The following is a 115343-nucleotide window of genomic DNA, read 5'->3' on the forward strand; positions in this document are numbered from 1 at the left end:
TTTGTACATCTTGCCCTGCGGCTTCATGGCCTTGATCGCAGCGTCTGTCAGCATTTCCGCGCCACCTCCGAAAAGTACCGTCACGTGGTTTTCGGCGTACCTTGTCGGAAATTCATACGTCTTTTCATTAGCTTAGGCCGAAAAAAGTACCGTCAAGGACGTCATTTGCCCTGACGGTACTCGTGATTTAGGAGCTGATCAATATGGGCAAGGCCCGTCACGCGGGCCGTCATCACCGATCTCCGCCCACCGATAGATATCGATAGGAAGAGAACGATTTTTTATTATTTCTCAGTTAGTTATAGCGTACTATGGCGTAGTTTCGGATACCGCCGGAAGGGCGAAAATCATTCCCACTCAATCGTCCCCGGCGGCTTGCTCGTCACGTCGTACACCACCCGGTTCACGCCCTTCACCTCGTTGATGATGCGCGTGGCAGTCTCACCGAGAAATTTCATGTCGAACTGGTAGAAGTCCGCGGTCATGCCGTCGGTCGAGGTGACGGCGCGCAGGCCGACGACGTATTCGTAGGTGCGGCCGTCGCCCATCACGCCGACGGTCTTCACCGGCAGTAGCACGGCAAAGGCCTGCCAGATCGCATCATAGAGCCCGTGCCTGCGGATCTGGTCGATATAGACGGCATCCGCGTTGCGCAGGATGTCGAGCTTTTCCCTGGTGATGTCGCCGGGGCAGCGGATCGCGAGGCCGGGGCCCGGGAACGGGTGGCGGCCGACGAACACTTCGGGCAGGCCGAGCTCGCGGCCGAGCACGCGCACCTCGTCCTTGAACAGTTCGCGCAGCGGCTCGACCAGCTTCATGTTCATGCGCGCCGGGAGGCCGCCGACATTGTGGTGCGACTTGATGGTCACCGACGGGCCGCCGGTGAAGGAGACGCTCTCGATCACATCAGGATAGAGCGTGCCCTGCGCCAGGAACGCGGCGCCGCCGATCTTCTTGGCTTCCGCCTCGAACACGTCGATGAACAAGCGCCCGATGGTCTTGCGCTTCACCTCGGGATCGGTGACGCCTTCGAGCTCGCCGAGAAACTCCTTCGACGCGTCCACATGGACCAGCGGGATGTTGTAGTGGTTGCGGAACAGGTCGACGACGGTCTTGGCCTCATCGAGCCGCAGCAGGCCGTGATCGACGAACACGCAGGTGAGCTGGTCGCCGATCGCCTCGTGGATCAGCACCGCAGCAACGGCGGAATCGACGCCGCCGGAGAGGCCGCAGATCACCTTGCCCTTGCCGACCTGGGCGCGGATCTTCTCGATCGCCTCCTCGCGGAACGCGCGCATGGTCCAGTCGCCGGTGAGCCCCGCGACCTTGCGCACGAAGTTGCGCAACAGCTTGGCGCCATCGGGCGTGTGCACCACCTCGGGATGGAACATCAGGCCGTAATATTTGCGCGTCTCGTCCTGGATGATCGCGAACGGCGCGTTCGGCGAGGTGCCGGCCACCGAAAAGCCCGGCGGCATTTTTGTGATGCGGTCGCCATGGCTCATCCACACCTGGTGCTTCTCGCCGTGGCCCCAGATGCCGTCGAACAGCTGGCTGTCGGTCTTCACTTCGACATCGGCGCGGCCGAATTCGCGGTGGTGCCCGCCCTCGACCTCGCCGCCGAGTTGGGCCGCGAGCGTCATCTGGCCGTAGCAGATGCCGAGCACGGGAACGCCGGATTCGAAGATCAGCTGCGGCGCGCGCGGCGAGCCGGTCTCGTGTACCGATTCCGGACCGCCGGAGAGGATCACCGCCTTCGGCTTCATTTCCTTGAAGGCGGCCTCCGCCTTCTGGAACGGCACGATCTCGGAATAGACGCCCATCTCGCGGACGCGGCGGGCGATCAGTTGCGTCACCTGGCTGCCGAAATCGACAATCAGAATCTTGTCATGCGCCGAGGCCACGGAGGGCGTCGACGGTTCGCGGGCTGTGTGCTGGGCTGTCATGGCAAGCAGATACGCGACGGCGCCCGCCCCCGCAACCGCGCTCGAAGGGGCGCCCACATTCTTCTTTGGGCATGGACAAATCGATATAGGTCAGTATTATTGACCTAATTTGGCCATGAGCCACATGGAGGAAACCAATGCCGGATTTTCACGACCCGTCGCGCCTCAAAACCCTCGGCTGCGACTGGGTTGCCGCCTGGAACGCGCGCGACCTCGAGCGCGTGCTGGCGATGTACTCCGAGGATGCCGAGATGACCTCGGACCGGATCCCGGCGCTCGGCTTCGGCGCGTCGGGCACCGTGCGCGGCAAGGCGAGCTTGCGGGCCTATTGGAGCGCGGCGCTGGCGAAATTGCCCGAGCTGCATTTCGAGCTGATCGACCTCTATGTCTCGCCCGACAGCGTCGTCGTGTTCTACCAAAACGAACGCGGCAAGAAGATCTGCGAGTATCTGCGGCTGGATGCCGAGGGCAAGATCCGGCAGGGCTCGGCGAACCATCTGGTGGGTTGAGGTTGCCGCATGCAGTAATCCGTCACCCTGAGGAGGTCGCGAAGCGACCGTCTCGAAGGGCGACAGCCCGGCTCCATCCCATCCTTCGAGGCTCGCCGAGCGCTGCTTGCGCACCGCTCGACGCGCACCTCAGGATGACGCCGGCGTATAGGATGCAGAAGCGGAAGACGCGACATCAGGAACCACCCCCATGAAAATCCCGCCCCTGCCCTTCACCGTCACGGACTGGAACAAGCTCGAGCCTTCAGTACATCCCGGCGAAACCGGGCAAGCGCTGTGGCGCACGCTCAACATCGGCGAGCTGCGGGTGCGGATGGTCGAGTATTCGCCTGATTATCTCGCCGATCACTGGTGCGATCGCGGCCATGTGCTTTATGTCGTCAAGGGCGAGCTCGACACCGAGCTGCGCGACGGCCGCAAATTCACGCTGAAATCAGGCATGAGTTACCAGGTCTCCGACTTCGGCGACGCCGCGCACCGTTCGTCGACGAAGATGCGTGCGACGCTGTTCATTGTGGATTGAACGGCGAGGGCCTGCGCGCGGTAGCCCTGTTCCGTCCCGTCACCCTGAGGAGGTCGCGAAGCGACCGTCTCGAAGGGCGACAGCCCGGCTCCATCCCCATCCTTCGAGGCTCGCCGAGCGCTGCTCGCGCACCGCTCCGCGCGCACCTCAGGATGACGCCGGAATTTGGGGGGCGAAGTTAGCAAAAGCATCCACGCTCACCGCCTCCGCGCCGCGACCTTCCTCACCTTGGTATCCGCCCAGCCCAGCGGCCGCCCGCTCTTCGACGGCAGCACGAGTTGCCCGACCGCCTGTCCGGCCTGGTCGAGCAGCACCGAATGCGGCTCGCCGCGCGCGTAAAGATGCGCCTCGCCCCATTGCCTGAGACCAACCACGATCGGGAACAGGTCGTGGCCTCGCTTGGTCAGCACATATTCCTGATAGGCGCTGCCGTCGGAGGCCGCGACCTGCTCGAGCACGCCGAGTTCGATCAGCGTGCGCAGCCGCGTCGTCAGCATGCCCTTGGCGATGCCGAGATTCTTCTGGAAGTCGCCGAACCGGCGCAGGCCGTCGAACGCGTCGCGCACGATCAACAGCGACCACCAGTCGCCGATTGCATCCAGCGCGCGCGCCACCGGGCATTCCGCTTTTGCAAATGCGGTCCGCTTCATCGCGCTCCGCCTCCCTCGATCACGATTCCGAACTGGTCTTAAAATAGGACTAGACAGCGTCCGGCGCAACTGGTCTCATGATGAGACCAGATTGCGAATTGCAGCGGAGGCAAGATGACGATCCAGACCATGGCTGAGGCCCGGCCGGCCGAGGGCCATCACAAGACAAACGACAAGCCCGGCGACACCACGGCTCGCGCTCTGTCGCCCGCCGTCGTGCTGTTGTTCGCCGTCGCCTGCGGGCTGAGCGTCGCCAACATCTATTTCGCGCAGCCGCTGCTCGACACCATGGCGCGGGATCTCTCCATCACGCCGGCGGTGATCGGCGGCGTCGTGACGCTGACCCAGGTCGGCTACGCCTTCGGCCTGATGCTGATCGTGCCGCTCGGCGACCTCTGGGACCGCCGCAGGCTGATCGTCGGCCAGACCGTGCTGTCGGCGATCGCGCTGACCATCGTCGGCACCGCACCGAACGCCGCGGTGCTGCTTGGCGGCATGGTGCTGGTCGGGCTGCTCGCCGTCGTGATCCAGGTGCTGGTCGCCTACGCCGCGACGCTGGCCGCGCCGGCCGACCGCGGCCGCACCATCGGCACCGTCACCAGCGGCGTGGTTTCGGGCATTCTGCTGGCGCGTTTTGCCGCCGGCGCGCTGGCCGATCTCGGCGGCTGGCGCGTGGTCTACCTCACCTCGGCCGCGCTGACGCTGGTGCTGGCGGCGCTATTGGCACGCGCGCTGCCGCGGCATGCACCGCAGCCGATGGCCGGATCGTCCTACGCAAAGCTGCTGCGCTCGACGGTCGCGCTGTTCGTCGAGGAGCAGGTCCTGCGCGAACGCGCGGTGTTCGCGCTTTTGATCTTCGCAAGCTTCAGCGTGTTCTGGAGCTCGGTCGTGCTGCCGCTCGCGGCACCCCCGCTCTCGTTGTCGCACACCACGATCGGGATGTTCGGGATCGCGGGCCTCGCCGGCGCGCTGGCGGCGCGCAATTCCGGCCAGCTCGCCGACCGCGGCTGGGGGCAGCGCACCACCGGCTTGTCGTTGCTCTTAATGCTCGCCGGCTGGGTGCCGATCGCCTGCCTCAACACCTCGCTGTGGCTGGTCGTGGCCGGCGTGCTGATGATCGACTTCGCGGTGCAGGCGATCCATGTCACCAACCAGAGCCTGATCGTCGCCGCGCGCCCCGACGCGGCGAGCCGGCTGGTCGGCGGCTACATGGTGTTCTATTCGATCGGAACAGGTTTTGGCGCGATCGCTTCGACGATGGCCTATGCGGCCGCCGGCTGGCCCGGCGTCTGCGTGCTTGGGGCTGCGATCAGCGCCTGCGCGCTGCTGTACTGGGTCATCGTCGTGAGCAAGACGCCAGTACCGGTCGGCGTGTGCTCCGAAGCGTAGGTACTCAACCCGTCATTGCGAGCGAAGCGAAGCAATCCATCGTGCCGCACGTGCGGAGCCATGGATTGCTTCGTCGCTACGCTCCTCGCAATGACGGCGGAGGAAGCGACATTGCCTCACGCCTTCTTCAGCACCGAGACAAAAAACCCATCCGTACCGGTGCGGCGCGGCGTCATCAGCAGGCCCTCCTCCGATTGCAGCGCGGCCTCGGCAAAAGCTTCGGCCTTGTCCCACAGCACCGCTGCAGTCTGTTCCGGCGGCTGCACGGAGAACTCCGGATGCCGCGCGGTGAAGGCCCTGACCTGCTCGCCGTTCTCTTCCGAGAGCACCGAGCAGGTGATGTAGGCGATCCGGCCGCCGCCCTTCACCAGCGGCGCGGCACGCTCCAGCATCTCGGCCTGATCCTTCAGCCGCACCTCGAGCGCGCCGGGGCGCATGCGCCATTTGGCGTCGGGATTGCGGCGCCAGGTCCCGGTGCCGGTGCACGGCGCGTCGATCAGCACGAGGTCGGCGGACGCCTTGATGTCGGACAGCACCTCCTCCTCGCCGCGCGGCGTGCGCACATCGCAATTGTGCACGCCGGCGCGCGACAGCCGCTCATGGATCGGCGCGAGCTGCCGCTTGTCGCTGTCGGTCGCGATCAGCCGGCCCTTGCCTTGCATCATCGCCGCCACCGCCAGCGTCTTGCCGCCGGCGCCGGCGCAGAGGTCGATCACCTGCTCGCCCGGCTTGGCCGCCGCGAACAGCGCGGCGAGCTGCGAGCCCTCGTCCTGGACCTCGATGGCGCCCTTGATGAAATCCTCCTCGGCATGGATGCCGGGATTGCGCGCGTCGGCGCCGAGTTCGATGCGCAGGCCGAGCGGCGACCAGGGCGTTTCCCTGGCGCCGAGATGCGACAGCCGCGGCAGCACCTTCTCGCGCTTGCCGCGCAGCGTGTTGACGCGCAGATCGAGCGGCGCGCGGCTCGCCATCGCGGTCGCTTCCGCCGCGCGGTCGTCGCCGAACACCTTTGCCAGATGCGGGTCGAGCCAGTCCGGATAGTCGCCCGCGACATGCGCCGGCGCATCCTCGAGCGAGCGCGAGGCCAATGCGGCCTCCTCGGTCGCGGTCAGCGGATCCGGCGCGAACCGGCCGCCGTCGCACAGCGCCTGGATCGTAGCGATATCCATGCCGCGTTCGAGCTTGAGCATGCCGAGCAGGCGCGACCGGGCGCTGGCGTCATCCATCAAATAGGCCGCGGAGGATTGCCGGCGCAGCACGTCCCAGATCAGGCCGGAGATCGCGGCGCGATCGCCGGAGCCGGCATAACGGTGCGCGGTGCCCCATTCCTTCAGCGCTTTCGCCGCGGGAATGCGCTGTGCGTCGATGGTGGCGATCAGCTCGATCGCGGCGGAAAGCCGGGCAGCGGGGGTCATTGATCTCTTTCGGTTGGGCGCATCAGATCAGCAGCAGCAGTCTGAGCGCGAAATACAGCCACATGGCCGCCAGCACCAGCGCGCCGGCGAACCAGGCGAGCGAGCGCGGCCGCACGTCGTTGGAGGTGACGAACACGCTGGCATGGGCAAACCGCGTCACCACGAACACCCATGACATCAGCACGATGAACAGATCGGCACGGCGCAGCGGCAGCGCAACAGCGATCAGGACATAGAACAGGATCGGCAGCTCGAACTGATTGGCGAAGCAGTTGCCGAACTTGGTGGCCTGGGCCGGCCAGTTCGGCTCGCGCAGCGCGATGTCTGCGATCTTGGTCTCGCCGCTCGTCAGCGCCCTTGTACGCGTCGTCGCCATGGCAAACAACAGCGCGAAGGCGAGCCCGATCTGGATGAAGACCGGCAACAGAACCATTTGAACCGACATCAAAAATCTCCCTCAGCCGCGGGCGCCCTGCCGCCCTCTTAGCCGCCGCTCGCCCCCAAGACAATGAAGCGTGCGCGGTAACCCGTTGAACCGTGACCCGAGCCCGGATGACCAACTCCCAGGACCAATGGCGGTTTCAGCCCCTCATGGATGACGCGATCAGCGTCATCACCCCGATCCTCGACAGCGCAGCCCGGGCAGCGGCGTGCTCGGCACGGTGACGGCAGGACTCGCCGGCGTCGGTGCGGCAACTGGCGATCCAGCGACCGCCAAGGCGCAAAACCAAACAACACATCAAACAGGGCTTCAAACGAGACATCGAACAAGACGGCAAAATCGTCATCGTTCCGACTTCGCGCCGACCTATGCTCCGGCCGAAAGGAGCGATGCATGCCCCAATTTCGCCTGACACAAATCTCCGACACCCATCTCGCGCGCCGCTTCAAGCCGCTCATCGACAACTTTCATCGCGTCAGCGAGCACATCGACGCGACGCGTCCCGATCTCCTGCTCAACTCTGGCGACGTCTCGTTCGACGGGCCGACCAGCCGCGACGACTTGGCGTTCGCCAAGGAGCTGCACAACGCGCTGCCGGTCGATTGCCTCTATCTGCCGGGCAATCACGACATCGGCGACAATCCGACCGAGGTCGGCGCGCCACCGACGCAACTGCCGACCGAGGAGACGCGCGGCGCCTTCACCTCGGTGCTCGGCGAGGACCGCTGGCATTTCGACGCCGCCGGCTGGTGCTTCATCGGGCTGAATTCGCTGATCATGAACACCGGTCTCGACAGCGAGGCCGAGCAGTTCGACTGGCTCGCAGGCGCGCTCGACAAGGCCGTCGGCAGGCCGGTCGCGCTGTTCCTGCACAAGCCGCTCTATCTCGACCTGCCCTACGATGCCGAGCGCGCCGAGACCGCGATCCGCTTCGTCCCGCAGCCGGCGCGCCGCCGCCTGATCGAGATGTTCGGCAAGGTCGATTGGCGTCTGGTCGGCAGCGGCCATGTGCACCAGCGCCGCGACTACACGTTCGAGCATGTCAGACACATCTGGGCGCCCTCGGCCGGCTTCGTCATCTCCGACGCGCGGCAGGAGGTGATCGGCATCAAGGAAGTTGGTCTCGTCGAGTACCGCTTCCAGCCCGACAGTTTCGAGGTCCGCCACGTCAGGGCGAAGGGCCAGGTCGATGTCGACCTGGAGATGCTGCTCGGCAAGGAGCCGGCGGCCTGAGCCGCGTCAGCTCCGCGCCGCGTCGTGCAGGTCCTGCTTGATCACGGTGAGCAGCGCCTGCAGCGAGTCCTTGTCGGGCGGCGGTGGTGCCGCCGGCGCGGGCCGTGCGCGAGGTACGTGCGGCATGATGCGGACCGGTGTCGTGTCCGGCTGCTCCTCGACGAATCTTCCATGCAAGACGTCGTCGCGGCGGCCCATGACGAACATCGTCGCCCAATAGCCGACGGCGAGGAGAATGACCCCGAAAACAACAAGTTCAAAAATCATGGCTACACCTGAAATATAGCCATATTGAATCAACTGCTGCGGGTCTCCGTCAAGCAAATGGGGACCAAAAGGCCCCCAAATCCCCGCCATGGCGCTTTTGATACTTTGTTGCGCGGAATGGGAGCTTCCGGGGCCTGTAACTCAGGCCTTGTCCGGCCCGACCCGGACCAGCTGCTTGCCGAAATTGGCGCCCTTGAGCAGGCCCATGAAGGCCTCCGGCGCGCTGTCCAGGCCCTCGGTCACGAACTCCTTGTACTTGACCTTGCCCTCGCGCACCCACTGCGACATGTCGCGGAGGAAGTCGCCATGCATGGCGGCAAAGTCGCTGACGATGAAGCCGCGGAAGGTCAGCCGCTTGGTCAGGATGTTGCGCATCATCGCGCCGGCCCATTTCGGGGCGTGCGCTTCGGTGTCGTTGTAATGCGCGATCAGGCCGCAGACCGGGATCCGCGCGAACGCGTTGAGCAGCGGAAACACCGCGTCGAACACCGCGCCGCCGACATTCTCGAAATAGACGTCGATGCCTTTCGGGCAGGCTTCCTTCAGCTTGGCCGCGAGATTGGGATCGCGATGGTCGAGGCACTCGTCGAAGCCGAGCTCGTTCTTGACGTAGGCGCACTTGTCCTTGCCGCCGGCAATGCCGATCGCCCGCGCGCCCTTGATCTTGGCGATCTGGCCGACCGCCGAGCCGACCGCGCCGGACGCGGCCGCGACCACCACCGTCTCGCCCGCCTGCGGCTTGCCGATTTCGAGCAGTCCCGTATAGGCGGTCATGCCGGGCATGCCGAGCACGCCGACCGCGGTCGAGATCGGCGCGATCTTCGGATCGATCTTGGCGAGGCCCTTGCCGTCGGACAGCACATGCGTCTGCCAGCCCGCGCGCGACAGCACGATATCGCCCTTGGCAAAGCCGGGATTGTTGGAGGCGATCACCTCGCTCACCGTGCCGCCTTCCATCACGCCGCCGACCGGCACCGGTGCGGCATAGGACGGACCGTCGGCCATGCGGCCGCGCATATAGGGATCGAGCGACAGCCAGATGGTGCGCAGCAGCACCTCGCCCGCGCCCGGCGTCGGCGGCGTGTAGTCCTCGAGCCTGAAATTGGCCGACGTGGGCTCGCCGTGCGGGCGCGAAGCCAGGACGATGCGCTTTCCTTGGGACATGTTGATTTCCTCTTGAGGTGATTGGTTCGTGGCGGACACGTAGTCATGCAATTCAGCTCCCCGCAAGGGAGATGGATTTGCTCTTTCGCGCAGCACTGTTTGAAATGTTGTTTGAAATGACGGCTGTCCTGCCAGGCACATTAGCGCCAACGCGATACTGTCATGTCGGGGGCGGTTCGCAGGGCCCCCGTGTGGCGGCAGTTTGTCACGGCGCGCCACCGGCAAACGAAGCGACCATAGTCAAGTCGCCTCATCCGACATCGCCATCCGGCAAAGCGGTCAGGCGGCCCTCCATGGGTCGCAACGAGGGCGGCCGCGCAGCAAATCGGCAATCGGTTTCCGGTCGCCCTCGACACCTGGGTGGCGCAGGACTCCGGTCCGCTTCCCGGGACCGCCCGACGGACGTGAGGCTCCCGGAAGCATTGGGGTTACCTCTTGAGAACCGACCAGCGTCTTCGCGCCGCAATGTCCGTCTGGTGGCGGCCGGATTCGCCTTCGGCGAATTGGCAGCCGGTAGACCTATCTCTGCCGCGCGCGCCCGCGGCAAAAACGCGACCTGTCAATCTGGCCCTTGTCGGACTTGCGATTCGCTGTAATCTCGGACCATGCGGCACTCGCATGTCTGCTACCCAAAAATGGAGCAGGCATCACCATAACAGGAGCGAACCAACGCTTCGGTTTTTGGATCGAGACCGACATGGCCGGCGGCGGATCGTATGACACGTTTCCCAAATTGCTGCTGCGAAACACGGCACAATTTGGCACGCGGCCAGCGTTCCGGCACAAGGATCTTGGTATCTGGCAGAGCTGGACCTGGGCTGAGGTTGCCGAAATCATACGTAGCTACGCTGCCGGCTTGCATCGGCTTGGCTTGCGACCAGGCGAGACAATCGCGGTAGTCGGCTCCAATCGGCCCAAGCTTTACTGGACCATGATGGCAGCGCAGACGCTGCGCGCAATCCCCGTTCCAGTCTACTCCGATGCAGTGGCTGATGAGCTTGCTTTTGTTCTCGCTCACGCCGAGGCGACGCTGGTCGCTGCGCAGGACCAGGAGCAAGTCGACAAGGTCCTTTCGGTGTCCGACCGACTGCCGCAACTGAACAGGATTATCTACGACGAACCGCGCGGAATCGACGGCTACGACCACGGTCGACTGATCGCAATCGGCGATATCATCAATGACGGCCGCGCCGCGCTTGCAGCCGACCCAGCGCTTGGCGAACGGATCGATGAATCCATTCGGGCCGGCAACGGTTCGGACATCGCGATCATCCTCTACACCTCTGGAACGACCGGCGCGCCCAAGGGCGTCATGCTGTCGGCGCGAGGCTGCATCGATGCCGCAACCGACACCACGCGGTTCGACAAGTTGACCGACAAGGACGTGGTGCTGGCCTATCTGCCGCTGGCTTGGGCGGGCGATCATTACGTCAGCTATGCGCAAGGCATGGTGGCCGGATTCTGCATGGCGTGCCCCGAGAGCAGCAACACAATCGAGCAGGATCGACATGAGATAGGACCAACCTTCTACCTGGCCCCGCCACGCGGTTTCGAGGCCATGCTGACGCGGCTGATGGTCCGGATGGAGGACGCAGCGCCGATCAAGCGGCGATTGTTCGGCTACTTTCTGGACGTCGCACGGCGGTATGGCGAGCAAGTCTTGACGGGACGTCCGGTGCCGCTGTCAGGCCGATTGCTCTATGCGCTCGGGCGCTGGCTGGTCTACGAGCCTCTCAAGAACGTTCTTGGCCTGTCTCAGGTGCGCGTCGCATACACCGGAGGTGAAGCTATCGGTCCGGATCTGTTCGCGTTCTACCGCGCGATCGGACTGAACCTGAAACAGCTCTACGGCCAAACCGAAGCGTTCCTCTATGTAACGTGTCAGCCCGATGGCGAGATCTATTCGGATACGGTTGGTCCGCCGGCGCCCAACGTCGACATCCGTATCGCGGAATCGGGTGAAGTGCAGTTTCGCTCGCCCGGCATGTTCCTCGGATATTTCAAGGATCAGGCAAAGACCGCGGAAGCGATGACGTCCGATGGATATGTCAGGACCGGCGATGCCGGCTTTTTCGACGAGAAGACCGGGCATCTGAAGATCATCGATCGTGCGAAGGACGTCGGTCGATTGGCTGACGGCACGATGTTTGCTCCCAAGTACCTTGAGAACAAGCTGAAGTTCTATCCCAATATCAAGGAAGCGATCACGTTCGGCGACTCGAGAGAGTTCGTATGCGCCATGCTCAACATCGACCCGGTCGCGGTCGCGAATTGGGCGGAACGCAACAACGTCGCCTACGGGTCCTATCAGGAGCTTGCCGGGCATCCGCTGGTCTACGACATGGTCGCCAAGGACGTTGCCGCGGTGAACCGCTCCCTGGCCGGGGAAACGGTGCTCGCGGGCGCCCAGATTCGCCGCTTCCTCATTCTGCACAAGGAGCTCGACGCGGATGACGGCGAGCTGACCCGCACGCAGAAAGTGCGCCGTCGCTTCATTGCCGAACGCTATGCGTCGTTGGTCACGGCACTCTACAACGGAGCGCATGACGCCGACATTTCCACGGAAGTGACGTTTGAGGATGGCCGGAAGGGCACGATCGCGGCACGAGTCAAGATTCGCGACATGCAGATCATCGGTCCGGCAGAATCGCTGGGAAGAGCAGCATGAGAGCGCCAAACGCCAACGAAATCCTGCTGCAGGTCGAGGGCGTGGCACTGGCCTTCGGCGGCGTCAAGGCGCTGCGGGACGTCTCGTTCAACGTCAGAAAAGGCGAAATTCGCGCCATCATCGGCCCCAACGGCGCCGGCAAAACCTCAATGCTGAACGTCGTCAACGGTTTCTATCATCCCAACCATGGCAGCATCACCTTCAAGGGAAGCACCCGGTCCAAAATGCAACCCTTCGAGGCGGCGCGCGGCGGCATCGCGCGCACCTTTCAGAATGTCGCCTTGTTCAAGGGCATGAGCGCGCTCGACAACATCATGGCAGGCCGCACCTTGAAGGTGCGCCGGGGGTTGTTGTGGCAGCTGCTGCGTTATGGCCCTGCCCTCACAGAGGAGATCGAGCATCGGCGCAAGGTCGAGGAGATCATCGACTTCCTGGAGATCGAGACAATCCGCAAGGTACCGGTCGGGCGTCTGCCATACGGCTTGCAGAAGCGTGTCGAACTCGGTCGCGCCCTGGCGATGGAGCCCGACCTTCTGCTCCTCGACGAGCCGATGGCAGGCATGAACCTGGAGGAGAAGGAGGACATGTCGCGGTTCATCATCGATGTGAACAACCATTACGGCACGACCATTGCCCTGATCGAGCACGACATGGCCGTGGTCATGGATCTGTCGGACCGCGTAGCGGTGCTTGATCACGGCGTGAAGATCGCCGACGGCACGCCTGATGAAGTGAAGAGAAGTCAAGCCGTGATCGACGCATATCTTGGCGTCGCGCATTGAGGTGCGTCCATGATCGCACTGGGTCAGTTTCTCGAGGTCCTTATCGGCGGATTGATGTCCGGCGTGCTCTATTCGCTGGTCGCGCTCGGCTTCGTGCTGATCTTCAAGGCATCCGGCGTATTCAACTACGCGCAGGGAGCAATGGTGTTGCTCGCGGGATTGGCGCTGGTTCGCGCCCTCGACCTCCTGGTCGCCAACGGCCTTCCGCTTTGGGTCGCGGTCATCCTCGCTATCGGCTTTGCCGCCGTGATCATGGCGGCAACCGCCTGGCTGATCGAGCGGTTCGTGATCGGACCTCTGGTCAATCAGGACGGCTTGACGCTGTTCATGTCGACGATCGGCGTGACATTCGTCATCGAGGGCGCCGCGGAGATGATCTTCGGATCGGATGTCTACCCGTTGCGGCTGTTTCCGACCGACGCCTGGTTCTTGTTTGACGGCCTGTTCCCGGGCGGGATTCTGGTCAACAAGCTGGATGTCTGGGGCGCATTGATCGCGGGCGTCCTGGTCGCCGGCCTCGCGGTCTTCTTTCAGCGTACCAAGACCGGTCGCGCGCTCAGAGCCGTGGCCGACGACCATTTAGCCGCGCACTCGATCGGGATTCCAATCAGTTGGATTTGGTTCGTGGTCTGGCTCGTTGCCGGCCTCGTTGCGCTCGTCGCGGCGACCGTGTGGGGGACCAAGCTTGGCGTGCAGTTCTCCATCACGTTTCTCGCGCTGAAGGCTTTGCCGGTCCTGATCATCGGCGGCCTCACCTCGATTCCCGGAGCGATCGTCGGCGGGCTCATTGTCGGGGCGGGTGAGAAGCTCGCAGAGGTATACCTCGGGCCATCCATCGGCGGCGGCATCGAATATTGGTTTGCCTACGTGCTGGCGTTGGCGGTGCTGCTCTTGCGGCCGCAGGGCCTGTTCGGCGAACGCATCATCGAACGCGTCTGAGGCAAGGAGGTCATCGTGCTCTATCGCGAAGCCGGCCAGTTCAAGGCGACCTATGCGGAGGATATGGCGATCTTCCCGATCCGGCAGGATCGTATTGCCCTCGCTGTCTTGCTCGGAATTGCTTTCATTGGCGTGCCGCTGCTGGCCACCTTCCGGATCTGGCCGTTCGGCACCGACTATCTGTTGTGGGCCATCCTGCTTCCCTTCCTCATCCTGGCGCTCGCCGCCATCGGGACAAACATTCTCGTCGGCTATTGCGGCCAGATCTCGCTCGGCAGCGGCGCGTTCATGGCCATCGGCGCCTATTCCGCCTACAAGCTGGCGACCGGCGTTCATATCCCGCTTGCCTGGCTTGGCTTCGCGATCGCGATCCCACCGTTGCCCGTGCTGGCATCCATTCTGCTTGGCGGGTTCATGGCGGCGGGTGCCGGAATCCTGTTCGGCATTCCCAGTCTGCGGATCAAGGGTCTCTACCTGGCGGTCGCAACGCTCGCCGCGCAATTCTTCTTCGATTGGGCGTTCCTGCGGATCCCGTGGTTCACCAACTACGCCCCGTCGGGATCAGTGAATGCGCCGGAACTGGATTTCTTCGGTATGGTCGTTCGCTCGCCGGTCGAGCGTTACCTGCTGTGCCTGCTCTTCGTGACCGTGATGGCGGTGTTGGCGAAAAATCTCGTGCGCGGCAATCTCGGCAGGCAGTGGATGGCGATCCGCGACATGGATATCGCCGCCGAGCTGATCGGCATCAGGCCGCTCTATGCAAAACTAACGGCTTTCGCGGTCTCTTCGTTCATCATCGGGGTGGCGGGTGCGCTCTGGGCGTTCGTCTACCTCGGTTCATGGGAGCCGCTTGCGTTCTCGATCGACCGCTCGCTTGAGCTTCTGTTCATGGTCATCATCGGCGGGCTCGGCTCGATCATGGGTTCGTTCATCGGAGCAGCTTTCATCCTCATCGTGCCAATCATGCTGAATGTGATTCCGACCAAGCTCGGCCTGCCACTGTCGACGCAAACGATCACTCATCTCCAGTTCATCATCTTCGGGTCCTTGATCTGCTATCTGCTCATCAAGGAACCCCATGGCTTCGCCCGGCTGATCTCGATCGGCAAGGAGAAGCTCAGACTTTGGCCGTTTCCGTATTGAGGGAGCGATCGTGCCTTGATCGCAATGCGGATGGCGGCCGCCGACAACGAAGAGGAAGGAAGTACCGCGGACGGGAAACAGCGCTTTATGAAGGAGGACATCAATATGGCAAGTATTGCACGCAGGTTACTGATACTCGCGACCGCCTTGGCCGGCGCGGCGCTTAGCGCACCGGCCGCAGCGCAAAACGAACAGTTCATCCCAATTCTGTCCTACCGGACCGGACCGTACGCTGTAAACGGCGCGCCCTACGCAAACGGCGTGGTAGACTACTACAACCTGATCAATGAACGTGACGGCGGCATCAACGGCGTCAAGATCATGATCGAGGAATGCGAGACGGGGTACGCGACCGACAAGGGAGTGGAGTGCTACGAGCGTCTCAAGAGCAAAGGACCAACCGGCGCGGCCTTCATCAATCCGCTGTCGACCGGGATCACCTTCGCACTCACTGAAAAGACCGCGGCTGACAAGATCCCGATCATTACGATGGGGTATGGCCGTGCCGATTCCAAGAACGGCGCGGTGTTCGCATATAATTTTCCATTGCTCGGCACCTATTGGTCCGCGGCCGATATCGCGATCCAGCACGTCGCCAAGGAACTCGGCGGCTTCGACAAGCTGAAGGGCAAGAAGATTTCGCTGCTGTACCATGACAGCCCCTATGGCAAAGAGCCAATTCCGATGCTGCAGGTGCTGGCGCAGAAGTACGGCTTTGAGTTCACGCCGATTCCCGTCACGCATCCCGGCGTCGAGCAGAAGTCGCAATGGCTGGCGATCCGCCAGCATCGGCCGGACTATGTCCTGGTCTGGGGCTGGGGCGTCATGAACAGCACGGCAATCAAGGAAGCGGCCGCCGTCGCCTATCCGCGCGACAAGATGATCGGTGTTTGGTGGTCAGGCGCGGAGCCGGATGTGACGCCGGCGGGCGACCAGGCCAGCGGTTACAAATCGTTGATGCTTCAGCACGGCGCAGGAAAATTCCCCGCGCACGCCGACATAGAGAAGTACGTCTACGCCAAGGGAAAGGGTTCGACAGAACCTGGCAAGATCGGCGAAGTTCTCTACAACCGCGGCATCACGAATGCCATGCTCGGCGTAGAGGCGATCCGCAAGGCGCAAGAAAAATTCGGCAAGCAACCGCTGACGGGCGAGCAGGTCCGTTGGGGCCTTGAGAACCTCGTACTCACCGATGCACGAATCAAGGAGCTCGGCTTTGAGGGAATGTTGAAGCCGGTCAGCATTTCCTGCTCCGACCACGAAGGCGCGCGTTACGGGCGCGTCCAGCAATGGGATGGCAAGGGTTGGAAAGTGATCTCCGACTGGTACACGGCTGACGAATCGCTCATCGAACCGCTCGTCGCCGATGTGTCCGCGAAGTATGCCGCGGAGAAGAAGATCAAGCCGCGCGACTGCGCGAAAGAAACCTGACCCCGTGCGAGTGATCCGGGAGGCAGGATTGCCTGCTCCCGGATCCCAGCCCCTGCTCGGTTTGGAGGTCTGCGCATGTCAATCGCCAAGGTCGTCACCGCTGCGACGGAAGCGGCGGCTCTGATTTTATCGGTCAACAATATCGAGGTTGTCTACGATCACGTCATTCTCGTGTTGAAGGGCGTCTCGCTGGAGGTCCCGCGAGGCGGCATTGTCGCGCTTCTCGGCGCCAACGGCGCCGGCAAGACGACGACGCTGAAGGCGGTCTCCAATCTGCTGCACGCAGAGCGCGGCGAGGTCACCAAGGGCTCGATCCTGTTCAACAGCGTCGAGGTGAAGTCCCTGTCGCCAAACGAGGTGGTGCGACGCGGCTGCATCCAGGTGATGGAGGGTCGGCGTGCCTTCCCTCATCTGACGGTCGAGGAGAACATCCTGACCGGCGCCTTTACGCGGACGGACGGCAAGCTCGCGATCGCCCAGGACCTTGAACGTGTCTACGCTTACTTCCCCCGCCTCAAAGAGCGACGCAATTCCACCGCCGGCTATACGTCGGGCGGCGAACAGCAGATGTGCGTGATTGGCCGCGCGCTGATGTCGCGCCCGAAGTTGATCCTGCTCGACGAACCATCGATGGGTCTCGCGCCGCAGATCGTCGAAGAGATCTTCGAGATCGTGAGGGATCTCCACGCCAGGGAGGGCGTATCGTTTCTTCTCGCCGAGCAGAACACCAATATGGCGCTCAGATATGCGAGCCACGGCTACATCCTCGAAAACGGCCGCGTGGTGATGGACGGCGAAGCGCACGCGCTCGCCGCAAACGAGGACGTCAAGGAGTTCTATCTTGGCGTCGCCGGAGAGAAGCGAAAATCATACCGCGATGTGAAGCACTACAAGCGACGCAAGCGCTGGCTCGCCTAGCAGATAATGGCATCCCGCAATCCCGGGACTCCGGGTTCGGTCCTTCGGACCGCCCCGGAATGACGGGTGCTTGGGCTTACACCCCACCCGGATAGTTCGGGGCTTCGCGGGTGATGGTGACGTCGTGGACGTGGCTCTCGCGCAGGCCGGCGCCGGTGATACGGACGAATTCGGCCTTGTCGTGGAAATCCTTGATGTCCTTGGCGCCGACATAGCCCATCGCGGCGCGCAGGCCGCCGGCGAGCTGATGCATCACATTGCCGACCGGACCCTTGTAGGGCACCTGGCCCTCGATGCCTTCAGGGACGAGTTTCAGCGTGTCCTTGATGTCCTGCTGGAAGTAGCGGTCGGCCGAGCCGCGCGCCATCGCGCCGACCGAGCCCATGCCGCGATAGGCCTTGTAGGAGCGGCCCTGCCACAGGAAGACTTCGCCCGGCGTCTCGTCGGTGCCGGCGAGCAGCGAGCCGACCATGGCGATGTCGGCACCGGCGGCGAGCGCCTTGGCGAGGTCACCGGAATATTTGATGCCGCCGTCGGCGATCACGGGCACGTCGGCCTTCTTCGCCGCGGCCACGGCGTCCATGATCGCGGTGAGCTGCGGCACGCCGACGCCGGCGACGATGCGCGTGGTGCAGATCGAGCCCGGGCCGATGCCGACCTTGATGCAGTCGGCGCCGGCATCGATCAGCGCCTGCGCGCCGCCCTCGGTCGCGACGTTGCCGGCCACCACCTGCACCGCGTTGGAGAGTCGCTTGATGCGGTTGACGGCGTTGAGCACATGGCGCGAATGGCCGTGCGCGGTGTCGACCACGACGACGTCGACGCCGGCATCGATCAGCCGCTCGGTGCGTTCATAGCCGGTCTCGCCGACCGTGGTGGCAGCGGCGACGCGCAGGCGGCCGTGCTCGTCCTTGCAGGCGAGCGGATGGGCGACCGCCTTCTCGATGTCCTTGACGGTGATCAGGCCGACGCAGCGATACTGGTCGTCGACGACGAGCAGCTTCTCGATGCGATGCTTGTGCAGCATCCGCTTCGCCTCGTCCTGGCCGACGCCCTCGCGCACCGTGACGAGGTTCTCGTGCGTCATCAGCTCCGAGACCTTCTGCCGGGGATCGCTGGCGAAGCGCACGTCGCGGTTGGTCAGGATGCCGACCAGCTTGCCCGGCACGTTCTTGGCGGCACCGGTGACGACCGGAATGCCCGAGATGCCGTTCTCCTTCATCAAGGTCAGCGCGTCGGCCAGCGTGGCGTCGGGGCCGATGGTCAGCGGATTGACCACCATGCCGGACTCGAACTTCTTGACCTGCCGCACCTGCGCGGCCTGGCCTTCCGGATCGAAGTTGCGGTGGATGACGCCGAGACCGCCGGCCTGCGCCATCGCGATCGCCATCCGCGCCTCGGTGACGGTGTCCATCGCGGACGCCATGATCGGGATGTTGAGCGAGATTGCGCGGGTGACGCGCGAGCGAATATCGACTTCCGAGGGAAGCACGTCGGACAAACCGGGCTTCAGCAGCACATCGTCGAACGTGAAGGCTTCGCGGATAGCCGGAAATCCCGTGGCCATTGCCAACTCCTTTATCTGCGGCCCAGCCGCGATGGTCTTACGGATGAACGCCGCCTGCGGCGACGCTCGCTGCGTCACCGTCGAATCGGCGCCCATCGGTGGGGTTGACGCTGGTCGATAGCATGGCGGGATGACGAATCAAAGTGTTTGCCAGCCATGCACAGGCCTTTTTAGGGGCCGGTTCAGGGCGCCCGGTAACCCGGCGGCGGCCCATGGCGGCGGATCGCCTCGACCATTTCGCGATGGCGCCGGTCCTCGCGCTTCATGTGGACCGCGATCACGGCATGGGCCGACGGCACCAGCAGCAACACGTGGAAAAACAGCCCGAAAACCGCGCAAAACACGATCAGGACCAGATTGAAGATGGCCGAAAACGGCTGTCCGTTCAGGAGCAGTCCGATCGGCGGCAAGAAAGCGGCAAGGACGTAGATCACGGCGAACCTTTGGACACGGGCGGATGCATACCAGCGTCACGCAGGATTTAGGGCGTTTGGCCGGTTCCGCAATAGCGTGGCCGAGGGCAGGATGATATGGCCCGCTCGCCCGCCTTTTCAGCACAGCTGTCCTATTTTGATGAACAAGCAACGCCTGATCCCGCTCATCGTGGCCACCGCCCTGTTCATGGAGAACATGGACTCCACGGTGATCGCGACCTCGCTGCCGGCGATCGCCGCCGATATCGGCACCAGCCCGCTGACGCTGAAACTGGCGATCACCTCCTACCTGCTGTCGCTCGCGGTGTTCATCCCGGCGAGCGGCTGGACCGCGGACCGCTTCGGCGCCCGCATCGTGTTTGCCGGCGCCGTCGGCGTGTTCATGCTGGGCTCGATCGGCTGCGCACTGTCGTCCTCGGTGACCGATTTCGTGTTCGCCCGCATCCTGCAGGGCCTCGGCGGGGCGATGATGACCCCGGTCGGGCGGCTGGTGCTGCTGCGCTCGGTCGACAAGAGCGCGCTGGTCAACGCGATGGCCTGGGTGACGGTCCCGGCGCTGATCGGCCCGGTGATCGGGCCGCCGCTCGGCGGCTTCATCACCACCTATTTCTCCTGGCACTGGATCTTCCTGATCAACATCCCGATCGGGCTGCTCGGCATCTTCCTGGCGCTGAAATACATCGACCCGATCAAGAGCGAGGATCCCGAGCGCTTCGATCTCGTGGGACTGGTGCTGGCCGGTATCGGCCTCGCCGGCATCGCCTTCGGGCTGTCGGTGGCCGGGCTTAATTTGCTGCCGTGGCCGATCGTCGCCGCGCTGGTCGGGGTCGGCACGGTATCGATGACGCTTTACGTCATCCACGCGCGGCGGACCGGCTCGCCGGTGCTCGATTTCGGCTTGCTGCGGCTGCCGACCATGCGCGCGTCGATCGTTGGCGGCTTCATGTTCCGGCTCGGCATCGGCGCGCTGCCGTTCCTGCTGCCGCTGTTGATGCAGGTCGGCTTCGGCCTGTCGCCGTTCCAGTCCGGTCTCGTCACCTTTGCGTCGGCGGTCGGCGCCATGGGCATGAAGACGCTGGCGGCGCGCATCATCCGCGCCTTCGGCTTCCGCAACATGATGACGGTCAACGCGGTGGTCAGTTCGGCCTTCCTCGCCGCCTGCGCCCTGTTCACGATCTCGACGCCGCTGATGCTGATCTTCACCATCCTGGTGGTCGGCGGCTTCTTCCGCTCGCTGCAATTCACCGCGATCAACACCGTGGCCTATGCCGAGGTCGAGGCGCCGCAGATGAGCCGGGCCACCACCCTGGTCAGCGTCAACCAGCAGCTCGCGGTGTCCGCGGGCGTCGCGGTCGGCGCGTTCTCGGTTGAAACCACGCTGGCGCTGCATCACCAGACCGAGCTCTCCGCCGACGTGTTCGCGCCAGCCTTCATCGTGGTCTCGCTGATCTCGGCGGCTTCGGCCTGGTTCTTCTGGCAGATGCCGGCTGAGGCCGGCAACGAGATCGCCGGCCGCAAGGCGATCGATATCTCGAGCCGCAAGGGCGCCGAGAAGCGCGCCGCGACCGAAGCCGTCAAGGTCGCCACCGAGGACACCCAGAACGCGCGCGATCAGCGCCTCGGCTAGTCGATCGAACGAGCCGTTCCCGAGGCACGGACACCGCGAGCCGTCGTCAGGTCACGACCAGGCCATCAGGGGTGGCCGGTCATTCCGCCTGGCTGTCCTCGATCCGGACGTTCGATAAGTTCGTATGTGGGAACGTGGGTCGCTTCCAGCCACGATTCCAACGCTGCTCCGCAGACCGTGCAGATCGCATCACCCGTATGCGGCACCAAGAACTTCTCTTCGGTGCGTCTGTACTCGGCGCCGCAATTGCATTGAACAATGGTCGCCATGTCGGAAATATGCGCCCGCGGTATCCAATTTTCCAGTCCGGCACGAAACGGCCCCGGTGCGCGAAACTGACGCTACACCAAGGCCGCCAACCCAGTGGGGGTTTTCTCCCGGTGGGCTTGGGGGGCATTGGCCGGGAGCAACGGAATCGACTCCGGGCGCGCGCCGAGGTTCCAACCGGTCGCACTGAATTGCCTTCGTGCGTGTGTCGCGACCGGGACCGCGCCCGGCCAGGCTCTCCTGGCGCAAGCGGTCGAGATGTGTTCGATGAATCGCCGCCGCTTCGTCCCGGAAAAAAATCTCCGCGAGAGTCAGAAAGCGAACGGAAGCTACGCCGCCGATCCTGCATAGTCCGGCTCAAGCGGGCACGCGGTGACCCGGCATTCAGCAAAAAGCCATGTGGAAGGAAGCGCTCCAGGTGCGCTTCCCCAGCGTCCGTGCACCGCGAGGCGCGGATTTTCCTTGATCTGGTTTCGCTTGAAAGGATCAGAGCCAGTGAGTGACGTCCATACGAATGAAGTGAGCGATAATCCGAAAGCCAGCGGCTTTGGCCTGCCCCTGTTCGCGTTGCCTCAGGCCTTTCAGGGTATCGCCGAACAAAATGCGAGGCGTGCCCGAGAACAGCTCGAGAAGGCCAAGGAAGCTTCGGAGGAAATCTCTGTCCTGCTCAAGGAAGCATACGCGGTCAACGCCAAGGGCGCCGCGGACTACGCAGCCAAGGTGATCGATATCTCGCATATCAACGCCAGTTCGGCCCTCGCTTTCATATCCGAGCTCGCCGGCACCAGGTCGCTGTCGGAAGCCATCCAGCTTTCGGCCGATCACGGCCGCAAGGCTTTCGAAGTGACGACCGCGCAGAACAAGGAGCTCTGGGAGATCGCGAAGAAGGTCGCGACCGAGACCTCCGAGCCGATCAAGAAGAGCCTTGCAAAGGCCCTGAAAACACCTTCCTGAGGAGCCGCCCCCCCCCCCGCTCCCAGGCCGGCTGGACCAAGCGTCTCCGATCAGAAGGGGCGCGGTCCAGCCGACGGTGCGCGGGACCAGCAATCCCTGACATTGGAGGAGGACCGAGGTGGGCGTCATCATGATCAAATGCCCGCGGACGGGACGTGCGATCAATACCGGCATGAAATCCGACCGCGAGACGTTCCGGCGCAGCACCGTGTTCTTTTCGCGCAGCTATTGCACGAGCTGTCGGACCAATCACGAATGGTTCGCCAGGGAGGCGTGGGTCCACGAACCCGAGCAGGAATTGCGCAAGGCGTCCTGACACCTGCGTCTGCGTTGCAACCGCATTCAATGGCTTCGTGATCGCTCAGCACCCGCGCCGCGTGCATGTGCATGAACCTTGTCGCCATTGGTCCACGGCCGGGCGTGCGAACGCGGAGGTCCATGTGGCGGCGCGCCGCGACCGGACGACTTGATCCCCTCCGCGGATACGATGCGGTCGATCCTGCCGCGCATGATCTCGTAGCACTCGCAGGCCGCAGTTTCGAGCCGCGGCCTGTCGACCTCGATCGAGCTCCGCCGGTTGGAGCGGATTGCGCCCGAGGCGCGAAGCTTGTGCACGACATGGGTCACAGTCGTTCGTCGCACACCCAGCAATTCCGACAGCGTCTCCTGCGTCAGCGGCAGCGTGTCGTCACCGATCTGATCGTGAACCTGCAACAGCCACCGGGCCAGGCGGGCCTCCACGGAATGGAGCGCATTGCACGCCGCGATATGCTGGAACTGGACCAGCAACGACCGCATATGGAGCTGCACCGCACTGGCAAGCGCGTGACTGTGCGCGAGTGCGGCGTGAAATCGTGCCGGCGAAATCTGCCACGTCGTGCCCGCGACGCGAACCACCGCGGTCATCGGCGAGCGTATCGACCTGAGTGTCGACAGGATGCCGACGGCGCCCTCGTTGCCGATCATTGTCGTCGCAACGGCCTGTCCGTTCGGCATGTCCATGACGAACGCGATCAATGCCGTGCAGGGAAAATAGATCTGTTCGACGAGGTCGCCCGACCGGACCAGCACGGCGTCGCGTTCGAGCGATACCTTGCGAAGATGAGGCGCAAGCAAATCAAGATCGGCGGGCGGCAAGGCCGCCAAAAGGCGATTACCCATGCTCGATCTGCGTTCCATCACGGAAGAGCTCCGCAAGACGGAGGCGCGGCTCGCTGCACAAACCTGCCGTGGCGCCAGGTCGAAATACGCAACGAACAGCCCGCGCCGGGAAGATAGAATACGCCGTAACGGGAAGAGTTCCAATGGATTCAGGTCAGCCCGCGACCGCGCTCGCGTACCGGGACGGCGCCGGGCTCGACGAGGGATCATGGCTTGCCTTCGCGGAGGCTTCGGCGGACGCGTCGTCGCTACTCCCCGCGCGATGACGGCTGTTGCTGCCCGCGAAATCCCGTCGCCAGCACATAGCGCTCCGACGAATCCTGCCGGCTGGCGGCCGGCTTGACGTGGCGGACGGTCGCGAAATCGCGCTTCAGCTGCGCCACCAGCTCGGCGTCGGCGCCGCTCTGGAATACTTTTGCCAGGAACGTGCCGCCGGGATTGAGCACCTCGCCGGCGAAATGCGCGGCAGTCTCGACCAGGCCGATGATGCGCAGCTGATCGGTCTTGCGATGGCCGGTGGTGTTGGCGGCCATGTCGGACATCACGATGTCGGCGCGGCCGCCCATCATCGCGATCAGTTTTTCCGGCGCGTCATGGTCGAGGAAGTCGAGCTGCGCGAAGGTGACGCCGGGGATCTCGCCCATCTCCAGCAGATCGATCGCGACCACCTTGCCCTTGCCGTCGGCGGCACCGGTACGCTTGGCCGCGATCTGGCTCCAGCCGCCGGGCGCCGCGCCAAGGTCGACCACGGTCATGCCCGGCTTGAGCAGGCGATATTTGTCGTCGATCTCGGCCAGCTTGAACGCCGCGCGCGAGCGGTAGCCCATCGCCTTGGCCTTGGCGACATAGGGATCGTTGAGCTGGCGCTCGAGCCAGAGTTTTGACGATAGCTTGCGCTTGCCGCCGCTCTTGACCGTGACGTGCAGCCGCCCGGTGGTGTCTTTCGCCATACTGCTTCTCTACTCCCTCGCCCCGCTCTTGCGGGGAGAGGGTTGGGGTGAGGGGCTGGTTCCGCAATGAAGGTGAGAGATGCGCTCGTGGAGAGTCCCCTCACCCGGATTGCATTGACATGCAATCCGGCCTCTCCCCGCAAGCGGGGCGAGGCAAGAGAAGCTCTAGCACGCTCGCAGCGCGCCGTCCTCGCGCATCATCTCGACCAGCATGCCCTCGCGCAGGCCGCGATCGGCGACGCGGAGCCGCGGCATCGGGAACGCATTGCGGATCGCATCGAGGATCGCACAGCCGGCGAGCACCAGATCGGCGCGCTCGACGCTGATGCAGTTGTTGTTGACGCGCGCCTCATAGCTCATGCCGAGCAGCCTCTGGATCGTCGCGGTGACGTCGCAATCGTTCATCCAGATGCCGTCGATGCGGCGGCGGTCATAGCGCGACAGATTGAGGAACACGCCCGCGAGCGTGGTCACGGTACCCGAGGTGCCGAGCATGTGCATGCCGCGCAGATCCTTGCCGTGCTCGGCCGCGAACGGCGCGACGTGCCGCGCGACCTCATCGATCATCTGCGCATACAAATCCCTGGTGACGTTCTTGCCGCCGAAATGTTCGGCCAGCGTGACGACGCCGAGCGGGACCGACATCCACGCCTTGATGCGTGGCGGCGCGTCGGGCGCGTTGGGGTCGCGCTCGATCCGCACCAGCTCGGTCGAGCCGCCGCCGATATCGAACAGGATGGCGCCCCGCCCCTTCGGATCGAGCAGCGGCGAGCAGCCGATCACGGCGAGCGTCGCCTCGGTCTCGCGATCGATCACCTCGAGCTCGATACCGGTCTCGGCCGCCACCCGCGCGCGAAAGCTCTCGGCGTTGCCGGCGGCGCGGCAGGCCTCGGTGGCGATCAGCCGCAGCCGGCGCGCCTTGCGATAGCGGATCTTGTCGCTGCAGATGGCGAGCGCGGCGATCGCACGCTCGATCGCGGCCTCGCTGATCGAGCCGGTGGCGGCGATGCCCTCGCCGAGCCGGATGATCCGCGAGAAGGAATCGACCACGCGGAACCCGTCGCCGGTGGGACAGGCGATCAACAGCCGGCAATTGTTGGTGCCAAGGTCGAGCGCGGCGTAGACGCCACTTTCCGCCGCTGCCGCAACCAACCCTGGCGGGGCTTCGCTGGCCGGGGGGCCGTCGCAAAGCCGCACATGGTCGTTCATCAAAACTGTCTTTCCGCAGGACCCCGAGGTGGATCCAGGAGGATCCTTGGGCCCGCCGAATAATTGTCGTTCACGGAAACTTTAGCAGCGTCAAAGCCCTACGCAACTCCGTTCACATTGGGTCCATGCCCAATCGGGCGTTGTCGTTAAGGGAGGCGTGCGTTATCTCCTCAACGCCCCTAAACTCCAGCAAATCCGGGCATTTCAGGTCATTTTCGATGCAAGATCACACGCCGCCTGCCTCTCTCGAAAACGCTATCGCACTGCAAAAATACGGTGTCGGACAGCCTGTTCGACGAAAGGAGGACGACACCCTGGTGCGCGGCAAGGGCAAATACACCGACGATTTCTCCCTGCCGGGCCAGGCGTATTGCTGGATGGTTCGCTCCTCCCATGCCCATGGAGTCATCAAGGGCATCGATACGGCGGCGGCCAAGGCGATGCCGGGCGTGCTCGGGGTTTGGACCGGCGCCGACCTTACGGCCGCCGGCTACAACCCCTTCACCTGCGGCCTGCCGTTGAAGAACCGCGACGGCTCGCCGCTCAAGCAGACCAACCGCCCCGCGCTCGTGACCGACAAGGTGCGCTTCGTCGGCGATCCCGTGGCCTTCGTGGTCGCGGAGACCGCGGCGCAGGCGCGCGACGCGGCTGAGGCCGTGGAGGTCGATATCGAACCGCTGCCGGCGGTGACCGACGCGGCCGAAGCCGCCAGGCCCGGCGCGCCGCAGCTCTATGACGACATCCCTGATAACGTCGCGCTCGACTATCACTATGGCGACACCGCCAAGATCGAGGCGGCGTTCGCCGGCGCGGCGCACGTCACCAAGCTCGACATCGTCAACACCCGCGTCGCCGTGGTCTCGATGGAGCCGCGCGTCGCCCTCGCGCATTACGACAAGACAACCGAACGCTTCACGCTGCAGGTGCCAACCCAGGGCGTCTCGGGCAACAAGGCGATCCTGGCGCGCCTGCTCAACGTGCCCGCCGACAAGGTCCGCATCCTCACCGGCAATGTCGGCGGCTCGTTCGGGATGAAGAACCTCAACTATCCCGAATACACCTGCATCGCGCATGCGGCGCGCGAGCTCGGCCGCCCTGTGAAGTGGCTGGATGAGCGCTCGACCAGCTTCCTCTCCGACAGCCAGGGCCGCGCGCAGCTGATCCATGCCGAGCTCGCGCTCGATGCCGACGGCAAGTTCCTCGCGGTGCGACTGTCCGGCCACGGCAATCTCGGCGCCTATATCACCGGCGTCGCGCCGGGCCCGCTGTCGCTCAACACCGGCAAGAACCTCGCCAGCGTCTATCGCACGCCGCTGCTCGGCGTCGACATCAAGACGGTCCTGACCAACACCACGCTGATGGGCGCCTATCGCGGCGCCGGCCGGCCCGAGGCCAATTACTACATGGAGCGGCTGATCGATGCCGCCGCCGACGAGATGGGCATCAACCGCTTCACGCTGCGCAAGCGCAACTTCATCAAGCCGTCGCAGCTGCCCTTCCCGGCGGCCTCCGGCGTCACCTATGACAGCGGCGATTTCGCCGGCGTGTTCCAGAAGGCGTTGGAGATCTCCGATTACGAGAACTTCACCAAGCGCAAGAAGGAGAGCAAGAAGAGCGGCAAGCTGCGCGGGATCGCCGTCGGCTCCTATCTCGAGGTCACCGCGCCGCCGAGCGGCGAGCTCGGCAAGATCAGCTTCGAGCCCGACGGCTCAGTGAAGCTCACCACCGGCACGCTCGATTATGGCCAGGGCCACGCCACCCCGTTCGCGCAGGTGCTGTCCGACCAGCTGGGGGTGCCCTTCGAGAAGATCACGCTCGAACAGGGCGACAGCGATCTGGTCCGCTTCGGCAACGGCACCGGCGGCTCGCGCTCGATCACCGCGACCGGCCAAGCGATCGTCGAGGCTTCCGCGCTGGTGGTCGAGAAGGGCAAGAGGGCGGCCGCGCATATGCTGGAGGCATCCGAGGCCGACATCGAATTCGGCGCCGGCCGCTTCACTATCGCCGGCACCGACCGCTCGATCGGCATCATGGAGCTCGCCGAGCGGATGCGCGCCGGCAAGATGCCCGAAGGCACGCCGGAGACGCTCGACGTCGATCACGCCACCAAGGAGACGGCGTCGACCTTCCCGAACGGCTGCCACGTCGCCGAGGTCGAGATCGATCCCGACACCGGCGTGACGCGGATCGTGCGCTACTCGGCGGTCAACGATTTCGGCGTCGTGGTCAATCCGATGATCGTCGCGGGCCAGCTCCACGGCGGCGTCGCGCAGGGCATCGGCCAGGCGCTGATGGAGGAAGTCAGCTACGACGCCTCAGGCCAGCCGATCACCGGCTCGTTCATGGACTACGCGCTGCCGCGTGCCGGCGACGTGCCGTCGATGCTGGTCGGCGATCATCCCTCGCCGGCAAAATCCAACCCGCTCGGCACCAAGGGCTGCGGCGAGGCCGGCTGCGCCGGCAGCCTCGTCTGCATCGTCAACGCCGTGGTCGACGCGCTGTCGGAGTACGGCATCAAGCACATCAACATGCCGCTGACGCCGGAACGCGTCTGGCGCGCGATCCAGGACGCCAAGGCGAAGGCGGCGTAGCGCGCTCGGCCGCCGCCAACACCACTGTCATCGCCCGCGCAGGCGGGCGATCCAGTATTCCAGAGGCGGCAGTGCTTGAGCCGAGGGGCCGCGGCGTACTGGATACCCCGCATGCGCGGGGTATGACACCTGTGGCGTGGAGACGACGTGCCCCTTCCCTACGCCGCGGCCTGCTCGCGCGGCTGGGTGATCGCGATGTGCCGGCAATGCGCGAGCGGCACGCCGTTACCGAGCACCAGCGCGTCGAGCTCGACGAAGCGGTGGCCCTTCTTGTCGTAATTGCCGGTCACCTTGGCACGCGCGGTCAGCTCGTCGCCGATCTTGCCGGCCGACAGCAGCTGCATGCGGGTGCCGACATGGATCCAGGGCCCGAGGATCGCATTGTCGACCAGGACCTTGTTCATCACGCGCGGCAGGAGGCCGGGATGGCCGAGACCTTCGCGTAGATAGATCGGGTCAGTCTCCCTGATATCGGCGAGATATTCCTTCGCGGCATCGCCCGACCAGTCGCGCGGGATGGTGCCGAGCCACTTGCCCTCTTCATAGGACGACGCGCTGACCGGCTTGCGCTCGGCGACCGCGGCGACCTGCTTGTAGTCGTCGAGCACAAATTTCGGCGCGGATGCCAGCAGCGATGCGGTGCCGGTGGCGCAGAGCTCGCCGCGGCTGTGGAGCTCGATCGTGAGCCCATTGCCGGTCTCCTGTCCGGTCAATTCCGCGATCTCGCCGTCATAGACCGGCTTCACGAAGCGGGCCTCGATCAGACCGCGTTCGAGGAAATCGCGGCCCCATTTCTCGACCGGCAGGTGCATCATGTAGGCCATCACATCGACGCCGGGGACCAGCCCGCCGGAAAAGCCGAACTTCCGCGCCACCGTGTCGTCGTGGATCTTGTTCTCCGACAGTTTCGAGGTGTTGTACGCCGAGACGCGGTAGGTCAGCGAAGCCGTCTTCGAATCCATGGGGTTTCCCCTTATTTCCGTTGTTTTTCTCAGGCAATCGTAGTCGAACCGGTCAGCGTGACAAGCCTCTCGTTTTGCTCGCAATTTTCCGCCCGATGGAGTACACGCAGGCCGCGCCTGCCAACCCAGGAATCGATGACTGAAACCCCTGCCCCCACCCGCATCTATGTCGACGCCGACGCCTGCCCGGTGAAGGACGAGATCTATCGCGTCGCGATCCGACTCGGCGTGCCCGTCAGCATGGTCGCGGGCAATTTCATCCGCGTGCCGCAGGATCCGCTGATCGAGCGCATCGCCGCCGGTTCCGGCATGGATGCGGCCGACGACTGGATCGCGGAACGCGCGCGTGAGGGCGACATCGTGATCACGGCGGACATCCCGCTGGCGAGCCGCTGCGTCAAGGCCGGCGCCGATGTGATCGCGCCGAATGGCAAGCCGTTCACCGAACAGTCGATCGGCATGACGCTCGCGGTGCGCAATCTGATGACCGATCTGCGCTCGTCGGGCGAGATCACCGGCGGGCCGAAATCATACTCGCCGCGCGACCGCTCGACCTTCCTGTCGACGCTCGACCAGACCATCCGCCGCATCCAGCGCCGCCGCGCCGAGCAGGCGCCAGCGAGCCAGCAGGGTTAGCGCGATGGCTCCGCCTCCTCTGATCCAGCTCAAGGACATGAGCCTCACCTTTGGCGGCACGCCGCTGCTGACGGGCGTCGAGCTGTCGGTCTCCGCCGGCGAGCGCGTCTGCCTGATCGGCCGCAACGGCTCCGGCAAGTCGACGCTGCTGCGCATCGCGGCCGGCCTGGTCGAGCCTGACGCCGGCAGCCGCTTCGTGCAGCCAGGCGCCACCATCCGCTATCTGCCGCAAGAGCCGGACTTCGGCGACCACAAGACGACGCTGGCCTATGTCGAGGCCGGCCTCGGCCCCGGCGACGACCACTACCAGGCGCGCTATCTGCTCGAACAGCTCGGCCTCAGCGGCGAGGAAGATCCGGCGCATGTCTCCGGCGGCGAGGCGCGCCGTGCGGCGCTGGCCCGGGTGCTGGCGCCCTCGCCCGATATCCTGCTGCTGGACGAGCCGACCAACCATCTCGACCTGCCGACCATCGAATGGCTCGAAGGCGAATTGGAAAGCCGGCGCTGCGCGCTGGTGCTGATCAGCCACGACCGCCGCTTCCTCACCAATTTGTCGCGCACCACGGCCTGGCTCGACCGCGGCCAGATCAGGCAGATCGAGCGCGGCTTCGGCGCCTTCGAGGCGTGGCGCGACGAGGTGCTGGCGGAGGAAGAGCGCGAGCAGCACAAGCTCGACCGCAAGATCGTCAACGAGGAGCACTGGCTGCGCTACGGCGTCTCCGGCCGCCGCAAGCGAAACGTCAAGCGGCTCGGCAATCTCTTTGCGCTGCGCGACCAGCGCCGCAACTATCGCGGCGCCACCGGCAATGCCACCCTCGCCGCTGCCGAAGCCGAAAAGTCCGGCCGGCTGGTGATCGAGGCCAAGAACATCGCGAAGGCGTTCGGCGAGCGCAAGATCGTCGACGGCTTCTCGACCCGGATCCAGCGCGGCGACCGGCTCGGCATCGTCGGCCCGAACGGCGCCGGCAAGACCACGCTGGTGCATCTGCTGATCGGCAACGATCCGCCCGACTCCGGTTCGGTGCGGCTCGGGGCCAATATCGAAATGGCGACGCTCGACCAGCATCGCGAAAGCCTCGACCCGAAGCTGACGCTGGCCGAGGCCCTGACCGGCGGCCGCGGCGATCACGTCATGGTCGGCGACAAGTCGAAGCACGTGATCGGCTACATGAAGGACTTCCTGTTCGCGCAGGAGCAGCGCGGCACGCCGCTGGAGGCGCTCTCCGGCGGCGAGCGCGGCCGCCTGATGCTGGCGCGCGCGCTGGCCAAGCCGTCCAACCTCTTGATCCTGGACGAGCCGACCAACGACCTCGATCTCGAAACCCTCGACGTGCTCGAGGACATGCTCGGCGATTACGAGGGCACGGTGATCCTGATCAGCCACGATCGCGACTTCCTCGACCGCGTGGTGACGTCGGTAATCGTGCCCGAAGGCCAGGGACGCTGGATCGAATATGCCGGCGGCTATTCCGACATGCTGGCGCAGCGCGGCGCCGACGTGAAGCGCGAGACGGTGAAGGCGGAAGCCCCGACCGAGGAGAAGAAGGAAGCCAGGGCCGCGGCGCCCGAAGCGGCACCGAGGCGCCGGCTGAGCTTCAACGAGAAGCACGCACTGGAAACCTTGCCGAAGACCATCGACAAGCTGCACAACGAGATCGCCAAGCAGCAGAAGCTGCTCGACGATCCCGATCTCTATACGAGGGATCGCAAGACATTCGACGCCGCCTCGGCCGCGATCGCAAAGGCGCAGGAGGAGCTCGCCGCCGCCGAGGACCGCTGGCTCGAACTCGAAGTGCTGCGCGAAGAGATCGAACAGGCATGAACATGATGATTCTTGCCGTCATTGCGAGGAGCGGAGCGACGAAGCAATCCATGCATCTGCAAACGCGGGCAGATGGATTGCTTCGCTCCGCTCGCAATGACAGAAATTCTGCAATGGAGCCGCCCCGATGACCACGCCCCTCGCCGCCAAGATCGCCAAGGAATACGGCACGCCCTGCGCCGTGATCGATATGGACCGGGTCGAGCGCAACATCGCGCGCATCCAGAAGGCCTGCGACGAGGCCGGCGTCGCCAACCGTCCGCACATCAAGACGCACAAGAACCCGATGCTGGCGCAGCTGCAGATCAAGGCCGGCGCCAAAGGCATCACCTGCCAGAAGCTCGGCGAGGCCGAGATCATGGCGGACGCTGGCATCGACAACATCCTGATCAGCTACAATCTGCTCGGCGACGAGAAGATGGCGCGGCTCGGCGCGCTGCAAGCAAAGGCCAACGTCACCGTCGCTGCCGACAACTCCGTCGTCGTCGGCGATCTGCCGAAGGCCGCAGCCGCCTCCGGCCGCCCGCTCTCGGTCGTGGTCGAATGCGACACCGGCCGCAAGCGCGCCGGTGTCGAGACCCCGGCCGAGGCGATCGCGCTGGCGCGCGAGATCGCAGCCTCCAAAGGCCTCGCCTTCGCGGGCTTCATGCTGTACCCGACCGAGACCGGCTGGGCCGATGCGCAGAAATTCTACGACGAGGCGCTGTCCGGCGTGCGCGCCCACGGCCTCGATGCGACAATCGTCTCCACCGGCGGCACGCCGAACCTGAAGAATCTCGGCAAGCTGAAGGGCGGAACCGAGCATCGCTTCGGCACCTACATCTACAACGACCGCATGCAGGTCGCGGCCGGCGTTGCGACCTGGGACGATTGCGCGCTGCACATCTATTCCACCGTCGTCAGCCGCGCCGGCCCGGAGCGCGGCATCCTCGACGCCGGCTCCAAGACGCTGACCTCTGACACCGGCGGCCTCGAAGGCCACGGCCTGATCCTCGAACATCCCGAGGCCAGGATCGCGCGCTTCGCCGAGGAGCACGGCTTTCTCGACCTCTCCCGCAGCAACACGCGGCCCAATGTCGGCGACATCGTGCGGATCGTGCCCAATCATGTCTGCGTCGTCGTCAACATGATGGACGAGGTCGTGATGGTGCGCGGCGACGAGATCATCGGTGCGCTGCCGGTGACGGCGCGGGGCAAGCTGCGCTAGCCGCATCCCGCGACCTCGTAGGATGGGTAGAGCGCAGCGAAACCCATCATGCTTCCGCGCAGATGAAAGGTGATGGGTTTCGCTTCGCTCTACCCATCCTACGCATTTACCCCCGCATCAGCGCCTGCAGTTCGCGGTCGAGCGCTGAGCGAAACACCTCGATCGGCCGCGCCAGGCGGCCGGCCGGCGGGCGATGCACGATCCAGGCGCGCACCGCGGGATTAAAATCCGCGATCTTCACGGCCTTGAGCCGGCTGCGGATCGGGCTTCGTTTCAGCGCCACCGGCGTCACGAGGCCGATGCCGAGCCCGCGCGCCACCAGCGACAGCCGCAGCTCGCTGTCGAGCGCCTCGACCGCGATGTTGAACGGCAGATGCGCCGCATCGAAATGGCGCTTCAGCGTCTGGCGAAAGCCGCAGCCGTCCTGGTTGATCACCCATCCGGTCCGCGACAGCCATTCGAGATCGACTGACTTCGGCGTCTTCATGTCGCGCGCGACGACGAACACCACCGGCTGCGCGCCGAGGTCGGAGGCCACGAGATCGTCGGGCGGCGCGGTGCCGTCAGGAAGGCAGATCGCCGCGGCATCGAGCTCGTTGCGGCTGACCCGCTCCATGTGGTTGGGCGACCAGCCCGAGACGACGCGCACCGCCAGCGCGGGAAATTCGCCGCGCACCGCGTCGAGCGGTCCTGTCAGCCCCGCCTCCGACAAGAACGGCGTCAGGCCGAGCCTGAACTCACCGCGCACCACGCCGTCATTGGCGACGCCTGACTTGAGGTCGTCGAGCATGCGCAGCAGCCGGCGGCCCTGCTCATAGGCCTCGATTCCCGCCGCCGTCGGCTTCAGCGGCTTGGAGAGCCGGTCCAAGAGCTGCGCGCCGAGCATCACCTCGAGATTCTGGATCCGCCGCGTCACGCCGGGCTGGGTCAGGTTCAGCCGCGCCGAGGCCGCGACGATCGATCCGGTCTCCACCACGGCGACGAACGCCACGAGGTCATGGGTGTTCATAACAATCTCGCATATTCTTCATCATCTTATTTGAGTTGTAGCATATTAGGCCCATCCCCTAAAGGGGGCCTCGCCACTCCATCGCGAGGCCCCATGACCATCTCCGAAGCCACCAAACTCTCCCCGGCGCGCACCGTCGCCGTGCGTCCCCTGATCTGGATCGGCGCCATCACGACCGGCACCGTCGTCACCAATCTCTTTGCGCCGCAAATCCTCGTTGGCCTGATGGGCCGCTCGCTCGGCATGACCGCGCTAGAGGCCGGCCTGATCTCGACGCTGACCCTGCTCGGCTACGCGCTCGGGCTGCTGCTGCTGGTGCCGCTGGTCGACCTCGTCGAGAACAAGCGGCTGATCCTGCGGACGCTGGCCTGCGCCATCGTCGCCGCGATCGGCACCGCGATGGCGCCGACGCCGCTGATCCTGCTCGCCGCCACGTTCATCCTCGGCGCCTCCTGCGCCGCGATCCAGATGGTGGTGCCGCTGGTAGCGTCGATGGTGCCGCCGGAGCGCCGCGGACAGGCGATCGGCGATGTCATGAGCGGCCTGATGATCGGCATCCTGCTGTCGCGGCCGATGGCGAGCCTGATCGCGGACAGCTGGAACTGGCGCGGCTACTATGTCACCTCGGCCGTGCTGATGACGGTGCTCGCCTCAGCACTGGCGCGCACGCTGCCGACGCTACAGCCGGCGGCGAAGGTCAGCTACGGCGCGCTGCTGCGTTCGTTCCCGACCCTGCTGCGCGAGGAGCCGGTGCTGCGCGTTCGCTCCTGGACCGCGGCGCTGGTGATGGCCTCGTTCACCGCGTTCTGGGCTGCCGTCGCGCTGCGCCTGCCGGATGCGCCGTTCAAGCTCGACGCCAGGGGGATCGCGCTGTTCGCGCTGATCGGCGTTGCCGGCGCTGTCGCGACACCGCTGGCCGGCCGCTGGGGCGACCGTGGCCTGGCGCGGCCGATGCTGATCGGCTCGCACCTCCTGATATCGGCATCGCTCGCGCTGTGCGCTTGGGCCGGCGTGATCGAATCCCGAATCGCGGCGCTGGTCGTGCTGAGCCTCGGCACCATCCTGCTCGATCTCGGCATCACCACCGACCAGACGCTCGGCCGCCGCGCCGTCAACCTGCTGCGCCCCGAGGCGCGCGGCCGGATCAACGGCCTGTTCGTAGCGCTGTTCTTCATCGGCGGCGCGGTGGGCGCGGCAGCGGCATCGGCGGCGTGGAGCTTTGGTGGCTGGACCGCGGTGTGTGCGGTGGCTGCGGTGTTCGGCGTGCTCGGCCTAATCACGGACATCGCGACGAAGACGGGATCGGAGTGAGCGGCATCGCGTAGGATGGGTAGAGCGCAGCGAAACCCATCATGTCTCCGCGCGGTAGAAAGTCGATGGGTTTCGCTGCGCTCTACCCATCCTACGAATTGAGCCAATTCAACACTCCCTTCCCAGCGGCGACGCCCGTTGCAAACGACGCCTGCAACAGATAGCCGCCGGTCGGCGCTTCCCAATCGAGCATCTCACCGGCGGCGAAGACGCCGGGCAGCCGCCGCAGCATGAACTGCGCGTCGAGCTCGTCGAACCTGATCCCGCCGGCGCTCGAGATCGCGCGAGCGATCGGCGCCACGCCTGACACCTTGATCGGCACCGCATTGATCAGCTCGGCCAATTCGGCCGGCGGCAGCGCGGCCAGCGAACGGCCGGCGGCGACTGTCGCCTCGTGCAACAGCCCGATGCCGACCGGCGAGAGCTGCGCGGCCTTGCGCAGGAAATTGGACAAGGATTGCTTGCCCTTCGGCGCCGACAGACGCACGACCAGTTCGTCGCGCGCGGCATCGGGCCGCAACGCCACCGTCAGTGTCGCCGTTCCCTTCGCGAGCACCGCCTCGCGCAATTCCGCCGACAGCGCATAGATGGCGCCGCCCTCGATGCCGGCGCGGGTGACGATCGCCTCGCCGCGCACGGTATCCGGACCAATCGTGAGCGCGACGCCCTTGAGCGGCTGGCCCTCGAACCTGTCGCGGAAGATATCCGACCAGGCAACCGTGAAGCCGGAATTGGCTGGCTTGATCGGCGCCACGGCAACGCCCTTTGCGGCAAGGATATCCGCCCACGCGCCGTCGGAGCCGAGCCGCGGCCAGCTCGCGCCGCCGAGTGCCAGCACGGTCGCATCGGCCTTGACCACGCGCGGGCCGTCCGGCGTCTCGAACAGCAGTGCGCCGCGCGCGTCCCATCCAACCCAGCGATGCCGGAATGCAAATTGCACGCCCGCGGCATCGAGCCGCCGCAGCCAGGCGCGCAGCAGGGGCGATGCCTTGAACGCCACGGGAAACACCCGGCCGCTGCTGCCGACAAATGTCGGCTGCCCCAGCGCCTCGCTCCAGGCCCGTAATGCGTCGGGCGGAAATGCCTCGACCGCAGCCTTCAGACGCGGCAGCGCCTCGCGATAGCGCGCAAGGAAATCCGGCAGCGGTTCGGAGTGGGTGAGATTGAGCCCGCCACGGCCGGCCATCAGGAATTTGCGGCCGGCCGACGGCATCGCGTCGTAGACGGTGATTTGTGCGCCACCTTGCGCGAGCATCTCCGCCGCCATCAGGCCGGCAGGTCCGGCTCCGATGACGGCGACGGTCATGCTCAGAGCTTGATCCCGGCCCGTGCGGCCGCCTGGGCGACATACTTCTGCGTCTGCTCGAACGCGCCCTGCAGCGCCTTCGCGGTCGACATGTCGCTGATCGCGTTGAAGTGCGCGGCGACGCCGTCCGGCGTCCATTCGGACTGCGGCAGGTTGACGCCTTCGGTCTCCAGCACGCGGATCACGGCAAACGAGCCGGCGCCGGCGCCCATGATGGTGCGGGTCGGCGCGTCCTCCGAGAGGAGGAATTCGACCGCAGGCGTGATCGCTTCCGGCTTCATCAGCGCCAGCGCCTGCGGCGGCAGCAATTCCTCGGTCATGCGGGTCGCAGCCGTCGGCGAGATGGTGTTGACCTTGATGTTATTCTTGCGGCCCTCTTCGGCGAGCACGTTCATCAGGCCGACCATGCCGGCCTTCGCCGCGCCGTAATTGGCCTGGCCGAAATTGCCGAACAGGCCGGACGACGAGGTCGTCAGCACGATGCGGCCGTAATTGCGCTCGCGCATGCCGGCCCACACCGCCTTGCAGCAGTAGAATGTGCCGGTGAGATGCACGTCGAGCACCTTGGCCCAGTCGGCAACCTCGAGCTTGGTGAACGACTTGTCGCGCAGGATGCCGGCATTGGCGCACAAGAGATCGACGCTGCCCCATTCCTTGGTGGCGCGCTCGACCATCGCGGTGACCTGCTCGAAGTTCGAGACGTCGGCGCCGTCGGCCATCGCGGTGCCGCCGGCTTTCCGGATCTCCTCGACCACGGTCTCGGCCGGCGACAGCGACCCACCGGTGCCGTCGCGCGCGCCGCCGAAATCGTTGACCACCACCTTGGCGCCGCGGCTGGCGAGCCCCAGCGCATGCGCCCGTCCGAGACCATTGCCCGCGCCGGTGACGATAGCGACGCGTCCGTCAAACCTGATTGCCATGCTTGTCATTCCTGCTCTGACTTCCCTTCTCGCCTTGTGGGAGAAGGTGGCGCGCGCGAGCGCGCCGGATGAGGGGTTCTCTCCACGGATGAGCACGCGGAGAGAGACCCCTCACCCGGCTTCATCTCGCTCCGCTCGATTTCGCCACCCTCTCCCACAAGGGGAGAGGGTACATGCCCGAGCGGCATGAAAAGGTTGGGGACTTTTGAGCAGCGATGGATGGCCGGGTCAAGCCCGGCCGAGACGGCCAGCGGGCGCGCTAGACCGAAGGGGTCATCGACCCGCAGGGTTTCAGGCTTTTGAGCAGATGCCCGCTCCAGCACTCGTGATGCTCTTGAGCGTAGCTAATCGCGCCAATCACAATCAAAGCGACTACGACAATTCCGGCGACGATGTTTTGCACCATGGCTGCCACTCCCGGGACCGCACCGCCTAAAGCGGGCATCATGGACACCAGGGAACACAGCCGTCAATGCGCTACATTGGCCAGAGCAGCGCACCGCGTAAAAAACAGATCGGGGTGGCTCGCCCCACCTCCCCCCGCTTGGCTTGTGGGAGAGGTGGCGCAACCCTTCGCGGTTGCAACACAACCGCGTCTCGTGACCGTTAGCTGAAATAGATCAGGCCGAGCCAGTCGGCGACCAGCGCGGGCTTTTCCTCGCCTTCGATCTCGACCGTGACGTTGGTGCGCGACAACAACTCCTTCGGCTTGCGCAGCGTGGCTTCGGCCAGTACGAAGCGGCCGCGAACGCGTTTTCCGGAGCGCACCGGCGAGATGAAGCGCAGCTTGTCGAAGCCGTAGTTGACACCCATCGCGGTGCCCTCGAGCACCGGCATCACCTCGTAGGACATGATCGACATCAGCGACATCGTCAGGAAGCCATGGGCGATCGTGGTGCCGAAGGCGGTCTCCTTCCTGGCGCGCTCGGGATCGACATGGATGAACTGGTGATCCTCGATCACGTCGGCATAGGTGTCGATGCGGCCCTGATCGAGCAGGTGCCACGAGGACACGCCGATCTCCTTGCCGACCATGCCCTGGTAGGTTTCCAGCGACACCGGCGGCTTCTTCCAGACTTCGTTCATTGGCTAACCTCTGCTAACCGGAGGTCCGCACCTTCTGCAGCTCCGGAAATTCTTCCTCGCGGAACTCGACACCGCGCAACGCATCGCTTCTGACATCGTCATGTTCGAGCCGGCGCAACTGCACGCGACGGATTTTTCCAGAAATCGTCTTGGGCAATTCGGTGACCAGCTCGATCTTGCGGATGCGTTTAAACGGTGCGAGCCGCGTGTGCAAATGTTGGAAGATCGACAGCGCCGTCTCCGGAGTGCGCTCGACACCCGACACCAGCAGCACATAGGCCTTGGGGACCGCGAGCCGGATCGGGTCCGGGCTCGGCACCACCGCGGCCTCGGCCACCGCGTCATGCTCCAGCAGCACGCTTTCCAGCTCGAACGGCGAGATGCGGTAGTCGGAGGACTTGAACACGTCGTCGGTGCGGCCGACGAAGGTCAGATAACCCTCGTCATCGGTGAACACGACGTCGCCGCTGCGATAGATCTCGCCGTCGGTGCCGATGAGCTTGCCGTCGTCGCCCTGATAGCCCTGCATCAGGCCGGCCGGCCGGGCGGCGCCGAGCAGCAAGGTCACCTCGCCCTCCTTCGCGGGGTGGCCGTCATTGTCGGTGACCTGCACGCGATAGCCCGGCAGCGGCCGGCCCATCGAGCCGACCTTCACCTTCTGTCCCGGCGAGTTGCCGGCCAGCGCGGTGGTTTCGGTCTGGCCGTAGCCGTCGCGGATAGTCAGCCCCCAGGCCGATTTGACCTGGTCGATGATCTCGGGATTGAGCGGCTCGCCGGCGCCGCACACCTCGCGCAGCGAGACCTTGAAGCTCGCGAGGTCTTCCTGGATGAACATCCGCCACACCGTCGGCGGCGCACACAGCGTGGTGACGCCGCAGCGGCCGATGATCGAAAGCAGTCCTTTCGCCTCGAAGCGTGGCTGGTTCGCGATAAAGATCGTTGCGCCGGCATTCCACGGCGCGAAGAAGCAGCTCCAGGCATGCTTGGCCCAGCCGGGCGAGGAGATGTTGAGATGGATGTCGCCGGGCTGCAGGCCGATCCAGTACATGGTCGAGAGATGGCCGACCGGATAGCTGCGCTGGCTGTGCCGCACCAGCTTCGGCTTTGCCGTGGTGCCCGAAGTGAAATAGAGCAGCATCGGGTCGTCGGCGTTGGTCGGGCCATCGGGCGTGAATGCGTCGGACTGCTTGGCGGCATCCTCGAACGGCAACCAGCCGTCCTGCGCCTGCGTCGCGCCGACCACGATGCGAACGAGGTTGTCGCTGCCGAGGCCTGCGAACTTCGCGACCTGATCCTGCGTGGCAACCACCGCCCTCGCCTTACCGCGGTCGAGCCGGTCGCGCAGTTCATCCGCAGTCAAGAGCGTGGTCGCGGGGATCACGACCACGCCGAGCTTCATCGCCGCCAGCATGGTCTCCCACAGCGGCACCACATTGCCGAGCAGCAGCAACAGATGATCGCCACGCTTCAGCCCCTGCGCGCGCAGGAAATTTGCAACCTGGTTTGAGCGGCGCGACAGCTCGGCGAAGGAAAGCTTGGTCTCGTTGCCGCTGGCGGCATCGACGATCCACAGCGCCGGCCGGTCGCGGCTGTCGGCATTATCAGCCAGTTCGGCGTCGAACCAGTCGAGTGCCCAGTTGAACGGCACCGGATCGGGCCAGCGAAATCCCTTCACCGCGGCATCGTAGTCGGTGCGGTGCTCGAGCAGAAAGGCGCGTGCGTCCTGAAATGTGGTCATCCGGCTTCACCTGACGTCATCCTGAGGAGCCGCGCGAAGCGCGGCGTCTCGAAGGATGGCCATAGACACCGTCTTTCCATCCTTCGAGGCTCGCTCCGCTCGCACCTCAGGATGACGGCGATTTACTTCGGGGCAAGGGCCCTAACGTGCTGGATAATTCCGGAAAAGTCGACCCCGCCGTGGCCCGACGCGTCGAAGGTTTTATAGATCTCCTGCGCGTGCTTGCCGAGCGGCGTAACCGCGCCGGCCGCATTGGCGGCGTCCTGCGCCAAGGTCAGGTCCTTGACCATCAGGTTGGAAGCAAAGCCCGGCTTGTAGTCGTTGTTGGCCGGCGACGTCGGCACCGGGCCGGGAACCGGGCAATAGGTGGTCAGCGACCAGCACTGCCCCGACGAGGTCGAGGCGACGTCGAACAGCGCCTGGTGCGACAGGCCGAGCTTCTCGGCGAGCACGAAGGCCTCGCCGACCGCGATCATGGAAATGCCGAGGATCATGTTGTTGCAGATCTTGGCCGCCTGCCCCGCACCGCCCGCGCCGCAATGCACGATCTTCTTGCCCATGTTGGCGAGCATCGGCTGGGCCGCCGCGAAGGCTTTGTCCTCACCGCCGCACATGAAGGTCAGCGTCGCGCCCTTGGCGCCGCCGGTGCCGCCGGAGACCGGGGCATCGACCGAGGCCATGCCGTGCTTGGCGGCCAGCGCATGCGCCTGCTTGGCGCTTTCGACGTCGATGGTCGAGCAGTCGATGATCAGCGTGCCCTTGGCCATCGCCGGAAGCACCTCGTTCCAGACGCCGAGCACATGCTTGCCGGCCGGCAGCATGGTGATGACGACATCGGCGCCCTTCACCGCGCCGACGCCGCTCTCGGCGATCGCGGCACCGTCGCTCTTGGCCTGATCGCGGGATGCCGCGACCAGATCGAACGCGGTCACCTTGTGGCCGGCCTTGACCAGATTGGCCGCCATCGGCCCGCCCATATTGCCGAGCCCGATGAATGCAACGTTTGCCATGGGAAGTCCTCCGCTTGCGACGTTTCTATTTGCTGTCGGGAAATTTCAATTCGTCGGCGCCGATCTCGGCGAAGTAAGGCGCCACCATCTCAGGCGTCACCTGCTCGATCCGGGCCGGCGACCATGTCGGATTGCGATCCTTGTCGATGACGGCGGCGCGCACGCCCTCGCGGAAATCGTCGCTGGCGAACACTTCGAGCGCGGCGCGATATTCGCGCACCAGGCACTCTTCCAGCGTCGCGGTCGCGCGCGCCAGCCGCAGCAGTTTCAGCGTCACCACCATGCCGCGCGGCGACTTCTCGCCGAGCGTCTTCAGCGTGTCCTGTGCCATGTCGGATCCGTCGGCCGTCAGCGCGGCGACGACGTCCTCCATCCGGCCGCGTGCGAACCAGCCGTCGATCCTGGCCTGCATCGCGGCGACAGGGCCAGCCGTCTCGCCGGTGGCGAAGCCTCCGATCAGCCGGTCGATCTCGGCCGAATTCGTGCCCGGCGCAACCTTGGTTAGCGCCTCGCGCAACGCCGGCAGCTTCGCGCTCGGCACCACGGCGTCGGCGAAGTTGGCGTAGATTGCATCGGGACCGTTCATCGTGGTGCCGGTGAGCCCGAAATAGGTGCCGATCTCGCCGGGCGAGCGCGACAGCAGATAGGTGCCGCCGACGTCGGGGAAAAAGCCGAGCCCGACCTCGGGCATCGCGAGCTTGGTCCGCTCCGTCACCACGCGGTGGCGGCCATGCGCCGACAGCCCGACGCCGCCGCCCATCACGATGCCGTCCATGAAGGCGACATAGGGTTTTGGGAATTTCTTGATCCGCGCGTTGAGGATGTATTCGTCGCGCCACAGGATCTTGCCGAGATCGCCCTTGACCTTGGAGCTTTCCCAGAGCGCGCGGATATCGCCGCCGGCGCACAGGCCGCGGTCGCCGGCGCCCTCCAGCACGACGACGGCGACATCGCCATCGGCCTCGAACACATCGAGCGCCCTGTCGATGTCGTGGAACATCTCCAGCGTCACGGCATTGATCGCCTTCGGCCGGTTCAGTCGGATGATGCCGGCAGAACCTTCCTTGCGCGCGATCAGATCGCCCTCGGCTGCCGCCGCATCATTCATCGCGCGCCCTCGATCAACTTGCGCGACACGATCAGCCGCATGATTTCATTGGTGCCTTCGAGGATCTGGTGCACGCGCAGATCGCGCACGATCTTCTCGACGCCGTATTCGCTGAGATAGCCGTAGCCGCCATGCAGCTGCAGCGCCTGGTTGGCGACCTCGAAGCCGACATCGGTGCCGAACCGTTTTGCCATCGCGCACAGCATGGAAGCGTCAGAATCCTTGCGGTCGAGCGCGGCGGCCGCGCGCCACAGGAAGGTGCGCGCGGCCTCGAGCTCGGTCGCCATGTCGGCGATCTTGAACTGCAGCGCCTGGAACTCGTCGAGCCGCTTTCCAAAGGCCTTGCGGTCCTTCATGTAGGCCAGCGCCTTGTCGAGCGCCGCCTGCGCGCCGCCGAGCGAGCACGCCGCGATGTTGAGCCGGCCGCCGTCGAGCCCGGCCATCGCAATCTTGAAGCCGATGCCCTCCTCGCCGAGCCGGTTCGCGACCGGCACGCGCGCATTCTCGAACATGACAGCGCGGGTCGGCTGCGCATTCCAGCCCATCTTGCGCTCATTGTTGCCGAACGACACGCCCGGCGTGTTGCCGTCGACGACAAGCGTCGAGACGCCGCCGGGACCGTCGCCGCCGGTGCGCACCATCGCCACCAGCAGGTCGGTGCTGCCGGCACCGGAGATGAACTGCTTCTGGCCATTGAGCACATAGTGATCGCCGTCGAGCACCGCGCGGGTGCGCAGCGCGGCGGCGTCGGAGCCGGCGCCCGGCTCGGTCAGGCAGTAGCTGGCGATCAGCTCCATGGTGCAGAGCTTCGGCAGCCATTTGTGGCGCTGGGTGTCGTTGCCGTAGGCATCGATCATCCAGGACGCCATGTTGTGGATCGAGATGAAGGCCGACGTGGTCGGGCAGCCCGTCGCCAGCGCCTCGAAGATCAGCGCGGCGTCGAACCGCGTCATCGCCGAGCCGCCGACATCGTCCTTGATATAGATGCCGCCGATGCCGAGGTTTGCCGCCTCGCGCATCACGTCGACCGGAAAGTGCTTTGTCTCGTCCCATTCGAGCGCGTGCGGCGCGATCCTCTCCGCCGCAAACGCCCGCGCCATGTCGCGAACCGCGATCTGGTCCTCGTTGAGAGCGAACTGCATGCTTCGCCTCTAGGGACGAGTTTACTTCATCGTCGGGATCGAGAACTCCGCGCCTTCCTTGACGCCGGACGGCCAACGCGAGGTCACCGTCTTGGTCTTGGTGTAGAAGCGGATCGAGTCCGGACCGTGCTGGTTGAGGTCGCCGAAGCCGGACTTCTTCCAGCCGCCGAAGGTGTAGTAGGCGATCGGCACCGGGATCGGCACGTTGATGCCGACCATGCCGACATTGACCTTGGCGGCGAAGTCGCGCGCGGCGTCGCCGTCGCGGGTGAAGATCGCGACACCGTTGCCGTAGTCATGGTCGGACGGCAGCGCCAGCGCCTCGTGATAGTCGTGGGCGCGCACCACCGAGAGCACCGGGCCGAAGATCTCTTCCTTGTAGATCCGCATGTCCTTGGTGACGTTGTCGAACAGCGAACCGCCGAGATAGAAGCCCTTCTCGTAGCCCTGCATCTTGAAGCCGCGGCCGTCGACGGCGAGCGTCGCGCCTTCCTTGATGCCGATGTCGATGTAGCTCTTGACCTTCTCGACCGCCTCGCGGGTCACCAGCGGGCCGTAATCGGCCGACGGATCGACCGAGGTGCCGATCTTGAGCGACTCGACGCGCGGGATCAGCTTCTCCATCAGGCGGTCGGCGGTGGTCTTGCCGACCGGCACCGCGACCGAGACGGCCATGCAGCGCTCGCCGGCGGAGCCGTAGCCGGCGCCGATCAGCGCATCGACGGTCTGGTCCATGTCGGCATCCGGCATGATGATGGCGTGGTTCTTGGCGCCGCCGAAGCACTGGCAGCGCTTGCCGGTCTGCGCGGCGCGCTCGTAGATATACTGCGCGATCGGGGTCGAGCCGACGAAGCCGATCGCCTTGATATCGGGATCGTCGAGGATGGCGTCGACCGCCTCCTTGTCGCCGTTGACGACGTTGAGGATGCCGGCCGGCAGCCCGGCCTCGATCATCAGCTGCGCCAGCGCCATCGGCACGCCGGGATCGCGCTCCGACGGCTTGAGGATGAAGGCGTTGCCGCAGGCGATCGCCGGCGCGAACTTCCACATCGGGATCATCGCCGGGAAATTGAACGGCGTGATGCCGGCGACCACGCCGAGCGGCTGGCGCATCGAATAGATGTCGATGCCGGGGCCGGCGCCCTCGGTGTACTCGCCCTTCATCAAATGCGGGATGCCGCAGGCAAACTCGGCGACCTCGAGGCCGCGCTGGATGTCGCCCTTGGCGTCGGGAACGGTCTTGCCGTGCTCGCGCGCCAGCAACTCGGCGAGCTTGTCGTAGTCGCGCTGCACCAGCTCGAGGAACCGCATCATGACGCGGGCGCGGCGCTGCGGGTTGGTGGCGGCCCATTCCGGCTGCGCGGCCTTGGCGTTCTCGACTGCGGCGCGGAGCTCGGCCTTGGAGGCCAGCGCCACCTTGGCCTGGACCTCGCCGGTCATCGGCTCGAAGACGTCAGCCGTGCGGCCCGACGTACCCTTGACCTCCTTGCCACCGATGAAATGTCCGATTGAGCGCATGGAAAAACCTCCCTGAAGCACCTGAATCGCCGCTCCTCGCGGCGGGATCGCTTTACAAACCCTATTGACCCTGCATTTTATGGGATTCAAGTCCGATAAATTGCACCATAGATGTGCGGAAATGCTGGATCAAGGCGGCGGCACAATCGACTGGGACGACTTCCGTTTCGTGCTCGCTATCGTGCGCGGCGGGTCGGTTTCGGCTGCCGCCAAGCAGCTCGGCGTCGATCATGCCACAGTGATCCGCCGTGTCGACCGGCTGGAGCGCCACCTTTCCGCAAAACTGTTTGATCGGCGCAAGACCGGCTATCTCCTCACCGAGGCCGGCCAGCGCGTCGCCGACAGCGCGGAAGCGATGGAATCCACCATCGTCGCCAATCAGGAGGCGGTCGGCGGCTCGCGCGCCCATCTCACCGGCACGGTGCGGATCGGCGCGCCCGACGGCTTCGGCAGTCACTTTCTGGCCTCGCGGCTGGTCAAGTTCACCGAGCGGTATCCCGATCTCGATCTGCAGCTCGTCGCCACCGCGCGGCTGTTCTCGCTCTCCAAGCGCGAGGCCGACATCGCGATCAGCCTGACGATGCCGAAGGAAGGCCGCATCGTCGGCCGCAAGCTCCTGGACTACACGCTCGGGCTTTATGCCGCACCCGCCTATCTCGCCCAGGCGCCGACCATCGCCGCACGCGCCGACCTGCCGCGACATCGTTTCGTCGGCTACATCGAGGAGCTCCTGTTCACGCCGGAGCTCGACTATCTGCCGCAGGTCTCGCCAAAGATCTCCGCGAAATTCCGCAGCGCCAATCTGATCGCCCAGCTCAACGCCACCATCGCCGGCTTCGGCATCGCCGTGCTGCCGCACTTCATGGCGACCGCCCACCCCGAGTTGCAGCCGGTGCTGCCGGACGAGGTGCGGATCTCCCGCACCTTCTGGCTTTTGATGCACGCCGACAGCAAGGACCTCGCCCGCATCCGCGCCGTGGCGGATTACATCTACGAGACGGTGGAAGCCGAGCGCGCGCTGTTCAGCGGGGTGTAATCTCTCCGTCGTCCCGGCGAAGGCCGGGACCCATAACCACAGCATTGCGTTGTTGAACCGCGCTGCGGCCCCAGCGCCGCGCCACCACGACCATTTGGGGTAATGGGGTCCCGGCCTTCGCCGGGACGACGATGGGGAAAGATCGCGGCTAATTCACCTTCTTCTTCGCCGGCGCCTTGGCCGCCGCGGCGCGCCCCAGCACCGCCTCGCGGCCCGCGCTCAGGATCTCGTCGGACATTTCGCCGCTGCCGGCGATGCGCGACATTACGATGGTGCCCATCATGGTCGCCAGCGTCGCCATCGCCTGCTTGCGGGCGGCCTTGCGCGGCACGTCGATGATCTGGTCGGCCATCATGTCGATCATCTGGTCGAGCTTGAGAGCAAACGCCTTGCGGGTCTTCGGGCTCTCGCGGGCGATCTCGGCGCCGAGCGCCGGGATCGCGCAGCCCTGGCCGGGATCGTCGCGGTGCATCGCCGAAAGATAGCCGTCGATGATGGTTGAAAGCCGCTTCTCCGGTGGCGTGTCCGCGGCGACCTTGCGCCAGCGCTCGATGGCACGGTCCATCGCGTAGCTGAACGCCTCGATCACCAGCGCCTCGCGCGAGTCGAAATGCGCGTAGAAGCCGCCATGGGTCAGGCCGGCGTCCTTCATCAGGTCGGCGACGCCGATGCCATGGGCGCCCCGCTCGCGCAGCCGCGTCGCGGCCTTCTTCACGATCCGCGCGTGGGTCTCCTGCTTGTGTTCTTTCGAGTAGCGCATGCCGGTCTCATGGAATGTTTCTAATCATATAATAGCAGATTTGCGGCCGGAATGCTGCAGTTATTTCGCCTTGTCAGCCATTTTGGGTTCCCCGCCGAGCATCGAAAATGTCGCGGTCGCGTGCACCGCAAGATTGCCCCTGCCGTCGCGGACGAAGCCCTCGGTGTAGCTGGTCTGGCGGCCGAGCTTGATCACCTTGCCTTCGGCGCTGATGGTGCCCGAACGTGCCGACAGCGGCCGCAGATAGGTCAGCTTGAGGTCGAGGGTCACCGAGGTCTGCCCCGCCGGCAGCATGGTCGAGATCGCGCAGCCCATCGCGGTATCGAGCAGCGCCGCGGCGGTCGCGCCGTGCAGCAGGCCGATGGTGTTCTCGAGGCTCTCATGCGGCTCGAGTTCCATCACGATACGGCCCTCGTCGACCACCGCCATGCGGAAGCCGATCAGCTTGGCCATCGGCGGCGGCGGCAACCGGCCGTCGCGGATCGCGCGCATCGCCTCGATTCCGGACATCGGCGCCGCCGCCTTCGCCACCGGTCCGGGCGCCTGCCATTCCACCACGCGGGCGCGCAGCAGATCGGGCGAATGAAGATCGATGCTCTCGGCGGCGGTCATAACGGCTCCATTTATATGATTAATATAATTCTATAGATCCGCATCCCTCGGCGCAACCGCCGCGCCGGTCCCTTGACAGAGCCACGCTTTGTCCGGGACATGGCCCAAGTCATTCCGGGGCGACGCAAGCGTCGAACCCCAATTCGCAATTGCGAATTGTGGAATCTCGAGATTTCGGGTCTGGTGCTTGCGCACCTTCCCGGAATGACTTGTCGATCCATTCCTACGCCGGGACTTTTTCCATGGACATGCTCAATCCCCACTGCGGCATCGACCGCGACTCCAGAGGCGTCGTCCGCCTCACGATCTGCAACGCCGGCAAGCTGAACATCGTGAGTTCAGCCGTCACCAACGGCGTGCGCGAGGGCTTTGAGCAGCTGGCCGCCGACCGCGGCATCCGCGTCGTGATCCTCGCCGGCGAAAGCGAGCGCAGCATGATCGGCGGCGCCGACATCAAGGAAATGGCGACGCTCGACCAGACATCCGCCGAAGCATTCATCAGCCGGCTGCGCGACCTCTGCGAGGCCGTGCGCAAATTCCCGGCGCCGGTGATCGCCCGCCTGCCCGGCTGGTGCCTCGGCGGCGGCCTCGAGGTCGCTGCCGCCTGCGACGTCCGCGTCGCCGCACATGACGCGATGTTCGGCATGCCCGAGGTGCGCGTCGGCATCCCCTCGGTGATCCACGCCGCGCTGCTGCCGCGCCTGATCGGCTGGGGCCGCGCCCGCTGGCTGATGATGACCGCGGAGAACATCGACGCTCAAACCGCGCTCGCCTGGGGTCTGGTCGACACCGTGGCAAAGCCCGGCGGCCTCGACGACGCCGTCGAGCACACCGTCAAGGCGCTGCTGGAATGCGGCCCCGAGGCGCTACGGATCCAGAAGGACCTGCTGCGGCAGTGGGAAGAGCTGCCGCTGACCGAGTCGGTCAACCTCAGCGTCGGCGTGTTCGGAAAATCGTTCCTGACCGGCGAGCCGCAGCGGCTGCTGCAGGGATTTTTGGACCGCAAGCGGTAGGCCGCCGCGCTCAGCTCGAGACGGGGATCTCGATCAGGACCAGCGTGCCGCGGCCCGGCTCGCTCTCCAGCGCGATCCGGCCGCTGAGCGACGACACCACGGTATTGAAGGCGATGTGCAAACCGAGCCCGATATTGCCCCGCTCCCGCCCGGTGGTGAAAAACGGATCGAACACCCTTGCCTGCAAATCCTCGCGGATGCCGACGCCTTGGTCGGCGCAGGCGATCCGGGCGAGCGCCTGATCCGGCTGCGTCACCGTCATGGTGAAGCGTCCGCCGCCGCCATCAGGATAGGCGTGCGCCGCCGCGTTGAACGCCAGGTTGCTGATCACCTGCGCCAGCGCGCCGGGATAGCTGTTGAGGATGATGCCTTGCGGGCACGTGACTTCGACAACCAATCCCTGACGGGACAGCAGCGGCCCGAGCTTTGAGATCAGATCAGAGAGCCATCCGCCGAGTTCGAACGTGTGACGCTCCTCGTCGGCCTGATGAATGGCGACCTGCTTGAAGCTGTGCACCATCTCGGATGCACGATGCAGGTTTTCCGAGGTCAGTCGAAGGCCGTTCTCGATCCGTGCAATGCCCCGCGTCAGGTCGGAGCGGCGGACGGCGGTGCCGTTGAGCGCCTCGCTCATCGCGCGAAGGTCTGCCTCCATGGTGGTTGACGTGGTCAGCGCGAGGCCAAGCGGCGTGCTGACCTCGTGTGCGACACCGGCGACGAGCTGCCCGAGCGAGGCCAGCTTCTCGGCCTGCACGAGGTGCGATTGCGTCGCGTGCAGATCGCGCAACGAGGCTTCCGAGCGCTCCTTCTCCTGCTTCAGCGCCTGCGCCGTTCGAAATTGCTGGCGCGCGCGGAACTCGCGGGCGGCGACGGCGTAAAGCGACAGGGCGTAGGCGTTGATGACGAGCGAATGATTGATGAAGCGCAGGCCCGACGGCAGCGCAGGCCCAAGCGATTCAGCGATGCACAGGGCAATCCATGTCGTGAGACAGAACACGGCCAGCGGCCCGATCCGCAGCGGCAGCATGGTCGAGACGAACAGGATCACCATCATCACGCCGGGTGCCGCATAGGTGAATCCCGACGGCAGCACGAGGTAGACGCTCGGCAGCACGCAGCCTGGAATGACGCAATAAACGAGGAAGATCGCCTCGGCCCACGGCTTCATCGCCGGCACCGAGAGCAAGGCGGTCAGCGGCAGCAATACCAGCACGGCGACCCCGCCGCGGATCGCCAGCGTGGTCGCCACGACGTCGGGATACAGCACCCAATCCCAGAACGCATATCCGGCATAGGTGAAGGCGCCGAGCAGCATCGCGACCTGGGTCCAGCCGATATTGCCCCTCACGTACTGGTCGACAAATCGGCGCTCCTCGACGGTGTCGTCGAAGCGCAGTCCAAGGCGGGTCAAAAGACGGAGCATTACGGTACTAAAGTATGAAAGGTCTTGGTGCTGGAATGGGAGCGTGGAAAATGATCTACGACAGCTTGCCTGCGCTGTCGCGTCCTTTTGGCGCATCGCCGACCGCGGCGCGGCATCGCGCCGCGCCCCTCACCGCGCGTTCGCCGGGGCGTGGGTCGGCCAGAGGTCGGCGCGCCAGTGCAGCGCGATCGCCAGCATGGCGATGAATCCGGCGGCGGCCAGCAGCGTGCCGGTCGCGGTGTAGCCGATCAGGTCGATCAGGCTGCCGGCGGCGAGCAGCCCGAGCGGCAGGCCGTAGATCACCATCATGCGCACGCCCATGACGCGGCCGCGCAGATGCGCGCTGGCATTGCGCATCAACATCACGGCGGCCGAGATCATCGACATGCTCTGCGCGATGCCGGCGAGCAGCAGGCAGGCCATCGCGACCGGCATGGTCCGGAGCTCGACGAACACCAGGAGCATGGCGTACCAGGCGAGCGTCGCGCCGATCAGAAGCCGTGCGATGCGTACCCCGCCGGCCATGCTGAGCGTGATCGAGCCGATCAGCGAGCCCACCGCAAAGCTTGCCGAGAGATAGCCGAGCCCGGTCTGGTCGGTATGGAAGATGTCGCGCGCGACATAGGGCAAGAGCCCGTTGGTGAGCGGAAACGCGGTGAGGTTGGCGAGGAAGGCAACGCAGAGCGCGGCGCGCATGCCCGGGCCGCTCCAGGCATAGACAATGCCCTCCTTGAGGTCGCGCAGCAGCTTTGAACCCGGCGCGTCGGCCGCGAGATCGGTCGTGCCATGCGACTTCGGGCGGCTCATGCAGAGCATCAGGATGGCGGCGACGAAATAGAAGCCGGCGATCCCGACATAGACATAGCCGATGCCGAGCGCCGCGAACAATCCGGCCCCGGTCAGGGCTCCTGCGATACGCGCCGAGTCCTGCGTGGTGCGCGCCAGGCTGATGGCGCCGACCAGCTGCTCCGGCGGCATGATGTCGGCGAGCAGCGCCCCGCGCACGCCGAGATCCGACGGGCGGATCACGCCCATGATCGCGACGATGATCATGACGTTCAGCGGGGCGAGATGCCCGGTCAGCGCCAGCGTCATGATGGTGCCGGCGAGCGCCGTATAGGCAAAGCGCATCACGGCGAGGAGATCGCGGTGCCCCATGCGGTCGCCGATCATACCGACAACCGGCGCGACCAGCGTGCCGACATATTGCAGCGACGCCAGCACGGTCAGCAGCAGCACCGAGCCGGTCTCGACCATGATGTACCAGCCGAGCACCAGCGTCTCGACCTCGAACGCCCAGGAGGTGAGCAGATCGGACGGCCATTGAAAGCGATAGCTGCGGATGCGAAATGGCGCGAGCGCGGAGGTCCGCGTGGTCCCGCTCAAGACGCGATGACGCGTGTCACGGCGTGTCCTGCCCTTTTTCGTTGTTCTTCTGGGTCTTGGTTCTTGGTCGTGCTCGCGGCGCTTTGAATCTATCTTGAGTCGCTTGGGAAAATGCCCTGTTCCGGCAGCGTAGCGCCGAGGCGATTGGTGTCAATCGAAGCCGCCGCATGCGGCCATGCACGATGGTATCCGCAGCGACGGGATGGCGTAGCCTCGCGAGTCGCAGGCCCTACATCGGCGGCACGGCGCGCCGCAGCATGAAATGGGTGGGTATGAAAGCGAGCAGCGGCAGGCCGATCATCAGGCCGGCCAGCCATACCAGCGGCGGCACGAAGCCTTGCGCCGCCCTGTCGCTGGTGCCGAAGACGTAGTTGATGTTGACCGGAGTCATGCCCGGGTCCGGCCGCGGTCCCGGCGTCACAAAGTAGCAGATCAGCAGCAGCGCCCATGCCAGCACGCTCCAGGCGATCAGCGCGCGCTGGTCATAGCCGAGCCGCCAGACCAGGAACAGCAGCAGGAACGGCAGCCAGCCGTGGAAGCCCGACAGGAACCGCAGGAACAGCGACAGGTTCTGGTCGAACATGTAGTCGGTCATTCCGGTGAGCGAGTAGCCGGCGACATGGGCGAGAAAATCGATCACCCAAAATGTTTGCGGCACAAGGAGTCCGACGGCGCACATCGAGATCAACAGCGCGCTCTCGGTCCAGACCCCGATCAAGGTGAGGATCAGGCAGACGTCGCAGAAATACAGGAAGTTGGTCGGCCCGTAGCAGTAGGTGTACACCGGCACCAGGACGGCCATGAAGGCGCTGAAGCCGATCTTGACGGAGAGCGGAATGCGGGCGGACGGCTGCTCGACGGCGATTACGGACATTGCGGTGGGACTTTCGATTGCACAATCCGCCAGCCCTAGCGCCGGATCGGTAAACAGACCCGTATTCCGCAACCTTGAATTGATCGGCGTTCGGGAATTCGGTTAACGCCAACTCAGCGGCGCCGGTACAGTTTTAGCTGCCCGCGCGCGCGATGATCGTGCTAGCATGCCTGTTCCGAAGCCGCGGAGGACGACATGAACGCCTTCGAAGTTTTCGCGATCTACCTGACGCCCTTCGTGATCATCGCGATCGCAATCCGGTTGCTGATGAAGCGCCATGCCGTCGACCTGCCGGACGTGCAGAAACAAGCGGGCTCCGCGCCGAAGCGACGATTTCTGCTCGGCGCCTGGCGGTCGGATTAGGTCAGGTCGCAGACAAGCTCGGATGCGCCGCCGCCCGGCGAAATTTTCAATCATTGATTTGCCCAACGGCGCAAGGCCTCGCGAGAAGAGAAACTCGGTGTACGTTCAGGCGATTCATGCCGCGAGAATGCGGACGTGTGACTCACAAGAGGCGCCAAACACTCGGTGTCGTCCCTGCGAAAGCAGGGACCCATAACCACCGATGCTGATTGTTGCGCGATGTTGGAACGACGAGTCTCTTCAACAACATCCGCCGCGGCGTATGGGTCCCTGCTTCGCAGCGACGACACCGGTGGAGACTCGTGTGCTCTCATTCTCGCTGGTGTCATCATAAATCGAGGACCATCCATCGCCGTCATCCTGGCGAAAGCCAGGACCCATTGCCCCAATCTCCATTGTTGCGCGACGCCGGGGCCACGATCCGGTTCGTCACTGAAGGCGGTGGTTATGGGTCCTGGCTTTCGCCAGGACGACATTCGTGGAGCATCCCAGCCCCCAACTCATGCGAACACGACATTTTGTCATGAGCGCCGCAGTTGCATTTTTTGCATTGCATCATATGATGACAATAATTCAATCAAATCCCCGGCATTGAAGGGAATCCTGCCATGGCAACCAGCACCGATCCCGTCGTCATCCTCTCCGCCGCCCGCACCCCGCTCGGCCGCTTCATGGGCGAGCTCTCGCCGCTGCCGGCGCACAAGCTCGGCTCGCATGTGATCGGGGCTGCGCTGGAGCGCGCAAAACTCGCGCCCGAGCGCATCGACGAGGTGTTCATGGGCAATGTGCTGCCCGCCGGCCAGGGCCAGGCCCCTGCCCGCCAGGCCGCGCGCGGCGCCAGACTGCCGGATGCCACCGGCGCCACCACCGTCAACAAGGTCTGCGGTTCCGGCATGAAGGCGACCATGCTCGCCCACGACATCATCAAGGCCGGCTCGGCCGAGATCGTGCTGTCCGGCGGCATGGAGAGCATGAGCAATGCGCCGTATCTGTTGCAGAAGGCGCGCGGCGGCTATCGCGCCGGCCACGATCGCATCATCGATCACATGATGATGGACGGGCTCGAGGACGCCTACGAGACCGGCCGCTCGATGGGCGATTTCGGCGAGGCGACCGCGGAGGCCTATCAGTTCACCCGCGCCGACCAGGACGCGTTCGCGATGGAGACGCTGAGCCGTGCCCGCAAGGCGGTCGAGAGCGGCGCCTTCAAGGCCGAGATCGCGCCGATCACGCTCGCCGAGAAGGCCGGCCCGCGCATCGTCGCCAATGACGAACACCCGCTGAAGGTCGATCCGGCAAAAATCCCCGGCCTGAAGCCGGCATTCCGCTCCGGCGGCACCATCACGCCGGCGGCCTCCTCGGCCAATGCCGACGGCGCCGCGGCGCTGATCCTCAGCCGGCGCTCGCTCGCCGATCGCGACGGACTGCCGGTTCTGGCCGAGATCAAGGGCCACGCCACCCACAGCCAGGAGCCGCAGTGGTTCACGACAGCGCCGATCCCGGCGATCAGAAAGCTGCTCGACAAGGTCGGCTGGAGCGTCGGCGATGTCGACCTGTTCGAGATCAACGAGGCGTTTGCGGTGGTCGCGATGGCGGCGCAGCGCGACCTCGGCATTCCCAGGGACAGGCTGAACATCAACGGCGGCGCCTGCGCGCTCGGCCATCCGATCGGCGCCACCGGCGCGCGGCTGATCGTGACGCTGCTGCACGCGCTGGAGGCGCAGAACCTGAAGCGCGGCGTTGCCGCGCTGTGCATCGGCGGCGGCGAAGCCACCGCGATCGCCGTCGAGCGGGTCGCGCACTGATCCACTGCCTGCCCTCATGGTGAGGAGTGCGAAGCACGTCTCGAACCATGAGGCCCGGCTCCCGGCCTGCATCCTTCGAGACGCCCGCTCTGCGGGCTCCTCAGGATGAGGTTGTACAGAGTCCGAAAACGAGGGAACTATGGCATTTTAGCCATGGCTGCCCCGTGCCATATTGCGCATCACGCAAAGCTTTCACCGCAATCGATCTGGAACACAATGATCTCGAACTGGCTTGCTTCCACCCTCGCCCGCCGCAACATCCACTACGGCTGGGTGATGGTCGCCGTGACTTTCCTTGCCGCGCTGATCTCGGCCGGCACCGTCGGCGCGCCCGGCGTGTTCATCGTGCCGCTGCAGAAGGAGTTCGGTTGGTCCACCGCCGAGATTTCCTCCGCGCTGTCGATCCGCTTCATCCTGTTCGGGCTGATGGCGCCGTTTGCCGCCGCGCTGATGAACCGCTACGGCCTGCGCAACGTGACGCTGGCGGCGCAGCTGATCGTGGTCTCCGGGCTATTGGCCTCGCTCGCCATGACCCAGGTCTGGCAGCTCATCCTGCTGTGGGGTGTCGTGATCGGAATCGGCACCGGGATGACCGCGCTGGTGCTCGGCGCGACGATCGCGGCGCGCTGGTTCGTGGCGCGGCGCGGCCTCGTGGTCGGCATCCTCACCGCGAGCGTAGCGACGGGCCAACTCGCCTTCCTGCCGCTGCTCGCGACGCTGACCGAGCGCTACGGCTGGCGTGTCGCGCTTGGGCTGGTCTGCGTCATGCTCGGCGTCGCCGCCTTTGCCGTGCTGATGGTGATGCGCGACCGGCCGAGCGACGTCGACCTGCGTCCGTTCGGCGACGAGGGCACCGCGCCGCTTGCCGCGCCGCCGCCGGCCAATGCGCCGATCGTGGCCGCCGCGCTCGGCACGCTGCGGGACTCCGCGAAGTCGTCGGTGTTCTGGATCCTGTTCGCGACCTTCTTCGTCTGCGGCGCCTCGACCAACGGCCTGGTCCAGGTTCATTTGATCCCGATGTGCCTCGACTACGGCATCCCGCAGGTGCAGGCGGCAAGCCTGCTCGCCGCGATGGGGATCTTCGATTTCTTCGGCACCATCGTCTCGGGCTGGCTGTCGGACCGCTACGACAACCGCTATCTGCTGTTCTGGTATTACGGCCTGCGCGGGCTGTCGCTGCTGTTCCTGCCGTTCTCCGACTTCACGTTCTACGGGCTGTCGCTGTTCGCGATGTTCTATGGCCTCGACTGGATCGCGACGGTGCCGCCGACGGTGCGCCTCACCGCGCAGCGCTTCGGCGCCGAGCGCGCCAATCTGGTGTTCGGTTGGATTTTCGCCGGCCACCAGCTCGGCGCAGGCGCCGCCGCGTTCGGCGCCGGACTGTCGCGCACGATCTATCAAAGCTACCTGCCGGCGTTCTTCATTGCCGGTGCGCTGTGCATCTTTGCCGCACTGATCGCGCTCGCGATCGCGCGGCCGCAGCCGAAATCGGTGGCGGAGCCGAAGCCGGTCGCGGCCTGAGGCCGCTTCCCGCGCGATGGTCAGTACGACAGGATGGTGCGCATCCCGAACACCACGCTGTCCTTGATCCGATGCGTTTGCGTCGGATCGTTGGGATCGACGGCGCCGCCGCCGGGATGGGCGATGTATTGAAACATCGGCTGCATGGTGAAATTCGGGTTCACCACGTGCTGGTAGGTGATCTCGAGGATCGCCTCGTAGTCGCGGATCGGATACGGCGTGCCCGTGAAGATCTGGGTGTCGCGGTCGAGCGCGCGCGCGGCGTCCGAAATCCTGGCATAGATCGCGGCGATGCCGAACCGATCGTCCGGATACGTCTCGCTGAAACCGGTGAACAGGAAGCCGCCGTCGACATAGGTGCTGATCAGGTTGCGGTCCGACGGGCTGACCGAGGCGCGCATGAAGAACGCGACGCCCTTGTCCGCGTCCGGCCTGGCGCGCGCAAGCAGCTGCTCATAGACCATGAAGATGCCGTTGTCCCGCCGCAGCCATCGCGTGTCGCCGGAGCTGTCGGGATCGGCTAGCGACAGCCCGTCGGCCGAGAAGCGCTGGTCGGCGAACGAGCCCATGTGATACCAGGCGCCGCCGGTGATGGTCGCCGGCAGCCTGCTCTCGCCGATCTCGAACTTGTATTTGAGCTGGCCGATCCACCACGGCGGATCGTTGACGCGAAAATTCAGCCCATGGGCGTTCAAGATCTGCGGATCGTCGGTCCCCTGCGGCGGCGAAGCCGAACCGTCGAACAGTGCGAGATAGGCGGTGATGCGATCGGACAGATTGGCCTTGAACCGGATGCCGGGCACGGCAAGTGGCGGCGACGGTCCGCCGGCCGGCAGAATGGTGCCGACAATGCCGGGCCAGCCCAGCGCCGAATTGATGAAGATGTCGTCGTACTGGCTGTCGATGAACTCGACGTCCGAGCCCTGCTGGCCGACGCGCACCGAAAGTTTGCCGCCGAGCAGCTTCTGCTCGATCCAGAATTCATAGAGCCGCGTCGCCGGCAGCGACTCGACGCCGGACACCAGGAACAGGTTGCCGACATAGCTCCGCGACAGCCCGTCGCCGTGGATCTGGTACATGTTGGCGTGGAAGGTCGCGCCGTTCCAGCCCATCGCCTTCTCGAGGTCGATGGTGGTGCCGAGATCGAGACGGCCGGTATAGGCCGCGCCGTTGCTGACACCGCCGGAGACGTTGGAAAACCCCTCACCGATATAGGTCAGGCTGAACTGGTAGCCGGCCTCCTCGAGCGCGGCGCGGGTATCCGCGATCCGGTCGGCCACGGCCTTGTCTTCCGCATGCGCCGGCGCGCCGAGCGCGAGGGCCGCGGCCACCAACATCGCGCGGGAAAGAACTCTGCACATCGGGAATGCCGCGGTGCGAATCGCGCTATTTGACGATGCCGAGCCGCCGCATCAGCAGATAGGCCAGCAGCGCCGACCCGGCCAACAGGCCTGCGGCCACCAGAAATCCGCTATCGACATCGGTCAGCGGCAATCCCTTGGTGTTCATGCCGAAGATGCCGGTGACGAGCGTCGGCGGCAGCAGCATCATGGTGACGACGGACAATGCGTGGAGATGCTTGTTGCTCTCCTCCTCGAGCTTGAAGCGCAGCTCCTCCTCCAGCAGGCGGCTGCGCTCGTGCAGTTCGACGATGTCGTGGTCGAGACCGTCGAGCCGCTGCGCGAGCTTGCCGGCCTGCAGCCGCAGCGCCGGGCTGAGATCGTCGGTGCTCTTCTGCTCGAGCCGGTGGAACAGCACGCACAGGCCCGCGAGCTGGCGATGCAGGCGCACGCAGGTGCGGCGCATCCGGCTCAGATTCTTGCGCAGCTCGGATCCGGTATCCTCGGCGAGCACCCGCTCCTCGATAGCGTCGATATCGGTGCCGATCTTGTCGGCCATCCGGTCCATGGTGTCGGCGATCTCGTCGACGATCTTCTCCAGCAGTGCCGCGACGCTGCCGACGCGATGGCCGCCCTCGAGCACGCGGCGCGTCGCATCGGCGGAGCACAGCGCCTGATGGCGGCCGCTGATCAGGAGACGCTCGGTCATCGCGAAGCGGAGGAAGCCGGTCTCGCGGGTAGCGGCTTCGACATCCCGCACCAGGTCGGAAAACACGCCGTAGACGCAATTGTCGACGACGTGGATCTGCTGGAAATTGTCGTTCGACAGCAAGAGGTCCCGCGCCAGCTGCGGGATGTGCATGTTGGCGAGCCATGCCCGGGTGCGGACGTCGGTCAGGTTGAAGTGCAGCCACAGCCTTCCGTCGTGGCTCGGCTCGATCGGCGCATCGATCGGAAGCGCCTCGGCGCGGCCGTCGTGATGCAGGCGAAACGCCCAGACCAGACCGGGGACCGCCTCGCGGGTCAGCAGCGACCCGACCGGAGCGGGAGGCGGATCAGCCAGCATGGCCGATCCCCAAGGCAATCGATAACGCAACCGCGCGAAATGACATGTTCAAAACCTCGCCCACGCGCAACGCTGAGCAAGCGCGTCCCTTCGACGCAACATAGGAGAACGCGCCTGTTACAGTTTTATGTCAGCGACCGCCCTACTCCGCCGCAAGGCCGGTCGGCGCCGCCGCCTCCGCGGCCTCCTTGTTGTAGTCGTGCACGACGCGGCCGAACGGCAGCGTCAGGTCGGCGAGGAAGTGATGCGCGCCGACGACACGCTTGACCGGGAAATCCGCGACCGGTGCATTGACATGCGGCACCAGGTGCAGCCGGCCCGGTCCGATCCAGGAGCCCTTGACGACGATGTCGGTTAGGTTGATCGCGACCAGCTGGCAGACCTCGAGATGGCCGTCGACGCCGGGGATCATCTTCAGATTAACTTGCGTCTTCGACAGCGTGGCGCGCGTGACGTCGCCATTGCCCGCCATGCTCTCGTGCTTGTAGCCCATCGTGCCCATCGCAACGAGCTGGCCGGCATATTCCAGCGTGCCGGTCAGCGTGTCCTTGACGATCTCGAGCTTGGGATGGGCGTACTTCTTCGGAAAGCCCCAGATCTCGCGGCCGGCCGCGATCGGCGGATCATCGTCGAGATACATCTGGCAGACGAAGTTGACCTCTTCGCCATGCAGGCGCGCGGGGATCACGAGGCCGGACTCGGTGTAGCTGCCGAAGCCGGAGCTGTCGGGCATCTTGATCCATTCGTAATGCACGATCGCCTGCTCGATCGGCTCCAGCGGCTCGGGCAAGCCGGCGCGGATCAGCTCCGGATCGGTCTCATAAGTGATGACGAGGAATTCGCGATCGATGAAGCAGTACGGACCGGCGGGATAGCTCGGGCCGGCGGCCGGCATCGACGGAAGCTTGAGCAGATCTTCCCTGCGCATCGCAATAACCCCCTGTTTGAAAAATTTGCCCGGAAGCTAACGGCCGAGATTGACAGCGATGTGAGGGATTTCCGTCAGGTGCGTGACCTGCGGTTGCGCTTGCGTGACCCGCGTCGCGCTGCCGAGGCCAATGCTAACCATGCAGGCAGCCATGCCGGACGCACCACGCGTGGGCGCCGCAATTGTCATCACCGCGTCATCGGCGCGCTGAATTCTCGCCGCGAATTTTTGGAGTGTCTGATATGGACGCGCGAACCCCGCATTTCGACGATATCGATCACGCGACGCCGGGCTGGCGTCCGGAAGGCTGCGATCGTGTGGCCCTGGTCCTGCAGGGCGGCGGCGCACTCGGCGCCTATCAGGCCGGCGTCTATCAGGCGCTGCATGAATCCAACATCGAGCCCGACTGGGTCTGCGGCGTCTCGATCGGCGCAATCAACTCGGCGATCATCGCCGGCAATCCGCCCGAAAAGCGGCTGGAGCGGCTGCACACATTCTGGGATCGCATCACCAGCCGCAAGATCTGGCACTACACGCCGGACGGCGACGTCTTCCGCAAGGCGCGCAATCTCACCAGCTCATGGCTGACGACGACGCTCGGGCAGCCCGGCTTCTTCACCCCGCATCAGACCAATCCGTGGTTCAGCCTGGCCGGCGCGCGCACCGCCACCAGCTACTACGACACCACGCCGCTGCGCGAGTCCTTGCTCGAGCTGGTCGATTTCGACCGCATCAATTCCAAGACAATGCGCTTCGCGGTCGGCGCGGTGAACGTGCTGTCCGGCAACTTCATCTATTTCGACAATGCCCATGACGAGATCATTCCCGAGCACATCATGGCGAGCGGCGCGCTGCCGCCGGCGCTGCCGATGGTGAAGGTCGGCACCGATCATTTCTGGGACGGCGGCATCGTCTCCAACACGCCGCTGCAGCATCTGCTCGACCAGGAAGACAACATGAACTCGCTGGTGTTCCAGGTCGACCTGTTCTCGGCGCGCGGCGCGCTGCCCCGCGACATCCAGGACGTGATGGCCCGGCACAAGGACATCATGTATTCGTCGCGCACCCGCTACAACACCGACGTCTACCGCAAGACCTACAATCTGCGCACCGCCCTGCACAACGCGCTGGGAAAAATCCCCAACGATCAGCTCTCGGACGAGGAGCGCCAGCTCAAGAAGGCAAACGCCCGGCTGCCCGGCATCACGCTATTGCAGCTGATCTATCAGCAGAAGGCCTACGAGGGCGACGCCAAGGACCACGAATTCTCTGGCACCTCAATGCGCGAGCACTGGGTAAGCGGGCACGAGGACACCAAGCGCTCGCTGAAGCGGCGCGAATGGATCAAGATGCCCGAGAACGGCATGGGCATCGTGATCCACGACGTGCATCGGGAAGCCGAGTAGAGGCGCGGTCGCTCCTTCACCGTCATTGCGAGCGAAGCGAAGCAATCCATGTCACCGCTTGCGGAGGTGTGGATTGCTTCGTCGCTACGCTCCTCGCAATGACGGCTGGAGAGCCCTTACGGCCGCGTCGACATGTTGCTCGGCGGCCCGGCCTTGCGGATCGGTTCGGCGAGGCGTGCGAACTCGCAGAGCAGCGAGCGCGTCTTGCGCGGGTCGATCACCTCCTCGACCCAGAACTTCTCGGCCGAGCGGAACGGCGAGCGCAGCTTGTTGAGGCGATCCTCGATCTCGCGCAGCTTGGCGGCGGGATCGGCGGCCGCATCGATCTCGGCGCGATAGGCCGCCTCGATGCCGCCCTCGAGCGGCAGCGAGCCCCAATAGGCCGACGGCCACGCATAGCGCATCGAGAAGCGGTTGGCCGGCTGATGCACCACGCCGGCGACGCCGAAGGCGTTGCGGATGATGATGGTGCACCACGGCACCGTGCTCTGGTTGACCGCCGCCATCGCCCGCACGCCGTGGCGGATGGTCGCCGTCTTCTCCGCCTCGAGCCCGATCATGAAGCCGGGGCAGTCCATCAGATAGACCACCGGCAGATGGAAGGTCTCGGCGAAGTCGACCCAGCGCACCACCTTCTGGCAGGCGTCCGCGGTCCACGACCCGCCATAGTGGAAGGGATCGCTGGCGAGCAGCAGCACCGCCCTGCCCTCGATCCGCGCCAATCCGGTGATGATCGGGCGGCCGAAATTGGTGCCGACCTCGAAGAACGAGCCCTTGTCGACGACGGCATCGATGATCGGCCGCATCTTGTAGACCTGCCGGCGGTTGCGCGGCACGGCGGTGAGCAGCGACTCCTCGGCGCGCTCCGGATCGTCGGTGCAGGGAACGGTCGGCGGCAGGTCGTAGACCGACGACGGCAGATAGGACAGGAAGCGCCGCGCGTAATCGAACGCCTCCTCTTCGGTCTCGACGGCCTGATCGATCGCGCCGGCGCGAGTCTGGATGTCGGCGCCGCCGAGCTCCTGCTTGGTCAGATCCTGCCCCAGGCGCTTCACCACCGGCGGGCCGGCGACGAACATCGCGGAGCTCTTGGTCATGACAGAGTAATGCGTGGCGGCAAGCCGCGCGGCACCAAGGCCCGCGACCGAGCCGAGCCCGAGGCCGACCACCGGCACGCGTGCCAAATTGGCGGTCGTGTACCAGTACCAGCGCGTGCCGCCGACGCCGCCGGGAAGATTGGCCGCGCCCCTGGTCTCGATCGTCTTCACCGAGCCGCCGCCGCCGGAGCCCTCGATCACGCGAACGATCGGCAGGCGGAAGTCGTGCGCCATCTCCTCCGCCATCAACGGCTTGGCGGAAATCGATGCATCCGCCGAGCCGCCGCGCACGGTGAAGTCGTCGCCGACCACGACCACGGTGCGGCCGTCGACCCTGGCGCGGCCGAACACGCAGTTCGCCGGCGTCAGATGCTTGAGTTCGTTGCTCTCGTCATATTCGGCGATGCCGGAGATGGCACCGACCTCGTGGAAGCTGTTCTGGTCGACGAGCTTGTCGATACGCTCACGAACCGTGAGCCGGCCCTGGTCGCGTTGCCGCTTGACCTTGTCAACGCCTCCCATCTCCCGCGCGAACGCTTCGCGGCGGGCGAGGTCGTCGAGTTCCGGCTTCCAGTTCATTCACTGCTCCCGTCTTGAGGATTTTGTTGTTGTTATGGGCGGTCACCGGAAGCGTCTTGCGCTCGATCCGATTGCTGAAGATGTCGCCGTCGGCGCCTTCGAGCAGGCTGCCGAGCGCGGCGGCGAGTTCGACCATTTGCGGCGCGACCTCGCGATGCAGCCGCGCCTCATCATACATCGCCGAGAGCAGGCCGATCGTGGTGACCACATAGGTCTGATACTGCGGCGACCACAGCGGCACCGCGACGCCGTTGATGTGCGGGCTCCACAGGCCGCAGGCGACGACGTAGCCGTGCTCCTGCAAATGCCGGCGGTTGGCCTCGATGCGCGGCGTCAGCATCTTGGCGCTTTCGGGCAGCTCGCCTTCCATCTCCGCGATCAGCGCGTCGCCGATCGCGGGATCGAGTGCGGCCGTATAGGCGTGGCCGGCCGCGGTGGTCGCCATCGAGATGCGGCTGCCGGTGGCCTCATGCAGGCCGAGCGCGTTGGCCGCGCGGGCGAACTCCAGATAGACTAGGTGAAAGCGATCGGGGATGACGAAGCCCACCGTGCCGGGCAACTGATCGGCGACATCCTGCAGGCGCAGCCGGATCAGATTGCGCAGCTGCAGCCCCTTCATCATCGTGGTGCTCATCGCGACCGCGCTCGGGCCGATGCGATATTTCTGGTCGCGCGGCAGATAGACCAGCTGTCCCATCCGCGTCAGCGTGTGTGTCAGTCGCGACACCGTCGAACGCGGCAGGCCGCAGCGGTTCGAGATCTCGAGATTGCCGAGCCGGGCTTCGTGTCCCTCGAAGCACCGCAACACGTCAAAGGCGCGCGACACCACCTGGATGACATCGCCATCGCCTGTCTCGCTGGCGAGCATTCCCTGCCTGCTAAGCCGTTCCGAGCGCCTTCCCATCTGTTTGGCTCCATTCCGTCCTGCGGAATAAAATTCCACTTGCAGAAGAAGCTACCTCAGGCAATCTGCCGCCACAACAAAAAGCCGTTCGCCGGATGAAATTTCCGCAAGACGGTATCGGAGAGTGGAATGCCAGAGATCAAGGTTGTGACCGAAGTTGCCGGGCGCGTTTGCGCGCTTCCTGTCGAGACCGGCAGCAGCATCGGCAATGGCGACGAGATTGCGTTCGTCGAAGCGATGAAGATGGAAATACCGGTCACGTCGACGGCAGCAGGCAAAATCAAGTCGATTTTGGTCAAGATCGACGATGTCATTGCCGAAGGCCAGGCGGTCGCGATCGTCGAGACCTGAGATCCCGTCCTTGCCGTCCGGCCGCGACAATCTGTCCGGTGATGCCGCGGCCGAAATCGCCGGCTTGCGCCGGAGGTAGCGTTGCCATCGCCGGATCACGATGCAATCATCCCGCCCGGAAAAGTTTCGCACAGCGAAACAAAGGGAGGAATTATGATCCATCGGCTGATGGCGCTCGCGCCTGCCGCTCTTGCCGGCATTTCGATCTTCGCTGCCCTGCCTGCCTCGGCCGAGGACATCAAGCTGCCGCCGACCATGGCGGTGACCGCCTACGACACCGGCACCGCCGGCTTCAACATCGCGGTCGGCGTCGGCAAGATGATGAAGGACAAATACGGCACCGACGTCCGCGTGCTGCCGGCCGGCAACGACGTCGCGCGGCTCGCGCCGCTGCGCGCCAAGCGCGCGGTCTCCTCGGCGATGGGATCGGGTACCTATTTCGCGCAGGAAGGCGTGTTCGAGTTCGGCGCCAAGGAGTGGGGCCCGCAGCCGCTGCAGCTCATGCTGTCGTCGGTCGACTGCAATTGCGGCGCGCTCGGCGTGGCAGCCGATGCCGGCGTCAAGGAAATGAAGGACCTTCGCGGCAAGCGCGTCGGCTTCGTGGTCGGCTCGCCGGCGCTGAACCAGAACTCGCTCGCGATGCTGGCGTTCGGCGGCCTCACCCAGAAGGACGTCAAGATCGTCGAGTTCGCAAGCTACGGCGCGATGTGGAAAGGCCTGATCAACAATGACACCGATGCCGCGTTCGGCACCACGATCACCGGCCCCGCCAAGGAAGCTGAGACCTCGCCGCGCGGCCTGATGTGGCCGCCGCTGCCCGCCGACGACAAGGAGGGCTGGGCACGGGTGAAAAAGGTCGGCTCGTTCTTCTTCCCGCAAACCGCGACATGCGGCGCCGGCATCTCGCCGGACAAGCCGATCCAGCTCGGCAATTACCCCTATCCGATCTTCGTCGCCTATGCCGCGCAGCCGGCCGATCAGATCTATGCGATCACCAAGGCGATGATCGTCAACTACGACGCCTACAAGGATTCGGCGCCCGGCGCCGCCGGGCTCGGCGCCGACCGGCAGACCAAGAACTGGGTCGTTCCCGTGCATCCCGGCGCGGTGAAGGCGCTCAAGGAAGCCGGCCACTGGAGCGACGATCAGGAGACGCACAACAACGCGCTTTACAAGCGCCAGGAGGTGCTGGCCGCCGCCTGGACGGATTACGGCAAGTCGAACCCGCCGTCGGACGACAAGGCCTTCCTCGATGGCTGGATGAAGGCACGCGCGGCCGCACTTGCGAAAGCCAATATGCCCAACGGCTTCGAGTGAGACCCGCCAACGCGCGATGAGATCGGGTTAGTCGTCATCGCGCTTCAGCTCGTTTGAGCATGATGTTCCCGGAAAACTGCTTCGGACTTTTGCGGATCATGCTCTAGGCTATGGGCAAAAACGGACAACATTTGGGGGATGCGTAATGCCCGAGAACGCCGCGGCTGCGCCTGCGAAAAGAATCGAGTTTGAAGATCCGCATGCCGGTCTCGACAATCTGCAGGAGGCCGAGGTCACGCGCGTGCGCACCCTGCACGGCGCGTGGCGCTGGGCGCTGGTGGTCGCAACCGCCGCAACCATCCTGCTCTGCATCAACCAGCAATTCTCGCTGCGCTTCTTCATCGACTATACCCAGCTCAACACCGAATATTTCTATCTCTTGATCGCGCTGATGCTGCCCTTCACGTTCCTGATCTTCCCCGGATCGGAGCGCGCGCCGCTGAACCGCATTCCCTGGTATGATCTCACGCTTGCCGTCGCGACCTTCGCCGCCTCGATCTGGCTGATGCTGAACGTGCGCAAGGCGGCGCAATATGGCTGGGAGTCCGACGGCGCCCCGCGGAACGTCATCATCGCCGGCCTCGTGATGTGGGTGATGCTGATGGAGGCGCTGCGCCGGACCGGCGGCTGGAGCCTCTTGCTCAGCGTGCTCCCCTTCACCGTCTATCCGCTGTTCGCCGAGGCCAGCTGGCTCGGGCCGTTCCGCGGCTCGCAGCTGACGCTCGACCAGACCACGGCCTATCACGTGCTGTCGGGCGAGAGCCTGCTCGGCATTCCGATCCAGGCCTTCGCCGACACCGTGATCGGCTTTCTGGTGTTCGGCACCGCGCTGATGATGACCGGCGCCGGAAAATTCTTCATCAACCTCGCCTTCGCGCTGTGCGGCACGTTCCGCGGCGGCGCCGCCAAGGTCTGCATCTTCGCGTCCGGCCTGCTCGGCATGATGTCGGGCTCGATCGTCTCCAACGTGCTGACCGCCGGCACCATGACGATCCCGGTCATGAAGAAGAGCGGCTTCCGCGCCTCCTATGCCGGCGCGATCGAGGCCTGCGCCTCCACCGGCGCCGTGCTGGCGCCGCCGGTCATGGGCGCCACGGCGTTCGTAATCGCGCAGTTCCTCAATATCAGCTACGCGGAGGTCGCGGTGGCCGCGATCATCCCTGCGGCGCTCTACTATGTCGGCCTGTTCATGCAGGTGGATTCCTACGCCGCGCGCCACGGGCTGAAGGGAATTCCGCGGGCCGAGCTGCCGCGGGTGATGGATACGATCAAGAACGGCTGGTACTACGTCTTCGTGATCGCGCTATTGATCGTGATGCTGCTGTATTTCAAGCGCGAAAGCCACGCGCCGTTCTACGCCACCGCGCTGCTGCTGGTGCTCAACCAGATCTTCTCCAAGGAGACCCGCTGGACGCTCGCGACGATCGGAAAATTCCTCGAGGTCAACGGCCGCACCTTCGTCGAACTGGTCGGCATCCTCGCCGGTTGCGGTCTCCTGATCGGGGCGTTCTCGATGACCGGCGTGGTCTCGAGCCTTGCCAACGATCTGTTGACGCTTGCCGGCGACAACGCGTTCCTGCTGCTCGCGATGTGCGCCTTCACCAGCCTGATCCTCGGCCTCGGGCTGACCACCACCGCCTGCTACATCTTCCTCGCCATCCTGGTCGCGCCCGCGCTGGAGAAGCTCGGGCTCAACCGGATGGCGGTGCACATGTTCATCTTCTATTGGGGCATGCTGTCGTCGATCACGCCGCCGGTCGCGATCGCCTCCTTCGCCGCCGCCGGCATTGCCGGCTCGCCCGCGATGAAGACCGGGTGGGAATCGATGTGGGTCGGCAGCATCATCTATTTCATCCCGTTCTTCTTCGTGCTGAACCCGGCGCTGGTGATGCAGGGGCCGAGCCCCTATCTCGCCGGCCTCGGCCTGATGGCGCTCGCGGCGTGCGGCACCCTGTTCATTTGCGGCGGCATCCAGGGCTACCAGGCCTTCGTCGGCGACCTCCGCGGCGCCGGTGCCCTGGAATGGCCGCTCCGGGTGCTGCTGGTGATCGGCGGCTTCGTGCTCGCGACGCCCGGCGGCGGCATCAACCCGCTGTCGCAGCTGCAGGTGTCGCTGCTCGGGCTCGCGATCCTCGCCCCGACGGTGCTGATCGCCTTGCTGCTGGTCCGCCGCCAGGCGCTGGTTCCGAACCAGTTGCGCGCGCCCTGATTGCGTTGCACAACAGGAGGCGATGAAACGATCGCCTCCTCCCGTCACCGCCACCACCACGGCCTGGTCCAGCTCGAAGCCGCCGCTGCTGCGGTTTCTGCACACGTGTTACGCAGACTTCCTGCCGGAGGCGGCCGGCGCGGTTGCCGACTACATCCCCGAGCTCGGCAAGGCCGACCCTGCGCATTTTGGCATCAGCCTGGCGACGCTCGACGGCCACGTCTACGAGGTCGGCGACACCAGGGTGCCGTTCACCATCCAGTCGATGTCGAAGCCGTTCGTGTTCGCGCTGGCGCTGGACACGCTGGGTGCCGAACGGGTGGAAAGCGTAATCGGCGTCGAGCCGTCCGGCGACCCCTTCAATTCGATCCGGCTCAATGCCGACAACCATCCCTTCAATGCGATGGTCAATGCCGGCGCGATCGCCTGCTCCGGCCTGCTCCACGCCGACAAGGGCGACGGCGCGTTCGACTATATCCGCCATGCGCTCGGCCGCTTCGCCGGCCGTGAGCTCGATGTCGACGAGGCGGTCTACGCCTCCGAGAGCGCCACCGGCGACCGCAACCGGGCGATCGGTTATCTCCTGCGCACCAACAGCGTGATCACCGAGAACGTGCCTGCGGTGCTCGACGTCTATTTCCGGCAATGCTCCATCCTGGTCACCGCGCGCGACACCGCCGTGATGGCGGCGACGCTCGCCAATCGCGGCATCAACCCGCTGACCGAGGAGCAGGTGGTGACGCCCTACGCCATCGCGCGCACGCTGTCGGTGATGACCTCGTCGGGCATGTACGACTACGCCGGCGAATGGATCTACCGCGTCGGCATCCCCGCCAAGAGCGGCGTCGGCGGCGGCATTCTGGCGGCGCTGCCGGCGCGGCTCGGGCTCGGCAGCTATTCGCCAAAACTCGACAAGCACGGCAACAGCGTGCGCGGCATCAAGGTGTGCGAGACGCTGTCGGCGCATTACGACCTGCATATGCTGAACCGCAGCGACGACGCGCGCCACAGCATCATCGCCGACTACAATATCGGCAAGAACCCGTCGCGGCGGGTGCGCCGGCCGCAGGAGCAGGAGATCCTGGCAAGGCACTTCCAGGAGGTGCGCGTGATCGAGCTGGTCGGCACCCTGTCGCTCTCCAATGTCGACTATGTCTCGCGCCGCCTCGCCGGCAGCCCGCGGCCGGAATTCGTGATTTTCGATTTGCGCCGCGTCACCGCGACGACCCGTGCGGGCGCGAGGCTGGTGGCCGAGGCCTTCCAGGAATTGGCCGAGCTCGGCGTCACCGTGATCCTCTCCGGCATCAAGCGGACCTCGCGCGAATGGGCCACGATCAGCGAATGGACCAGGCGGCTCGGCAATATCAGGGATTTCTACCTGCTCGACACCGCGATCGAGTGGGCCGAGGACCAGATCGTCTACCGCTATGGCGGCTCGATCGACTTCCTCGAGACGACAGATCTTTCCGAGCAGCCGCTGCTCGCCGGATTGAGCGAACAGGAGATCGCCGACCTCACCCCGCTCTGCACGATCAGGACCTACCAGCCCAATGAGAAGATCATCGCCGCGGGCAGCCAGGCGACCTCACTGTACTTCCTGCGCAGTGGCGTGGTCCACGTCACCCTGCCCGACGGCATCCGGCTCGCGACGCTGACCGCCGGCATGGCGTTCGGCGAGATGGCGTTGTTGGAGCCGAAGCGGATCGCGGACGTGGTCGCCGACATGTCGGCGACCACCTACGAAGTGACGATCGAGGATTTCGAGCGCTTCCGCGAGCAGCATCCGCGCGCCGGCGAGCGGATCATGCGCAACCTCGCGCAAATCCTCGCCGAACGGCTGATCCTCGCGAATGCCAAGGTCGATCTGCTGACGTCGGGATAGGTCTTGTCGTCGGAGGTTGTAAGCTCGTCTCGCTCTCGCAACCCGTCATGCCCGGGCTTGACCCGGGCATCCACGTCTTGGTCTCCCATTGACGAAAGACGTGGATGGCCGGGTCAAGCCCGGCCATGACGTATGGTAAGCCCTAGTCCAGCAAAGCTGGCAACAATGCAAGTGGAGACAGGCTCGAGTGCTCGCGCCTAGCTCACCACTTCCGTCACCGGCTGCATGTCGATCTCGAACGTCTCGAGAAATTTCGACGTCATGATGTAGAATCCGACCGAGAGCTGCAGCTCGATCAGCGCGGCCGGCGTCAGCTTCGCCGCGATCGTCTTGAAGGCCGCGTCGGTCGGCTTCTTCAGCTTGACGATCTCGTCGGTGAAGGCGAGCGCCGCGCGCTGCACCTCGTTGAAGCAGGTCGCGGACTGCCAGTCCTCGAGCGCGGCGTTCTGCTCGTCGGTGACGCCGACGTTCTTGCCGATGCGCTTGTGCGCGACGATCTCGTAGGGCGCCTCGCAGAGAATGCCGGTGCGCGTGATCGCAAGCTCGCGGACGACGGGATCGAGCTCGCCCTTGTGGCGGATCGCGCCGCCGAGCCGGCAGTACTGTTCAAAGTAGCTTGGCGAATGCGCCATCATGCGAAAGATGTTGGCGTTGCGGTTCTTGTCGAGGATCTCGCGGGTACGCGGGCTTGCCTTCGCGGGATCGGAGTAGTCGATACGGGCCATTTCCTAACCTTGATCTTGCTGTCGTTTCTGTCGGGTTCCGAAACACTAGAGCCTTTTCCGTTCCGATGAAATCGGAACGGGGCTCTAGATCCTTGTTTTGACGCGTTTTCTCCACGCGAACCGGTATCCACTTCGCTCGAAAACGCTCTGTACGGGCTGCTGTCGCAGGAGCAACACGCGCGAGTCAAATTGCCGCCGCATTCCCAGACAACCTTGTCACAGTCGATATTCGCTGAGTGGGGACTCGTCAAAAGCGAATGCTCGACGCGGGGTGTTCCGAGTAAAAAATCTGGCCGTCTTGCGCGCAATTCGCGCAACGATGAGTCACGCCCAAGTCTAGGGGAAACGCATGAAGGAAGCCACCAAGAGGGCGGCCTCGGAAGCGCTTGCGCAAATGCTGGCGGTGACGGCGATGCTCGTCATCGCCAGCTTCATCTTTTATTGGCACTGAGGCATGATCCGGAAAAGTGTGTACCGGTTTTCCGAAAGATCATGCCCAAACAGGTTATCCGCGAACTATGAGGGGCAAGAGCGAACCAGTTCAGCTTGGTCTTGCGTTCTGACTGGATCGTTCAGCCCCTCATTTCGCCTTTGCGAAATAAGGAACCAGCCGTCCCGCGAATTGCGTGAAGCGCGCCGCGACCTTGTCGCCGATGGCGAGGTCGTTGTCGCCATGGGCCATCATGCGAAAGCCCTCGTCGGCATCGACAAGCACGATGTTGTACGGCACATGCGCCCGCGTCTCCGGCGTCGCGGCGCGGCAGACCAGCGAGGTCGCATACACCGTCCCTGCCCCGCTCGCGCGATGCTCGGCAAGATCGGGCGAACCGCAGGCCGCGCAAAAGCTGCGGCGGAAATATTGCCGCGCGCCGCAGGCGTTGCAGGTCTGGTAGACGATGGCTTCCGCGCCCTTGGTCCAGTCCGCGATCGGTCCGCTCATCGCACGCGCTCCAGGAACATGCTGACATGCGACGACAGCACCCCGCCGTCGCCGTGCAGCAGCGCGACCGAGGCGTCGCGCACCTGACGATTTTCGGCGCGGCCGGTCATCTGCAGATGGGTTTCGACCAGATGCGCCATCGCACCGCCGACGCCGCAATGGCCGTAGCTGAGCAGGCCGCCATGGGTGTTGAGCGGCATTTCGCCATCCTGATTGAAATAGCCGGCGCGCACCCGCGCCGCCGCCTCGCCGCGTCCGGCAAGGCCGAGATCCTCCAGCAGCATCGCGAGCGTGATCGTGAAGCTGTCATAGACCGCGGCGTAGCGCACGTCCGAGATCGCGATGCCCGACACGTCTTTCGCCTTCGCGATCGAAATCTCGGCGCCGAGCTCGGTGAGCGCGGGCGCGGCGGTGATATGCTGATGGGTATGCGCCTGCGCACAGCCGCGGACGCGGACCCGCCGCTCGCCGGTCGGCTCGCGGCTGATCACGCAGGCCGCGCCGCCGTCCGACACCGGGCAGCAGTCGAGCAATTTGAGCGGCATCGCCACGGGCTTGGAGGCCATCACGTCGGCAACCGTGATCGGCTCGTGGAATTGCGCGCCGGGATGCGTCAGCGCGTGCTTGCGCATCAGCACCGCGAACTCGGCGAGGTCTTCCTGCGTGAGGCCGTATTCATGCATGTAGCGCGTCGCGACCAGGCCGTAATAGGCCGGGATCGTCGGCCCCAGCGTCACCTCGTAGTCGGGATGCCCGACCTGGGCCAGCGCCTGGATCGAGGCGTCGCGGCTCTGCCCGGTCAGCCGGTTCTCGCCGCCGACCACCAGCACGTGCTTTGCGACGCCGGCGTCGACAAGGTGATGCGCCAGCATGGTCATCGCAAGCCCGGTGGCGCCGCCGACCTGCACGGCGTGCGCGTAAGACGGGCGAATGCCGAAGTGCTCGGCGAATACAGTGGCCAGCATGATGTGCGGCGAGACTGTGGAGTAGCCGCACAGGATGCCGTCAATGTCGGAGCGCTTCAGCCCGGCATCCGAGATCGCAAGCTCGGCCGCCTTGCTCATCAGGTCGAGCGAGGACAAGCCCTCATGCTTGCCGTAGGACGTGAGGCCGACGCCTGTGACAAAGCTCATCTGTTCACCCCCCCTTCCAAAGGGGAGGTCGGCTTGCGCAAGCAAGCCGGGTGGGGATCTGTCTCCACACCACCCGCTCTCGCCTGTGGCTGACCCCCACCCTGCCCCCCCCTTTCAGGGGGAGGGAAAACACAACGGCGTCTCTACGCGAGCCCATTCTCATCAATACGACTTCGGAAGGCCGAGCACCTTCTCGCCGATGAAGCTGAGGATCAGCTGCGGACTGATCGGCGCGATGCGCGGAATCAGCGATTCCCGCAAGTAACGCTCGACGTGATACTCCTTGGCGTAGCCGAAACCGCCATGGGTCATCACCGCCTGCTCGCAGGCATGGAAGCCGGCTTCCGCCGCGAGATACTTTGCGGAGTTCGCCGCGGGGCCGCAGGGCAGGTTCTGGTCATACTGCCAGCCGGCGCGCAACACCATCAGCCAGGCAGCCTCCAGCTCCATCCAGCACTTCGCCAGCGGGTGCTGGATCGCCTGGTTCATGCCGATCGGCCGGTTGAACACGATGCGGCCCTTGGCATATTCCGACGCCCGCTTCAGCGCGATCTGGCCGAGACCGACCGCTTCGGCCGCGATCAGGATGCGTTCGGGATTCATGCCGTGCAGGATGTATTCGAAGCCGCGGCCCTCCTCGCCGATGCGGTCCTCGACCGGGATCTCGAAATTCTCGAAGAACAGCTCGTTGGAATCGACCGGCTTGCGGCCCATCTTCTCGATCTCGTGCACGGTGACGCGCTTGCGGTCGAAATCGGTGTAGAACAGGCTGAGGCCATGGGTCGGGCTGCGCACCTCCTCCAGCGGCGTGGTGCGCGCGAGCAGCAGGATCTTGTTGGCGACCTGCGCGGTCGAGATCCACACCTTCTGGCCGTTGACGATGTATTTGTCGCCCTGGCGCACCGCGCGGGTCTTGAGCTGCGTGGTGTTGAGGCCGGTATTGGGCTCGGTCACCGCGAAGCAGGACTTGTCGCGGCCGTCGATGATCGGCGGCAGCATGCGCTGGCACTGTTCCTTGGTGCCGAACACCACCACCGGATTGAGCCCGAACACGTTCATATGCACCGCGGACGCGCCGGACATGCCGGCGCCGGATTCGGAGATCGTGCGCATCATGATCGCGGCATCGGTGATGCCGAGCCCGGAGCCGCCATACTCCTCGGGAATGCAGATGCCGAGCCAGCCGGCATCGGCCAGCGCGCGGTGGAAGTCGGCCGGATAGCCGCCCTCCTTGTCCTTCTTCAGCCAGTAGGCCTCGTCAAAGCGCGAGCAGATCTTGGCGACGGCATCGCGGATCGATTCCTGGTTGGCGGAGAGTGCGAAATCCATCTGTCGTGCTCCTATGCCTGCACCGCTTTGGCCGCGCCGTCGCGCACCATCGCCGCGATCTCCTCGGTGGAGAAACCTGCCTCCTGCAAAATCTCCGCACTGTGCTCGCCGAGCCGCGGCGCCAGCCGGCTTGGCTCAACCCTGGTCTCCGACCAGCGCGCCGACGGAGTCATGCTGCGGATCCGGCCCTCGGTCGGGTGATCGACCACGGGGAAGACGCCGGTCGCGACCATATGCGGGTCCTCGAGCAGGCTCTCGAGATCGTGCATCGGCATCACGGGCACGTCGGCCTTTTCGAGGATTTCGTTCCACTCGGCTGTGGTCTTGGTCTGGAGAATACGCGCGAGCTCGGCGTAGACGACATCGATATTGGTGGCACGGCCGGCGAAGGTCGCGAATTTCGGATCGCTGCGCAGATCGTCGCGGCCGGTCGCCTTGAAGAAATTCTCCCACTGCTTGTCGTTGTAGACGATCACGCAGATATAGCCGTCGAGCGTCTTGTACGGCCGCCGGTCCGGCGACAGATGGCGCGCATAGCCGCCCTTGTCGAGCGGTGGGTCGTAGGTCAAGCCGCCCATGTGGTCACCCATGACGAAGCCGGCCATGGTCTCGAACATAGGAATGTCGACGCGCTGGCCCTGCCCGGTGCGGTCGCGATGCACGAGGCTCGCGCAGATCGCGCCGACCGCGGTGAGGCCGACGATGCGATCGACCAGCGCGTTCGGCACATAGCGCGGCACGCCGTCGGAGGTTTGCGCCATCAGCGCCGGCAGCGCGGTCGCGCCCTGGATCAGGTCGTCATAGGCAGGCTTGGCGGCATAAGGTCCCTCCTGGCCGAAGCCGAACACGCCGGCATAGATCAGCCGCGGGTTGACCTCGGAAACGACGTCATAGCCGAGCTGCAGCCGCGCCATCGCCTGCGGGCGCACATTGTAGACCAGCACGTCGGCCTTCGCGATCAGCCGCAGCACCGCCTCGCGCCCCGCCGGCTTCTTCAGATCGAGGCAGACCGAGCGCTTGCTGCGGTTGGTGTTGAGGAACACCGGTCCCATGCCGGGATGCCGCGTCGGACCGATCTGCCGCGTCACGTCGCCATCGGGCGATTCCACCTTGATGACGTCGGCGCCGTAATCGCCAAGCATCTGCGTGGCGTAGGGTCCCATCAGCACGGTCGTCATGTCGACGACCTTGATACCCTGCAGTGGTCCCATCGTCCTGTTCGCTCCCGGATGTCGTGGTTATGGAGCTAGTAACGGGAGCTTTTCAAAGAGATCAAGCTGCGCCGGGCGTATGGGCGTATGCATGGCGGCGGCCGGGCCGCTTCCGTGCGGCGGAACGCGGGGTGGGCAAAACGAAGCGTATTCACCGCCGCCCTTATGCCGGCGACTGCCCCGTCATCACCTCGCGCGCCTTCAGGAGCCTTTCCAGTTCCGCATTCTGCTGCTCGAGCCGCTCGGCGATGCGCTCCTCGACTTCGGCGCCGGCTGCGCCCGCGGCCTGCTCGATCAGCTGCCTGATATTGTCCCGGAGGATCGCGATACGATCGTTCACTTCCGACAGCGACAGAGACGTCTCGATTCCCATGGTCCGTTCTCCCGGTGACAAGCACGGGCAGCTTAGCGCGGCGGGAGGTCCCGGCCTATCCCTTAACCGCTCTAGTGACCCCAATCCCTACTGTGCATGGGGTTGTTTTCGATATTTTCGATTCAACCCAGCCTCGCCGCGATTTAGCCCATGCCTTTGGCCAGCATCTCCCGCAGCGCGGTCTTCAGCACCTTGCCATAATTGTTCTTCGGCAGTGCATCGAGATAGACATAACGCTTCGGCCGCTTGAAGCGGGCGATCGAGGCAAGGCAATGCGCGTCGAGCCTGCCGTCGTCGGCGGTAGCGCTATCCGCCAGCACGACGCAGGCGACGACGATCTCGCCCCACTCCGGATCCGGCACGCCGATGGCCGAGACCTCGCGGACATCTGGATGGGTCAGCAGGGCTTCCTCGACCTCGCGCGGATAGATGTTGGTGCCGCCGGAGATGATCACGTCCTTGGAGCGGTCCGACAGCGTGAGGAAACCGTCGGCGTCGAGCCGGCCGACATCGCCGGTGCGCAGCCAGCCGTCCTTCAGCGTCTCGGCATTGGCCTTCGGATTGTTCCAGTAGCCGAGCATCACGGTCGCGCCCTTGACCTCGATCTCGCCGGTCTCCCCGGCTGGCAGCGGGTTGCCGTCCTTGTCGGTGATGCGCACGGTGACGACGCTCTGCGCCAGCCCGACCGAAGCCAGCCGTTCGAGATAGCGCGGATGATCGCTCCGGGCGTGCCAGCCGCGCGACAGCGCCGTGATGGTCATCGGCGACTCGCCCTGGCCGTAGATCTGCACGAAGCGCTGGCCCATCGTCGCCATCGCATCGATGATGTCGGCCGTGTACATCGGACCGCCGCCATAGATGATGGTGCGCAGTCCCTCGCCGTTCTCGCCGCGCTTCTTGGCGGCATCGACCAGGCGGCGCACCATCGTGGGGGCCGCGAACATCACGACATTGTCGAGTTGGCGGCCGAGGTTGAGCACCTCGTCCGGATCGAAGCCGCCGGACTCCGGCACGACGTGGCGGCCGCCCATCCGGACGTGCGGGAAATTATAGAGGCCGGCGCCATGCGAGATCGGCGCGGCATAGAGCGAGGCATCGTGCGGCGTCGCCGGATCGACGTCGGCGAGATAGCACAGCGACATCGCGACCAGATTGCCGTGGCTGAGCATCACGCCCTTGGGACGGCCGGTGGTGCCTGACGTGTAGAACAGCCAGGCGAGATCGTTGCTTTCGCGCGGCAGCGGCGCAGGCGCGCCCTCGCCGCTTCGCATGGTCTTGTAAGCGTCGCTGTCGACCGACAGCGTGGTCATGCCGGCGGGGCGGTCGTCCTTCGCCTCGTTCAACGCACCGATCGTGTCATCGGAGACGAAGGCGAGCTTGGCGCCGCCATTGCCGCAGATCCACGCCGCCTCACGGCCGTGCAGCTTGGCGTTGATCGGGATCGCGACGGCGCCGATCCACCAGATGCCGTAGAGGCATTCGAGATATTGCGTGCAGTTCGACGCAAACAGCGCGATGCGGTCGCCGGCGGCAATGCCGTGATCACGCGCCAACGCCGCCCCGATCGAGGCGGCGCGGCGGGCAAAGGTGGCGTAGTCGGCGTCGAGATCGAAGCCGGTCAGCAGCGCCGGCGCGTCGGGACGCGCCCGTGCCGTCGCCGCCAGCCATTCGGCAATGTTCAAGCTACTTCGCCGGCTCGAGGATCGAGACGTAGTTGGCGACCGCGGCGCCGCCCATGTTGAAGATGCCGCCGATCTGCGGGTTCTTGAGCTGCATGCCCTCGGGCGCTTGCCCCGTGAGCTGCATCGCGCTCATCACATGCATGGAGACGCCGGTGGCGCCGATCGGGTGGCCCTTGGCCTTGAGGCCGCCGGACGGATTGACCGGCAGCTTGCCGTCCTTCTGGGTCCAGCCTTCCATGATCGCGCGCGCGCCCTGTCCCTTCGGCGTCAGGCCCATCGCCTCATATTCGATCAGCTCGGCGACGGTGAAGCAGTCATGGGTCTCGACGAAGGACAGATCGGAGAGCTGCAGGCCGGCCTTCTGCAGCGCGCGCTGCCAGGCGGTGGTGCAGCCTTCGAACTGCAGGATGTCGCGCTTGGACATCGGCAGGAAATCCTGCGCATGCGCGGTGGCGCGGATGTTCACCGCCTTGCCCATGGTCTTGGCGGTCTCGGCATCGGTCAGCACCAGCGCGGCGGCGCCGTCCGACACCAGCGAGCAGTCGGTGCGCTTCAAGGGACCGGCGACGAACGGGTTCTTGTCGCTCTCGGCGCGGCAGAACTCGAAGCCGAAATCCTTGCGCATCTGCGCATAGGGATTGGCGACGCCGTTCTTATGGTTCTTGGCGGCGATCATCGCCAGCGCATCCGACTGGTCGCCGTATTTCTGGAAATAGGCCTGCGCGATCTTGCCGAACACGCCGGCAAAGCCGCCGACCGTGTCGCCGTCCTCGGGCAGATACGACGCCTTGAGCAGGTTCTTGCCGATCTCCGGGCCCGGCGTCTTCGTCATCTGCTCGACGCCGACCACCAGCACGATCTTCGCGGCGCCGGCTTCGATGGCGCGGATGCCCTGATGCACGGCGGCCGAGCCCGTGGCGCAGGCATTCTCGACGCGGGTGGTCGGCTTGAAGCGCAGCGCCGGATTGGCCTGCAGCACCAGCGAGGCAGTAAAATCCTGCGGCGAGAAGCCGGCGTTGAAATGGCCGAGCATGATCTCGTCGACATCGGACGCGGCGATGCCGGCGTCAGCCAGCGCCTCGTTGGCGACCTTGACCACGAGACCCTCGACGGTCTCCGCGTCGAACTTTCCGAATGGCGTGTGCGCCCAACCCACGATGCTGGCGGTCATGGCTGTATCTCCCTGTTCCTGTTCGGAGAGTTATGTAGCGTATCTCGAGAGCGTTTTCGAGCGAAGTGGACACCGGTTCGCGTGAAGAAAACGCGTCAAAACCAGAATCTAGAACCCCGTTTCTATCGGAACGGAGTTCTAGCCGGCTTTCAGCGTTTTCATCGCCGTCGCGCACATGGCGGTTATGCCGGCCCAATTGCCGGCGCGGATATCGGCCGCCGGGCACAGCCAGGAACCGCCGACCGCCAGCACATTCGGCTCGGCCAGCCAGATCGCCGCATTGGCCTCACCGACCCCGCCGGTCGGGCACACCCTGACCTGCGGAAATGGCCCGGCCAGAGCCCGCAGTGCCTTGATACCGCCCGCCTGCTCGGCCGGGAAGAATTTGACGACGTCGAAGCCGTGGGCCAGCGCCTGCATCAGCTCGGAGGCGGTCGCGATCCCCGGCGCGAAGGGCAGCCGGCTGGCGGCTGCCGCCGTCAACAGCTCGGGCGTCGCACCCGGGCTGATGCCGAATTTGGCGCCCAGCGCCTCGGCGCGCGCCAGGTCGTCACCACTGAGGATCGTGCCGATCCCGACGATCGCCTCCGGCACACCGGCGATGATGGCCCTGGCCGCATCGACCGCGACCGCCGTCCGCAGCGTCACCTCGAGCGTCCGCACGCCGCCGGCGACCAGCGCCTTCGCAAGCGGCACCGCGTCCTCGAGCCGCTCGATGGTCAGCACCGGGATCACGGTGGCCTGGCGGATCAGCTCGGCGATCTGGTCCTGCTTCGATGTCGTTGTCATTGCGAGGCCTTGCGGGATGATGGGAGACGAAGCGCCTTTTTCGGCGGCATGGCGTAGCGCGGAATGATCGCGCCGGGATAGCACACCACAACACCGGCCAGCCGATGGCCGGCGCGCGCGGCCTCCTCGGGCTCGGCGCCGCCGAGCCGCGCGGCGAGATAGGCTGCGGCAAAGCTGTCGCCGGCCGCGGTGGTATCGACCACCGGCTTGGTGAGCTGCTCCGCCTTCACCTCGCGCGTTCCGCCGGCCGAGCGCACGATGCAGGCCGGCTCGGCGAGCTTCAGCACCACCTCGGGGCTTGAGATGCCCGCCAGCAGCGCCGTGTTGCTCTCGCCGGGATAAAGCGGCGCCAGATCCTCGGTCGAGGCAAGCACGATATCGGCCGTCTCGAACGCGCTGCTGAAGACCTTCCGCGCGACGTTCAGGTCCGGCCAGCCGCGGGCGCGGAAATTGGTGTCGAACGCAAACCGCGTCCCCAGCAGCCGCGCACGCTTCAGCGCCGCCAGCAATCGCTCCCGCCCATCCTCGCGCAGGATCGAGAGCGTGATCGCCGAGAGATAGACGACGTCATAGGTCGCGAGCGAGTTCAGGATGTCTTCCGTTTCGGGCAGATCCATCAGGGCGCGGGCCGCGGCGCTGTCACGCCAATGGAAGAAGCGCCGCTCGCCCTTGTCGTCGGTCTGGATCAGATAGAGGCCGGGCAGCTTGCCCGCCGATCGCGCGACATGCTTGGTGCCGATGCCTTCGCTCGCCCAGCCCGCGATCATCTCATCGCTCAGCGCATCATCGCCGAGCGCCGTGAAGTAATCGACGTGGACGCCGAGCCGGGACAGATAGACCGCGGTGTTGAGCGTGTCGCCGCCAAAGGAGCGCGAATACAACCCGCCGAGCTGGCCGCCAGGGGCCTGGCGCAGCTCGATCATGCATTCGCCGATGCTGGCAACTCTGGTCATCTCAAGCGCCGCGCTAAAGCGCGATGAAGCCTGGTTGCATCATCATCGCGCCTTAGCCCCTTGTCTGAGCATGATCTTCTCGGAAAACCGCTTCGCACTTCTCCGGATCATGCTTTAGCCCGGACGCCGCTCAGGCGGCGAACTTGCCGCCGAGTTCGTCCTCGATATGGATCCGGATGATGTCGTCGAACGTCTTCTCGGCCGTGGTGAAGCCGAGCTTCAGCGCGCGGTCGGTGGCGAAATCGCGCGGCCAGCCCGAGACGATGCTGATGATGGTCGGATCGGGCACCCGCTTGATCCGCGCGGTGACGTTCTTGCCGGCGACACGCTCCAGCGACGCGATCTGCTCACCGACGGTGACGGACATCCCGGGCATGCTGAGATTGCGCCGCGGACCCATCGCATTGAGATCCATCGTGCCGGCGTGAACCAGAAAACCGACCGCCGATTTCGGCGAGGCGTGCCAGTGCCGGACGTCCTCGGAGACCGGCAGCACCGCCTCCTCGCCCGCCAGCGGCTCGCGGATGATGTTCGAGAAGAAGCCGGACGCCGCCTTGTTCGGCTTGCCCGGACGCACGCAGATTGTCGGCAGGCGGATCGAGATCCCGTCGAGCAGGCCCTTGCGGGTGTAATCGTTGATCAGGAGCTCGCAAATCGACTTCTGCGTGCCATAGCTCGTCAGCGGCGTATGGAAGAATTCGTCGCCGATCTTCTCGGGGAACGGCGCGCCGAACACCGCGATCGAGGACGTGAACACCAGCCGCGGCTTGTAGCCGCCGCCGACGGCACGGATGGCGTCGATCAAATAGCGGGTGCCATCGAGGTTGATCCGATAGCCCTTGTCGAACTCGGCCTCGGCCTCACCCGAGACGATCGCGGCGAGATGGAAGATCACCTCGGGACGCTCGGCGATCAAGGGCGCCGCGGCGCCGGCATCGGCGAAATCGGATGCGACCACATTGACCGGGATCGAGGCATTCGCGGGCTTGGCCGGAGCGACCACGTCCTGCAGCGTCATCCGGGTGATCTCCTGCTTGCCGAGGCGGCCCTCGCGCAAGAGACGCTCGGTCAGCTTGCGGCCGACCATGCCGGCGGCGCCCAGAATCAGAATGTGCACGACCCTGCTCCTTTTCTTGTCTTGTTCGAATTCAGCTGCGGGCCTTGCGCGCTCATTCCTTCACGGCACCCGTCATCGCCGAGACATAATGCTCTACGAAGAACGCGTAAAGAATAACCAGCGGCAGCGAGCCGCATAGCGCCCCTGCCATCAGGGACCCCCAGCGATAGATGTCACCGTCAACGAATTCGTTGACGATGGCGACCGGCACGGTCTTGTTCGGGGTCGATTGCAGGAACGTCAGCGCATAGATGAACTCGTTCCAGCACAGCGTGAAGCAGAAGATGAAGGCCGAGATCAGTCCGGGGACGGCGAGCGGCAGCACGATCTTGATCAGGATCTGCCAGCGGCTGGCTCCGTCGATCAGCGCGCACTCCTCGAGCTCGAACGGGATGGTCTTGAAATAGCCCATCAGAAGCCAGGTCGAGAAGGGGATCAGGATCGTCGGATAGGTCAGGATCAGCGCCAGGGGCGAGTCGAACAGGCCGTACTGGAACACGACGGTCGCAAGCGGGATGAACAGGATCGACGGCGGCACCAGATAGGCCAGGAAGATCAGGCCGCCGACGACGCTGGCGCCCTTGTAGCGCAGCCGCACGATCGCATAGGCCGCGAGCACGCTCGCGATGATCGACAGCACGGTGGCGCCCACCGCCACATACATCGTGTTCCAGAGCCAATGCGGATAGTAGCTCTCGAACAGCAGCTTGTGGATGTGCTTGAAGGTCGGATTCCAGGTCCAGAACGGATTGTACTTGTCGAGATCGAGCAGCTGCTCATCCGGCTTGATCGCCGTCAGCCCCATCCAATAGAACGGGAACAGCAGGATGATCACGATGATCGACAGCGGGATGTAGAGCGTCACGATCCGCCGCGGCACCGACTGCAGGTAGCTCATGCCCTCGCTGTTGTCGACGCGCGACGGCGTCGACAGGATGCTCTTGAGGTCGACCTTGGAGGCGGGAAGATCAGTCATTGCTCTCTCCCTGCTGCCACTTCCTGCGTTGCAGGCCGAACCATGACACCATGATCGCAGCAAGCAGGAACGGGATCATCGCGCTCGAGATCGCGGCGCCCTCGCCCAGCTGCCCCGCGATGATCGCGCGCTGATACGACAGCGTCGCCATCAAATGAGTGGCGTTGACCGGGCCGCCGCGGGTCATCGCCCAGATCAGCTGGAAGTCGGTGAAGGTGAACAGCACCGAGAACGTCATCACGACGGCAATGATCGGCGTCAGCAAAGGATAGGTGATGTAGCGGAACATCTGCCAGCGCGAGGCGCCATCCAGGGTCGCCGCCTCATACAGCGACGGCTGCACGGTCTGCAGGCCCGCCAGCAGCGTGATCGCGACGAACGGCACCCCGCGCCAGATATTGGCGAAGATCACGCAGATCCGGGCCCAGGTGGTGTCGCCGAGGAAATTGATGTTCTGGGTGATCAGGCCGAGATGCTTCAGCGACCAGGAGATGATCGAGAACTGGGAATCGAAGATCCACCAGAACGCCAGCGCCGACAGCACGGTCGGCACGATGAAGGGGATCAGCACCGCGGCACGCAACAGCGCCTTGAACGGCATGCGCTCGTTGAGCAGCAGCGCCAGATAGAGCCCGACCGCGAACTTCACGGCGCTCGCGATGAAGGTGTAGAGCAACGTGTTGAAGACCGACAGCCAGAAGATCGCGTCGTCCCACAACCATTCATAGTTCTCGGTTCCGATGAAATGACCGACGCGGCCGATGCGGGTGTCGGTGAAGGACAGCCAGATGCCGAGCCCCAGCGGATAGGCCAGGAAGAAGATCAGGAACGCCATCGCCGGCAACATGAACCAGAAGCCGAGCCAGTTCTTGTTGTGGCGGAGCTGATCCCACGCGGTCGCTTCGCGGATTTCGGTCTTCGCACGTCGCGGCGCAAGGGCGATGTCGGCCATAGGCGATGTCCCGATTGCTCAACGGATTGAGCATGACTACGCAATATTCCAATGATGGCATTCCAATGATGACGCGGGCGGCGGCGCTCCGCCGCCCGCGGCCATCACATCAGCGATAGATGCGCTTCAGCTGCCGTTCGGCTTCCGCCATCGCGGCCTTGCCGTCCTTGGCACCGGTGCAGTAGTTCGCGAACATGTCGACCACGATGAAGTCGGCGATCGCGGTCGCGGCCTTCTCGCCGGGCGTGCCGATGCCGGAGGCCGGCAGCGCTCGCTTCGAGGCCTGGCCGAACACCGCGTTCTTCGGATCGGCGGTCCACACCGGAGCCGAGTCGTAGGCATTGAGTGTGTGGGTGAGATAACCCCGCGCGCCCGACAGCCACTTCTCGAAATTCTCCTTCTCCAGCATGAAGGCGATGAAGGCCTTCGCCGCGTTCGGATATTTGCAGAAGTTGAAGGCGAGGATCGGAACCGCGAGCTGCAATTCGGTCGGCTTGCCGATCGAGCCGACCGGCCACAATGCGTGGTCGATGTCGTCGGCGAGCTCCTTCTTGCTCGGATCGTCCTTGGCCGCGACGTAGATCGAGATGCCGTTCGAGGTCAGGAACAGCTCGCCGGACAGGAAGGCCTTGTTGTTGGAGGAGTCGTTCCAGGACGCGACACCCGGAATGAAGGTCTCCGACAGCGCCTTGGCATACTCCAGCGCCTTCATCGTCTCCGGCGAGTTGATGATGACCTTGTCGTCCTTGTCGACGGTCCAGGCGTTGTGGCCCCAGAGGATGTTGTGCACCCAGGCATTGGCGTCGCCGGTGGCGTGGCCGAGCGCGAAGCCGGCCGGCGTGTTGTTCTTCTTCAGCGCCTTGCACAGTTCGAGATAGGCCGGGAAATCGGACGGCACCTGCTTGAAGCCGGCCTTCTCGACCGCCGACTTGCGATAGGTCAAATAGCCGCCGATGGTCGCGACGGGAATGCCGAGCCAGTCATTGCCCTGCTTGCACGTCTTGGCCGCGGCTTCGGTCCAGCCGCCATACTTGTTGCCGAGGTAGTCGGCAACGTCGTTCATCTTGAGAACCTTGGTCGGGAACAGCTGCGGCAGCGTGTGCAGGCCCCAGGCGAGGTCGAGACCCGAGCCGGTGTTGGCGGCGACCGAGGCCTTCGGCTGCACGTCCTCGAAGGACTCGCTGAACACGTTCATCTCGGTGCCGGTTGCCGACTTGAAGGCCGCGACCATGGCGTTGAATGCATCGTCTTCCGCGGGCACGAAGCGCTTCCAGCGCATCACGGTGAGCTTGGCGCCCGGCTCCGCCTTCCAGGGCGCGCTCTGCGCCCAGGCCTTGGCGAAGTCGAACAGCGCCGGCCCGGTGAGCATGCCGGTTGCAGCCAGCGCCGTGCCGCCCTGAAGTAGCGAGCGGCGAGTAAAATCGTGCATCGTCCTTCTCCCTATGATTGTGTTTTTGTTGTTTTTGATCTGGCCTGTTGGTCGGCCATTAAGATCGATCGGTCCGTCAGCTGTTCAGTCGTTTCCCCGTCGAATCGTCGAACAGATGGACCAGCGACGGATCCGGCTTGAGCCGAACCTTGTCGCCCGGGTTGAACAGATGGCGCTCGCGGAACACGGCGACGACCTGCTCGCCGCCGAGCTTGGCGAACACCTGGGTCTCCGAGCCGGTCGGCTCGACCACCACGATCTCGGCCTCGGCGCCGTCATCGGCGATGGTGAAATGCTCGGGCCGCACGCCGTAGACCGCGGGTTGGCCGTCGGAATTGGCCGGTGCCGATTTCAGCGGCAGCTTGACGCCATTCGGTCCCTCGAAATAGGCGGCGCCGTTCACCTTCACATTGCCCTTGAGGAAATTCATCGCCGGCGAACCGATGAAACCGGCCACGAACTGGTTCGCCGGCGTGTCATAGAGCTCGAGCGGCGAGCCCATCTGCTCGACGATGCCGTCATGCATCACCACGATCTTGTCGGCCATGGTCATGGCCTCGATCTGGTCGTGGGTGACGTAGACGGTCGTGGTCTTCAGCCGCTGGTGCAGCTCCTTGATCTCGGTGCGCATCGCAACGCGCAGCTTGGCGTCGAGGTTCGACAGCGGCTCGTCGAACAGGAACACCTGGGGATCGCGCACGATGGCGCGGCCCATCGCGACGCGCTGGCGCTGGCCGCCCGAAAGCTGGCGAGGATAGCGCTCGAGCAGCGGCGTCAGTGCGAGGATTTCCGCGGCGCGCTTGACGCCGGTCGAGATCTCCTCGGGCTTGGCGCCGCGCAGCTTGAGCGAGAAGCCCATATTGTCGGCGACCGTCATGTGCGGGTAGAGCGCGTAGTTCTGGAACACCATCGCAATGTCGCGCTCTTTGGGCTGGACATTGTTGACGACGCGGTCGCCGATCGAGATCGTGCCGGAGGTGATGTTCTCGAGCCCCGCCAGCATGCGCAGCAGGGTCGACTTGCCGCAGCCGGAGGGACCGACCAGAACGACGAACTCGCCGTCCTCGATCGGGATCGACACGCCGTGCAGGACCTCAAAATTGCCGAACGATTTCCGCACGTCGCGAATCTGGACCGACGACATCCACTTCCCTCCTCAAGTTCCCGACGACGTACGACGAGTGCCGCCACCGCTCTGTTTTGTTCCGGCCGCGCTGGGTGCGCGGCGCTGTTGGACTGGCGTTATTGTCCGCAGTTTATCCGGTTTTGGCAATCGTTCGATTAGCAATCGCTTGGTAGCGCTGTCAATATCAGTTTGTTTGCGACGAACGTCGTGATATGAGCGGCAAATGGCCCGAAAGCGCATCACGCCAGGCAAGATCCGGCTCGCCGAAGTCGCGAAGCTCGCCGGTGTCAGTCCGATTACGGCCTCACGGTTCTTCAGGAATCCGGAAGCACTTTCGGCCGGCAAGCGCGCGCGGGTCGATAGTGCGGCAAAAGAACTCGGTTACGTGCCCAATCTCGCGGCACGCGCGCTTGCGTCGCAGCGCACCGAGGTGATCGGTGTCCTGATCCCGTCGCTGACCAACAACGTGTTCTCCGACGTGCTGCGCGGCATCTATGACGCGCTCGACGGCAGTCGCTACAGCATTCAGCTCGCCAACACCCGCTACAGCATCCTGCAGGAAGAGCGCCTGCTGCGTCTGTTTCTGGCACAGAAGCCCGCCGGGCTGATCATTACCGGCATCAACCAGACCGCCGATTCCCGCGGCATCATGGAGACGGTCGATTGTCCGATCGTCCAGATCATGGAGGTCGGTCCATCCCCGATCGACATGATGATCGGATTCTCGCATTTTGACGCCGCAAAAGCGGCCATCGCCCACCTGCTCGCGCAGGGCTACCGGCGGATCGGCTTCCTCGGCGCGCGGATGGACCCGCGGGTGCAGCGACGGCTCGACGGCTATCGCTTCGCAATGACGGAAGCCGCGCTGTTCGATCCACAGCTTATTGTGACAACGGCGATCCCGACCTCGGTCACGCTCGGCGGGACGCTGTTTGCCGACCTGCTCGCCAAGGCGCCCGACATCGACGCCGTGTTCTGCGTCAATGACGACCTTGCGCTTGGCGCACTGTTCGAATGCAAGCGACGGCACATGGCGGTGCCGGAGCAGATGGCGATCGTCGGCTTCAACGACCTCGAATTCATGGCGTCGAGCGAGCCGACGCTGAGCAGCGTGCGCACCAATCGCTACGAAATGGGCAGAAACGCTGCCGTGATGGTGATCGAAACGCTGGAAGGGCGCCGGCCCGCCGAACCCGTCGTCGATCTCGGCTTCAGTGTCATGGAACGGCAAAGCTCGGCGCGGCGCAATTGACTTCGCCCGGTACCTGCCCGTCACAAGGGACGCGAAAAATGATAAAATGATAGCGCAACCAAGACCCTTCAACTAAGGTCCAATCCATCATACGAAACACCTGTGCGTGATCGCTCGGGTTTGTAATGCGCGACGATTTGCGCAAGGTAGAACGACGTTGAACCAGAGCCCTTGAATGGGCCCATCAAGAGTTTGCATTGCGGGAGAAACCAATGACAAAACCCCCCACCAACGGGCACAGCGCCGCAGGCGAGACCAACAAGGGCAAAGGCCGCAGGCTGCGCTCCCAGGAATGGTTCGACAACCCGCACAATCCGGGCATGACCGCGCTCTATCTCGAGCGCTATCTCAATTACGGCCTGACCCGCGAGGAATTGCAGTCGGGCAAGCCGATCATCGGCATCGCGCAGACCGGCAACGACCTGTCGCCCTGCAATCGGCATCACCTCGAGCTCGCACATCGCGTCCGCGAGGGCATCCGCGCCGCCGGCGGCATCGCCATGGAGTTTCCCACCCATCCGATCCAGGAGACCGGCAAGCGCCCGACCGCGGCGCTCGACCGCAACCTCGCCTATCTCGGCCTGGTCGAGGTGCTGTTCGGCTATCCGCTTGACGGCGTGGTGCTGACCACCGGCTGCGACAAGACCACGCCGGCCTGCATGATGGCGGCGGCGACCGTCAACCTGCCGGCGATCGTGCTGTCGGGCGGCCCGATGCTGAACGGCTGGCACGAGGGCCAGCGCACCGGCTCCGGCACCGTGGTGTGGAAGGCGCGCGAGCGGCTCGCCGCCGGCGAGATCGACTATGAGCAATTCATCGAGATCGTGGCCTCCTCGGCCCCCTCGGTCGGCCATTGCAACACGATGGGCACCGCCTCCACCATGAACTCGCTCGCGGAAGCGCTCGGCTTTTCGCTGCCGGGCTGCGCGGCGATCCCGGCGCCGTATCGCGAGCGCGGCCAGATCGCCTACGAGACGGGAAAACGCATCGTCGACATGGTCTGGGAGGACCTCAAGCCGTCGGACTTCCTGACGCGCGAGGCGTTCGAGAACTGCATTGTGGTCAACTCCGCGATCGGCGGCTCGACCAATGCACCGATCCATATCAATGCGTTGGCGCGCCATGTCGGCGTCGAGCTGTCGATCGACGACTGGCAGAAATACGGCCATGACGTCCCGCTGCTGGTGAACATGCAGCCGGCCGGCTTCTATCTCGGCGAGGAATATCACCGCGCCGGCGGCGTGCCCTCGGTGGTGCGCGAGCTGATCAAGCACAAGCGCATCCACGAAGGCGCCCTCACCGTCAACGGCCGCACCATGGGCGAGAACTGCAAGGAAGCGCTGCAGCCCGACGGCGACGTGATCTGGGGCTACGACAAGCCACTGGTGAAGGACGCCGGCTTCCTGGTCTTGCGCGGCAATCTCTTTGATTCCGCGATCATGAAGACCAGCGTGATCTCGAAGGAATTCCGCGACCGCTATCTGTCCAACCCGAAGGACCTCAACGCCTTCGAGGGCCGCGCCATCGTGTTCGAAGGGCCGGAGGATTATCACAACCGCATCGAGGATCCGGCACTCGACATCGACGAGCACTGCGTCCTGTTCGTCCGCGGCACCGGCCCGATCGGCTATCCCGGCGGCGCTGAGGTGGTGAACATGCAGCCGCCGGCGGCACTGATCAAACGCGGCATCCTGTCCCTGCCCTGCATCGGCGACGGAAGGCAGTCCGGCACCTCGGGTTCGCCCTCGATCCTCAACGCCTCGCCCGAGGCCGCCGCCGATGGCGGGCTCGCGATCCTGAAGACCGGCGACAAGGTGCGCATCGACCTCAACAAGGGCAGCGCCAACATCATGATCTCGGAGGACGAGCTGCGCACCCGCCGCGCCGAGCTGAAGGCCAAGGGCGGCTTCCCGCATCCGGCCAACCAGACGCCGTGGCAGGAGCTCTACCGCAAGACCGTCGGCCAGCACGCGACCGGCGCCTGCCTCGAGCTCGCGACGCGCTACCACGATATCGCCGGCAAGGTCGGCGTGGCGCGCGACAATCACTAGGACGCAAACCGTCATTGCCGGGCTCGACCCGGCAATCCATCGTTCCTCGAAAGATGGATGCGCGGGTCAAGCCCGCGCATGACACTGCAAATCGTCAAAGAAGGAAGAAACGCATGTCAGACCGCCTGAAGGGCAAACGCGCATTCGTAACCGCAGCGGCCGTCGGCATCGGCCGCGCCTGCGCGCTGGCCTTTGCCCGCGAGGGCGCGACCGTGTTCGCGACCGATATCGACGAAGGCAAGCTTGCGCTGCTCAAGCAGGAAGGCATCGCCGAGGTTGCGAAGCTTGACGTACGCGACACCGCAGCGGTCGAGGCAATCGCAAAGCGCGCCGGCAAGACCGACATCCTGCTCAATGCCGCGGGCTTCGTGCATCACGGCACGGCGCTGGAGTGCTCGGACGACGACTGGGACTTCTCCTTCGACCTCAACGTCAAGTCGATGCACCGCACCACGCGCGCCTTCCTGCCCGGCATGCTGGCGCAGGGCGGCGGCTCCATCGTCAACATCGCCTCCGCCGCCGGCGCGGTGAAGGCGGCGCCGAACCGCTACGTCTATAGCGCCACCAAGGCCGCAGTTGCGGCACTGACGCGCTCGGTCGCGGCCGACTTCATCACCAAGGGCATCCGCTGCAACTGCATCTGCCCCGGCACCATCGAGACGCCTTCGATGCTTGAGCGTGCGGCGGCTGCCGGCCCGCAGGGACGCGAGATGTTCGTTGCGCGCCAGCCGATGGGCCGGCTCGGCACCGCCGAGGAAATCGCCGCGCTCGCCGTCTATCTTGCCAGCGACGAAAGCTCGTTCACGACAGGTGTCGCGCATGTCATCGACGGCGGCTGGACACTCTAATCGGGAGGCAACATGAACAAGATCGATCTCAACGGCCGCTGTGCCGTCGTCACCGGCGGCGCGCAGGGATTTGGCCGCGCCATCACCGAGCGCTTTGTCGCGTCGGGCGCCAAGGTCGCGATCTGGGATTTCGACCAGCCGCTGGCCGAGAAGACCGCGCGGGCGATCGGCGAGAACGTGATCGCGATCAAGACCGACGTCACTGATCCCGACGCGGTCGACGCCGCGCGCGATCAAACGCTGCGGGCGTTCGGCAAGATCGACATTCTCGTCAACAACGCCGGTATCACCGGAGCCAACAAGCCGGTATGGGAAACCGAGCTCGACGACTGGCGCAGGGTGATGCGCATCAATCTCGAGGGTCCCTTCATCTGCTGCAAGGCGATCGTGCCGACCATGATCGGCCAGAAATACGGTCGCATCGTCAACATCGCCTCGATCGCCGGCAAGGAAGGCAATCCGAACGCCGCGCATTATTCGTCGTCGAAGGCGGGCCTGATCGCGCTCACCAAATCGCTCGGCAAGGAGCTCGCGCAGCACGACATCCTGGTCAATGCGGTGACGCCGGCCGCGGCGAAGACCGCGATCTTCGACCAGATGACGCAAGCGCACATCGACTTCATGCTGTCGAAGATCCCGAAAGCCCGCTTCGTGCAGGTCGAGGAACTCGCCTCGATGGTGGCGTGGCTGGCGTCAGAAGACTGCGCCTTCTCCACCGGCGCGGTGTTCGACATCTCCGGCGGCCGCGCGACCTATTAAATCGCCGCTCGCCTCGCCGGCTGCCGCAGCGCCGCGACGAGATGATCGGCCAGGAGTGACGCCGCGTGCGACAGGTTTTGCGCGCGATGCAGGCGGATCTCGGCCCGCGGCAGCCGCGGCATGCCGTCGCGCGCGGTCAGCCGACGCAGCGTCGGCGGAAAGGTCCCCGACTTGACCACGGTCACGGCGAGGCCCTGCGCCGCGATCGCCTCGACCGCAGACAGGCTGTGGCTGACAAAGGCGAGCCGCCACGGCCGGTTCGCCTGGTCGAGCGCCTGCATCGCCCAGCTCCGGAACAGGCAGCCCTGCGGATAGAGCGCGACCGGCAGCGGATCGAGCTCCTCGACGCGATGCGCGGCGCTCGCGGCCCACACCGCCTGCTCGGTGCGCAGCAACTCGCCCTCGCCGCGTCCCTCGGGGTGCATCGCGATCACGAGGTCATAGGCTTCGCCGAGCCGATCGGTCATCGTCGACGTTAGCCCCGTCTCCATCTCGACATGGATCAGCGGATAGCTGGCGATGAACTCCTTGAGCAGCGGCGGGACGATCATCGTCCCATAGTCGTCCATCACGCCAAGGCGAACCCGTCCATCCGTGCCATGCGCGCGCACCCGGCCGATCGCCTCCGCGTTGAGGCTCAGAATGCGGCGGGCATAGCCGAGCAATCCCTCGCCTGCCGCACTCAGATCGACGCTTGACGTGCTGCGGTGAAACAGTTCGGCCTGCAGCCGCTCTTCCAGCCGCTTCACCTGCATGCTGACGGCGGATTGGGTCCGGTTCAGCGCCGAGGCCGCGCGGGTGAAGGAGCGATGCTCCGCCACCGCGACGAAGGCCTGCAGGAGATCCGGGTCCAGGATGGGCGCACTCATAACGATCTGTGATTTGGTCGATCAAATCTATTCCATTCCCTGATTACGCCCCGGTCCCTAGATTGCGCAAGCGAAACCAAGGGGCGAACGGAATGGGCGAGATCTGGGGCGTGTTGGCGGCGGTGGCATCGAGCGCGCTGGGCGGCACTTCGATCGGGGCGACGCGGTTCCTGGTCGGCGCCATCGATCCGCTGGCGATCGGCGCGTTCCGCTTCGGCATCGGCGTCTTGCTGCTGCTGCCGCTGGCACTGCTGCAACGCCGGAGCTGGCCGCCGCGGCACGACTGGCCCGGCGTTGCCGGCCTCGGCCTGCTGTTCTTTGCGGCGTTTCCGGTCCTGTTCAACGCCTCGCTGATCTTCACCACCGCCGCGCGCGGCGCACTCGCGCTGTCGACGCTGCCGCTGCTGACCATGCTGGTCGGCGCGGCGCTGGGCGCCGAAGCGCTCACCGCGCGCAAAACCGCAGGCGTCCTGATCACCATCCTTGGCGTCTCGATGGCGCTGCTCTCCGGCCTCGCCACGGCGCCACCTGGCGCCTGGCGCGGCGACCTCTTGATGATCGCGGCCGCGCTGTGCATGGCGCTCTACAGCATCTGGTCAAAACCCTATATCCGCCGCTCCGGCCCGATCCCCTTCACCACGCTCGCGATGGCGGCCGGGGCTGCTGTCCTCATAACGGCGTCGCTGCTGCGCGGCAGTTTTGCGCCGGTTGCCGATTTCGGCGCGCCGCAATGGTTCGGCGCGATCTATCTCGGCGCGTTCGGCGCCGCGCTCACCTTCTATCTCTGGGCCCTCGCGCTGGAGCGGACGACCCCGACCCGGGTCGCGATATCCGTCACCGTCAATCCGATCGCGGCAACGCTGGTCGGCGCAGCGCTGCTCGGCGAGCCGCTGAGCTGGAATCTGGTGGCCGGCATCGTCACCGTTTTCGTTGGCATCTGGATCGCGACCACCCAGCCGCCCCTAGCGCACGCGGTCGCTCCCGACATGCGCTGACTGCGGCAACGCTCGCCAGCAAGGCCTTCAGCGAATCCGTGCTAGCCTGAGGTCCGGTCCCAGCGAACCCGAGGCGGCACGCCATTGAACATTTCCCTCTATGACATCTCCGTCTGGGTATTGCCGGTGGTCATTGCGATCACGTTTCACGAAGCCGCGCACGGTTTCGTCGCGCACCGGCTCGGCGACGACACCGCCTGGCAGCTCGGCCGCGTCAGCTTCAACCCGCTGAAGCACATCGATCCGTTCGGCACGCTGATCCTGCCTGCGGTGCTGCTGTTCGCGCATTCGCCGTTCCTGTTCGGCTATGCCAAGCCGGTGCCGGTGAACTTCCGCAAGCTCAATCATCCCAAGCTCGACATGGTGTGGGTGGCGCTGGCCGGTCCGGCCACCAACATCCTCCTGGCGATCGCCGCGGCGCTGGCATTCCACGCGCTGCCATTGGTGCCGGCCGATGCCGCAAAATGGACCGCGGACAACCTGAAAAACGCCTTCCTGATCAACATCGTGCTCGCGATCTTCAACATGATGCCGATCCCGCCGCTGGACGGCGGCCGGGTTGCGGTCGGGCTGCTGCCAAGGCCGCTGGCGATCCCGCTCGCCCGGCTGGAGCCCTACGGCATGCTGATCCTGATCGGGCTGTTGATCCTGCTGCCGGTGATCGGCCAGCAAGTCGGCCTAAATCTTGATGTTATTTCAACGATACTGCGAACTCTGACCGGCTATGTAATCAACGCCCTTCTCCTCATTACCGGAAACACATAGCCTTGGTCTGCGTATGATCCGACCGGAAAACCGGTAGCCATTCTTCCGGGTCGTGCGTTGAGGACGGGAACGCTTCGAGGCCATGGTGATCAAAGCTGCCGATATGCTGATTGCACGACGCGCCGACACCCGCGCGCGGGCCGACTTTGCGACCTGGAAGATGATGGCGAAGCTGAACGGCGCCTCCGCCTTGCCGCCCGAAGCGCAGAATTTCCTGGCCATTTACAACAAGCTGCTGGGACAGATGAGCGAGGCCGACGCCGGCGAGGCGACCATCCAGCAAATGTATCGCACCTATTATGTCGAGATGGGCGGCGCCGGCAAAGCGCCGGAGGTTCCGGCGCGCGTGCGTGAGCCGGTGGCCGACAGCGGCAATGTCACGGCGTTCCGCCGCCTGCCCGCCAAGAAGGCGAGCGCCTCCGACCCGAACGCCAAGCGTCCGATGCCGGTGGCGCTGATCTTCGCCTGCCTCGTCGTGGTCTACGTCGCGATCCGGTACTACTGGAAATAGCGCCGTCCGCGCTTCACCCTATCCGCGTCTGATGATCGAACTACGCACACCGCGGCATCCCGTCGCGCGTCACCGGCTGCGCAATCGCCGTGGCGTGGAATATCGCGCACGAGCGATCGCGCCAGCGCTCTAGGCGATGCGCCCGATGCCGGGCATAATGCGGAACTCAAAAAAACAAAATCATACTGGAGGGAAGATGAAGCGTTCCATTGCAGCCTCGGTCACGACGGCCTTGGTCATGACCACGAGTCTTGCGTTCTGCGGCGGTGCGTCGGCGCAGACGATGGACAAGGTCGCCAAGGTCGGCGCGCTCGGCGATCAGTCCGGCCTCTATCAGGATATCGGCGGTCCCGGCTCGACGGTGGCGGCGCAGATGGCGATCGAGGATTCCGGGCTGCTGGCGAAGGGCTGGAAGATCGATCTGATCTCGGCCGATCACCAGAACAAGCCCGATGTCGCGGTCAACATCGGCAAGCAGTGGATCGATGTCGAGAAGGTCGACGTGTTCGTCGATCTCGCGGCCTCCAATGTCGGGCTCGCAATCGCCAACCTCTCGAAGGAGAAGAACGTCGTCAACCTGAACTCGGGCTCCGCCTCGTCCGACCTCACGGGCGCGCAGTGTTCGCCGAACACGGTGCACTGGGTCTATGACACCTACATGCTCGCCAACGGCACCGGCAAGGCGCTGGTGAAATCCGGCGGCGACACCTGGTTCTTCCTAACCGCGGACTATGCGTTCGGCCAGGCGCTCGAGCGCGACACTTCGGCGGTGGTCACCGCGAATGGCGGCAAGGTGCTCGGCAGCGTCAAGCATCCGCTCAACAATGCCGACTTCTCCTCCTTCCTGCTGCAGGCGCAAAGCTCGAAAGCCAAGATCGTCGGTCTCGCCAATGCCGGCGGCGACACCACCAACGCGATCAAGCAGGCCGCGGAATTCGGCATCGTCTCGGGTGGCCAGCGGCTTGCCGGCATGCTGCTGTTCATCACCGACATCAACGCGCTCGGCCTCAACGTCGCGCAGGGCCTGAACTTCACCGAGACATTCTACTGGGACATGAACGACCAGACCCGCGCCTTCTCCAAGCGCTTCATGGAGCGCTTCAAGAAGAACCCGCCGACCATGGTGCAAGCCGGCGTCTATTCGTCGCTGATCCACTATTTCAAGGCGCTGGAAGCGCTCGGCGGCAATCCGCATGACGGTCGCGCCGTGGTCGCCAAGATGAAGGAGCTGCCGACCGACGATCCCCTGTTCGGCAAGGGCTCGATCCGCGTCGACGGCCGTAAGATCCACCCCGCCTATCTGTTCGAGGTGAAGAAGCCGTCCGACTCGAAATATCCGTGGGACTATTACAAGCTGGTCGCCACCATCCCCGCGGATGAGGCCTGGCTGCCGCTCGAGAAGAGCGTTTGCCCGCTGGTGAAGAAGAGCTGAGACACCGTCATTCCGGGGCTCGCGACTTCGTCGCGCCCCGGAGGGACAACAACTACTTCTTCGGCTTGTTGTAGTTGACGTCGAGGCTGAAGGAGAACTGATCGTCGGTCAGGTCGGCCGGCGGCGCCGGGACCGGATCGGACCGGTGGACCATCGAGATCGCCGCGTCGTCGAAGGCGGCATCTCCGGACGATTCCAGCACCGCAACCGACAGCACCTTGCCCAGACGATTCAGCACCAGGGCGACCTTCACCTTGGCCTCCTTGACCTTACCCTTCTCCGGGAATTTCTTGTGCAGGTCGAGATAAGCGCTGATCTTCTTGCCCCACTTGGCGGTCAGCAGCAGCTTGTCCTTGCCGATGCCTGGGTTGGGTGCCTTGGTGGTTTCCGACTGACGCGCGTCCTCCAGCTTGGTCGGCGCGGCCGCCTCCGAAGCCTGCTGCGCTTCCCGCGCGTCGGTCTCGACCTTGGCGACCTTGGCCTCCTCCTCCTTCTGCTTCTTGGCGGTGTCTTCCGTCACGATGCGATCGGGGTCGTCGGACTCCACCGGCTTTTCCTGAGGCAGGTCGGTGTCCTTCACCTCGGCCTTCTGCTGCGCCATTTCCTGCACAGCCTGCTGCTCGTCAGCCAACGGTCCGGGCGGTAAGGCCTCTTCGGTCGCATCCGCGGAAGCCAGCTCGACGGCGTACTCCGCGCCGGCAGCGCCGAGCCCCTCGTCGCCATCGTCGCCGCGCAAATTGGTCAGCGCCAGGGCGGCACCGCCCAGATGCAGCCCGACCGCCGTCACGGCAGCGATCACCCAGAGCCGCTTCGAGGTCCGCAGGTCAAGATCGGGGTTGGTGGACATCGCGTTCGCCGTCAGGGTTTGGCCGGATCGGCCTGCGCGGCCGCGGGCGCTCCCGGAACGCCCTCGAGCGCGACCAGCTTCACATGCGTGTAGCCGCCGGCGCGCAGCAGCTCCATCACGCCCATCAGCTCGCCATAGGGTACCATCCGATCGGCCCGCAGGAACACGTATTTGTCCCGGCTCATGTCGGGTATGGCATCCAGCGAATTGACCAGGTCGACGCGCTTCACCGCGTTCTCCCCGATCGCCAGCGTGAGATCCGGCTTGATGCTGAGATAGGTCGGCTTGTCCGGCTTCTTCTGCGGCGTCGCGCTGGAGGTCGGCAGATCGATCGGAAGATCGACGGTCGAGAGCGGTGCCGCCACCATGAAGATGATCAGCAGCACCAGCATGACGTCGATGAACGGCGTGACGTTGATCTCGTGCGATTCCGCGAAATCGTCGTCGCCATCATTCTCGGAGATCGAGACCGCCATCGCCTACTCCGCCGCCGCCGCGCGCCCATGCGCGTTACGTGGAACGTCGCCATGGGTGCGGTCGAGATCGCGCGACAACAGCCGTCCCGCGGCGCCCGAGGCGCGGTTGACGAGTTCGAGATAGACCTTCGTGACGCGCGAGAAATGGTTGTAGATGATGACCGCGGGGATCGCCGCGACGAGGCCGATCGCGGTCGCGAGCAGCGCTTCCGCGATGCCCGGCGCCACCACGGCAAGGTTCGTGGTCTGGGACTTCGAGATGCCGATGAAGCTGTTCATGATGCCCCAGACCGTGCCGAACAGACCGACGAAAGGCGACGTCGCGCCGATGGTCGCGAGCAGGCCCATGCCGATGCGGATCTTGCGGGCTTCGGCGCGCACGATCTCGGCGAAGCTCGACGCGGCGCGCTCCTTGATGCCGCTGTCGCTCGAGATGCCCGCCGACAGGCGCCCCTCGCGCATCGCAGCTGCGATGAACGACGACAGCACGCTGCCCTTGGCGCCAAGCGCGAACTGGGCTTCGGCCAGCGACCGCGATTCAGCGATCTTGGCCAGCGCGCCACGCAGCTTGCGCTGCGCCACGGTCAGCTCGACCATCTTGGCGATGAATACGGTCCAGGTCACGAGCGACGCGAAAGCGAGACCGAGCATCACCGCCTTCACGATGATGTCGGCGTTCAAGAACATATTCCACGGCGACAATTCGTGCAGGCCGGTCGAGGTCGACTTCAGCGACTTGCCGTCGCCGCTCGCGGGCGCAGCCAGGGAGGCCTCGTTCGCCGTCGGAGCCGGAGCCGCCGCGGCAGGGGCCGGCGCGGCCTGTGCCTGCGGCGCCGCTTGTGCCGGCTGGGCGACCACCGGGGCGGCTTGGCCAGCCGCCGCTGGCTGGACTGCTGCCGCCGGCTGGGGCTGGGCCGCGGGTGCGGGCTGAGGCCGGGTCACGGGTGCGGGCTGCGCTACAGGCGCCGTTTGCTGCTGCGCCGAAGACGGCGCGGCCAGCATCAGCATCGCCAGCGAGGCGATCATGGCGGATGCAGCGGGGAACTTGAATGTCATCATCAGTTACACTTCAGCCCAGTGACGGATCAGGTTGTGATAAATCCCGGTCAATTTGACCGTTTCGGGGTCATCGCGCCCCAGCCGCTCCACCAGAGCCTGGATCGCTGTATCGAGATCAAAGATCAGGCTGCGCGCGTGTGCATCCCGTACCATGCTCTGCAGCCAGAAAAAAGACGCTACCCGCGTCCCCCGCGTGACCGGCGTGACCAGATGCAAACTGGAAGCAGGATAAACTACCAGATCGCCCGCCGGCAGCTTGATTTCATGGGATCCGTAGAGGTCTTCGATGACGAGCTCGCCGCCGTCGTAGTCCTCCGGCTCCGATAAAAACAGCGTGACCGAGAGGTCGGTGCGGATCCTCATGCCCGTCAGCCTGTCGCCGCGCACCGCATTGTCGACGTGCAGGCCGAAATGGTGCCCGTCGCTAGCGGCATAGCGGTTGAACAAGGGTGGAAAGATTCTAAGCGGGATCGCCGCCGAGATGAAGCGCGGGCTCGCCGACAGCGCCGACAGGATGCGGTTGCCGAGCTGCCGCGCGACCTCGCTGTCGGGCGGCAGCTGCTCGTTGCGCTTGACGATCGCGGACGCGGCACCTGCGGTCGAGCGGCCGTCCTCCCATTCGGCTTGCTCCATGATGCGGCGGAAGTCCGCCACATCAGCCTTGCTCAATACGTTGGGAACACAGACCAGCATCTTGTGCCGCGAAGCCTCCGTCAGTAACGCGCGGAAACAACCAGATACGCGGCGCGTCCTGGCGCTTCGAGCACGAACGGCGCCGCGCTCTGGTACAGCGCGTCGTAGTAGCGCTTGTCGAAGATGTTGTTGACGAACAGCTTCATCGTCCAGTGCTTGTCGATCTTTGCTTCGGCAAAGGCGTCAAAGCGCCAGTAGCTCGGGATCGAGGTGCCCTGGTTGGCCGCGAGCAGCGTGCCGCCATAGACCTTCGAGCGGTACACCGCCTGCCCGCCAAGCTCCCACATGTCGGTGAGCTGGTACTTGGTCAGCATGCTGAACGACTGGTGCGCGACGTTGGCGAGCGGCAGTCCGACATTGCTGGAATACAGGATGGTGTTGGCCGGCGGCGCGAGCGACCTCGTCACTGCCGACTGCATCAGCACGAGACCGCCGAACACACTCCATTTGTCGGTGATCTTGCCGCCGACGCCGAGATCGATGCCGCGGATGCGGTAAGCCGCGCCCGCGGTGATGCAGGAGATGTTGCCGGTCGTCCCGGTCGGATAGGAGCAGCCGAGCGCAGCGGCCGCGGTGGCGTTGTTCACGTTCTGCGATTCGCGCGCATTTTCCTTCTCGGTCTGGAACAGCGCCGCCGTCACCAGCAGATGACGATCGAACAATTCCCACTTGGTGCCGACTTCGATCGCCTTGTTCTTTTCCGGCCCGAAGATCTGGGTATTGCCGCCGTTCAGCACGGGAGACAGGCCGCCATACGCAGTGCTGGTGCCGTCGAACTCGGCGCCGACAGGGTTGGATGAGGTCGCATAGGCCGCATAGACGCTGCCGTTCGGCAACGGCTTCAAGGTGAGGCCGAGATTGAAGTTCGGCATCCCGAAGTCGGCCGACTGACTACCGAATGTCGTCCTGTTGCCCGACGTCAGATATCCGGACGTGTTGATCTTGTAGTCGTCATAGCGGATGCCGCCATTGAGGATCACGAAGTCATTGTAGTTCGCGGTATCCATGATGTAGCCGCTGGTGGTGTCGATCCCGATCTTGGTCGGCATCCCGGACAGCCCCGACGGAATCGGGAACGGAATGTTGGTGTATTGCGGATTGAACACGCTGACGCCGGAGAGCGATCCGGTGCCCGTGAAAGCCGACGTGCCGGTCGTTATCTCCGAGCTCAGGCCGAGATATCTGTCGATCGAGGACCGCTCGTTGTCGTATTCGACGCCTGCCGTCGTCGTGTGCTTGAAGCCGAGGCCGTCGACCGACTTGTAGGTCGCCTCGGTCTGGTTGGCGAACACGTCGGTGACCTGGTAGCGGCTTTGCGGATTGGCGCTCAGCGTATACGCCGTGAACGGAGCGCCGGCGGCCAGCGTCGGCGCTTCCGGCAGCGTGCCGATGTAGTTCTGGGTCGAGCGCGATTCCCGGATCTTGTTGCTGACCACGAGGTCCGGCGTGATCTGCACCTCGGCATTGATCGTGCCGATGTCCTGCCCGGTCCTGAAGAAGTCGCGATTGACGAAGCCGTAGAAATTGTTGCGGTTGACGCCGAAATCCGGGAACGGACCGCCAGCCGTGCTCGCGGTGCTCGGCCGGTAGTACGGCACGCCGAAATCCGGGATGCCGGTGAGTTCGGTGTGGATGTAGTTACCGGTGATCTTCACCGCGTCGACCGGCTTCCACGCGCCGGCGACGAACGCGCCGTTGCGGTCGTCGGTGACATAGCTGCGGCCGGCGACGCCGGCATCCTGGAACAGGCCGCCGGCGCGGATCGCCAGCGTCGGGCTGATCACCTGGTTGACGTCGAGCGTCACCCGCTTGGTGCGATCGGTGCCGAACGTGGTGTCCATGTTGTAGAAGCTGTTCTGCGTCGTCGCCTGCTTGGTGACGATGTTGATCGCGCCGCCGGTGGTGCCGCGGCCTGCAAAAGACGAGCCCGGGCCGCGCAGGATCTCGACCTGCTCGGTGAAGAAGTTCTCGCGGACGCTGACGCCGGAGTCGCGCACGCCGTCGATGAAGATGTCGTTGCGCGCGTCGAAGCCGCGGATGAAGAAGCGGTCGCCGAAGGCATTGCCGCCCTCGCCCGTGCCGAGCGTGACGCCGGCCGTCGACAGGATCGCCGACTTCAGCGATGTGGCGTTCTTGTCTTCGAGCACGTCCTTGGTCAGCACCGTGACCGATTTCGGCGTGTTCAGGATCGGCTCGGGATATTTCCCGGACGACTGCAAACGGTCGCCCTTGTACGGCGCGGCCGGATCCGCATAGGGATCGCGGTCGGCGGGAAGACCGCCGGCGTTGGGAAACGGCACCGGCGCCTGCTGGGCCTGCTGGTTGTTGCGGCGCGCGGCGCGACGCAGCGCGTTGCGGGCGCGGACCTGGTCCGCAGTGGGCTTTGACGTCACGGGCCGCGGGCGAGCGACCGGGGCATCGACATTCACCGGCGGCAGGTTGGATTGCTGCGCCTCGGCCCCCGAAAACGACGCCACCGCGATCAGGCTCGCGACTGCGGAGACCTTCGTGGCGGAATAACCGGTGTCATCAGCCGAACCGATCGCTGCATCAAAGCGCAGCGATCTCGGCGCCTTCATATTGCTCATGTCTTGCTCGCCCCAGAAAAGTCAGCCCGCTCGCGAAATGAAGCTGCGACGAACTGTCTCTTTCGGTTATCGAGCGTGACTTTTTTTATCAATGCGACGAGCGCAACAGTTGGCTTGAATCGCCCCAATTCAAAGCGATTCTAATCTGCGGTTTGAAATCGTTCTAAACTGTAGTTTTTAAGCGTTCTAATAATCGTTCTAAATCGGTCCCGCCCGCCGTTGACCGCCGCTTGCGGGGCGCTGTCCATGCGTCCACCCGATCACTCGGCGCTTGGTGGCTTCATCAGCGAAAACAGCTCGTCGATCGTCCGCTGCGCGACCTGCCGCACGCGGTCGCTGTTTTCGAGGCCGGCGATATTGACGCCGTTGACGACCGCTTTGATCTCGTCGCGGAAGTCGGTGAGAAAACGCAGCGGGTCCCGCTGCTCGTTGGCGACGCGCGCGATCAATCCGGTGACCAGGATCTGGCATGCCATCATGCGCCCGTTCAACTCATCCATCGCGGCCCTCATCCTCTCGCATCGTCGCTGCGCGATATGAACGACATCCCGCGGCGTTTCAACCGCCTCGCGCAAGCTGCAACAGATGAACCGATGGAGAGCAGGATCTGCGCGCGATGAGACGCGCTATTTCGCGGCGATGCGCTCCGCCTCCTCGCCGAGCGCCTTGATGCGATCCTTGACCTCGCGAAGCGTGGCGAGGCCGCTTTCGACATGCTTGTCCGAGACGTCGCGCAACACGTCGCCGGCGATCGCGTCGCGCAAACTGTCGAGATCGTCGACGAGGCGGCGCCCGCTCCTGGTCAGGAACAGGCGATTGGCACGGCGATCCCTGGGATCGGGACGCCGTTCGAGCAGGCCATGCTCGACCAGGCGGTCGAGCAGCCGCACCAGCGAGATCGGCTGCAATTCGAGGACGTCGGCGAGATCGACCTGAGACAGTCCCTCCTGCTCGCGCAGGCGGAAGAGCACGATCCATTGCGCGCGCGTGGTGCCTCGCGCCTTGGCGCGATGATCGATATAATTGCGCAGCAGCCGGGAACTCTCGACGAGCTGCGCAATAAACTGGCGTTTGAGATCGAGCGACATAGGGGTCCTCGGTGCGTTTCCCAGACGAAATGTTTCTGCTCGTTTCTGACCTAAACCTTTCCAAATGTTTAGGATTCTCAAGCCTTGGTGTGTTTACACATTAAGTGCACGCATATTATATCCGCAAGCTCTGTGAACCGTTTCGATCACCCTTTATTGTTACGTCGAACCCAAGAGTCCGCATGTCGAAGTCACGCACCATCGGTTGGGTTTTAGTGATCGCTGCGGTCGGCGCCGCCGGTTATTTCGGCTGGCAGAAACACACGAGCAACCAGCAGGCCGCCGAAGCCGCGCAGAAGCGCTCCGCCCAACGCCCGGCCGTTCCGGTCAAGATTTCGCCGGTCGAGAAGGCCGACTTCCCGGTCTATCTCACCGGCCTCGGCACCGTGCAGGCATTCAACACCGTCCAGGTCCGCACCCGCGTCGACGGCCAGATCACCAGGATCGCCTTCAAGGAAGGCCAGTTCGTCAAGGCGGGTGACACGCTGGTCGAGATCGATCCGCGGCCCTATCAGGCGACGCTCGACCAGGCCAAGGCCAAGAAGGCCCAGGACGAAGCCAATCTCGCCAACGCCAATCTCGACCTGCAGCGCTACACCAAGCTCGGCGAGTTCGCGACGCGCCAGCAGCTCGACACCCAGCGCTCCACGGTAGCCCAGCTGACCGCCCAGATATCGGCTGACGAGGCCGCCATCTTCAACGCCCAGACCCAGGTGGACTACACCACCGTCAAGTCCCCGATCGACGGCATTGTCGGCCTGCGACTGGTCGATATCGGCAACATCGTCAATGCCTCGGCGCAGACCGGCATTGTCACGATCACCCAGATCGAGCCGATCACGGTGATCTTCACCGCACCGGAAGACCAGCTGCCGGATATCAAGGCGGCGCTGGCCGTGGCACCGCCCAAGACCATTGCCCTGACCACCGACGGCAAGCGAGTGCTATCCACCGGAACCCTGGCGCTGATCAACAATCAGGTCGACACCACTAGCGGGACTGTCCGGCTGAAGGCGGTGTTTGATAACAAGGACCACGCGCTATGGCCGGGCCAGTCGGTCTCGACCCGGCTTCTGGTCAGAACCTTGAAGGATGCCACCATCGTCCCGGATGACGCGGTGCAGCATGGCACTGATGGCCTCTACGCGTATTCAGTCAATCAGGAGAACAAGGCCGAGCTTCGCAAGATCAAGGTCAGCCAGTCGATCGACGGCAAGTCGGTGATCGACGAGGGCCTGTCGCCCGGACAGCAGGTGATCACCGCGGGCCAGTACAAGGTCTCGCCGGGAACCCTGGTGACAACGGCGGTGGCGAGCTCGGATCCGTCCCAGTCGAAGGTTACGCAGGAATGAGCGCCGGAATTTCCGCACCATTCATTCGCTTCCCCATCGGCACCTCGCTGCTGATGGCGGGCATCCTGTTCGTCGGCCTCGTCGCCTATCCGCTGCTGCCGGTCGCGCCACTGCCGCAGGTCGACTTCCCCACCATCCAGATCACCGCGACCCTGCCCGGCGCGAGCCCGGAGACGATGGCGACCTCAGTCGCCCAGCCGCTGGAGCGCCAGTTCGCGCAGATCCCGGGCATCGCGCAGATGACCTCGACGAGCTATCTCGGCACGGCGGCGGTCACCATTCAGTTCGACCTCAACCGCAGCATCGACGGCGCCGCCAATGACGTGCAGGCCGCCATCAACGCGGCCAGCGGCCAGTTGCCGAAAACGCTTCCCTCGCCGCCGACCTACCGCAAGGTCAACCCGGCCGACTCGCCGATCATGCTGCTGTCGGCGACATCGGACACGCTGCCGCTGACGACGGTCAGCGACGCCGTCGACGCCCAGCTGGCGCAGCAGATCAGCCAGATCTCGGGCGTTGCCCAGGTCATCATCGGCGGCCAGCAGAAGCCGTCGGTTCGCGTCCAGATCGACCCGGCCAAGCTCGTCGCCAAGGGCCTGTCGCTGGAGGACGTCCGCGCCGCGATCAACATCGCCACTGTCGACAGTCCGAAGGGCAATATCGACGGCGCCACCCGCGCCTATACCATCTACGCCAACGACCAGTTGCTCACGGCGAGCCCGTGGAACGACGTCATCATCGCCTACCGCAATGGCGGGCCGCTGCGGATCCGTGACATCGGCCAAGCCGTCACCGGGCCTGAGGACGCCAAGCAGGCCGCCTGGGCCAACGGCAAGCGCGGCGTGTTCCTCGTCATCTTCAAGCAGCCCGGCGCCAACGTCATCGACACCGTCGACAAGATCAAGGCGACGCTGCCCCGGCTGGTCGCCGCGATCCCGCCCGCGATCAAGATCGACGTGATCAGCGACCGCACCACCACGATCCGCGCGGCGGTCGAGGACGTCCAGTTCACCCTGCTCCTGACCATCTTCCTGGTCGTGATGGTGATCTTCGTCTTCCTGCGCAGTTTCTGGGCGACCGTGATCCCGACGGTCACGGTGCCATTGGCGCTGCTCGGCGCCTGCGCGCTGATGTGGGTGTTTGGCTACACGCTCGACAATCTGTCGCTGATGGCGCTGACGATCGCGGTCGGTTTCGTGGTCGACGACGCCATCGTGATGCTGGAGAACATCAGCCGCTACATCGAAGAGGGCGAGAAGCCGATGGCCGCCGCCTTCAAGGGCTCGCAGGAAATCGGCTTCACCATCGTTTCGATCAGCATCTCGCTGGTCGCGGTGCTGATCCCGCTGCTCCTGATGGGCGGCATCATCGGCCGCCTGTTCCGCGAATTCGCGGTCGTGCTCGCGATGACGATCTTCGTCTCGATGTTCGTATCGCTGACGCTGACCCCGATGATGGCCTCGCGCTTCCTGCGCGCCCACAATGACGAGAAGCACGGTCGGTTCTACCAGCTCAGCGAGCGCGGCTTCGACGCCATGCTGCGCGGCTATCAGAGCGTGCTCGATCTCGCCTTGCGCTGGAAGTTCACGACGCTGATGATCTTCTTCGGGACGCTGGCGCTGTCGGTCTACCTGTTCGTCGTCATCCCGAAGGGCTTCTTCCCGCAGCAGGACGTCGGCCTGATCACCGCGACCTCGGAAGCCAACCAGGACATCTCCTTCGCCGACATGAAGCGGAAGCAGGAGGAGCTCGGCAAGATCGTCATGCAGGATCCCGCAGTGGCGACGGTGGCGATGGCGATCGGCGGCAGTGGCCGTGCCGGCAATAACGGCGCGATGTACATCACGCTGAAGGCGCTGAAGGATCGCGACGCCAACGCACAGCAGGTCATCGCCCGGCTGCGGCCGAAGCTGGAGAAGGTTGAGGGTGCCCGGCTGTTCATGCAGGCGGCGCAGGACGTCCGCCTCGGCGGCCGCCCGACCCGCACCCAGTTCGAATTCACGCTGCAGGATGCCAACCTCGCCGAATTGAACGAATGGGCGCCGAAGATTCTCGGCAAGATGCAGACGCTGCCGCAGCTGCGCGACGTCGCCACCGACCAGCAGACCAACGGCACCACGCTCGAATTGAAGATCAACCGCGATACCGCCTCGCGCTACGGCATCCAGCCGCAGCTGATCGACGACACGCTCTATGATGCGTTCGGCCAGCGCCAGGTGACGCAGTACTTCACCCAGCTCAACAGCTACCACGTGATCCTCGAGGTGTTGCCGGAGCTGCAGGGCGCGATCGACACGCTGAACAACATCTACATCAAGTCACCGCTGACCGGCGAACAGGTGCCGATCTCGACATTCGCGACCTGGACCAGCGTGCCGGTCCGGCCGCTCTCGATCAGCCACCAGGGCCAGTTCCCGGCGATCACCATCTCGTTCAACCTGGCGCAGGGTGTGGCGCTCGGCCAGGCGACGGAAGCTGTGCAGAAGGCGATGGTCGACCTTGGCGCGCCGCCGACCCTGAGCTCGAGCTTCCAGGGCACGGCGCAGGCGTTCCAGCAATCGCTGTCGACCGTGCCGCTGTTGATCCTCGCGGCGCTCGTGGTCGTCTACCTGATCCTCGGCATTCTCTACGAAAGCTACATCCACCCGATCACGATTCTGTCGACGCTGCCGTCGGCCGGCGTCGGCGCGCTCGCGATCCTGATGGCGGCCGGCTTCGACTTCTCGCTGATCGCGCTGATCGGCATCATCCTGTTGATCGGCATCGTGAAGAAGAACGGCATCATGATGGTCGACTTCGCGATCGCGGCCGAGCGCGACCAGCACATGGAGCCGGTGGCGGCGATCCGCCAGGCCGCCCTGCTCCGTTTCCGCCCGATCATGATGACGACGATGGCCGCCTTGCTCGGCGGCGTGCCGCTGATGCTCGGGACCGGCACCGGCTCGGAAATCCGCCAGCCGCTCGGCTACGCCATGGTCGGCGGCCTGATCGTCAGCCAGGCGCTGACGCTGTTCACGACGCCGGTCGTCTATCTCTATCTCGACAAGCTCTCCAACGCGTTTGCCAACTGGGGCCGCTCGCCGCCCGCCGACCACGACGCTGACGACGGCGAGCATGGATCGGTCAAGGAGGCCGCCGAGTGACTTGACTTTGCCGGCATCCCGGCACATCCGAAAGATGTCCATTTCGGAGCCGGTATCGTGAAGATTGTCGCAAAGTCGCTCTTCGTCCTGTTGACCTTGTTCGGCGTGGCCCACGCTGGCCATGCCCAGACGGCCAAGAACAAGAACGCGCCCGCTCCGGCAGCTGCTCCCGCCGCGCCTCAGGGTGATGCAGCAGCCCCCAACAATTCCGGCTGGGTCGCGCGCTGTACCAGTGCGAGCCGCGACGCCCCGCTCGAATGCGCGATGGAACAGACCGCGGTGCTCACCAAGACCGGGCAGCTCATCGTGCTGGTCAACATCCGCGTTCCCGGCGACACCCGCACGCCGGTTGCGCTGATCCAGCTTCCGCTCGGACTGAACCTGCCTGTCGGCGCCAAGCTGCAGGTCGACGACGGCAAGGCCGTCGACGTGCCGATCCAGACCTGCGAGGCACGCGGCTGCTACATCAACACGCCGATCGCCGCCGATGTTCTGAGCCAGCTGAAATCGGGCAAGCAGCTCAAGGTGTCGTTCCAGAATCTCGGCAAGGAAACCATCTCTATCCCGATGCCGCTCGCCGACTTCGCGACGGTCTACGACAAGATCAAGTAGCGGCGCGCCGCGAACCAGCCTTTATCGCTAACGCTCCCGCTTGTAGAGGAACGCGTTGTCCGGCTGCGGCATGCCGATGGTCTTGTAGAACCCGATCGAGTCAGGCGCCGACAGCAGCAGGCACATCGATTCAGGTCCGGCGAGACGCCGCGTTTCCGCGATCAGGCGCTTGCCGATGCCATGTCCCTGGTACCCGCGATCGACTGCAAGGTCCGACAAATAGCAGCAATAGGCGAAATCGGTCAGCGCGCGCGACACGCCGACCAACTTGCCCGCCTTCCGCGCCGTCACGATCAGATTCGCATTGGCGATCATGCGCTCCATCCGGTCGGTATCCGCCAGCGGTCGCCGCTCGCCGAGGCCCGACTGGCGCAGCACCTCGATGAACTCGTCGACGCCGATCGACGCTTCGCGGGCATAGAGAATTTCGTCCATCACCTTAAACCTCTGTCGCAACGGGCCGGACCACACGCGCGAGACCATGGTGGATTACGCGGGACTGATCCACCCTCATGTCGTGATGGCCCATACCGCGTCCTGCATCAGGCGCAGGCCGCGCCCGGCAATCTCGTCGACATTTCAGAGGATGATCGCGCCACCGAGGCAGATTGGCTGGGGAACCTGGATTCGAACCAAGACAAACAGAGTCAGAGTCTGTTGTGCTACCGTTACACCATTCCCCAAGAATTGTCCGTGGTATCAACTGCTTAGCTGAATGACTGGACATCTCGGTGCAGCGGGTTCGCCTGCCAAATCAGCGCCCGCGCGAGTGCGACCTTCTACCCGCTTGGTTGAGGGCTTGGCAAGCATTGTTGGCGGAGTGGGCGCGAAAATCGCAGTTCGGGACGCCACTGACCCGACCGGTGAGAGCCACACGAGTCACAGTCCGGCGAGCAATTCCAGCAGCAGTTCGGGCCAAGCTGCCAACACGGCTCCAACACCAAATCCGGCGGTGCCGAACCCAATCGCGCCGATCCAGCCGTGGCACCCAAATCCCAGCAGCGCGCCGATCACGGTTGCCATTCCAACCACCGAAACCGTCCAGATCACCTGAACCACGACGACGAGCGTCTTGATCATTGGTCTCACGCACAATCGCTTGTTGGAGGAACCGCCCCAACAACGGCACCCGCCTCGCATTCGCGCGGACGTCGCGACCGCTCTCCCTATTTTGTGCGCCTTACCGCCGGAGCGTTCACACACCTCCCCTGGAGTTGATCGCCCACAGACAGCCGAGCGTCAGCGCCACCGCAAGCACCGCGAGACGCAGGCCCTGTTTCTTGCCGCGGGACATCGACGACCTGTCGACCAGAAAGTTGATTGCCATCACGGTGATGACGCCAGACACGACTGCCATGCGTACGCCCCTGCATTTGCCAGTGCAAAGGCCTATTGAGGCGCTCAAAACAATCCCTTGGCGAACTCATTAAAATGCGGAGCAACACATGCCATCTGGCGTGTCATGCTGTCGCATGCATCGCTGGTTCGTGCGGAAGGTCGAACGGCGTCTTGTTGAACGCGCCCCGCCGGCGGGCGTCAGTACAGCCCGCCCGTCCCTGACCGCATCACGGCCCGATCGGCGTCCGGCGAAATGCCCTGCTGGGTGCCGTCGATCACATCGGTGCCGGCGACCATCCCGGGATCATTGAACGGCGGCGCCTGGCCCGGCTTGAAGGCTTCGAGCACCACGCCCCTGTTCTGGCCAGGCGCGGCGCGCTGGCCGGTCTTGGCATCGACAAGGACCAGTCGGATGCCGACCGGCTGCTTGAACGGGGTGGCGGGCTTGTCGGCCAGCGCGAGCTTCAGGAAGTCGCGCGCGATCGGCGCTGCGGTGTGGCCGGCCTGCGCGTTGCGGCCGAGCGAGCGCGGCTTGTCGTAGCCGACATAGAGACCGACCACGAGGTCCGGCGAGAAGCCGACGAACCAGAGATCCTTGGCCTCGTTCGAGGTGCCGGTCTTGCCGGCGAGCGGCTTGCCGACGTCCTTCAGCGCGGTGCCGGTACCGGCCTGAATCACGCCCTCCATCAGCGAGGTGATCTGGTAGGCGGACATCGCGTCGAGCACGCGCTCGCGGCGGTCGACGAGCTGCGGCTCCGGCTGGCTCTTCCAGCCCTCCGGCGCGTCGCAGCCGCGGCATTCGCGCTGATCGTGCTTGAAGATGGTGTGGCCGTAGCGGTCCTGGATGCGGTCGATCAAGGTCGGCTTCACGCGGACGCCGCCGTTGGCGATCATCGAATAGGCTGTGGCCATCCGCATCACCGTGGTCTCGCCGGCGCCGAGCGCATAGGCAAGATAGTTCGGCAACTCGTCATAGACGCCGAAGCGCTTTGCATACTCGCCGATCAGCGGCATGCCGATTTCCTGCGCTAGCCGCACGGTCACCGTGTTGAGCGACAGCCGCAGCGCGTTGCGCAGCGTCACCTGGCCCTGATACTTGCCGGTGGAGAAGTTTTCGGGCCGCCAGATGTTGCCCTGCCCCTGGTCGATCTCGATCGGGGCGTCGATCATCATGGTCGATCCGGTGTAGCCATTGTCGAGCGCCGACGAATAGACGATCGGCTTGAAGGTCGAGCCGGGCTGCCGATAGGCCTGGGTCGCGCGGTTGAACTGGCTCTGGTCGAACGAGAAGCCGCCGACCATCGCCAGCACGCGGCCGGTGTGCGGATCCATCGCCACCATCGCACCCGACAGTTCGGGGATCTGACGCAGCCGGTACTGGCCTTCGACGCGCTGGCCGTCCTTGCTGAAGAGCGGGTCGGCGTAGATCACGTCGCCGGGCTGCAGCACCTGCGCCACCGATGTCGGCGTCTTGCCCCTGCTCTTGGCCCAGCGCACGCCGTCCATCGTGACGATGCCGGTCTCGCGCTGCTTGCTGATGGCGCCGCCGAGCTCGCGGCCCGGCTGGAAGCCGATCCGTGCCGACTGATCGTTGCTCTCCAGCACCACCGCCATCCGCCACGGCGAGATATCGGACAGCGACTTAATCTCGGCGAGCGGCACGCCCCAGTCACTGGTCAGGTCGAGCTTCTGGATCGCACCGCGATAGCCCTGCTGCTCGTCATAGTTGACGAGCCCAGCCACCATGGCCTTGCGCGCCATCACCTGGACCTTGGGGTCGAGCGTGGTGCGCACCGACAGGCCGCCCTCATAGAGCTTCTTCTCGCCATAGCGCTCGAAGATGTCGCGGCGGACTTCTTCCGAGAAATATTCGCCGGCGAAGGTGTGCGCGCCATTGCTGCGGTTGGTGACGGTCAGCGGCTCCTTGCGCGCCTTGTCGGCGTCGGCCGCGGTGATCCAGCCGTTCTCCTGCAGGCGGTCGATCACGTAGTTGCGGCGTTCGACCGCGCGCGCGCGGTTGCGCACCGGATGCAGGCTCGCCGGCATTTTCGGCAGCGCCGCCAGATAGGCCACTTCCGCGACCGTCAGTTCATTGACGGACTTGTCGAAATACACCAGCGAGGCCGCCGCGATGCCGTAGGCGCCAAGGCCGAGATAGATTTCGTTGAGATAGAGCTCGAGGATCTTGTCCTTGGAGTAAGCCCGCTCGATTCGCATCGCCAGCAAGGCTTCCTTGATCTTGCGGGTGAACGAGACCTCGTTGGTCAAAAGGAAGTTCTTGGCGACCTGCTGGGTGATGGTCGAGGCGCCCTGCGGCCGCCGGTTGGAACCGAAGTTCTGGATGTAGGAGACGCCGGCGCGCGCCATGCCGGTATAGTCGATGCCGCCATGCTCGTAGAAATTCTTGTCCTCGGCGGCGAGGAACGCGTTGATCACGAGCTTCGGCACCGCCTGGATCGGCAGATAGAGCCTGCGCTCCTTGGCGTATTCGCCGAGCAGCGAGCCGTCGGCCGCATGCACGCGGGTCATCACCGGCGGCTCGTAGTTCTGGAGCTGCGAATAGTCGGGCAGGTCCTTGGAGAAATGCCAGAACAGCCCTGCGACTGCGGCCAGACCAGCCAGGAACAGGATGGTGCCTGCGGTGAACAGGAACCCGAAGAACCGCAACAGAAATTTCATCGACCAGATTTCCGTGGCGAATACGTCGCTCGTTCTGAGCGCGCTGCGTGCCACTTAGGCCGCCCGGTATATCGGTCGCTCCATGGACCTGCAATTCAACACCGGAGAATTAAAGCAAGCCAAGCGTCAAACTTATGCCATAGAGCCCGGCTCGCGCCCGCAGCCAAATCGGCAGACCTCGCCGACTGGCGGTGCCCGTGGAGGCTGCATCGATCTCCGCTGCAGCGCTGCGCGATTCGCGCGCCGCGCCTGATAGCGCTGCGGTCTCGCTACGCTTGCGCGGAGAGCACGTTACGAAAGAGCGCGGGCCGGACGGATCGATTCCCCTATCCGCCCGCCGATTTGAGTGCTGCGACATCAGAAACCGGTGGACAGCGCCGGCGCGCCGGCCACATTAAGGATTTGTTAACTATAACTACCGCAAGTTGTTGGCATACACCGACTCGCGACGGGCTGATTTGGATGGCACTGCGCGGATTTAGACGGCCTTTTACGGCCGATCCGAATGTCCTTGGATTTCCAAGACCACCCACATCGGCGATGGGCACAGAAGCCTTGGACCTCGTCTATCAGGCGGCGGATTTGTTCCGCAGCATCGAGGACAGGGCTCGCGCCGGCGAGGCCCGCGCCGAGGCCGCCGAACAGGCGCAGCTCGAAATCATCGCCGCCACCGAGCGCAAATTGAGGGATGCGTCGCGGGCGCTTGAGGAAGCCCGACGGCGCATCGAGTCCCAACAGGAGCAGCTCGATGCGGCCGAATTCCGGGCCCAGGCCGCCGAAGCCGAGGCGCGCGAAGCCAAACAATCCCTGGCCCTGGTCGAAGACGCGATCCGCCGGCGCCTGCTGCTGACCAGCGGGCACGACGACGGCAGGTCGACCGCCGTCGCCTGACGCGCGGCGCGGATCAATTGGAGCGGTAGCCCGCATGAGCGGAGCGACATGCGGGAGCTCAACAAGACCCGGATATCGCTTCGCTCATCCGGGCTACGGGTTGTCGTTGGCCGTCACGCTCAATACCCCGCAGCGAGCCCCGAATTGCGGCGCGGATCGTTCGCGCCATAGAAGCGGTTGTTGCCGACCGGCTTGCCGTCCAGCGATGGCGCGCCGATGATGATCACCGCGAGGTGATTGGCCGGCTGCGGCGGCCCGAATTTGTGGCCCATGCCTTCCAGGATCCTCCGCGTGTCCGGCGACAGCGTATAGTCCTCGAGGTTGGTCGCCTCCGGCAGCCACTGCTGGTGGAAGCGCGGCATGTCCACGGCCTCCTGCGCGTTCATGCCGTAGTCGATCGCGTTGATCATCGTCAGCAGCACGGCGGTGATGATGCGGCTGCCGCCCGGGGTACCCATCACGATGACCGGCTTGCCGTCCTTGGAGACGATGGTCGGGCTCATCGAGGACAGCGGACGCTTGCCGGGGACGATCGCGTTGGCCTCCCCCTGCACCAGCCCATACAGGTTCGGCACGCCGACCTTGGCGGTGAAGTCGTCCATCTCGTCATTGAGCAGCACGCCGGTCTTGGCCGCCGTCACCTTGGCGCCGAACCAGTCGTTCAGCGTGTAGGTGACCGACACCGCATTGCCGTCCTTGTCGGCAATCGAATAGTGCGTGGTGTTGCTGCCCTCATGCGGCGGAACGCCGGGCTTGATGTCCCTGGAGACGCCGGCCTTTGCCGGGTCGATCGCGGCACGGATCTTCGCGGCGTAAGTCTTGTCGAGCAGCCGCTCGAGCGGATTCTTCACGAAGTCCGGATCGCCGAGATAGCTGTTGCGATCGACGTAAGCGTGGCGCATCGCCTCGATCTGGTAGTGCACCGCCTGCGCCGAATGGTAGCCGAGCTCCTTCAGCGGATAGCCCTCGAGGATGTTGAGCATCTCGCAGATCACCACGCCGCCCGAACTAGGCGGCGGCGCCGAGACCACGTGGTAACCGCGATAGTCACATTCGACCGGCGCCAGCTCGCGAACCCTGTAGTTGTCCAGATCCTCCTGCGTCAGCAGGCCCTTGCCGGCCTGGCTCGCGGCGACGATCGCCGCACCGACCCAGCCCTTGTAGAAGCCATCCGTGCCGCGCTTGCTGATCTCGCGCAGCGTCTCGGCGAGCTCGTGCTGCGTCAGCCGCTCGCCGACCTGGAACGGGTTTCCATTGTTGAGAAAGATCGCGGCCGAGGGCGGATCCTGGCGAAGATCGTCGACCGCAGAATCCAACATCTGAATGTCGCCGCGGTCGAGCACGAAACCGTCCTCGGCGAGTTGCAGCGCCGGCGCGATCACGTCGGCGCGCTTCATGGTGCCGTATTTCTCGCGCGCATATTCCATGCCCGCGACCGAACCGGGCACGCCGACGGCGAGATGGCCCTTGGTGGAGAGGCCGGCGACAATCTTGCCTTCCTTGTCGAGATACATGTCGGCGGTGGCGCCCTTCGGCGCGGTCTCGCGGAAATCCAGGAAGGTCTTGCGGCCGTCGGCGAACTGGATGGTCATGAATCCCCCGCCACCAAGATTGCCGGCGGCGGGATAGGCCACTGCAAGCGCATAACCGACGGCGACCGCCGCATCGACCGCATTGCCGCCCCGCTTCAACACCTCGACGCCGACCTGCGTGGCAAGATGTTGCGCGGAAACCACCATGCCGTTCTCGGCGGCGACCGGCGCAACCGAGGCCGCGCGACCGGGAACTGCCGACACGATGCCGACCGAGACGAGCGCGGCGACCATCCATCGCGCGCGTGCATTTGGATTTTTCATGAAGCCTCCCGGGACCTGCGCCGACTGTCGCGGCTTGCAGCGCTATCTCAACGCGTACATCTAGCAGGCCGCACGCGCGCGCACTATAGGCCCGCGCGGTCTCCACCGCTCGCCCGCAGCCGGCTATGCCGTCTGCCATAGGCCGCGTAGATCACAAGCCCGATCAGTAGCCACACCGCGAGCCTGATCCAGGTGTCGAGCGGCAGGCCGAACATCAGGAACAGCGAGGTTGCAGCGGCAGCCGGGGCCACCAGCCAGATCGCCGGCGCCTTGAACGGACGCGGCAATTCCGGATCGCGCACGCGCAGCACCAGCGTGCCGATCGAGACCACCGTGAATGCGAACAGCGTGCCGATCGAGACCAATTCGCCGACCAGCCCGATCGGCAACAGCCCGCCGAGAACAGCGGCGATGGTGCCGGCGAAGATGGTCGAGACATAGGGGGTCTGGAAGCGCGGATGGATTTTGGCGGCAAAGCCCGGCAGCAATCCGTCATGCGCCATGGCGCGAAAGATCCGCGGTTGCGCCAGCAGCATGATGAGGATCACCGATGTCAATCCGAACAGGATGCCGAGCTTGATGAACGGACCGAGCCAGCCGATGCCGACCGCATCGATGCCGACGGCGATCGGATCGGGCACGCTGAGCCGGTCATAGGGCACGATGCCGGTCAGTACGAATCCGACCGCGACATAGAGCGCGGCGCAGATCACGAGCGAGCCGAGAATGCCGATCGGCATATCGCGCTCCGGCGTCTTCGCTTCCTGTGCCGCGGTCGAGATCGCGTCGAAGCCGATATAGGCGAAGAACACCACCGCCGCGCCGCGGACCACGCCGGACCAGCCGAACACGCCAGGACCGGCATTCGGCGGGATCAGCGCGCCCTCCGGGTTGCTCGCCGTCACCCAGTTCGCCAGCGTCACCGAGGAAGCCGCGGTAGCGAGAAACAGCGCGATGACGACGAGCTTGACCACAACGACGAAGCTGGTGAAGCGCGCGGACTCGCGAATGCCGACCACCAGCAGCGTGGTCACGAAGGCGATGATCGCCATCGCCGGGATGTTGATGACCGCACCGGTCGACGACCACACGCCGGTGTTGACGTCGTAGGCGAGCGGCGCCGAGGTGAATTGCTGCGGCAGGTTGATGCCGAAATCGCGCATCAGACTGACGAAATAGCCGGACCACCCGACCGAGACCGCGATCGCGCCGACCGCGTATTCGAGGATCAGATCCCAGCCGATGATCCAGGCGATCAGTTCGCCCAGCGTGGCATAGGCATAGGTGTACGCGCTGCCGCAGATCGGCACCGTCGACGACATCTCGGCGTAGCACAGGCCGGCGAAGGCGCAGGCCACCGCACCAATCATGAAGGAGAGCGTGACCGCGGGACCGGCATTGGCGGCGGCCGCGTGGCCCGTCAGCACGAAGATGCCGGCGCCGATGATGCCGCCGATGCCGAGCGTGACCAGTTGCAACGCCGACAGCGACCGCCTGAAGACCGGCGTCTCCGCGTCGCCGTCGGCCCGCGCCGCCTCCCGCAACAGGTCCGAGGTCGACTTTCGGTCCCAGAAACCGGCCAGAGCGTCTGTCACGCCGGGTGTCCTCCGCCGCTCGGGTCCGGCGGGACCCGACACGATCGGCAGACTATAACGCGGCTAACGTCCAGTCGTTCGCGCGCCGGGCGAATGCCGGCGCCGTTATCCACCGCCAAGCGCGGTGCAGGGCCTTATCGGCAGGGATGGCGACGGCCGTCGCGGCCAAGGAAGGTGCCGGACGCCGGATCGAATGAACGGTAACGCGCACAGGCGGAAGATGGCTCCGCTGCGGGCATGGCACCGTAGGCGTTCGCCGGATTGCGCCCGCGCTGCGCGGCCTCCTGGGCCTCACCCCATGGCGTCAGGGCGCCGCCGTTGATCGCGCTGCGCCCGGGATTTTGCGCGTCGAAATATGCCGGCTCCGACATCTGGGCCGCGACCGGCGTGAACGTCATTCCCACGAGCAGCATGGCGGCTGCGACTGCCCATGACCTGGTCATGCGGCCTCTCCTATCGATCAATAAACGTGTGCCGGATGACGGCCGAGCCGCCCCCAAACGGAGATAGGGACGGCAATCCTCCGGGCACAGGGGCCACGGCGTCACGATGCTGCGAGCAAGCCAGCCGTGGCCCGCCGCTCAATGGTTATGCACGTCCGGCCGCGGGTCGGAGACGAACCCGTCGCGGTTCGGCATCTTGATCGTGGCGAGCGACCTGGCGTCGAGCACCGCATTGGCCGGCACGATGCCGTTGAGGCTGAGGATGTAAGCGGACACCGCGTAGACGTCCTCATTGCTCAGCGACTGCGGCGCGTTCTGCGGCATCGCGCGGCGGATGTAGTCGAATAGCGTCGGCGCATAGGGCCAATAGCTGCCGACGGTGCGGATCGGCTTCGGGCTCGCCAGCGTGCCCTGTCCGCCGACCAGGCGGTCGCCGACGCCGCCCTGCCCGCTGTCGCCATGGCACGCT

104 protein-coding genes and 1 tRNA gene (2 of these 105 only partly in view) are annotated in these 115343 nt (G+C 64.9%); 40 read left to right on the top strand and 65 right to left on the bottom strand.

Going from position 1 to position 115343, the window contains the following annotated elements; translation table 11 throughout:
• Both QJT82_RS12640 and guaA read right to left on the bottom strand, forming a co-directional pair.
• A protein-coding gene (locus tag QJT82_RS12640) for a site-specific integrase (protein ID WP_264641901.1) crosses the window boundary here: on the bottom strand, positions 1-54 show its start. 1203 nt of this gene lie to the left of the window's left edge; 54 of the gene's 1257 nt are visible here — the first part of the coding sequence; it begins with the start codon at positions 52-54; its stop codon lies off the left edge, out of view.
• Between the two features lie 293 nt (positions 55-347).
• Positions 348-1946 carry a glutamine-hydrolyzing GMP synthase gene (guaA, locus tag QJT82_RS12645; protein WP_028344693.1) on the bottom strand — a complete coding sequence of 533 codons (1599 nt, stop codon included), beginning with the start codon at positions 1944-1946 and terminating at the stop codon, positions 348-350.
• Between the two features lie 137 nt (positions 1947-2083).
• Between guaA and QJT82_RS12650 the strand changes: the two genes are divergently transcribed.
• Entirely contained in the window at positions 2084-2455 is a 372-nt protein-coding gene (locus QJT82_RS12650) for a nuclear transport factor 2 family protein (protein ID WP_028344692.1), read from the top strand.
• 190 nt (positions 2456-2645) lie between these two features.
• The gene (locus tag QJT82_RS12655; protein WP_028344691.1) at positions 2646-2978 is read left to right on the top strand and encodes a DHCW motif cupin fold protein; all 333 of its coding nucleotides are present in this window, start codon (positions 2646-2648) and stop codon (positions 2976-2978) included.
• A gap of 197 nt (positions 2979-3175) precedes the next feature.
• On the opposite strand, the gene QJT82_RS12660 is transcribed toward QJT82_RS12655, so the two are convergent.
• A complete protein-coding gene (locus QJT82_RS12660) occupies positions 3176-3628 on the bottom strand; it encodes a helix-turn-helix domain-containing protein (protein ID WP_028344690.1) in 453 nt (150 codons plus the stop codon).
• A gap of 114 nt (positions 3629-3742) precedes the next feature.
• Here QJT82_RS12660 and QJT82_RS12665 point away from each other — a divergent pair, with 114 nt between their 5' ends.
• The gene (locus QJT82_RS12665) at positions 3743-5017 is read left to right on the top strand and encodes an MFS transporter (RefSeq protein ID WP_080687027.1); all 1275 of its coding nucleotides are present in this window, start codon (positions 3743-3745) and stop codon (positions 5015-5017) included.
• A 116-nt stretch (positions 5018-5133) separates the two neighbouring features.
• Here the strand turns inward: QJT82_RS12665 and QJT82_RS12670 are convergent, their stop codons facing one another.
• Together QJT82_RS12670 and QJT82_RS12675 are read right to left on the bottom strand one after the other, a co-directional pair.
• Entirely contained in the window at positions 5134-6432 is a 1299-nt protein-coding gene (locus tag QJT82_RS12670; RefSeq protein ID WP_028344688.1) for an RsmB/NOP family class I SAM-dependent RNA methyltransferase, read from the bottom strand.
• A 22-nt stretch (positions 6433-6454) separates the two neighbouring features.
• Positions 6455-6877, bottom strand: coding sequence for an MAPEG family protein (locus QJT82_RS12675; RefSeq protein WP_028344687.1), 423 nt, complete (start codon positions 6875-6877; stop codon positions 6455-6457).
• Positions 6878-7267: 390 nt separating this feature from the next.
• On the opposite strand from QJT82_RS12675, the gene QJT82_RS12680 reads away from it, so the two are divergent.
• Positions 7268-8107 carry a metallophosphoesterase gene (locus tag QJT82_RS12680; RefSeq protein WP_028344686.1) on the top strand — a complete coding sequence of 280 codons (840 nt, stop codon included), beginning with the start codon at positions 7268-7270 and terminating at the stop codon, positions 8105-8107.
• Positions 8108-8113: 6 nt separating this feature from the next.
• Here QJT82_RS12680 and QJT82_RS12685 read toward each other — a convergent pair whose 3' ends face one another.
• Positions 8114-8374 (bottom strand): hypothetical protein, encoded by a 261-nt coding sequence (locus tag QJT82_RS12685; protein WP_028344685.1) that lies wholly within the window; start codon positions 8372-8374, stop codon positions 8114-8116.
• Positions 8375-8515: 141 nt separating this feature from the next.
• Positions 8516-9538, bottom strand: a complete 1023-nt coding sequence (locus tag QJT82_RS12690) for an NADP-dependent oxidoreductase (RefSeq protein WP_028344684.1) — start codon at positions 9536-9538, stop codon at positions 8516-8518.
• 697 nt (positions 9539-10235) lie between these two features.
• On the opposite strand from QJT82_RS12690, the gene QJT82_RS12695 reads away from it, so the two are divergent.
• From QJT82_RS12695 to QJT82_RS12720, 6 genes are all read left to right on the top strand, one after another.
• Positions 10236-12206, top strand: coding sequence for an AMP-binding protein (locus QJT82_RS12695; protein ID WP_028344683.1), 1971 nt, complete (start codon positions 10236-10238; stop codon positions 12204-12206).
• Entirely contained in the window at positions 12203-12988 is a 786-nt protein-coding gene (locus QJT82_RS12700) for an ABC transporter ATP-binding protein (RefSeq protein ID WP_028344682.1), read from the top strand. The genes QJT82_RS12695 and QJT82_RS12700 overlap by 4 nt, the downstream gene beginning before the upstream one ends.
• Before the next feature lie 9 nt (positions 12989-12997).
• Positions 12998-13927, top strand: coding sequence for a branched-chain amino acid ABC transporter permease (locus QJT82_RS12705; protein WP_080687025.1), 930 nt, complete (start codon positions 12998-13000; stop codon positions 13925-13927).
• A gap of 15 nt (positions 13928-13942) precedes the next feature.
• The gene (locus tag QJT82_RS12710; protein WP_028344680.1) at positions 13943-15070 is read left to right on the top strand and encodes a branched-chain amino acid ABC transporter permease; all 1128 of its coding nucleotides are present in this window, start codon (positions 13943-13945) and stop codon (positions 15068-15070) included.
• A gap of 105 nt (positions 15071-15175) precedes the next feature.
• Entirely contained in the window at positions 15176-16501 is a 1326-nt protein-coding gene (locus tag QJT82_RS12715; RefSeq protein WP_035634094.1) for an ABC transporter substrate-binding protein, read from the top strand.
• A gap of 75 nt (positions 16502-16576) precedes the next feature.
• A complete protein-coding gene (locus QJT82_RS12720; RefSeq protein ID WP_028344678.1) occupies positions 16577-17419 on the top strand; it encodes an ABC transporter ATP-binding protein in 843 nt (280 codons plus the stop codon).
• A 76-nt stretch (positions 17420-17495) separates the two neighbouring features.
• Here QJT82_RS12720 and guaB read toward each other — a convergent pair whose 3' ends face one another.
• Entirely contained in the window at positions 17496-18986 is a 1491-nt protein-coding gene (gene guaB / locus QJT82_RS12725) for an IMP dehydrogenase (protein WP_028344677.1), read from the bottom strand.
• A gap of 182 nt (positions 18987-19168) precedes the next feature.
• Entirely contained in the window at positions 19169-19420 is a 252-nt protein-coding gene (locus QJT82_RS12730) for a hypothetical protein (RefSeq protein ID WP_028344676.1), read from the bottom strand.
• A gap of 139 nt (positions 19421-19559) precedes the next feature.
• On the opposite strand from QJT82_RS12730, the gene QJT82_RS12735 reads away from it, so the two are divergent.
• From QJT82_RS12735 to QJT82_RS12745, 3 genes are all read left to right on the top strand, one after another.
• A complete protein-coding gene (locus tag QJT82_RS12735; RefSeq protein ID WP_028344675.1) occupies positions 19560-21047 on the top strand; it encodes a DHA2 family efflux MFS transporter permease subunit in 1488 nt (495 codons plus the stop codon).
• 639 nt (positions 21048-21686) lie between these two features.
• The gene (locus tag QJT82_RS12740; protein ID WP_245288941.1) at positions 21687-22268 is read left to right on the top strand and encodes a phasin family protein; all 582 of its coding nucleotides are present in this window, start codon (positions 21687-21689) and stop codon (positions 22266-22268) included.
• Positions 22269-22386: 118 nt separating this feature from the next.
• Positions 22387-22584: a hypothetical protein gene (locus tag QJT82_RS12745; protein ID WP_028344673.1), complete on the top strand. Its 198-nt coding sequence runs from the start codon at positions 22387-22389 to the stop codon at positions 22582-22584.
• A gap of 26 nt (positions 22585-22610) precedes the next feature.
• On the opposite strand, the gene QJT82_RS12750 is transcribed toward QJT82_RS12745, so the two are convergent.
• The 3 genes from QJT82_RS12750 to QJT82_RS12760 all read right to left on the bottom strand — a co-directional run bounded on the left by QJT82_RS12750 (position 22611) and on the right by QJT82_RS12760 (position 25588).
• Positions 22611-23429, bottom strand: coding sequence for a Crp/Fnr family transcriptional regulator (locus QJT82_RS12750; protein WP_245288940.1), 819 nt, complete (start codon positions 23427-23429; stop codon positions 22611-22613).
• Positions 23430-23677: 248 nt separating this feature from the next.
• Positions 23678-24379, bottom strand: coding sequence for an RlmE family RNA methyltransferase (locus tag QJT82_RS12755; RefSeq protein WP_264641902.1), 702 nt, complete (start codon positions 24377-24379; stop codon positions 23678-23680).
• Positions 24380-24544: 165 nt separating this feature from the next.
• Positions 24545-25588, bottom strand: coding sequence for a Ppx/GppA phosphatase family protein (locus tag QJT82_RS12760; RefSeq protein ID WP_028344672.1), 1044 nt, complete (start codon positions 25586-25588; stop codon positions 24545-24547).
• A gap of 218 nt (positions 25589-25806) precedes the next feature.
• Between QJT82_RS12760 and QJT82_RS12765 the strand changes: the two genes are divergently transcribed.
• Positions 25807-28179, top strand: a complete 2373-nt coding sequence (locus tag QJT82_RS12765) for a xanthine dehydrogenase family protein molybdopterin-binding subunit (RefSeq protein WP_028344671.1) — start codon at positions 25807-25809, stop codon at positions 28177-28179.
• 158 nt (positions 28180-28337) lie between these two features.
• Here the strand turns inward: QJT82_RS12765 and QJT82_RS12770 are convergent, their stop codons facing one another.
• Entirely contained in the window at positions 28338-29141 is an 804-nt protein-coding gene (locus QJT82_RS12770; RefSeq protein WP_028344670.1) for a hypothetical protein, read from the bottom strand.
• 135 nt (positions 29142-29276) lie between these two features.
• On the opposite strand from QJT82_RS12770, the gene QJT82_RS12775 reads away from it, so the two are divergent.
• The 3 genes from QJT82_RS12775 to QJT82_RS12785 all read left to right on the top strand — a co-directional run bounded on the left by QJT82_RS12775 (position 29277) and on the right by QJT82_RS12785 (position 32806).
• Positions 29277-29777: a YaiI/YqxD family protein gene (locus QJT82_RS12775; protein WP_028344669.1), complete on the top strand. Its 501-nt coding sequence runs from the start codon at positions 29277-29279 to the stop codon at positions 29775-29777.
• 4 nt (positions 29778-29781) lie between these two features.
• On the top strand, positions 29782-31599 hold the full coding sequence (locus QJT82_RS12780; protein WP_028344668.1) for an ABC-F family ATP-binding cassette domain-containing protein: 1818 nt from the start codon (positions 29782-29784) through the stop codon (positions 31597-31599).
• Between the two features lie 127 nt (positions 31600-31726).
• A complete protein-coding gene (locus QJT82_RS12785; RefSeq protein ID WP_028344667.1) occupies positions 31727-32806 on the top strand; it encodes a D-TA family PLP-dependent enzyme in 1080 nt (359 codons plus the stop codon).
• A gap of 106 nt (positions 32807-32912) precedes the next feature.
• On the opposite strand, the gene QJT82_RS12790 is transcribed toward QJT82_RS12785, so the two are convergent.
• Complete coding sequence (locus tag QJT82_RS12790) at positions 32913-33815, bottom strand: LysR family transcriptional regulator (protein ID WP_028344666.1); 903 nt, start codon at positions 33813-33815, stop codon at positions 32913-32915.
• A gap of 93 nt (positions 33816-33908) precedes the next feature.
• Between QJT82_RS12790 and QJT82_RS12795 the strand changes: the two genes are divergently transcribed.
• Positions 33909-35126, top strand: coding sequence for an MFS transporter (locus QJT82_RS12795; RefSeq protein ID WP_028344665.1), 1218 nt, complete (start codon positions 33909-33911; stop codon positions 35124-35126).
• Between the two features lie 91 nt (positions 35127-35217).
• On the opposite strand, the gene QJT82_RS12800 is transcribed toward QJT82_RS12795, so the two are convergent.
• From QJT82_RS12800 to QJT82_RS12840, 9 genes are all read right to left on the bottom strand, one after another.
• Entirely contained in the window at positions 35218-36432 is a 1215-nt protein-coding gene (locus tag QJT82_RS12800; RefSeq protein WP_028344664.1) for a TIGR03862 family flavoprotein, read from the bottom strand.
• A gap of 2 nt (positions 36433-36434) precedes the next feature.
• Entirely contained in the window at positions 36435-37352 is a 918-nt protein-coding gene (locus QJT82_RS12805; protein WP_028344663.1) for an SDR family NAD(P)-dependent oxidoreductase, read from the bottom strand.
• A gap of 259 nt (positions 37353-37611) precedes the next feature.
• A complete protein-coding gene (locus QJT82_RS12810) occupies positions 37612-37758 on the bottom strand; it encodes a hypothetical protein (RefSeq protein WP_225159189.1) in 147 nt (48 codons plus the stop codon).
• 200 nt (positions 37759-37958) lie between these two features.
• Positions 37959-38438 (bottom strand): MaoC family dehydratase, encoded by a 480-nt coding sequence (locus tag QJT82_RS12815; protein ID WP_016846543.1) that lies wholly within the window; start codon positions 38436-38438, stop codon positions 37959-37961.
• 13 nt (positions 38439-38451) lie between these two features.
• On the bottom strand, positions 38452-40176 hold the full coding sequence (locus QJT82_RS12820) for an AMP-binding protein (protein ID WP_028344662.1): 1725 nt from the start codon (positions 40174-40176) through the stop codon (positions 38452-38454).
• 122 nt (positions 40177-40298) lie between these two features.
• Positions 40299-41186, bottom strand: a complete 888-nt coding sequence (gene mmsB / locus QJT82_RS12825; RefSeq protein WP_028344661.1) for a 3-hydroxyisobutyrate dehydrogenase — start codon at positions 41184-41186, stop codon at positions 40299-40301.
• 25 nt (positions 41187-41211) lie between these two features.
• Positions 41212-42294 (bottom strand): enoyl-CoA hydratase/isomerase family protein, encoded by a 1083-nt coding sequence (locus tag QJT82_RS12830; protein WP_028344660.1) that lies wholly within the window; start codon positions 42292-42294, stop codon positions 41212-41214.
• Positions 42291-43436: an isobutyryl-CoA dehydrogenase gene (locus QJT82_RS12835; protein ID WP_028344659.1), complete on the bottom strand. Its 1146-nt coding sequence runs from the start codon at positions 43434-43436 to the stop codon at positions 42291-42293. Before QJT82_RS12835 ends, QJT82_RS12830 begins: the two co-directional genes overlap by 4 nt.
• Before the next feature lie 21 nt (positions 43437-43457).
• On the bottom strand, positions 43458-44954 hold the full coding sequence (locus QJT82_RS12840; RefSeq protein ID WP_028344658.1) for a CoA-acylating methylmalonate-semialdehyde dehydrogenase: 1497 nt from the start codon (positions 44952-44954) through the stop codon (positions 43458-43460).
• Between the two features lie 121 nt (positions 44955-45075).
• Between QJT82_RS12840 and QJT82_RS12845 the strand changes: the two genes are divergently transcribed.
• Positions 45076-45990, top strand: a complete 915-nt coding sequence (locus tag QJT82_RS12845) for a LysR family transcriptional regulator (protein WP_028344657.1) — start codon at positions 45076-45078, stop codon at positions 45988-45990.
• 148 nt (positions 45991-46138) lie between these two features.
• Here QJT82_RS12845 and QJT82_RS12850 read toward each other — a convergent pair whose 3' ends face one another.
• Complete coding sequence (locus tag QJT82_RS12850; protein WP_035633977.1) at positions 46139-46750, bottom strand: TetR/AcrR family transcriptional regulator; 612 nt, start codon at positions 46748-46750, stop codon at positions 46139-46141.
• Between the two features lie 60 nt (positions 46751-46810).
• Positions 46811-47362, bottom strand: coding sequence for a PaaI family thioesterase (locus tag QJT82_RS12855; protein WP_028344656.1), 552 nt, complete (start codon positions 47360-47362; stop codon positions 46811-46813).
• 242 nt (positions 47363-47604) lie between these two features.
• Here QJT82_RS12855 and QJT82_RS12860 point away from each other — a divergent pair, with 242 nt between their 5' ends.
• Positions 47605-48375: an enoyl-CoA hydratase gene (locus tag QJT82_RS12860; RefSeq protein ID WP_028344655.1), complete on the top strand. Its 771-nt coding sequence runs from the start codon at positions 47605-47607 to the stop codon at positions 48373-48375.
• Positions 48376-48385: 10 nt separating this feature from the next.
• Here the strand turns inward: QJT82_RS12860 and QJT82_RS12865 are convergent, their stop codons facing one another.
• From QJT82_RS12865 to QJT82_RS12875, 3 genes are all read right to left on the bottom strand, one after another.
• The gene (locus tag QJT82_RS12865; RefSeq protein ID WP_028344654.1) at positions 48386-49798 is read right to left on the bottom strand and encodes a HAMP domain-containing sensor histidine kinase; all 1413 of its coding nucleotides are present in this window, start codon (positions 49796-49798) and stop codon (positions 48386-48388) included.
• Between the two features lie 129 nt (positions 49799-49927).
• Positions 49928-51184, bottom strand: a complete 1257-nt coding sequence (locus QJT82_RS12870; RefSeq protein WP_028344653.1) for an MFS transporter — start codon at positions 51182-51184, stop codon at positions 49928-49930.
• 229 nt (positions 51185-51413) lie between these two features.
• Positions 51414-52058: a hypothetical protein gene (locus QJT82_RS12875; protein ID WP_035633973.1), complete on the bottom strand. Its 645-nt coding sequence runs from the start codon at positions 52056-52058 to the stop codon at positions 51414-51416.
• Positions 52059-52253: 195 nt separating this feature from the next.
• Between QJT82_RS12875 and QJT82_RS12880 the strand changes: the two genes are divergently transcribed.
• The 3 genes from QJT82_RS12880 to QJT82_RS12890 all read left to right on the top strand — a co-directional run bounded on the left by QJT82_RS12880 (position 52254) and on the right by QJT82_RS12890 (position 55747).
• On the top strand, positions 52254-52421 hold the full coding sequence (locus QJT82_RS12880) for a hypothetical protein (RefSeq protein WP_162832415.1): 168 nt from the start codon (positions 52254-52256) through the stop codon (positions 52419-52421).
• Positions 52422-53029: 608 nt separating this feature from the next.
• Complete coding sequence (locus tag QJT82_RS12885; RefSeq protein WP_028344651.1) at positions 53030-54226, top strand: acetyl-CoA C-acyltransferase; 1197 nt, start codon at positions 53030-53032, stop codon at positions 54224-54226.
• Between the two features lie 216 nt (positions 54227-54442).
• Entirely contained in the window at positions 54443-55747 is a 1305-nt protein-coding gene (locus tag QJT82_RS12890; protein ID WP_028344650.1) for an MFS transporter, read from the top strand.
• A 20-nt stretch (positions 55748-55767) separates the two neighbouring features.
• Here the strand turns inward: QJT82_RS12890 and QJT82_RS12895 are convergent, their stop codons facing one another.
• The 3 genes from QJT82_RS12895 to QJT82_RS12905 all read right to left on the bottom strand — a co-directional run bounded on the left by QJT82_RS12895 (position 55768) and on the right by QJT82_RS12905 (position 59081).
• Positions 55768-57084, bottom strand: a complete 1317-nt coding sequence (locus tag QJT82_RS12895; RefSeq protein WP_051448179.1) for a carbohydrate porin — start codon at positions 57082-57084, stop codon at positions 55768-55770.
• Between the two features lie 49 nt (positions 57085-57133).
• Positions 57134-58153: a transporter gene (locus tag QJT82_RS12900; protein WP_028344648.1), complete on the bottom strand. Its 1020-nt coding sequence runs from the start codon at positions 58151-58153 to the stop codon at positions 57134-57136.
• 142 nt (positions 58154-58295) lie between these two features.
• Positions 58296-59081: an acetoacetate decarboxylase gene (locus QJT82_RS12905; RefSeq protein ID WP_028344647.1), complete on the bottom strand. Its 786-nt coding sequence runs from the start codon at positions 59079-59081 to the stop codon at positions 58296-58298.
• 242 nt (positions 59082-59323) lie between these two features.
• On the opposite strand from QJT82_RS12905, the gene QJT82_RS12910 reads away from it, so the two are divergent.
• On the top strand, positions 59324-60487 hold the full coding sequence (locus tag QJT82_RS12910; RefSeq protein ID WP_028344646.1) for a patatin-like phospholipase family protein: 1164 nt from the start codon (positions 59324-59326) through the stop codon (positions 60485-60487).
• 116 nt (positions 60488-60603) lie between these two features.
• On the opposite strand, the gene QJT82_RS12915 is transcribed toward QJT82_RS12910, so the two are convergent.
• Both QJT82_RS12915 and QJT82_RS12920 read right to left on the bottom strand, forming a co-directional pair.
• Positions 60604-62163 carry a carboxyl transferase domain-containing protein gene (locus tag QJT82_RS12915; protein WP_259244076.1) on the bottom strand — a complete coding sequence of 520 codons (1560 nt, stop codon included), beginning with the start codon at positions 62161-62163 and terminating at the stop codon, positions 60604-60606.
• A complete protein-coding gene (locus QJT82_RS12920; RefSeq protein ID WP_028344644.1) occupies positions 62093-63067 on the bottom strand; it encodes an IclR family transcriptional regulator in 975 nt (324 codons plus the stop codon). The genes QJT82_RS12915 and QJT82_RS12920 overlap by 71 nt, the downstream gene beginning before the upstream one ends.
• Before the next feature lie 129 nt (positions 63068-63196).
• Between QJT82_RS12920 and QJT82_RS12925 the strand changes: the two genes are divergently transcribed.
• From QJT82_RS12925 to glsA, 4 genes are all read left to right on the top strand, one after another.
• On the top strand, positions 63197-63418 hold the full coding sequence (locus tag QJT82_RS12925; RefSeq protein ID WP_016847177.1) for an acetyl-CoA carboxylase biotin carboxyl carrier protein subunit: 222 nt from the start codon (positions 63197-63199) through the stop codon (positions 63416-63418).
• A 153-nt stretch (positions 63419-63571) separates the two neighbouring features.
• Positions 63572-64735, top strand: coding sequence for a TAXI family TRAP transporter solute-binding subunit (locus tag QJT82_RS12930; protein ID WP_028344643.1), 1164 nt, complete (start codon positions 63572-63574; stop codon positions 64733-64735).
• A 145-nt stretch (positions 64736-64880) separates the two neighbouring features.
• Entirely contained in the window at positions 64881-66944 is a 2064-nt protein-coding gene (locus tag QJT82_RS12935; RefSeq protein WP_028344642.1) for a TRAP transporter permease, read from the top strand.
• A 22-nt stretch (positions 66945-66966) separates the two neighbouring features.
• A complete protein-coding gene (gene glsA, locus QJT82_RS12940) occupies positions 66967-68826 on the top strand; it encodes a glutaminase A (RefSeq protein WP_028344641.1) in 1860 nt (619 codons plus the stop codon).
• Between the two features lie 197 nt (positions 68827-69023).
• Here the strand turns inward: glsA and QJT82_RS12945 are convergent, their stop codons facing one another.
• The 15 genes from QJT82_RS12945 to ugpC all read right to left on the bottom strand — a co-directional run bounded on the left by QJT82_RS12945 (position 69024) and on the right by ugpC (position 84750).
• Positions 69024-69551 carry a carboxymuconolactone decarboxylase family protein gene (locus QJT82_RS12945; RefSeq protein WP_028344640.1) on the bottom strand — a complete coding sequence of 176 codons (528 nt, stop codon included), beginning with the start codon at positions 69549-69551 and terminating at the stop codon, positions 69024-69026.
• Positions 69552-70131: 580 nt separating this feature from the next.
• Complete coding sequence (locus tag QJT82_RS12950; protein ID WP_028344639.1) at positions 70132-70491, bottom strand: OB-fold domain-containing protein; 360 nt, start codon at positions 70489-70491, stop codon at positions 70132-70134.
• A complete protein-coding gene (locus QJT82_RS12955) occupies positions 70488-71624 on the bottom strand; it encodes a thiolase family protein (RefSeq protein WP_028344638.1) in 1137 nt (378 codons plus the stop codon). Before QJT82_RS12955 ends, QJT82_RS12950 begins: the two co-directional genes overlap by 4 nt.
• Positions 71625-71786: 162 nt before the next feature.
• Complete coding sequence (locus QJT82_RS12960) at positions 71787-72953, bottom strand: acyl-CoA dehydrogenase family protein (protein ID WP_028344637.1); 1167 nt, start codon at positions 72951-72953, stop codon at positions 71787-71789.
• Positions 72954-72964: 11 nt separating this feature from the next.
• Entirely contained in the window at positions 72965-74164 is a 1200-nt protein-coding gene (locus QJT82_RS12965) for a CoA transferase (protein ID WP_028344636.1), read from the bottom strand.
• Positions 74165-74327: 163 nt separating this feature from the next.
• Positions 74328-74537, bottom strand: a complete 210-nt coding sequence (locus QJT82_RS12970; protein WP_016847187.1) for a hypothetical protein — start codon at positions 74535-74537, stop codon at positions 74328-74330.
• A 143-nt stretch (positions 74538-74680) separates the two neighbouring features.
• Positions 74681-76219, bottom strand: a complete 1539-nt coding sequence (locus tag QJT82_RS12975; RefSeq protein ID WP_028344635.1) for an AMP-binding protein — start codon at positions 76217-76219, stop codon at positions 74681-74683.
• 1 nt (position 76220) lies between these two features.
• Entirely contained in the window at positions 76221-77390 is a 1170-nt protein-coding gene (locus QJT82_RS12980) for an acetyl-CoA acetyltransferase (protein WP_028344634.1), read from the bottom strand.
• A gap of 138 nt (positions 77391-77528) precedes the next feature.
• Positions 77529-78179 carry a bifunctional 4-hydroxy-2-oxoglutarate aldolase/2-dehydro-3-deoxy-phosphogluconate aldolase gene (gene eda / locus QJT82_RS12985; RefSeq protein ID WP_028344633.1) on the bottom strand — a complete coding sequence of 217 codons (651 nt, stop codon included), beginning with the start codon at positions 78177-78179 and terminating at the stop codon, positions 77529-77531.
• The gene (locus QJT82_RS12990; RefSeq protein ID WP_028344632.1) at positions 78176-79132 is read right to left on the bottom strand and encodes a sugar kinase; all 957 of its coding nucleotides are present in this window, start codon (positions 79130-79132) and stop codon (positions 78176-78178) included. Before QJT82_RS12990 ends, eda begins: the two co-directional genes overlap by 4 nt.
• Positions 79133-79262: 130 nt before the next feature.
• Positions 79263-80249 carry a D-erythronate dehydrogenase gene (denD, locus tag QJT82_RS12995; RefSeq protein ID WP_028344631.1) on the bottom strand — a complete coding sequence of 329 codons (987 nt, stop codon included), beginning with the start codon at positions 80247-80249 and terminating at the stop codon, positions 79263-79265.
• Between the two features lie 52 nt (positions 80250-80301).
• Positions 80302-81225, bottom strand: coding sequence for a carbohydrate ABC transporter permease (locus tag QJT82_RS13000; RefSeq protein WP_028344630.1), 924 nt, complete (start codon positions 81223-81225; stop codon positions 80302-80304).
• A complete protein-coding gene (locus QJT82_RS13005; RefSeq protein ID WP_018271134.1) occupies positions 81218-82177 on the bottom strand; it encodes a sugar ABC transporter permease in 960 nt (319 codons plus the stop codon). The genes QJT82_RS13000 and QJT82_RS13005 overlap by 8 nt, the downstream gene beginning before the upstream one ends.
• 109 nt (positions 82178-82286) lie before the next feature.
• Positions 82287-83606, bottom strand: a complete 1320-nt coding sequence (locus QJT82_RS13010) for an ABC transporter substrate-binding protein (RefSeq protein WP_028344629.1) — start codon at positions 83604-83606, stop codon at positions 82287-82289.
• A gap of 76 nt (positions 83607-83682) precedes the next feature.
• Positions 83683-84750: a sn-glycerol-3-phosphate ABC transporter ATP-binding protein UgpC gene (ugpC, locus tag QJT82_RS13015; RefSeq protein WP_028334988.1), complete on the bottom strand. Its 1068-nt coding sequence runs from the start codon at positions 84748-84750 to the stop codon at positions 83683-83685.
• Between the two features lie 205 nt (positions 84751-84955).
• Here ugpC and QJT82_RS13020 point away from each other — a divergent pair, with 205 nt between their 5' ends.
• The 4 genes from QJT82_RS13020 (at position 84956) to QJT82_RS13035 (ending at position 89642) form a co-directional block, all read left to right on the top strand.
• Complete coding sequence (locus QJT82_RS13020) at positions 84956-85984, top strand: LacI family DNA-binding transcriptional regulator (RefSeq protein WP_028344628.1); 1029 nt, start codon at positions 84956-84958, stop codon at positions 85982-85984.
• Between the two features lie 212 nt (positions 85985-86196).
• Positions 86197-88035: an IlvD/Edd family dehydratase gene (locus QJT82_RS13025; protein WP_028344627.1), complete on the top strand. Its 1839-nt coding sequence runs from the start codon at positions 86197-86199 to the stop codon at positions 88033-88035.
• Positions 88036-88148: 113 nt separating this feature from the next.
• The gene (locus QJT82_RS13030) at positions 88149-88883 is read left to right on the top strand and encodes an SDR family oxidoreductase (protein WP_028344626.1); all 735 of its coding nucleotides are present in this window, start codon (positions 88149-88151) and stop codon (positions 88881-88883) included.
• A 12-nt stretch (positions 88884-88895) separates the two neighbouring features.
• Positions 88896-89642, top strand: coding sequence for an SDR family NAD(P)-dependent oxidoreductase (locus QJT82_RS13035; protein ID WP_028344625.1), 747 nt, complete (start codon positions 88896-88898; stop codon positions 89640-89642).
• Here QJT82_RS13035 and QJT82_RS13040 read toward each other — a convergent pair.
• On the bottom strand, positions 89639-90511 hold the full coding sequence (locus QJT82_RS13040) for a LysR substrate-binding domain-containing protein (protein ID WP_028344624.1): 873 nt from the start codon (positions 90509-90511) through the stop codon (positions 89639-89641). The two genes, QJT82_RS13035 and QJT82_RS13040, sit on opposite strands and share 4 nt — an antisense overlap.
• A gap of 92 nt (positions 90512-90603) precedes the next feature.
• On the opposite strand from QJT82_RS13040, the gene QJT82_RS13045 reads away from it, so the two are divergent.
• The 4 genes from QJT82_RS13045 (at position 90604) to QJT82_RS13060 (ending at position 94214) form a co-directional block, all read left to right on the top strand.
• Positions 90604-91506: a DMT family transporter gene (locus QJT82_RS13045; protein ID WP_028344623.1), complete on the top strand. Its 903-nt coding sequence runs from the start codon at positions 90604-90606 to the stop codon at positions 91504-91506.
• Positions 91507-91590: 84 nt separating this feature from the next.
• Positions 91591-92271: a site-2 protease family protein gene (locus tag QJT82_RS13050; protein ID WP_028344622.1), complete on the top strand. Its 681-nt coding sequence runs from the start codon at positions 91591-91593 to the stop codon at positions 92269-92271.
• A 103-nt stretch (positions 92272-92374) separates the two neighbouring features.
• Entirely contained in the window at positions 92375-92782 is a 408-nt protein-coding gene (locus QJT82_RS13055; protein ID WP_028344621.1) for a hypothetical protein, read from the top strand.
• 196 nt (positions 92783-92978) lie between these two features.
• Complete coding sequence (locus tag QJT82_RS13060) at positions 92979-94214, top strand: ABC transporter substrate-binding protein (RefSeq protein ID WP_028344620.1); 1236 nt, start codon at positions 92979-92981, stop codon at positions 94212-94214.
• 52 nt (positions 94215-94266) lie between these two features.
• Here QJT82_RS13060 and QJT82_RS13065 read toward each other — a convergent pair whose 3' ends face one another.
• The 7 genes from QJT82_RS13065 to QJT82_RS13095 all read right to left on the bottom strand — a co-directional run bounded on the left by QJT82_RS13065 (position 94267) and on the right by QJT82_RS13095 (position 100965).
• Positions 94267-95061: a TonB family protein gene (locus tag QJT82_RS13065; protein WP_028344619.1), complete on the bottom strand. Its 795-nt coding sequence runs from the start codon at positions 95059-95061 to the stop codon at positions 94267-94269.
• Positions 95062-95072: 11 nt separating this feature from the next.
• Positions 95073-95537: a TonB system transport protein ExbD gene (exbD, locus tag QJT82_RS13070; RefSeq protein ID WP_016847206.1), complete on the bottom strand. Its 465-nt coding sequence runs from the start codon at positions 95535-95537 to the stop codon at positions 95073-95075.
• A gap of 3 nt (positions 95538-95540) precedes the next feature.
• Complete coding sequence (gene exbB, locus QJT82_RS13075; protein ID WP_028344618.1) at positions 95541-96596, bottom strand: tonB-system energizer ExbB; 1056 nt, start codon at positions 96594-96596, stop codon at positions 95541-95543.
• 3 nt (positions 96597-96599) lie between these two features.
• Entirely contained in the window at positions 96600-97289 is a 690-nt protein-coding gene (locus QJT82_RS13080; RefSeq protein ID WP_028344617.1) for a Fe2+-dependent dioxygenase, read from the bottom strand.
• Positions 97290-97309: 20 nt separating this feature from the next.
• On the bottom strand, positions 97310-99877 hold the full coding sequence (locus tag QJT82_RS13085) for a TonB-dependent receptor (RefSeq protein ID WP_028344616.1): 2568 nt from the start codon (positions 99875-99877) through the stop codon (positions 97310-97312).
• A 260-nt stretch (positions 99878-100137) separates the two neighbouring features.
• On the bottom strand, positions 100138-100377 hold the full coding sequence (locus tag QJT82_RS13090) for a hypothetical protein (RefSeq protein WP_028344615.1): 240 nt from the start codon (positions 100375-100377) through the stop codon (positions 100138-100140).
• Between the two features lie 126 nt (positions 100378-100503).
• Positions 100504-100965, bottom strand: coding sequence for a MarR family transcriptional regulator (locus QJT82_RS13095; protein ID WP_016841339.1), 462 nt, complete (start codon positions 100963-100965; stop codon positions 100504-100506).
• Positions 100966-101147: 182 nt separating this feature from the next.
• Between QJT82_RS13095 and QJT82_RS13100 the strand changes: the two genes are divergently transcribed.
• Genes QJT82_RS13100 through QJT82_RS13110 form a run of 3 tightly spaced genes read left to right on the top strand, consistent with a single transcriptional unit; the run spans position 101148 to position 106072 of the window.
• The gene (locus QJT82_RS13100; protein ID WP_028344614.1) at positions 101148-102317 is read left to right on the top strand and encodes an efflux RND transporter periplasmic adaptor subunit; all 1170 of its coding nucleotides are present in this window, start codon (positions 101148-101150) and stop codon (positions 102315-102317) included.
• Complete coding sequence (locus QJT82_RS13105; protein WP_028344613.1) at positions 102314-105460, top strand: efflux RND transporter permease subunit; 3147 nt, start codon at positions 102314-102316, stop codon at positions 105458-105460. The genes QJT82_RS13100 and QJT82_RS13105 overlap by 4 nt, the downstream gene beginning before the upstream one ends.
• A 57-nt stretch (positions 105461-105517) precedes the next feature.
• Positions 105518-106072, top strand: coding sequence for an invasion associated locus B family protein (locus tag QJT82_RS13110; RefSeq protein WP_028344612.1), 555 nt, complete (start codon positions 105518-105520; stop codon positions 106070-106072).
• 27 nt (positions 106073-106099) lie between these two features.
• Here QJT82_RS13110 and QJT82_RS13115 read toward each other — a convergent pair whose 3' ends face one another.
• The 5 genes from QJT82_RS13115 to QJT82_RS13135 all read right to left on the bottom strand — a co-directional run bounded on the left by QJT82_RS13115 (position 106100) and on the right by QJT82_RS13135 (position 110089).
• Positions 106100-106507, bottom strand: coding sequence for a GNAT family N-acetyltransferase (locus tag QJT82_RS13115; protein ID WP_018271115.1), 408 nt, complete (start codon positions 106505-106507; stop codon positions 106100-106102).
• A gap of 174 nt (positions 106508-106681) precedes the next feature.
• Positions 106682-106755 (bottom strand) — tRNA-Gln (locus QJT82_RS13120).
• A gap of 196 nt (positions 106756-106951) precedes the next feature.
• Positions 106952-107152: a hypothetical protein gene (locus QJT82_RS13125; RefSeq protein WP_035633965.1), complete on the bottom strand. Its 201-nt coding sequence runs from the start codon at positions 107150-107152 to the stop codon at positions 106952-106954.
• 115 nt (positions 107153-107267) lie between these two features.
• Positions 107268-107429: a hypothetical protein gene (locus QJT82_RS13130; RefSeq protein ID WP_155258837.1), complete on the bottom strand. Its 162-nt coding sequence runs from the start codon at positions 107427-107429 to the stop codon at positions 107268-107270.
• Positions 107430-107608: 179 nt separating this feature from the next.
• Positions 107609-110089, bottom strand: a complete 2481-nt coding sequence (locus QJT82_RS13135; RefSeq protein ID WP_028344610.1) for a penicillin-binding protein 1A — start codon at positions 110087-110089, stop codon at positions 107609-107611.
• A gap of 555 nt (positions 110090-110644) precedes the next feature.
• Here QJT82_RS13135 and QJT82_RS13140 point away from each other — a divergent pair.
• A complete protein-coding gene (locus QJT82_RS13140; RefSeq protein ID WP_244435761.1) occupies positions 110645-110980 on the top strand; it encodes a hypothetical protein in 336 nt (111 codons plus the stop codon).
• 119 nt (positions 110981-111099) lie between these two features.
• On the opposite strand, the gene ggt is transcribed toward QJT82_RS13140, so the two are convergent.
• The 4 genes from ggt to QJT82_RS13160 all read right to left on the bottom strand — a co-directional run.
• Positions 111100-112836 carry a gamma-glutamyltransferase gene (gene ggt, locus QJT82_RS13145; protein ID WP_028344608.1) on the bottom strand — a complete coding sequence of 579 codons (1737 nt, stop codon included), beginning with the start codon at positions 112834-112836 and terminating at the stop codon, positions 111100-111102.
• Between the two features lie 83 nt (positions 112837-112919).
• Positions 112920-114431 carry an amino acid permease gene (locus QJT82_RS13150; RefSeq protein ID WP_245288939.1) on the bottom strand — a complete coding sequence of 504 codons (1512 nt, stop codon included), beginning with the start codon at positions 114429-114431 and terminating at the stop codon, positions 112920-112922.
• A 134-nt stretch (positions 114432-114565) separates the two neighbouring features.
• Complete coding sequence (locus QJT82_RS13155; protein ID WP_063607138.1) at positions 114566-114874, bottom strand: BA14K family protein; 309 nt, start codon at positions 114872-114874, stop codon at positions 114566-114568.
• 138 nt (positions 114875-115012) lie between these two features.
• Positions 115013-115343, bottom strand: the 3' portion of a protein-coding gene (locus QJT82_RS13160; protein ID WP_051448193.1) for a cytochrome c. 167 nt of this gene lie beyond the right edge of the window; only the last 331 of its 498 coding nucleotides appear in the window; its start codon lies off the right edge, out of view; the stop codon is at positions 115013-115015.

This window comes from Bradyrhizobium sp. Mp19 (assembly GCF_029952935.1).
Lineage (GTDB): Bacteria > Pseudomonadota > Alphaproteobacteria > Rhizobiales > Xanthobacteraceae > Bradyrhizobium > Bradyrhizobium elkanii.

Excerpts from the sequence above, each read along its gene's own strand:
- QJT82_RS12805 (WP_028344663.1), bottom strand. The coding sequence starts at position 37,352 with ATGGCAATCAGGTTTGACGGACGCGTCGCTATCGTCACCGGCGCGGGC.
- ugpC (WP_028334988.1), bottom strand. The coding sequence starts at position 84,750 with ATGTCGTCGGTCCAGATTCGCGACGTGCGGAAATCGTTCGGCAATTTT.
- QJT82_RS12915 (WP_259244076.1), bottom strand. The coding sequence starts at position 62,163 with ATGAACTGGAAGCCGGAACTCGACGACCTCGCCCGCCGCGAAGCGTTC.
- QJT82_RS13130 (WP_155258837.1), bottom strand. The coding sequence starts at position 107,429 with ATGGCAGTCGTGTCTGGCGTCATCACCGTGATGGCAATCAACTTTCTG.
- QJT82_RS13115 (WP_018271115.1), bottom strand. The coding sequence starts at position 106,507 with ATGGACGAAATTCTCTATGCCCGCGAAGCGTCGATCGGCGTCGACGAG.
- QJT82_RS13135 (WP_028344610.1), bottom strand. The coding sequence starts at position 110,089 with ATGAAATTTCTGTTGCGGTTCTTCGGGTTCCTGTTCACCGCAGGCACC.
- QJT82_RS12685 (WP_028344685.1), bottom strand. The coding sequence starts at position 8,374 with ATGATTTTTGAACTTGTTGTTTTCGGGGTCATTCTCCTCGCCGTCGGC.
- QJT82_RS13045 (WP_028344623.1), top strand. The coding sequence starts at position 90,604 with ATGGGCGAGATCTGGGGCGTGTTGGCGGCGGTGGCATCGAGCGCGCTG.
- QJT82_RS13065 (WP_028344619.1), bottom strand. The coding sequence starts at position 95,061 with ATGTCCACCAACCCCGATCTTGACCTGCGGACCTCGAAGCGGCTCTGG.
- QJT82_RS12855 (WP_028344656.1), bottom strand. The coding sequence starts at position 47,362 with ATGACCGCCGCCGAGAGCATCGATCTTCATTCGCCCGATCTGCTGCGC.
- guaB (WP_028344677.1), bottom strand. The coding sequence starts at position 18,986 with ATGGCCACGGGATTTCCGGCTATCCGCGAAGCCTTCACGTTCGACGAT.
- exbD (WP_016847206.1), bottom strand. The coding sequence starts at position 95,537 with ATGGCGGTCTCGATCTCCGAGAATGATGGCGACGACGATTTCGCGGAA.
- QJT82_RS12930 (WP_028344643.1), top strand. The coding sequence starts at position 63,572 with ATGATCCATCGGCTGATGGCGCTCGCGCCTGCCGCTCTTGCCGGCATT.
- QJT82_RS13020 (WP_028344628.1), top strand. The coding sequence starts at position 84,956 with ATGGCCCGAAAGCGCATCACGCCAGGCAAGATCCGGCTCGCCGAAGTC.
- QJT82_RS13035 (WP_028344625.1), top strand. The coding sequence starts at position 88,896 with ATGAACAAGATCGATCTCAACGGCCGCTGTGCCGTCGTCACCGGCGGC.
- QJT82_RS13155 (WP_063607138.1), bottom strand. The coding sequence starts at position 114,874 with ATGACCAGGTCATGGGCAGTCGCAGCCGCCATGCTGCTCGTGGGAATG.
- QJT82_RS12885 (WP_028344651.1), top strand. The coding sequence starts at position 53,030 with ATGGCAACCAGCACCGATCCCGTCGTCATCCTCTCCGCCGCCCGCACC.
- QJT82_RS12980 (WP_028344634.1), bottom strand. The coding sequence starts at position 77,390 with ATGACCGCCAGCATCGTGGGTTGGGCGCACACGCCATTCGGAAAGTTC.
- QJT82_RS12960 (WP_028344637.1), bottom strand. The coding sequence starts at position 72,953 with ATGGATTTCGCACTCTCCGCCAACCAGGAATCGATCCGCGATGCCGTC.
- QJT82_RS12660 (WP_028344690.1), bottom strand. The coding sequence starts at position 3,628 with ATGAAGCGGACCGCATTTGCAAAAGCGGAATGCCCGGTGGCGCGCGCG.
- QJT82_RS13125 (WP_035633965.1), bottom strand. The coding sequence starts at position 107,152 with ATGATCAAGACGCTCGTCGTCGTGGTTCAGGTGATCTGGACGGTTTCG.
- QJT82_RS12950 (WP_028344639.1), bottom strand. The coding sequence starts at position 70,491 with ATGAGCGGACCGATCGCGGACTGGACCAAGGGCGCGGAAGCCATCGTC.
- QJT82_RS12800 (WP_028344664.1), bottom strand. The coding sequence starts at position 36,432 with ATGACCGTCGCCGTCATCGGAGCCGGACCTGCCGGCCTGATGGCGGCG.
- QJT82_RS12735 (WP_028344675.1), top strand. The coding sequence starts at position 19,560 with ATGAACAAGCAACGCCTGATCCCGCTCATCGTGGCCACCGCCCTGTTC.
- QJT82_RS12705 (WP_080687025.1), top strand. The coding sequence starts at position 12,998 with ATGATCGCACTGGGTCAGTTTCTCGAGGTCCTTATCGGCGGATTGATG.
- QJT82_RS12875 (WP_035633973.1), bottom strand. The coding sequence starts at position 52,058 with ATGTCCGTAATCGCCGTCGAGCAGCCGTCCGCCCGCATTCCGCTCTCC.
- QJT82_RS12830 (WP_028344660.1), bottom strand. The coding sequence starts at position 42,294 with ATGAATGATGCGGCGGCAGCCGAGGGCGATCTGATCGCGCGCAAGGAA.
- QJT82_RS12780 (WP_028344668.1), top strand. The coding sequence starts at position 29,782 with ATGGCTCCGCCTCCTCTGATCCAGCTCAAGGACATGAGCCTCACCTTT.
- QJT82_RS12895 (WP_051448179.1), bottom strand. The coding sequence starts at position 57,084 with ATGTTGGTGGCCGCGGCCCTCGCGCTCGGCGCGCCGGCGCATGCGGAA.
- QJT82_RS12860 (WP_028344655.1), top strand. The coding sequence starts at position 47,605 with ATGGACATGCTCAATCCCCACTGCGGCATCGACCGCGACTCCAGAGGC.
- QJT82_RS13090 (WP_028344615.1), bottom strand. The coding sequence starts at position 100,377 with ATGGATGAGTTGAACGGGCGCATGATGGCATGCCAGATCCTGGTCACC.
- QJT82_RS12845 (WP_028344657.1), top strand. The coding sequence starts at position 45,076 with ATGCTGGATCAAGGCGGCGGCACAATCGACTGGGACGACTTCCGTTTC.
- QJT82_RS12695 (WP_028344683.1), top strand. The coding sequence starts at position 10,236 with ATGGCCGGCGGCGGATCGTATGACACGTTTCCCAAATTGCTGCTGCGA.
- guaA (WP_028344693.1), bottom strand. The coding sequence starts at position 1,946 with ATGACAGCCCAGCACACAGCCCGCGAACCGTCGACGCCCTCCGTGGCC.
- QJT82_RS12680 (WP_028344686.1), top strand. The coding sequence starts at position 7,268 with ATGCCCCAATTTCGCCTGACACAAATCTCCGACACCCATCTCGCGCGC.
- QJT82_RS12810 (WP_225159189.1), bottom strand. The coding sequence starts at position 37,758 with ATGGTGCAAAACATCGTCGCCGGAATTGTCGTAGTCGCTTTGATTGTG.
- QJT82_RS12770 (WP_028344670.1), bottom strand. The coding sequence starts at position 29,141 with ATGGATTCGAAGACGGCTTCGCTGACCTACCGCGTCTCGGCGTACAAC.
- mmsB (WP_028344661.1), bottom strand. The coding sequence starts at position 41,186 with ATGGCAAACGTTGCATTCATCGGGCTCGGCAATATGGGCGGGCCGATG.
- QJT82_RS13060 (WP_028344620.1), top strand. The coding sequence starts at position 92,979 with ATGAAGCGTTCCATTGCAGCCTCGGTCACGACGGCCTTGGTCATGACC.
- QJT82_RS12920 (WP_028344644.1), bottom strand. The coding sequence starts at position 63,067 with ATGGGAAGGCGCTCGGAACGGCTTAGCAGGCAGGGAATGCTCGCCAGC.
- QJT82_RS12690 (WP_028344684.1), bottom strand. The coding sequence starts at position 9,538 with ATGTCCCAAGGAAAGCGCATCGTCCTGGCTTCGCGCCCGCACGGCGAG.
- QJT82_RS12880 (WP_162832415.1), top strand. The coding sequence starts at position 52,254 with ATGAACGCCTTCGAAGTTTTCGCGATCTACCTGACGCCCTTCGTGATC.
- QJT82_RS12990 (WP_028344632.1), bottom strand. The coding sequence starts at position 79,132 with ATGACCAGAGTTGCCAGCATCGGCGAATGCATGATCGAGCTGCGCCAG.
- QJT82_RS12655 (WP_028344691.1), top strand. The coding sequence starts at position 2,646 with ATGAAAATCCCGCCCCTGCCCTTCACCGTCACGGACTGGAACAAGCTC.
- QJT82_RS12965 (WP_028344636.1), bottom strand. The coding sequence starts at position 74,164 with ATGGGACCACTGCAGGGTATCAAGGTCGTCGACATGACGACCGTGCTG.
- QJT82_RS12700 (WP_028344682.1), top strand. The coding sequence starts at position 12,203 with ATGAGAGCGCCAAACGCCAACGAAATCCTGCTGCAGGTCGAGGGCGTG.
- QJT82_RS12935 (WP_028344642.1), top strand. The coding sequence starts at position 64,881 with ATGCCCGAGAACGCCGCGGCTGCGCCTGCGAAAAGAATCGAGTTTGAA.
- QJT82_RS12955 (WP_028344638.1), bottom strand. The coding sequence starts at position 71,624 with ATGAGCTTTGTCACAGGCGTCGGCCTCACGTCCTACGGCAAGCATGAG.
- QJT82_RS13025 (WP_028344627.1), top strand. The coding sequence starts at position 86,197 with ATGACAAAACCCCCCACCAACGGGCACAGCGCCGCAGGCGAGACCAAC.
- QJT82_RS12910 (WP_028344646.1), top strand. The coding sequence starts at position 59,324 with ATGGACGCGCGAACCCCGCATTTCGACGATATCGATCACGCGACGCCG.
- QJT82_RS12715 (WP_035634094.1), top strand. The coding sequence starts at position 15,176 with ATGGCAAGTATTGCACGCAGGTTACTGATACTCGCGACCGCCTTGGCC.
- QJT82_RS13005 (WP_018271134.1), bottom strand. The coding sequence starts at position 82,177 with ATGGCCGACATCGCCCTTGCGCCGCGACGTGCGAAGACCGAAATCCGC.
- QJT82_RS12670 (WP_028344688.1), bottom strand. The coding sequence starts at position 6,432 with ATGACCCCCGCTGCCCGGCTTTCCGCCGCGATCGAGCTGATCGCCACC.
- QJT82_RS13010 (WP_028344629.1), bottom strand. The coding sequence starts at position 83,606 with ATGCACGATTTTACTCGCCGCTCGCTACTTCAGGGCGGCACGGCGCTG.
- QJT82_RS12650 (WP_028344692.1), top strand. The coding sequence starts at position 2,084 with ATGCCGGATTTTCACGACCCGTCGCGCCTCAAAACCCTCGGCTGCGAC.
- QJT82_RS12905 (WP_028344647.1), bottom strand. The coding sequence starts at position 59,081 with ATGCGCAGGGAAGATCTGCTCAAGCTTCCGTCGATGCCGGCCGCCGGC.
- QJT82_RS12785 (WP_028344667.1), top strand. The coding sequence starts at position 31,727 with ATGACCACGCCCCTCGCCGCCAAGATCGCCAAGGAATACGGCACGCCC.
- QJT82_RS13040 (WP_028344624.1), bottom strand. The coding sequence starts at position 90,511 with ATGAGTGCGCCCATCCTGGACCCGGATCTCCTGCAGGCCTTCGTCGCG.
- QJT82_RS12945 (WP_028344640.1), bottom strand. The coding sequence starts at position 69,551 with ATGGCCCGTATCGACTACTCCGATCCCGCGAAGGCAAGCCCGCGTACC.
- QJT82_RS12815 (WP_016846543.1), bottom strand. The coding sequence starts at position 38,438 with ATGAACGAAGTCTGGAAGAAGCCGCCGGTGTCGCTGGAAACCTACCAG.
- QJT82_RS12795 (WP_028344665.1), top strand. The coding sequence starts at position 33,909 with ATGACCATCTCCGAAGCCACCAAACTCTCCCCGGCGCGCACCGTCGCC.
- QJT82_RS13000 (WP_028344630.1), bottom strand. The coding sequence starts at position 81,225 with ATGACTGATCTTCCCGCCTCCAAGGTCGACCTCAAGAGCATCCTGTCG.
- QJT82_RS12820 (WP_028344662.1), bottom strand. The coding sequence starts at position 40,176 with ATGACCACATTTCAGGACGCACGCGCCTTTCTGCTCGAGCACCGCACC.
- QJT82_RS12835 (WP_028344659.1), bottom strand. The coding sequence starts at position 43,436 with ATGCAGTTCGCTCTCAACGAGGACCAGATCGCGGTTCGCGACATGGCG.
- glsA (WP_028344641.1), top strand. The coding sequence starts at position 66,967 with ATGAAACGATCGCCTCCTCCCGTCACCGCCACCACCACGGCCTGGTCC.
- QJT82_RS13105 (WP_028344613.1), top strand. The coding sequence starts at position 102,314 with ATGAGCGCCGGAATTTCCGCACCATTCATTCGCTTCCCCATCGGCACC.
- QJT82_RS12925 (WP_016847177.1), top strand. The coding sequence starts at position 63,197 with ATGCCAGAGATCAAGGTTGTGACCGAAGTTGCCGGGCGCGTTTGCGCG.
- QJT82_RS12750 (WP_245288940.1), bottom strand. The coding sequence starts at position 23,429 with ATGGGTAATCGCCTTTTGGCGGCCTTGCCGCCCGCCGATCTTGATTTG.
- QJT82_RS12720 (WP_028344678.1), top strand. The coding sequence starts at position 16,577 with ATGTCAATCGCCAAGGTCGTCACCGCTGCGACGGAAGCGGCGGCTCTG.
- QJT82_RS13100 (WP_028344614.1), top strand. The coding sequence starts at position 101,148 with ATGTCGAAGTCACGCACCATCGGTTGGGTTTTAGTGATCGCTGCGGTC.
- exbB (WP_028344618.1), bottom strand. The coding sequence starts at position 96,596 with ATGATGACATTCAAGTTCCCCGCTGCATCCGCCATGATCGCCTCGCTG.
- QJT82_RS12665 (WP_080687027.1), top strand. The coding sequence starts at position 3,743 with ATGACGATCCAGACCATGGCTGAGGCCCGGCCGGCCGAGGGCCATCAC.
- QJT82_RS13095 (WP_016841339.1), bottom strand. The coding sequence starts at position 100,965 with ATGTCGCTCGATCTCAAACGCCAGTTTATTGCGCAGCTCGTCGAGAGT.
- QJT82_RS12775 (WP_028344669.1), top strand. The coding sequence starts at position 29,277 with ATGACTGAAACCCCTGCCCCCACCCGCATCTATGTCGACGCCGACGCC.
- eda (WP_028344633.1), bottom strand. The coding sequence starts at position 78,179 with ATGACAACGACATCGAAGCAGGACCAGATCGCCGAGCTGATCCGCCAG.
- QJT82_RS13085 (WP_028344616.1), bottom strand. The coding sequence starts at position 99,877 with ATGAGCAATATGAAGGCGCCGAGATCGCTGCGCTTTGATGCAGCGATC.
- QJT82_RS13080 (WP_028344617.1), bottom strand. The coding sequence starts at position 97,289 with ATGCTGGTCTGTGTTCCCAACGTATTGAGCAAGGCTGATGTGGCGGAC.
- QJT82_RS12765 (WP_028344671.1), top strand. The coding sequence starts at position 25,807 with ATGCAAGATCACACGCCGCCTGCCTCTCTCGAAAACGCTATCGCACTG.
- QJT82_RS13030 (WP_028344626.1), top strand. The coding sequence starts at position 88,149 with ATGTCAGACCGCCTGAAGGGCAAACGCGCATTCGTAACCGCAGCGGCC.
- QJT82_RS12865 (WP_028344654.1), bottom strand. The coding sequence starts at position 49,798 with ATGCTCCGTCTTTTGACCCGCCTTGGACTGCGCTTCGACGACACCGTC.
- QJT82_RS12760 (WP_028344672.1), bottom strand. The coding sequence starts at position 25,588 with ATGAACGACCATGTGCGGCTTTGCGACGGCCCCCCGGCCAGCGAAGCC.
- QJT82_RS13055 (WP_028344621.1), top strand. The coding sequence starts at position 92,375 with ATGCTGATTGCACGACGCGCCGACACCCGCGCGCGGGCCGACTTTGCG.
- QJT82_RS12755 (WP_264641902.1), bottom strand. The coding sequence starts at position 24,379 with ATGGCGAAAGACACCACCGGGCGGCTGCACGTCACGGTCAAGAGCGGC.
- QJT82_RS12970 (WP_016847187.1), bottom strand. The coding sequence starts at position 74,537 with ATGGGAATCGAGACGTCTCTGTCGCTGTCGGAAGTGAACGATCGTATC.
- QJT82_RS12900 (WP_028344648.1), bottom strand. The coding sequence starts at position 58,153 with ATGCTGGCTGATCCGCCTCCCGCTCCGGTCGGGTCGCTGCTGACCCGC.
- QJT82_RS12850 (WP_035633977.1), bottom strand. The coding sequence starts at position 46,750 with ATGCGCTACTCGAAAGAACACAAGCAGGAGACCCACGCGCGGATCGTG.
- ggt (WP_028344608.1), bottom strand. The coding sequence starts at position 112,836 with ATGAAAAATCCAAATGCACGCGCGCGATGGATGGTCGCCGCGCTCGTC.
- QJT82_RS12675 (WP_028344687.1), bottom strand. The coding sequence starts at position 6,877 with ATGTCGGTTCAAATGGTTCTGTTGCCGGTCTTCATCCAGATCGGGCTC.
- QJT82_RS12840 (WP_028344658.1), bottom strand. The coding sequence starts at position 44,954 with ATGCGCTCAATCGGACATTTCATCGGTGGCAAGGAGGTCAAGGGTACG.
- QJT82_RS12790 (WP_028344666.1), bottom strand. The coding sequence starts at position 33,815 with ATGAACACCCATGACCTCGTGGCGTTCGTCGCCGTGGTGGAGACCGGA.
- QJT82_RS12890 (WP_028344650.1), top strand. The coding sequence starts at position 54,443 with ATGATCTCGAACTGGCTTGCTTCCACCCTCGCCCGCCGCAACATCCAC.